General features: G+C 57.1%; 106 protein-coding genes and 5 tRNA genes (1 of these 111 cut by a window edge). 49 read left to right on the forward strand and 62 right to left on the reverse strand.

What is annotated here, in order from left to right; all coding sequences use genetic code 11:
* Window positions 1-33: 33 nt before the first annotated feature.
* Both DCS96_RS04500 and DCS96_RS04505 read right to left on the reverse strand, forming a co-directional pair.
* Window positions 34-110 (reverse strand) — tRNA-Met (locus DCS96_RS04500).
* A 117-nt stretch (window positions 111-227) separates the two neighbouring features.
* Window positions 228-304: transfer RNA gene (locus DCS96_RS04505), tRNA-Met, on the reverse strand.
* Between the two features lie 179 nt (window positions 305-483).
* Between DCS96_RS04505 and rlmKL the strand changes: the two genes are divergently transcribed.
* The 4 genes from rlmKL to rmf all read left to right on the forward strand — a co-directional run bounded on the left by rlmKL (window position 484) and on the right by rmf (window position 5168).
* Window positions 484-2589 (forward strand): bifunctional 23S rRNA (guanine(2069)-N(7))-methyltransferase RlmK/23S rRNA (guanine(2445)-N(2))-methyltransferase RlmL, encoded by a 2106-nt coding sequence (rlmKL, locus tag DCS96_RS04510; protein ID WP_116473136.1) that lies wholly within the window; start codon window positions 484-486, stop codon window positions 2587-2589.
* The gene (locus tag DCS96_RS04515; protein WP_116473137.1) at window positions 2586-2816 is read left to right on the forward strand and encodes a glutaredoxin family protein; all 231 of its coding nucleotides are present in this window, start codon (window positions 2586-2588) and stop codon (window positions 2814-2816) included. The genes rlmKL and DCS96_RS04515 overlap by 4 nt, the downstream gene beginning before the upstream one ends.
* Window positions 2813-4720: an ATP-binding cassette ATPase Uup gene (gene uup, locus DCS96_RS04520; protein WP_116473138.1), complete on the forward strand. Its 1908-nt coding sequence runs from the start codon at window positions 2813-2815 to the stop codon at window positions 4718-4720. Before DCS96_RS04515 ends, uup begins: the two co-directional genes overlap by 4 nt.
* Before the next feature lie 271 nt (window positions 4721-4991).
* The gene (gene rmf / locus DCS96_RS04525) at window positions 4992-5168 is read left to right on the forward strand and encodes a ribosome modulation factor (RefSeq protein WP_116473139.1); all 177 of its coding nucleotides are present in this window, start codon (window positions 4992-4994) and stop codon (window positions 5166-5168) included.
* Window positions 5169-5301: 133 nt separating this feature from the next.
* Here rmf and fabA read toward each other — a convergent pair whose 3' ends face one another.
* Window positions 5302-5832: a 3-hydroxyacyl-[acyl-carrier-protein] dehydratase FabA gene (gene fabA, locus DCS96_RS04530; RefSeq protein ID WP_116473140.1), complete on the reverse strand. Its 531-nt coding sequence runs from the start codon at window positions 5830-5832 to the stop codon at window positions 5302-5304.
* A gap of 94 nt (window positions 5833-5926) precedes the next feature.
* Window positions 5927-7882: a Lon protease family protein gene (locus tag DCS96_RS04535; RefSeq protein ID WP_116474529.1), complete on the reverse strand. Its 1956-nt coding sequence runs from the start codon at window positions 7880-7882 to the stop codon at window positions 5927-5929.
* Window positions 7883-8081: 199 nt separating this feature from the next.
* On the opposite strand from DCS96_RS04535, the gene DCS96_RS04540 reads away from it, so the two are divergent.
* Window positions 8082-8597: a phosphatase PAP2 family protein gene (locus DCS96_RS04540; RefSeq protein ID WP_116473141.1), complete on the forward strand. Its 516-nt coding sequence runs from the start codon at window positions 8082-8084 to the stop codon at window positions 8595-8597.
* Window positions 8598-8615: 18 nt separating this feature from the next.
* Window positions 8616-9665: an MJ1255/VC2487 family glycosyltransferase gene (locus tag DCS96_RS04545; RefSeq protein WP_116473142.1), complete on the forward strand. Its 1050-nt coding sequence runs from the start codon at window positions 8616-8618 to the stop codon at window positions 9663-9665.
* 59 nt (window positions 9666-9724) lie between these two features.
* Here DCS96_RS04545 and DCS96_RS04550 read toward each other — a convergent pair whose 3' ends face one another.
* The gene (locus DCS96_RS04550; RefSeq protein WP_116473143.1) at window positions 9725-11548 is read right to left on the reverse strand and encodes a GGDEF domain-containing protein; all 1824 of its coding nucleotides are present in this window, start codon (window positions 11546-11548) and stop codon (window positions 9725-9727) included.
* A 230-nt stretch (window positions 11549-11778) separates the two neighbouring features.
* Between DCS96_RS04550 and DCS96_RS04555 the strand changes: the two genes are divergently transcribed.
* Window positions 11779-12924 (forward strand): CapA family protein, encoded by a 1146-nt coding sequence (locus DCS96_RS04555; protein ID WP_116473144.1) that lies wholly within the window; start codon window positions 11779-11781, stop codon window positions 12922-12924.
* Here the strand turns inward: DCS96_RS04555 and DCS96_RS18520 are convergent.
* Window positions 12812-13621 carry a substrate-binding domain-containing protein gene (locus DCS96_RS18520; protein WP_157953576.1) on the reverse strand — a complete coding sequence of 270 codons (810 nt, stop codon included), beginning with the start codon at window positions 13619-13621 and terminating at the stop codon, window positions 12812-12814. The genes DCS96_RS04555 and DCS96_RS18520 overlap by 113 nt on opposite strands.
* A gap of 319 nt (window positions 13622-13940) precedes the next feature.
* Here DCS96_RS18520 and DCS96_RS04560 point away from each other — a divergent pair, with 319 nt between their 5' ends.
* Window positions 13941-15122 carry a chymotrypsin family serine protease gene (locus DCS96_RS04560; protein ID WP_198649917.1) on the forward strand — a complete coding sequence of 394 codons (1182 nt, stop codon included), beginning with the start codon at window positions 13941-13943 and terminating at the stop codon, window positions 15120-15122.
* A gap of 111 nt (window positions 15123-15233) precedes the next feature.
* Here the strand turns inward: DCS96_RS04560 and DCS96_RS04565 are convergent, their stop codons facing one another.
* The 4 genes from DCS96_RS04565 to DCS96_RS04580 all read right to left on the reverse strand — a co-directional run bounded on the left by DCS96_RS04565 (window position 15234) and on the right by DCS96_RS04580 (window position 19069).
* Window positions 15234-16025 (reverse strand): DUF6933 domain-containing protein, encoded by a 792-nt coding sequence (locus DCS96_RS04565; RefSeq protein ID WP_116473146.1) that lies wholly within the window; start codon window positions 16023-16025, stop codon window positions 15234-15236.
* A 199-nt stretch (window positions 16026-16224) separates the two neighbouring features.
* A complete protein-coding gene (locus DCS96_RS04570) occupies window positions 16225-17463 on the reverse strand; it encodes a DEAD/DEAH box helicase (protein WP_116473147.1) in 1239 nt (412 codons plus the stop codon).
* A 222-nt stretch (window positions 17464-17685) separates the two neighbouring features.
* Window positions 17686-17991, reverse strand: a complete 306-nt coding sequence (locus tag DCS96_RS04575) for an MTH1187 family thiamine-binding protein (RefSeq protein ID WP_116473148.1) — start codon at window positions 17989-17991, stop codon at window positions 17686-17688.
* A 133-nt stretch (window positions 17992-18124) separates the two neighbouring features.
* Window positions 18125-19069 carry a LysR family transcriptional regulator gene (locus tag DCS96_RS04580; protein ID WP_116473149.1) on the reverse strand — a complete coding sequence of 315 codons (945 nt, stop codon included), beginning with the start codon at window positions 19067-19069 and terminating at the stop codon, window positions 18125-18127.
* A gap of 140 nt (window positions 19070-19209) precedes the next feature.
* Between DCS96_RS04580 and speB the strand changes: the two genes are divergently transcribed.
* The 3 genes from speB to DCS96_RS04595 all read left to right on the forward strand — a co-directional run bounded on the left by speB (window position 19210) and on the right by DCS96_RS04595 (window position 22684).
* Window positions 19210-20184: an agmatinase gene (gene speB / locus DCS96_RS04585; protein ID WP_116473150.1), complete on the forward strand. Its 975-nt coding sequence runs from the start codon at window positions 19210-19212 to the stop codon at window positions 20182-20184.
* A 99-nt stretch (window positions 20185-20283) separates the two neighbouring features.
* Entirely contained in the window at window positions 20284-21684 is a 1401-nt protein-coding gene (locus tag DCS96_RS04590) for a YjiH family protein (protein WP_116473151.1), read from the forward strand.
* Window positions 21685-21913: 229 nt separating this feature from the next.
* Window positions 21914-22684, forward strand: coding sequence for a TIGR01458 family HAD-type hydrolase (locus DCS96_RS04595; protein WP_116473152.1), 771 nt, complete (start codon window positions 21914-21916; stop codon window positions 22682-22684).
* Between the two features lie 286 nt (window positions 22685-22970).
* Here DCS96_RS04595 and DCS96_RS04600 read toward each other — a convergent pair whose 3' ends face one another.
* Complete coding sequence (locus DCS96_RS04600) at window positions 22971-23447, reverse strand: hypothetical protein (protein WP_116473153.1); 477 nt, start codon at window positions 23445-23447, stop codon at window positions 22971-22973.
* 261 nt (window positions 23448-23708) lie between these two features.
* Between DCS96_RS04600 and DCS96_RS04605 the strand changes: the two genes are divergently transcribed.
* From DCS96_RS04605 to DCS96_RS04615, 3 genes are all read left to right on the forward strand, one after another.
* A complete protein-coding gene (locus DCS96_RS04605) occupies window positions 23709-24935 on the forward strand; it encodes an MFS transporter (protein WP_269801911.1) in 1227 nt (408 codons plus the stop codon).
* A 532-nt stretch (window positions 24936-25467) separates the two neighbouring features.
* Window positions 25468-25656 carry a hypothetical protein gene (locus tag DCS96_RS04610; RefSeq protein WP_116473154.1) on the forward strand — a complete coding sequence of 63 codons (189 nt, stop codon included), beginning with the start codon at window positions 25468-25470 and terminating at the stop codon, window positions 25654-25656.
* A gap of 163 nt (window positions 25657-25819) precedes the next feature.
* A complete protein-coding gene (locus DCS96_RS04615) occupies window positions 25820-26866 on the forward strand; it encodes a helix-turn-helix domain-containing protein (RefSeq protein ID WP_157953578.1) in 1047 nt (348 codons plus the stop codon).
* Between the two features lie 377 nt (window positions 26867-27243).
* Here the strand turns inward: DCS96_RS04615 and DCS96_RS04620 are convergent, their stop codons facing one another.
* The 10 genes from DCS96_RS04620 to DCS96_RS04660 form a co-directional block, all read right to left on the reverse strand.
* On the reverse strand, window positions 27244-28008 hold the full coding sequence (locus DCS96_RS04620) for a M48 family metallopeptidase (protein WP_116473156.1): 765 nt from the start codon (window positions 28006-28008) through the stop codon (window positions 27244-27246).
* Between the two features lie 4 nt (window positions 28009-28012).
* Window positions 28013-31312 (reverse strand): type I restriction endonuclease subunit R, encoded by a 3300-nt coding sequence (locus DCS96_RS04625; protein WP_116473157.1) that lies wholly within the window; start codon window positions 31310-31312, stop codon window positions 28013-28015.
* A gap of 108 nt (window positions 31313-31420) precedes the next feature.
* Window positions 31421-32788 (reverse strand): McrC family protein, encoded by a 1368-nt coding sequence (locus DCS96_RS04630; RefSeq protein ID WP_116473158.1) that lies wholly within the window; start codon window positions 32786-32788, stop codon window positions 31421-31423.
* A complete protein-coding gene (locus DCS96_RS04635) occupies window positions 32785-34356 on the reverse strand; it encodes an AAA family ATPase (protein ID WP_198649919.1) in 1572 nt (523 codons plus the stop codon). Before DCS96_RS04635 ends, DCS96_RS04630 begins: the two co-directional genes overlap by 4 nt.
* 530 nt (window positions 34357-34886) lie before the next feature.
* Window positions 34887-35519 carry an HNH endonuclease family protein gene (locus DCS96_RS04640; protein WP_116473160.1) on the reverse strand — a complete coding sequence of 211 codons (633 nt, stop codon included), beginning with the start codon at window positions 35517-35519 and terminating at the stop codon, window positions 34887-34889.
* Window positions 35516-36565 carry an AAA family ATPase gene (locus tag DCS96_RS04645; protein WP_198649920.1) on the reverse strand — a complete coding sequence of 350 codons (1050 nt, stop codon included), beginning with the start codon at window positions 36563-36565 and terminating at the stop codon, window positions 35516-35518. Before DCS96_RS04645 ends, DCS96_RS04640 begins: the two co-directional genes overlap by 4 nt.
* Window positions 36469-36888: an AAA family ATPase gene (locus DCS96_RS18680; protein ID WP_198649921.1), complete on the reverse strand. Its 420-nt coding sequence runs from the start codon at window positions 36886-36888 to the stop codon at window positions 36469-36471. Before DCS96_RS18680 ends, DCS96_RS04645 begins: the two co-directional genes overlap by 97 nt.
* A gap of 11 nt (window positions 36889-36899) precedes the next feature.
* Window positions 36900-38087 carry a restriction endonuclease subunit S gene (locus tag DCS96_RS04650; protein WP_116473161.1) on the reverse strand — a complete coding sequence of 396 codons (1188 nt, stop codon included), beginning with the start codon at window positions 38085-38087 and terminating at the stop codon, window positions 36900-36902.
* Window positions 38077-39615 (reverse strand): type I restriction-modification system subunit M, encoded by a 1539-nt coding sequence (locus DCS96_RS04655; protein WP_116473162.1) that lies wholly within the window; start codon window positions 39613-39615, stop codon window positions 38077-38079. The genes DCS96_RS04650 and DCS96_RS04655 overlap by 11 nt, the downstream gene beginning before the upstream one ends.
* 981 nt (window positions 39616-40596) lie before the next feature.
* A complete protein-coding gene (locus DCS96_RS04660; RefSeq protein ID WP_116473163.1) occupies window positions 40597-41901 on the reverse strand; it encodes a tyrosine-type recombinase/integrase in 1305 nt (434 codons plus the stop codon).
* Window positions 41902-42166: 265 nt separating this feature from the next.
* On the opposite strand from DCS96_RS04660, the gene DCS96_RS04665 reads away from it, so the two are divergent.
* Window positions 42167-45013: an AMP-binding protein gene (locus tag DCS96_RS04665; protein WP_198649922.1), complete on the forward strand. Its 2847-nt coding sequence runs from the start codon at window positions 42167-42169 to the stop codon at window positions 45011-45013.
* Between the two features lie 19 nt (window positions 45014-45032).
* Here the strand turns inward: DCS96_RS04665 and DCS96_RS04670 are convergent, their stop codons facing one another.
* From DCS96_RS04670 to DCS96_RS04710, 9 genes are all read right to left on the reverse strand, one after another.
* A complete protein-coding gene (locus DCS96_RS04670; RefSeq protein WP_116473165.1) occupies window positions 45033-45647 on the reverse strand; it encodes a VOC family protein in 615 nt (204 codons plus the stop codon).
* 148 nt (window positions 45648-45795) lie between these two features.
* Entirely contained in the window at window positions 45796-47370 is a 1575-nt protein-coding gene (locus DCS96_RS04675; RefSeq protein WP_116473166.1) for a GMC family oxidoreductase, read from the reverse strand.
* Between the two features lie 44 nt (window positions 47371-47414).
* Window positions 47415-48005: a gluconate 2-dehydrogenase subunit 3 family protein gene (locus tag DCS96_RS04680; RefSeq protein WP_116473167.1), complete on the reverse strand. Its 591-nt coding sequence runs from the start codon at window positions 48003-48005 to the stop codon at window positions 47415-47417.
* On the reverse strand, window positions 48002-48745 hold the full coding sequence (locus DCS96_RS04685; protein WP_116473168.1) for a lipoate--protein ligase family protein: 744 nt from the start codon (window positions 48743-48745) through the stop codon (window positions 48002-48004). The genes DCS96_RS04680 and DCS96_RS04685 overlap by 4 nt, the downstream gene beginning before the upstream one ends.
* Window positions 48726-49433 (reverse strand): 2-oxo acid dehydrogenase subunit E2, encoded by a 708-nt coding sequence (locus tag DCS96_RS04690; RefSeq protein WP_116473169.1) that lies wholly within the window; start codon window positions 49431-49433, stop codon window positions 48726-48728. The genes DCS96_RS04685 and DCS96_RS04690 overlap by 20 nt, the downstream gene beginning before the upstream one ends.
* Window positions 49434-49441: 8 nt before the next feature.
* Window positions 49442-49675: a biotin/lipoyl-containing protein gene (locus DCS96_RS04695; protein WP_116473170.1), complete on the reverse strand. Its 234-nt coding sequence runs from the start codon at window positions 49673-49675 to the stop codon at window positions 49442-49444.
* Complete coding sequence (locus DCS96_RS04700) at window positions 49672-50700, reverse strand: alpha-ketoacid dehydrogenase subunit beta (RefSeq protein ID WP_116473171.1); 1029 nt, start codon at window positions 50698-50700, stop codon at window positions 49672-49674. The genes DCS96_RS04695 and DCS96_RS04700 overlap by 4 nt, the downstream gene beginning before the upstream one ends.
* Window positions 50700-51812: a 2,3-butanediol dehydrogenase gene (locus DCS96_RS04705; RefSeq protein WP_198649923.1), complete on the reverse strand. Its 1113-nt coding sequence runs from the start codon at window positions 51810-51812 to the stop codon at window positions 50700-50702. The genes DCS96_RS04700 and DCS96_RS04705 overlap by 1 nt, the downstream gene beginning before the upstream one ends.
* Before the next feature lie 17 nt (window positions 51813-51829).
* A complete protein-coding gene (locus tag DCS96_RS04710; RefSeq protein WP_116473172.1) occupies window positions 51830-52816 on the reverse strand; it encodes a thiamine pyrophosphate-dependent dehydrogenase E1 component subunit alpha in 987 nt (328 codons plus the stop codon).
* Window positions 52817-53087: 271 nt separating this feature from the next.
* Between DCS96_RS04710 and DCS96_RS04715 the strand changes: the two genes are divergently transcribed.
* Window positions 53088-55037, forward strand: a complete 1950-nt coding sequence (locus DCS96_RS04715) for a sigma-54-dependent Fis family transcriptional regulator (RefSeq protein WP_116473173.1) — start codon at window positions 53088-53090, stop codon at window positions 55035-55037.
* 65 nt (window positions 55038-55102) lie between these two features.
* Here DCS96_RS04715 and DCS96_RS18525 read toward each other — a convergent pair whose 3' ends face one another.
* Window positions 55103-55294 carry a hypothetical protein gene (locus tag DCS96_RS18525; RefSeq protein ID WP_157953579.1) on the reverse strand — a complete coding sequence of 64 codons (192 nt, stop codon included), beginning with the start codon at window positions 55292-55294 and terminating at the stop codon, window positions 55103-55105.
* 235 nt (window positions 55295-55529) lie between these two features.
* Window positions 55530-55838: a hypothetical protein gene (locus DCS96_RS04720; RefSeq protein WP_232818183.1), complete on the reverse strand. Its 309-nt coding sequence runs from the start codon at window positions 55836-55838 to the stop codon at window positions 55530-55532.
* 470 nt (window positions 55839-56308) lie between these two features.
* On the opposite strand from DCS96_RS04720, the gene ccoN reads away from it, so the two are divergent.
* The 11 genes from ccoN to ttcA all read left to right on the forward strand — a co-directional run bounded on the left by ccoN (window position 56309) and on the right by ttcA (window position 66130).
* A complete protein-coding gene (gene ccoN, locus DCS96_RS04725; RefSeq protein ID WP_116473175.1) occupies window positions 56309-57733 on the forward strand; it encodes a cytochrome-c oxidase, cbb3-type subunit I in 1425 nt (474 codons plus the stop codon).
* Between the two features lie 12 nt (window positions 57734-57745).
* Window positions 57746-58354, forward strand: coding sequence for a cytochrome-c oxidase, cbb3-type subunit II (gene ccoO, locus DCS96_RS04730; RefSeq protein ID WP_116473176.1), 609 nt, complete (start codon window positions 57746-57748; stop codon window positions 58352-58354).
* A 15-nt stretch (window positions 58355-58369) separates the two neighbouring features.
* Window positions 58370-58588 carry a cbb3-type cytochrome oxidase subunit 3 gene (locus tag DCS96_RS04735; RefSeq protein WP_116473177.1) on the forward strand — a complete coding sequence of 73 codons (219 nt, stop codon included), beginning with the start codon at window positions 58370-58372 and terminating at the stop codon, window positions 58586-58588.
* Window positions 58585-59556 carry a cytochrome-c oxidase, cbb3-type subunit III gene (gene ccoP / locus DCS96_RS04740; protein WP_116473178.1) on the forward strand — a complete coding sequence of 324 codons (972 nt, stop codon included), beginning with the start codon at window positions 58585-58587 and terminating at the stop codon, window positions 59554-59556. Before DCS96_RS04735 ends, ccoP begins: the two co-directional genes overlap by 4 nt.
* A gap of 90 nt (window positions 59557-59646) precedes the next feature.
* Window positions 59647-60132 carry a FixH family protein gene (locus DCS96_RS04745; RefSeq protein ID WP_116473179.1) on the forward strand — a complete coding sequence of 162 codons (486 nt, stop codon included), beginning with the start codon at window positions 59647-59649 and terminating at the stop codon, window positions 60130-60132.
* 1 nt (window position 60133) lies between these two features.
* Window positions 60134-62506 carry a heavy metal translocating P-type ATPase gene (locus tag DCS96_RS04750; RefSeq protein WP_116473180.1) on the forward strand — a complete coding sequence of 791 codons (2373 nt, stop codon included), beginning with the start codon at window positions 60134-60136 and terminating at the stop codon, window positions 62504-62506.
* Window positions 62503-62697 carry a cbb3-type cytochrome oxidase assembly protein CcoS gene (gene ccoS / locus DCS96_RS04755; RefSeq protein WP_116473181.1) on the forward strand — a complete coding sequence of 65 codons (195 nt, stop codon included), beginning with the start codon at window positions 62503-62505 and terminating at the stop codon, window positions 62695-62697. The genes DCS96_RS04750 and ccoS overlap by 4 nt, the downstream gene beginning before the upstream one ends.
* Window positions 62694-63377, forward strand: coding sequence for a sulfite exporter TauE/SafE family protein (locus DCS96_RS04760; RefSeq protein ID WP_116473182.1), 684 nt, complete (start codon window positions 62694-62696; stop codon window positions 63375-63377). The genes ccoS and DCS96_RS04760 overlap by 4 nt, the downstream gene beginning before the upstream one ends.
* 69 nt (window positions 63378-63446) lie before the next feature.
* Window positions 63447-64190, forward strand: coding sequence for an FNR family transcription factor (locus DCS96_RS04765; protein ID WP_116473183.1), 744 nt, complete (start codon window positions 63447-63449; stop codon window positions 64188-64190).
* Between the two features lie 23 nt (window positions 64191-64213).
* Complete coding sequence (gene uspE / locus DCS96_RS04770) at window positions 64214-65134, forward strand: universal stress protein UspE (protein ID WP_116473184.1); 921 nt, start codon at window positions 64214-64216, stop codon at window positions 65132-65134.
* A 72-nt stretch (window positions 65135-65206) separates the two neighbouring features.
* Window positions 65207-66130: a tRNA 2-thiocytidine(32) synthetase TtcA gene (ttcA, locus tag DCS96_RS04775; RefSeq protein ID WP_116473185.1), complete on the forward strand. Its 924-nt coding sequence runs from the start codon at window positions 65207-65209 to the stop codon at window positions 66128-66130.
* 179 nt (window positions 66131-66309) lie between these two features.
* Here ttcA and DCS96_RS04780 read toward each other — a convergent pair whose 3' ends face one another.
* The 10 genes from DCS96_RS04780 to thrS form a co-directional block, all read right to left on the reverse strand.
* Window positions 66310-66936, reverse strand: coding sequence for a DUF2987 domain-containing protein (locus tag DCS96_RS04780; RefSeq protein ID WP_116473186.1), 627 nt, complete (start codon window positions 66934-66936; stop codon window positions 66310-66312).
* Complete coding sequence (locus tag DCS96_RS04785) at window positions 66933-67709, reverse strand: DUF2189 domain-containing protein (RefSeq protein ID WP_116473187.1); 777 nt, start codon at window positions 67707-67709, stop codon at window positions 66933-66935. The genes DCS96_RS04780 and DCS96_RS04785 overlap by 4 nt, the downstream gene beginning before the upstream one ends.
* 220 nt (window positions 67710-67929) lie before the next feature.
* Window positions 67930-68646 carry a Sir2 family NAD+-dependent deacetylase gene (gene cobB / locus DCS96_RS04790; protein WP_116473188.1) on the reverse strand — a complete coding sequence of 239 codons (717 nt, stop codon included), beginning with the start codon at window positions 68644-68646 and terminating at the stop codon, window positions 67930-67932.
* Window positions 68647-68772: 126 nt separating this feature from the next.
* On the reverse strand, window positions 68773-69069 hold the full coding sequence (ihfA, locus tag DCS96_RS04795; RefSeq protein ID WP_116473189.1) for an integration host factor subunit alpha: 297 nt from the start codon (window positions 69067-69069) through the stop codon (window positions 68773-68775).
* Between the two features lie 4 nt (window positions 69070-69073).
* Complete coding sequence (pheT, locus tag DCS96_RS04800; protein ID WP_116473190.1) at window positions 69074-71461, reverse strand: phenylalanine--tRNA ligase subunit beta; 2388 nt, start codon at window positions 71459-71461, stop codon at window positions 69074-69076.
* A gap of 15 nt (window positions 71462-71476) precedes the next feature.
* Entirely contained in the window at window positions 71477-72460 is a 984-nt protein-coding gene (gene pheS, locus DCS96_RS04805) for a phenylalanine--tRNA ligase subunit alpha (RefSeq protein ID WP_116473191.1), read from the reverse strand.
* A 159-nt stretch (window positions 72461-72619) separates the two neighbouring features.
* Window positions 72620-72976 (reverse strand): 50S ribosomal protein L20, encoded by a 357-nt coding sequence (gene rplT, locus DCS96_RS04810; protein ID WP_116473192.1) that lies wholly within the window; start codon window positions 72974-72976, stop codon window positions 72620-72622.
* A gap of 14 nt (window positions 72977-72990) precedes the next feature.
* Window positions 72991-73188: a 50S ribosomal protein L35 gene (rpmI, locus tag DCS96_RS04815; RefSeq protein WP_116473193.1), complete on the reverse strand. Its 198-nt coding sequence runs from the start codon at window positions 73186-73188 to the stop codon at window positions 72991-72993.
* A 77-nt stretch (window positions 73189-73265) separates the two neighbouring features.
* Window positions 73266-73808: a translation initiation factor IF-3 gene (gene infC / locus DCS96_RS04820; RefSeq protein WP_116473194.1), complete on the reverse strand. Its 543-nt coding sequence runs from the start codon at window positions 73806-73808 to the stop codon at window positions 73266-73268.
* Window positions 73805-75739: a threonine--tRNA ligase gene (gene thrS / locus DCS96_RS04825; RefSeq protein ID WP_116473195.1), complete on the reverse strand. Its 1935-nt coding sequence runs from the start codon at window positions 75737-75739 to the stop codon at window positions 73805-73807. Before thrS ends, infC begins: the two co-directional genes overlap by 4 nt.
* A gap of 412 nt (window positions 75740-76151) precedes the next feature.
* Here thrS and DCS96_RS04830 point away from each other — a divergent pair, with 412 nt between their 5' ends.
* The 3 genes from DCS96_RS04830 to DCS96_RS04840 are packed head-to-tail and all read left to right on the forward strand — an operon-like array spanning window position 76152 to window position 77999.
* Window positions 76152-77015 (forward strand): fructosamine kinase family protein, encoded by an 864-nt coding sequence (locus DCS96_RS04830; protein ID WP_116473196.1) that lies wholly within the window; start codon window positions 76152-76154, stop codon window positions 77013-77015.
* An 8-nt stretch (window positions 77016-77023) separates the two neighbouring features.
* Window positions 77024-77770: a pteridine reductase gene (locus DCS96_RS04835; protein ID WP_116473197.1), complete on the forward strand. Its 747-nt coding sequence runs from the start codon at window positions 77024-77026 to the stop codon at window positions 77768-77770.
* Between the two features lie 25 nt (window positions 77771-77795).
* Window positions 77796-77999, forward strand: coding sequence for a CPXCG motif-containing cysteine-rich protein (locus DCS96_RS04840; RefSeq protein WP_116473198.1), 204 nt, complete (start codon window positions 77796-77798; stop codon window positions 77997-77999).
* 40 nt (window positions 78000-78039) lie between these two features.
* Here the strand turns inward: DCS96_RS04840 and DCS96_RS04845 are convergent, their stop codons facing one another.
* Window positions 78040-78645 carry a riboflavin synthase subunit alpha gene (locus DCS96_RS04845; RefSeq protein WP_116474532.1) on the reverse strand — a complete coding sequence of 202 codons (606 nt, stop codon included), beginning with the start codon at window positions 78643-78645 and terminating at the stop codon, window positions 78040-78042.
* 167 nt (window positions 78646-78812) lie between these two features.
* Between DCS96_RS04845 and DCS96_RS04850 the strand changes: the two genes are divergently transcribed.
* From DCS96_RS04850 to DCS96_RS04895, 10 genes are all read left to right on the forward strand, one after another.
* Window positions 78813-80195 carry an MATE family efflux transporter gene (locus DCS96_RS04850; protein ID WP_198650029.1) on the forward strand — a complete coding sequence of 461 codons (1383 nt, stop codon included), beginning with the start codon at window positions 78813-78815 and terminating at the stop codon, window positions 80193-80195.
* Window positions 80140-81177: a DUF3080 family protein gene (locus DCS96_RS04855; RefSeq protein WP_116473200.1), complete on the forward strand. Its 1038-nt coding sequence runs from the start codon at window positions 80140-80142 to the stop codon at window positions 81175-81177. The genes DCS96_RS04850 and DCS96_RS04855 overlap by 56 nt, the downstream gene beginning before the upstream one ends.
* Before the next feature lie 91 nt (window positions 81178-81268).
* Window positions 81269-81345 (forward strand) — tRNA-Val (locus DCS96_RS04860).
* Window positions 81346-81393: 48 nt separating this feature from the next.
* Window positions 81394-81470, forward strand: a tRNA-Val gene (locus tag DCS96_RS04865).
* Window positions 81471-81518: 48 nt separating this feature from the next.
* A tRNA-Val gene (locus tag DCS96_RS04870) sits at window positions 81519-81595 on the forward strand.
* Between the two features lie 363 nt (window positions 81596-81958).
* Window positions 81959-82171 carry a hypothetical protein gene (locus tag DCS96_RS04875; RefSeq protein WP_116473201.1) on the forward strand — a complete coding sequence of 71 codons (213 nt, stop codon included), beginning with the start codon at window positions 81959-81961 and terminating at the stop codon, window positions 82169-82171.
* 207 nt (window positions 82172-82378) lie between these two features.
* Window positions 82379-83404 carry a TRAP transporter substrate-binding protein gene (locus DCS96_RS04880; protein WP_198649924.1) on the forward strand — a complete coding sequence of 342 codons (1026 nt, stop codon included), beginning with the start codon at window positions 82379-82381 and terminating at the stop codon, window positions 83402-83404.
* Window positions 83405-83408: 4 nt separating this feature from the next.
* Window positions 83409-83948 (forward strand): TRAP transporter small permease, encoded by a 540-nt coding sequence (locus DCS96_RS04885; protein ID WP_116473202.1) that lies wholly within the window; start codon window positions 83409-83411, stop codon window positions 83946-83948.
* Entirely contained in the window at window positions 83945-85246 is a 1302-nt protein-coding gene (locus DCS96_RS04890) for a TRAP transporter large permease (protein ID WP_116473203.1), read from the forward strand. Before DCS96_RS04885 ends, DCS96_RS04890 begins: the two co-directional genes overlap by 4 nt.
* Before the next feature lie 79 nt (window positions 85247-85325).
* The gene (locus tag DCS96_RS04895) at window positions 85326-87779 is read left to right on the forward strand and encodes a penicillin acylase family protein (RefSeq protein ID WP_116473204.1); all 2454 of its coding nucleotides are present in this window, start codon (window positions 85326-85328) and stop codon (window positions 87777-87779) included.
* Between the two features lie 79 nt (window positions 87780-87858).
* Here the strand turns inward: DCS96_RS04895 and DCS96_RS04900 are convergent, their stop codons facing one another.
* The 13 genes from DCS96_RS04900 to paaA all read right to left on the reverse strand — a co-directional run bounded on the left by DCS96_RS04900 (window position 87859) and on the right by paaA (window position 99406).
* Window positions 87859-88455, reverse strand: a complete 597-nt coding sequence (locus DCS96_RS04900) for a phenylacetic acid degradation protein PaaY (RefSeq protein ID WP_116473205.1) — start codon at window positions 88453-88455, stop codon at window positions 87859-87861.
* Between the two features lie 276 nt (window positions 88456-88731).
* A complete protein-coding gene (paaX, locus tag DCS96_RS04905) occupies window positions 88732-89652 on the reverse strand; it encodes a phenylacetic acid degradation operon negative regulatory protein PaaX (protein ID WP_116473206.1) in 921 nt (306 codons plus the stop codon).
* A 118-nt stretch (window positions 89653-89770) separates the two neighbouring features.
* Window positions 89771-91060, reverse strand: coding sequence for a phenylacetate--CoA ligase PaaK (paaK, locus tag DCS96_RS04910; RefSeq protein ID WP_116473207.1), 1290 nt, complete (start codon window positions 91058-91060; stop codon window positions 89771-89773).
* A gap of 25 nt (window positions 91061-91085) precedes the next feature.
* On the reverse strand, window positions 91086-92294 hold the full coding sequence (gene pcaF / locus DCS96_RS04915) for a 3-oxoadipyl-CoA thiolase (protein WP_116473208.1): 1209 nt from the start codon (window positions 92292-92294) through the stop codon (window positions 91086-91088).
* Complete coding sequence (gene paaI / locus DCS96_RS04920) at window positions 92287-92733, reverse strand: hydroxyphenylacetyl-CoA thioesterase PaaI (RefSeq protein WP_116473209.1); 447 nt, start codon at window positions 92731-92733, stop codon at window positions 92287-92289. The genes pcaF and paaI overlap by 8 nt, the downstream gene beginning before the upstream one ends.
* Window positions 92730-94229 carry a 3-hydroxyacyl-CoA dehydrogenase gene (locus DCS96_RS04925; RefSeq protein WP_116473210.1) on the reverse strand — a complete coding sequence of 500 codons (1500 nt, stop codon included), beginning with the start codon at window positions 94227-94229 and terminating at the stop codon, window positions 92730-92732. Before DCS96_RS04925 ends, paaI begins: the two co-directional genes overlap by 4 nt.
* Before the next feature lies 1 nt (window position 94230).
* Window positions 94231-95022 (reverse strand): 2-(1,2-epoxy-1,2-dihydrophenyl)acetyl-CoA isomerase PaaG, encoded by a 792-nt coding sequence (paaG, locus tag DCS96_RS04930; protein ID WP_116473211.1) that lies wholly within the window; start codon window positions 95020-95022, stop codon window positions 94231-94233.
* Window positions 95022-95798, reverse strand: coding sequence for an enoyl-CoA hydratase-related protein (locus DCS96_RS04935; protein WP_116473212.1), 777 nt, complete (start codon window positions 95796-95798; stop codon window positions 95022-95024). The genes paaG and DCS96_RS04935 overlap by 1 nt, the downstream gene beginning before the upstream one ends.
* Before the next feature lie 9 nt (window positions 95799-95807).
* Window positions 95808-96869: a 1,2-phenylacetyl-CoA epoxidase subunit PaaE gene (paaE, locus tag DCS96_RS04940; protein WP_116473213.1), complete on the reverse strand. Its 1062-nt coding sequence runs from the start codon at window positions 96867-96869 to the stop codon at window positions 95808-95810.
* Window positions 96870-96895: 26 nt separating this feature from the next.
* A complete protein-coding gene (paaD, locus tag DCS96_RS04945; protein WP_116473214.1) occupies window positions 96896-97390 on the reverse strand; it encodes a 1,2-phenylacetyl-CoA epoxidase subunit PaaD in 495 nt (164 codons plus the stop codon).
* 11 nt (window positions 97391-97401) lie between these two features.
* Window positions 97402-98166, reverse strand: coding sequence for a 1,2-phenylacetyl-CoA epoxidase subunit PaaC (gene paaC / locus DCS96_RS04950; RefSeq protein ID WP_116473215.1), 765 nt, complete (start codon window positions 98164-98166; stop codon window positions 97402-97404).
* An 8-nt stretch (window positions 98167-98174) separates the two neighbouring features.
* Complete coding sequence (gene paaB, locus DCS96_RS04955; protein WP_116473216.1) at window positions 98175-98462, reverse strand: 1,2-phenylacetyl-CoA epoxidase subunit PaaB; 288 nt, start codon at window positions 98460-98462, stop codon at window positions 98175-98177.
* Window positions 98463-98473: 11 nt separating this feature from the next.
* The gene (gene paaA / locus DCS96_RS04960; RefSeq protein WP_116473217.1) at window positions 98474-99406 is read right to left on the reverse strand and encodes a 1,2-phenylacetyl-CoA epoxidase subunit PaaA; all 933 of its coding nucleotides are present in this window, start codon (window positions 99404-99406) and stop codon (window positions 98474-98476) included.
* A 272-nt stretch (window positions 99407-99678) separates the two neighbouring features.
* Between paaA and paaZ the strand changes: the two genes are divergently transcribed.
* Together paaZ and DCS96_RS04970 are read left to right on the forward strand one after the other, a co-directional pair.
* Window positions 99679-101718, forward strand: coding sequence for a phenylacetic acid degradation bifunctional protein PaaZ (paaZ, locus tag DCS96_RS04965; RefSeq protein WP_116473218.1), 2040 nt, complete (start codon window positions 99679-99681; stop codon window positions 101716-101718).
* 526 nt (window positions 101719-102244) lie between these two features.
* Window positions 102245-103564, forward strand: coding sequence for an aspartate aminotransferase family protein (locus DCS96_RS04970; RefSeq protein WP_116473219.1), 1320 nt, complete (start codon window positions 102245-102247; stop codon window positions 103562-103564).
* 302 nt (window positions 103565-103866) lie between these two features.
* Here DCS96_RS04970 and DCS96_RS04975 read toward each other — a convergent pair whose 3' ends face one another.
* Window positions 103867-104463 (reverse strand): FMN-dependent NADH-azoreductase, encoded by a 597-nt coding sequence (locus DCS96_RS04975; RefSeq protein WP_116473220.1) that lies wholly within the window; start codon window positions 104461-104463, stop codon window positions 103867-103869.
* Window positions 104464-105282: 819 nt separating this feature from the next.
* Between DCS96_RS04975 and DCS96_RS04980 the strand changes: the two genes are divergently transcribed.
* The 3 genes from DCS96_RS04980 to DCS96_RS04990 are packed head-to-tail and all read left to right on the forward strand — an operon-like array spanning window position 105283 to window position 110032.
* Window positions 105283-107205: a PrkA family serine protein kinase gene (locus tag DCS96_RS04980; RefSeq protein ID WP_116473221.1), complete on the forward strand. Its 1923-nt coding sequence runs from the start codon at window positions 105283-105285 to the stop codon at window positions 107203-107205.
* 27 nt (window positions 107206-107232) lie between these two features.
* Window positions 107233-108501, forward strand: a complete 1269-nt coding sequence (locus DCS96_RS04985; RefSeq protein WP_116473222.1) for a YeaH/YhbH family protein — start codon at window positions 107233-107235, stop codon at window positions 108499-108501.
* A gap of 7 nt (window positions 108502-108508) precedes the next feature.
* Window positions 108509-110032, forward strand: a complete 1524-nt coding sequence (locus tag DCS96_RS04990; protein WP_116473223.1) for a SpoVR family protein — start codon at window positions 108509-108511, stop codon at window positions 110030-110032.
* A 34-nt stretch (window positions 110033-110066) separates the two neighbouring features.
* Here DCS96_RS04990 and fadR read toward each other — a convergent pair whose 3' ends face one another.
* Window positions 110067-110780 (reverse strand): fatty acid metabolism transcriptional regulator FadR, encoded by a 714-nt coding sequence (gene fadR / locus DCS96_RS04995; protein ID WP_116473224.1) that lies wholly within the window; start codon window positions 110778-110780, stop codon window positions 110067-110069.
* A 139-nt stretch (window positions 110781-110919) separates the two neighbouring features.
* On the opposite strand from fadR, the gene dsbB reads away from it, so the two are divergent.
* Entirely contained in the window at window positions 110920-111462 is a 543-nt protein-coding gene (gene dsbB, locus DCS96_RS05000) for a disulfide bond formation protein DsbB (RefSeq protein WP_116473225.1), read from the forward strand.
* Window positions 111463-111916: 454 nt separating this feature from the next.
* On the opposite strand, the gene DCS96_RS05005 is transcribed toward dsbB, so the two are convergent.
* The 3 genes from DCS96_RS05005 to DCS96_RS05015 are packed head-to-tail and all read right to left on the reverse strand — an operon-like array spanning window position 111917 to window position 113350.
* Window positions 111917-112351 (reverse strand): YcgN family cysteine cluster protein, encoded by a 435-nt coding sequence (locus DCS96_RS05005; protein WP_116474534.1) that lies wholly within the window; start codon window positions 112349-112351, stop codon window positions 111917-111919.
* Window positions 112341-113018: a fumarylacetoacetate hydrolase family protein gene (locus tag DCS96_RS05010; RefSeq protein ID WP_116473226.1), complete on the reverse strand. Its 678-nt coding sequence runs from the start codon at window positions 113016-113018 to the stop codon at window positions 112341-112343. Before DCS96_RS05010 ends, DCS96_RS05005 begins: the two co-directional genes overlap by 11 nt.
* Before the next feature lie 47 nt (window positions 113019-113065).
* Entirely contained in the window at window positions 113066-113350 is a 285-nt protein-coding gene (locus DCS96_RS05015) for a YcgL domain-containing protein (protein ID WP_116473227.1), read from the reverse strand.
* A 105-nt stretch (window positions 113351-113455) separates the two neighbouring features.
* On the opposite strand from DCS96_RS05015, the gene minC reads away from it, so the two are divergent.
* Genes minC through minE form a run of 3 tightly spaced genes read left to right on the forward strand, consistent with a single transcriptional unit; the run spans window position 113456 to window position 115252 of the window.
* Window positions 113456-114139: a septum site-determining protein MinC gene (gene minC / locus DCS96_RS05020; protein ID WP_116473228.1), complete on the forward strand. Its 684-nt coding sequence runs from the start codon at window positions 113456-113458 to the stop codon at window positions 114137-114139.
* A 24-nt stretch (window positions 114140-114163) separates the two neighbouring features.
* Entirely contained in the window at window positions 114164-114976 is an 813-nt protein-coding gene (minD, locus tag DCS96_RS05025; RefSeq protein WP_116473229.1) for a septum site-determining protein MinD, read from the forward strand.
* A gap of 3 nt (window positions 114977-114979) precedes the next feature.
* Window positions 114980-115252 (forward strand): cell division topological specificity factor MinE, encoded by a 273-nt coding sequence (gene minE, locus DCS96_RS05030; RefSeq protein ID WP_116473230.1) that lies wholly within the window; start codon window positions 114980-114982, stop codon window positions 115250-115252.
* 54 nt (window positions 115253-115306) lie between these two features.
* Here minE and rnd read toward each other — a convergent pair whose 3' ends face one another.
* Window positions 115307-115343, reverse strand: partial view of a ribonuclease D gene (gene rnd, locus DCS96_RS05035; RefSeq protein ID WP_116473231.1) — the end only. The gene runs 1058 nt beyond the window's last position; only the last 37 of its 1095 coding nucleotides appear in the window; the start codon falls outside the window, past its right edge — the gene reads right to left on this strand; the stop codon is at window positions 115307-115309.

The raw sequence follows: 115343 nt of genomic DNA on the forward strand, positions 1-115343 counted from the left end.
ACTTACACACACTATTACTTTGTTACATCAAGTTGGTTGCGGGAGCCGGATTTGAACCGACGACCTTCGGGTTATGAGCCCGACGAGCTACCAGGCTGCTCCATCCCGCGTCCGATACTTAACGTCTTACTTACACACTATATTACTGCAACCCTGAGCCGGTTGCACGAGTAGGGCAGGGGAGTTAACCGACGCCTTACACGCTGTTTTACGCAATACATCAATGTTGGTTGCGGGAGCCGGATTTGAACCGACGACCTTCGGGTTATGAGCCCGACGAGCTACCAGACTGCTCCATCCCGCGTCCTCAGGCTGCGTATACTAGTGATCGGCATCACCGAATGCAAGGCCTTTACCTGGCATTGGATTTGTTCGAGTAATAAAAGTGCAATCTGCTTATCTTCTGGACAAGGCCGCCAATTCTTACAGACTGCCGGTGCTTTAAGGTATAATACCGGCCTCTTTTGCCAAACAAACCTGACTATGCTGCCGTTTTTTGCTACCTGCCCCAAGGGCCTCGAATCCTTATTAACCGACGAATTACAACACCTGGGAGCGCTCGAACTCCAGGAAACCGTTGCCGGTGTTGCCTTCAAGGGCAGCCTGGAGACCGCCTACCGGGCCTGTCTCTGGTCACGGCTGGCATCCCGTATTATGTTGCAGCTGGCCGACTTTACCATGCGCAGCGACATGGACCTGTATCTGGGTGCGGCCAATGTGGAATGGGAACAGCATATTCAGCCCGGACAGACCTTTTCGGTGGATTTCTCCGGTGGTAATAACGAAATCACCAACACCCAGTATGGCGCCCTGCGGATCAAGGATGCCATCGTCGACCGCCTGAACCGACTCAGGGGCGAGCGTCCGAACGTCGACAAACGACTGCCCGATGTCCGTATCCTGGCCCATTTAAAGCGTAACCAGCTCAGCGTTACCCTGGATCTGTCAGGACCTGCCCTGCACCAACGCGGCTATCGCCAGCAGGCGGGGGAGGCACCATTAAAAGAGAACCTGGCGGCCGCCATTTTATTGCGCAGCGGCTGGGATAAAAGCTCCCCCCTGGTCGATCCCATGTGCGGCTCCGGCACCCTGCTGATAGAAGCCGCCTTGATGGCCGCCGATCAGGCGCCGGGCCTGCTGCGTCGGCGCTTTGGTTTTAACGCCTGGTCCGGCCATGACGATGCCCTGTGGCAGACGGTCAAGGCCGAAGCCAGTGTGCGCGCCACCCGGGGTTTGAAACAGTGCACTACTACCCTGTATGGTTTCGACCAGGATCCCCGGGTGTTGGGTTTTGCACGCGAAAACGCCGAGGCCGCCGGTGTAGCACAGCTGCTCCAGGTTGAGCGCGGTGCGGTCACCGAGCTGACCAACCCCAGCGAACAAGCTGGCTGGCTGATATCCAACCCCCCCTACGGTGAACGGCTGAGTGACTTCCCTTCCTTATTGGGCTTGCATCAGACCCTGGGAGAAAAGCTACGGGATCAGTTCAAGGGCTGGCATGTCAGCCTGATCTCCAGTTCTCCCGAGTTGCTCAGTTGCCTGCGGCTGCGACCGGAAAAACAATACCGGCTGTTTAACGGCGCCCTGGCCTGTGAGCTGAGGAACTACCGTATCGCCGAAGACGCCAGGCCGGCACGGCCGGTAGCGGAAGATTTTGCCAACCGCCTGGCCAAGAACATCAAGGCGCTGGAAAAATGGGCCGGCAAAGAATCCATCGATTGCTACCGGCTCTATGATGCGGACCTGCCGGAATACAATGCCGCCATCGACCGCTATCGGGAATATCTGGTCATTCAGGAATATGCTGCGCCCAAGACCATTCCCGCGCACAAGGCCCAGGCCCGCTTCTTTGATCTGGTACAGGCCACCATGGCGGTAACCGGGGTGAGCGGCGACAGAGTGGTGCTCAAGGTACGGGCCCGGCAGAAGGGCAGCGAACAGTATGAACGGCTCGATCGTCGCGACCAATGGCTGGAGGTACAGGAACACAATGCCCGCCTACTGGTGAACCTGCATGACTATCTGGATACCGGCCTGTTCCTGGATCACAGACCCATCCGCAAACAGCTGGGTGAGCTGGCCCGGGGCAAGGACGTGCTTAACCTGTTCGCCTATACCGGCACCGCAACCGTGCACGCCGCCCTGGGTGGCGCCAAAACTACCACCACTGTGGACATGTCCAAGACCTATCTGGCCTGGGCCGAGCGTAACCTGCGGCTTAATGGCCTGGGTGGGCGCCAGCACCAGTTCATTCAGGCCGACTGCCTGAGCTGGCTGGCACAGCCGGGTGCCGAATACGATTTGATGTTTGTCGATCCACCCACTTTTTCCAACTCCAAGCGGATGGATGACGCCTTCGATGTGCAGCGCGATCATATCAAGCTGCTCGGCATGCTGAGCAAGCGGCTGCGTCCGACGGGCCTGCTTATTTTCTCCAACAACAAGCGCCATTTTAAAATGGATCTGGAGGCGTTGGCGGAGCTGGGTCTGACCGCGAAAAATATCACCCAGGCCAGCCTGCCCAAGGACTTCGCCCGCAATCCGCATATCCATAACTGCTGGGAAATCCGCTGGAGTGCACCGGCATGATGACATTATTTTCCACCGACGGCTGTCACCTGTGTGAGCAGGCTTGGCAACTGCTGGAGCAGAATGGTGTGTCGGCACAGACCGAGCTAAAGGACATCATGGATAACGAACAGTGGCTGGCCGACTATCGGGTGCGTATCCCTGTGCTGCGGCGTGAAGATGGTGCCGAACTAAACTGGCCCTTTACCGCAGCCGATCTTATTGAATTCAATCGAGTACGAACATGAGCCTGTTAACCCTGCAAAACGCCCAACTGGCGTTTGGTGACGCCCCCTTGCTGGACGGCGTCGAACTGAATATCTTTACCGGCGAACGCCTGTGTATCGTCGGTCGCAACGGGGCCGGCAAGTCGACCCTAATGAAGGTCATCGCCGGTGATATCCAGCTGGATGACGGCCGCCGCCAGCTGCAGCAGGGCATCAAAATCGCCCGTCTCGAGCAGGATCCCCCCAAGGTCGCCGACGATCAGACCGTTTTCGACTATGTGGCCGCCGGCTTGGCCGATCTGGGCGAACTGCTGGCCCGCTATCATCACCAGTTGGAACGGGTCGCCACCGACAGCTCTGAAAAAGCCATGAGCGAGCTGATGCGGTTGCAGGAAGCGGTTGAACATGCCAACGGCTGGCAGTTCGATACCCGCATCAACCAGAGCCTGACCCTGCTCGGGCTGGATGCCGACACTCGCCTGAACGACCTGTCGGGTGGCTGGCTGCGCAAGGTGGCGCTGGCCCGGGCCCTGGCCAATGATCCGGACATTCTGCTGCTCGATGAGCCCACCAACCACCTGGATATTGACGCCATCGCCTGGTTGGAAAGCTTCCTGGTCGATTTTCGTGGTGCCATCGTATTTGTCAGCCATGATCGGGCCTTTATCCGCAAGATGGCGACCCGTATCCTGGATCTGGACCGGGGCAAACTGTCCAGCTGGCCGGGCAACTATGATGAATACCTGGTCAACAAGGAAGAAGCCCTGCGGGTGGAAGCCGAGCAAAATGCCCTGTTCGACAAACGTCTGGCCCAGGAAGAAGCCTGGATCCGTCAGGGTATCAAGGCCCGCCGCACCCGCAACGAGGGCCGGGTACGGGCCCTGAAGGCCCTGCGCGTTGAGCGTAGCCAGCGGCGGGAAAGTATGGGCAAGGTCAGTGTCAGCCTGGACGAGGTACGGCGCTCCGGAAAAATCGTATTTGAGGCGGAAAATCTACATTTCGCCTATGAAGGCAAGCCCCTGCTCAAGGACTTTTCCGCCATGGTGCAAAGGGGGGACAAAATCGCCCTGGTCGGCCCCAATGGTTGTGGCAAGAGTACCCTGATCAAACTGCTGCTGGGCCAGCTGGAAGCACAGCAGGGCACGCTCAAAGGCGGCACCAAGCTGGAAGTGGCCTACTTCGACCAATATCGGGCCCAGTTGGATCCCGAGCGCACCGTGATGGACAACCTGGCCGACGGCAAGCAGGAAGTGGAAGTGAATGGCCGCTCGCGCCATGTTCTGGGCTATCTGCAGGATTTCCTGTTCGAGCCCAAGCGGGCCCGCACTCCGGTCAAGGCCCTGTCCGGCGGCGAGAAAAACCGCCTGTTGCTGGCCCGGTTGTTCCTCAAGCCCAACAACCTGCTGGTGCTGGATGAACCGACCAACGATCTGGACGTGGAAACCCTGGAGCTGCTGGAAGAGCTGCTGGCCGATTATCAGGGTACCCTGCTGCTGGTCAGCCACGATCGGGACTTTATCGATAATACCGTGACCCATTGCTGGCTGTTTGAAGGTGAGGGCAAGGTCAGCGAATATGTGGGTGGCTACCAGGATATGCAGTTCCAGCGCGCCCAGCAGGCCGACGCGGTAGCGGCAGCCAGACCCAAGGAAAAAGCCAAGACCCCCGAGCCTAAAGCCGGCACCAAGGCCAAAACCGGCAAGAAGCTGTCTTACAAACAACGGCAGGAACTGGATGGCCTGCCCGCCAGGCTGGAACAGCTGGAGCAGCAGATAACCGAGCTGCAGCAGGATATCAGCCAGCCCGAGTTTTTCAGTCAGCCGGAAGATGTTACCCAGGCCAGCCTGCAACAGCTGGCCCGGCTCGAAGCGGAACTGGAACAGGCCTTTAGCCGCTGGGAAGAGCTGGAAGCCCTATCCGCCTAGGCCCCCATGTAGCATAGCGGTCACTCCCGTGCAGCTGGGAGTGACCCTACCCCTCCAACCCGTCAATGACTCAGCCAACAGCCCTCGGCGGCCTGCATTTCGTGTTAAATATTCTTTAATAGAATTTTCATAAATATCAGTCGCTAATCGTGCATACTGCACTATGCTCAGAAATTAACCCTTGACCTGAACATCAGAGTCAACTATTCATAGTGGACGGTGGTTACGAAATCGCCGTACACTTTTTGTTGATTAAATGAGGGTCATACCTATGAAGAGACAAAAACGTGACCGTTTGGAAAGAGCGCGTACCCGCGGTTACCAAGCTGGAGTCAGTGGTCGTTCTAAAGAGCAATGCCCCTATAATGATTTTGATGCCAAAGGCCAATGGCTAGGGGGATGGCGAAATGCAATGGAAGACAAGGGTTCCGGCCTCTTCATTAAGTAAGTAGGTTTCAACATTCAACAAAAAGGCCCCGCATACGCGGGGCCTTGACGTTTACACCAATCGGCTGTCACGCCATACAAAAAAGGCCCCGTATCAATGGCGGGGCTTTAATGTATCTGCCTGGACGGCAATATCAGAAGCTGGAGGTATCGGTGAACAGGCCGACTTTCAGATCCTTGGCTTCGTAGATCACCCGGCCGTCGACTTCGACGATACCGTCGGCAATGCCCATGATCAGCTTGCGCCAGATCACCCGCTTGAGGGTGATCTTGTAGGTCACCTTCTTGGCGGTCGGCAAAATCTGGCCGGTGAATTTGACTTCACCCACGCCCAGGGCACGGCCCTTGCCGGGACCGCCTTTCCAGCCGAGGAAGAAGCCGACCAGCTGCCACATGGCATCCAGGCCCAGGCAGCCGGGCATCACGGGATCACCGGGGAAGTGGCAGTCAAAGAACCACAGATCGGGGGTAATATCCAGCTCGGCGAGGATTTCGCCCTTGCCATGCTCGCCACCTTCGTCGCTGATATGCACGATGCGGTCCATCATCAGCATATTGGGGGCGGGCAACTGGCTGTTACCCGGGCCAAACAGTTCGCCCTGGCTACAGGCCAGCAATTCGTCTTTGGTAAAGGCGTGCTTGCCTAATTCTTTTTGTGAAGCCATCAAACTCTTCCAGATTGGATCAGGCACCAAGGCCTTGATAGTAAAATTCGCGCCACTTTAGCGAACAGCTGTGCGCTAAACAAGTCCGATCTCTTTAACGCCGGAATAAACGCCGTAAAAAGCTGCTTTCGACCGTATGGCCGTTCAGTTCATCCAGCCGATCCCGGATCCGACCGAACAGGGTGTCCGGCTGCTCTACATCGCCGGCCACGCAGCCGGTCAGCAACTCGATGGCCTGCTCCACATGAGCTACCGGATAGATATGAAATCGGCCGGCGGTCACGGCGGCACTGACTTCGTCCGATAACACCAGCTGCAGACGATTGCTGGCCGGGATAAGGACGCCCTGATCGCCGGTCAACCCCTGGATCTGGCACAGCCGGTAAAACCCTTCTATTTTTTCGTTCACCCCGCCCACCGGCTGTACATTGCCGAACTGATCGACCGCGCCGGTAATGGCGAAATGCTGATGAATCGGCTCCTTGGCCAGGGCCGAGAGCAGGGCGCACAGGCCGGCCAGAGAGGCACTGTCACCGTCAATTTCATGATAGGACTGCTCAAATACCAGATTAGCCGATAACGGCGAGGGGTGCTCGGCACCAAACAGGTTGGCCAGGTAGCCGTGGATGATCATCATTGCCTTGGCGTGAATATGGCCGGCCAGCTCGGACTTGCGTTCAATATCGGCCACATCACCGTCGCCCAGGTGCACGGTGGCGGTCAGGCGCACCGGCTCGCCGAAATCGTAGGGGTGACCGGTTATCTGGATTACCGACAGGCCGTTGATTTGGCCGATGGCCCGCCCCTGGGTCTGCATCAGATACTGGCCGTCACGCACCCCCAGATCCGAATGCTCGACCAGGAAATTGAGCCGGTAGTCCTGTTCGGCCTGAGCCTTGATCACATGGGCTTCGGTGATTAGGGTAGCCTGCTCCCGCTTGGCTATTACCTCGGCCAGCTGCATCAGGGCCACCAGCTGAGCCTCGACCAGGGACAGCCGGTGTTGATGTTCGGTCAAACGACAGCCGTAACGACACAGCCTGAGTATTGCCTTGGCATCCATATCCAACATCTGGTGCTTCTCCCGCAGATGGGCGAGGAAGCCCACATAGCTGCCGAGATCGGTCTGGCCGTCCCATTCGGGGACGATATCGGCCCGCAGGAAAACCAAAGTATCCAGCTCCCTATCAAGCAAATAGAGTTCGGCGACCGACAGCCGATCGCCCACCAGTATCAGGTGAATGTCGAGGGGGGGCGGCTCGGGCTGGAAATAAAAGGCCGCCATTTCGGCCGGGCGGGTCCATTCCACCTTGCGGGTAGCCAGGGCATTCTTCAGTCGAAACCACAGCTGTGGTTGCTCCAGCAGCTCTTCGATCGGCAATATCAGGTAGCCGCCATTGGCCTGATGGATCAGTCCCGGTTCCAGCAGGTGATGATGGCTGAATACAGTGCCCTGTTCGGTCTGGAAATGGATGGCACCGAATAATTGCTCCGCGTTGAACTGGCGTGCGTAGACGATGGGGATGCTTTCATCGTACCTGTGCACCATCAGGTTGATCAGGATAGGATGGCTGAATCCCTGACCGGTGGCCACGTGCTGGGACAGGGCGGACAGGTAGTCGGCAACCTTTTCATCCTGCTCCTGTTTTCTCAGGATCCGCTCGACGATATGCTCGGCTTCCAGGTGGCGGGATGACAGCTCCAGCAGCTGGCCGACCAGCTCACAGAATTCGATGCCGGTACCCGCCTTCAGCTTGAGCCAGATCGGCTTCTGCGGATGGAACAGGTTCTCGGCATAACAAAGATCGAACAGGTCTGCATGGCTGGCATGCTTGTTCACCAGATCCTGCACCAGCTCTTCATAATCCACGCCCGGGAAACCGTTCAGCAGCAAGACAGGATTGACCGCCGTCAGCCCCGTCAGGGTTGCGAAGGCCGAATCAACCCTAGCCTGCAGTGAACTGAAGGCTAGGGAGGGGCATTCGGTCAGGGTAGTTAGTGATGGCGCATGAAAAACGGGATTCAGGTCGGCAGGACTCAGTGGTTGCACACGATGACTCATAAGCTGGAATAAATTGCTGCCAGTATACTGCAGCCCGCAGGACGATCGACACTTTCAGGTAAAAAGGGACGCTATTTTTAACAGGGGGCCTTTTCCCGGTCGGACGCTTCATCAATTCGTCAACCCATGGTCACCACTTTGTCATACCGGGCTTCTAGGGTGTATTCCGATACATGGAGGAAATGCTATGCGCCTGGATACCCTGACCAGCTGGGATCATCGGTTGTTTCAGAAAAGCCAATCCCATGGCTACTGGCGACAGTGTGCATGCCTGTCCCGCTGGATTTCCCGTACCGGGGACGGTCCGCCTTATGCCGTGCTCGGCCTGATACTGTGGTTCAGCAATCTACCCCATCTGCAGGGATATGTGGTGGACGCCTTGATGGCCTTCGCCCTCGAATTGCCCTGTTACCTGGCTATCAAGAATATCTGCCGCCGGCCCCGGCCCGCCGCGGCCATCGCCGGCTGCCAGGCCTATATTCACCCCTCCGATCGGTTCAGCCTGCCTTCGGGGCATACCGCCGCCGCCTTTTTGATGGCCGTGCTGGCAGTCGGTCACCTGGGAATAGTGGGGTTGCTGACATTGCCCTGGGCGCTGATGGTCGGCCTGTCTCGGGTACTGCTCGGGGTTCACTTTCCCGGCGATATACTGGCCGGGGCCGCACTCGGTGGTGGCATAGCCTGTTTTGTACTCTGGTTCTGACGGCGGCAAGGAGTTCACATGCGTATTCTGTACGGGGTGCAGGGCACCGGCAATGGCCATATTACCCGCGCCCGGGTTATGGCTACCGAGTTGGCCAGGAGGGGAGTTCAGGTGGACTTTCTGTTTTCGGGCCGTGCTCCCCAAGGCTACTTCGACATGGCGGTCTTCGGTGACTTCCAGACCCGGCCCGGCCTCACCTTCGTGGCCAGGCAGGGCCGGATAAGCCTGGTCAGCACCCTGCTGCAGAGCCGACCGGCTCGTCTTATCCGGGATATACAGACACTGCCGGTCAAGGATTATGATCTGGTGGTCAATGACTTCGAGCCTGTTACCGCCTGGGCCGCCAGACGGGCAGGGGTGCCCAGTGTGGGGGTGAGCCATCAGGCCGCCTTCCTGAAAGCCATCCCCAAGGAAGGCGAAAGCCTGGGAGCCAGCCTGCTGATGCGTCATTTTGCGCCAACAGACATACAGCTGGGCGTGCACTGGCATCACTTTGGCCAGTCCTTACTGCCGCCCATTATCGAGCACAGGCGACAGCACGGGCCGGTACGCAGCGACAAGATCATCGTCTATCTGCCGTTTGAATCACCGACGGCCATAGCGGCCCTGCTCGCGCCCTTTCCTCATGTCGAATTCTATTGCTATCACCCCGAGGTCAGCCCGGAAGACAGGGGCCATCTCCATTTTCGGGCCCCGTCGAGACAGGGTTTTCACCGGGATCTGGCCGACGCGGCTGGGGTCATCTCCAATGGCGGGTTCGAGTTGTCCTCCGAGGCACTGTGCCTGGGCAAAAAATTGCTGTTAAAGCCACTGCAGGGCCAGTTCGAGCAAGGCTCCAACGTGCTGACCTTGCGCCAGTTGGGCCTGGCGACCAGCATGCACCGGCTGTCTACCAGCACGCTCGACGCCTGGTTGACCCTGCCACCGGCGAAGCCGGTAAGCTACCCCCCGGTGGCACCACGCCTGGTCGACTGGCTGCTGGCAGGCGACTGGCACAGCCGCGAAGCCCTGTGCCGCAGCCTGTGGCAAGAGGTGAGTTTTCCGGATTATTGCAGGCTGCCCGGATGATGATGCGGCCCCCGGAACTGCTGCCTTGTTGGCGCCTGGTCGAGTCGAGGTCATGAGCACTATCGGGAGGCCCTAGGCTGTTCCCTCGGGGGGGCTATGGATAGTGCATCGCATTGCTGGCTGCCGATAACTCGGTTTCTTCCCGTCTGCTTGGCCTGATAGAGCGCCTCATCGGCACGCCGTATCAGGGTATCTAGTGTCTCCTCAGGTATGTGCGTGGCTGTGCCTATGCTGGCGGTTACATGTCGGACCGGAGTAAAGGAGAGCTGCTGGATCTGCTCACGAATTCGTTCGGACACCATGATTGCCTGATCCGGCATGGTCGCCGGCAACACCACCAGAAACTCTTCTCCTCCCCAGCGAAATACCTGGTCCCCGGAGCGCAGGGCGTCAAGAATGCGCTTCGCAGCCTCTACCAGCACCTTGTCGCCAACCTCGTGCCCGAACCGGTCGTTGATGTGTTTAAACTGATCGAGATCAATCAAGGCAACCGACAACCGTGGCTCTCTGGCCCGCTCTTCGCCCAGCAGTGACTTGAGCCGCTCCTGACCAGCACGCCGGTTGGGCAGTTCGGTGAGGGGGTCGGTGTACGCCAGTTGTCTCATCTCGTCACCGAGTCGGGCCAACACCCGTGCTTGCTCTTCCAATTCCCGGGTACGGCGCCGTACCTGTGTGTCCAGATCCCGGTTCCATGCTTTCAGGGTCTGCTCGGCCTGCCGACGGCGGCGAATATTGATAAGCAGGACAGCCACCGTGGCGACAAGACCAAGGATGATCACCGTGCTGGAGATTATCACCTGACGATAACGGTACCAGATGCTTTCGGGCTCGAAGGCCAAGGTACTGTCTGGCGGCAGGAGATCATTGCGGATACGGAATTTCTGCAATGCCCGATAGTCGAAAGATGGTTGGTAGGCCGTGTCTGTGGCCACCGGCAGCCTGGATGGCGGTGTGCCGGCCAGGATCTGCTGGGCGATCATGGTGGCCTTACGGCCATGAGTATAGGGGTCATTCATCAATCCCCCGACAATGCCGGTGCCCAGCATCAGGCCGCCCCACATGCCGAACAGGGGAGCTTTCGAGCCGGCAACCAGAGGCGGCAGATCCCGGGAAAAGGAAAAGTAGCGCCCCTTGTTGTCCTTGTGAATTGCCAGCATCAGCACGGCCGCACTTTCCGGAAGTGCGGCCAGCTTCTGTTGCAGCTCGCCGAAGCTCATGTCGTCCCACAGATCCAGGCGGACCCGGGGATAGCGCTGATCCTGGAGGAACTCTTGCATCACGGCTCTGGCACGGTTGCCCATCTGAAGGCCAAACTCGGTGCGATCCGCCAGCATGATGATCTGTCTGGTATCGGGGCGGAGCCGCATAATCAGATCCAGGTTACCTGCTATCTTCATGCCCTCCAGCAGTCCGGTATAACGCGGCCGCGCGCCGATATGCGCCGGTCTGTAGATATTGATGCCGGAGAAAACTACGGGTACCCCCGGAAACAGCTGTTCTCCCCAGGTCAGCATAAAGTCGAGGGCATAATCGTCGCTGGTGATAACAACATCGGGACGGTATTGGTGATACTTGATGTGAAACAGGGTTGCCAGTGAGCGGGTATAGTCCTCATTGCCCACCATGCGTCGACCATCGAGAAATTCCACATGGAGGTCTTCCTCCTCGACAGACGATGCCAGCTGTTCACTGACTCCCCGGGTTAGCTCTGCTGTCCATCCATACTGGAGATGGTAGGAGTTGATTAGCAATACCTTTTGTCCGGCAACACCAGCACCGGCAGGGGTCAGCAGCAGTATCAACAAGAGGGTGTGCCGCCACTGGCAAAGGAGGGAAACAGCCTGTGTGAAGGACAAGCCGCGGCGTTGCAGATAGTGGTTCATGATGACGGCTCTGACGGATTGACGACAAAAATAGATGGCTGTTCGCAACGAGGCGGCTCATTATGCCGACCCGAGATATATACCCATACTTATTTTGCAGACAAGTGTAACAGGGATCACAATCGGGCCCGGATGGCATCGCCGTCTGGATCTGTCCCCCACCTCTTGCCAGACTTGAAGTGATGACGACCATCTCGGGTTCCGGTTGTCCGCCGTTGTGAATACGCGCCATGTCAGACTCGAATAGTATCAGCCTGTTTTTGTGTGGTGATGTGATGACGGGGCGGGGTATCGATCAGATACTGCCTCATCCCGGCGTGGCCACCCTCCACGAAGACTATGTAAAAACCGCCACCGACTATGTCCGGTTGGCGGAAAGAAAAAATGGTGCTATCCCCAGTCCCGTAGGGTTTTCCTATATCTGGGGGGACGCCCTCGCGCAACTGGCACGTTTCAAACCGCAATTCCGGCTGATCAACCTTGAGACCAGCATCACCACCAGTGATGACTGGCAGCCCAAAGGCATCAACTATCGCATGCATCCGGCCAATGCGCCCGTACTCACTGCGGCCCGCATCGACGTCTGTGTGCTGGCCAACAACCATATCCTGGATTGGGGAAAACAGGGGTTGAGCGACAGCCTAAGGATCCTCAACAGGCTAGGGATCAGCAGCGCAGGCGCCGGAGCGAGCCTTGAGGAAGCGCAGGCCCCTGCCATTTGTCGACATGAGGCTGGGCGGCTGCTGGTTTTTTCGATGGCGACCGGCACGAGCGGCGTACCGGTGGAGTGGGCCGCCGGACCCAATCGGGCGGGGGTGGCCTTATTGCCGGAGCTGTCGGCAGGCACCGTGCGCCTTATGCGGGCACTGATACAGCGCTGGAAACAGCCGCAGGATCTGGTGATCGCCTCCATTCACTGGGGAGGAAACTGGGGCTATCCCGTGCCGCAGGCCCATACCGAGTTTGCGCATGGGCTGCTGGAGGCGGGCGTTGATCTGGTACATGGCCATTCCTCCCATCATATCCTGAGGATGGAGCTCTACCGGGGCAAACTGATCATCTATGGCTGCGGTGACTTTATCAACGATTATGAAGGCATTGGTGATCATCAATGCTACCGCGGGGATCTTCCGGTGATGTTTTTCCCCAGGCTCGCGCTCGACACCGGTAACCTGCTCTCCCTGCGCCTGGTGCCCCTGTGCCTGCAACGGTTTCGTCTTGGCAACGCCGCTCCCGAAGACGCGCGCTGGTTACAGCGGCTGCTCAATCGTGAAGGCAGGAAAACAGGCACGTATTTTGAATTGTTGGCCGATCATTCGTTAATCCTGCGGATGTCCGCCGACGGGCCGGCGTCCCCAGGATTCCCGCCTGGTTGATGGGCTTGTATATACGAGCGTCGGTGGCCAGGATCCCCTTGATGTTTACCCGCTCTCCCGCCCGCTCCAGGGCATGCCCGAGCGCTTCGAGCAGGGTACCGGGGGAGATAAGGCAGTCCTTGTGCATCACGAAGGGAGGAGCGGGTGCCTCTGTGCTCCTGCCCAGGATAACAATCCCTTCGGTATCGAGCAGTGGCCAACTATGGGCATCGATGGCCGCCAACTCGGCATGCCCCGCTCGTAGACAGTCCAGGCTGGCGGCATGGGAACCGCTGACCAGCAGCTCCTCACATGGCCGGCCGTGGACGGTCGCCCATTCAAACAGGGCGGCACAACCGGAACGGGAGCTGGTCGAATTGACCACAAAACGCCCCGAGCTGTTTTTCCCAGCCCCGCTGGCGGTGACTATGTGGCTAAAGTAATGACCCGGGGTACAGTCGAGATCGCTGAATATCGGGCGAGCTACCGGCCTCAGTAATTGGGCGGGAAGGGTAAACAGATCCGGTCCGCAACACTGGCTGATCACCAGGCCGGGATCGGCCCACTGCTGGGCGAGGGGGATGCGGCGTTCCAGCATCTCCGGCAGGGGAGCTGCCCCCCGGACATGTAATTGGGCTTTGAGCTCGGACCAGAAGTCGTCCAAGCGCTGCTGCATCACAGGTAGATCGTACCAGGGTAGACTTGCGACCAGATTCAAGGCTTATTGTTCCCAATATTCGGAGTGTTCGGCTTGTTTACGGAAGGCGCAAAGCATATATCAGATGAGCGCGTGAGGAAACGCCCCATCCCTGGGGGCGCTTCCTCATGCATCGGTCGTGGCTCCCGGTCAGGCTCTGGGCTTGAAGGCGGGTTTTCTGCCGGGCATAACCGGAACCATGCCGACCCATTGTGCTGTACTAGACTAATGGGACTTAGAATTCATAACAACTCTACATTTATCTCGAATCCATATTACGACAGGGAGTCTATATATGTGTTTTCAGCAATCTAGCACCGGCGTACACAGAGTCGCATTGTTGACCATCTGGTCATCACTGCTGATAACGCCCCCGGTGACCGCAGACCATACACCTATCAGTAGTCATCGAACCTTAAGTTGGGAGCTGGGTACCTCCGGCAGCAGCATTGAGCATCAGCTCGACAAAGGACGCGTCTATTGCTACACCGGCACCCTCGGGGCCTTGGTACAGGATGCCGAGGGTGTCCAGTATATTATTTCCAACAACCATGTCTTGGCCAAGGAAAATGAACCGGATAATACCCTGGATGCGGATGGCAATATCATTATTCAACCGGGTTTGCTCGATGAAGGACCTTGTTCATTGTCGCTGGGTAATATGGATAACCAGGTCGGATATTTGACTGACTATGTACCATTATTGTTTGGCAGAGGAAAAAACCAGCCGGAAAATAGCGTAGACGCGGCCATCGCCAGAAATGATGGTATGAATACCTCCGGAGATATACTGGGAATTGGCGGCCTGTCCGGCAACAGCGTGCCTGCCGGCAATCTTGAACTGGGTCTGAACGTGCAGAAAAGCGGCCGAACAACCGGGCATACCTTTGGGCAGCTCGCTGCCGTCGATGTGACAGTGAATGTTGGCTATAGCTCAGGCAATGCGCTGTTCACCAATCAGCTGGAAGTAATAGGCAGCTGCATGGACTTTTCCGCCGGGGGAGATTCGGGATCCATGATTGTGACAGTGCCCGACGATGGTAATGCGGGCGCCGACGCTGTCGGCCTCTTATTTGCCGGTGGTGGCAGCTCGACCTTTGCAAACCCGATAGGGGAGGTGTTGAACGCATTTCCTTTAGGTCCCTTGAGCATGGTTGCATCCTTAAGTGGAACTGAGTCTGAAGCAACGACTTTAGGCATAACGGATCCCGCTTCCTGTAGCAGTGATGACGATACCAACGGCAGCCCGGGTGGACCTCCGCCAGGAAAAGGTAAAAACAAAGGCAGCCAGCATCCCGCCATTACCCATGCTAGCCAAGTAGCACGTCAATATAGTGCCGCCTTGCTCTCCGTCGATGGTGTTCATGGTCATGGCATAGGCCTTGATGCACAAGGTGATCCGGTGATCCGGCTGTACATGGATACCGACGCCCGTCGTCCTGCCGATACAGGAAAAATTCCTGCGATTGTCGAAGGGGTGAAGGTTGTTGTGGTACCAACTGGACCAATCCGTGCGTACTGACAGAGGTAGCGCAATGGACAGGTATCAAAAGTCGTTCACACACCACCTTTGGATTGCCTGTTGAATGTTATGGAAATAACGTTGTGCCAAGGTATTCAACACCGGTTACAGTCAACTTTTGTCCTGGCGAAAGGCGGCCAATGACACCACCTTGTCCGGCAGCACAGATTCACTCGCCGGCAAGATTTCCCGGATCTTAATCTCCGGGGGTGGCTGTTCACCGCCATGTAACCGGAGTTCCCGAAAGCCGGCCGCGGCCTGTTCGAGCTGCCGCGGGCCAGCTCCGCAATATTCGGCCAGCCAATGGCAGAACATGGCCTGGTAGGGATAAAAATAGTCGGCATGGTCCTGGGTGCTGCGCAGTTGATCATTCATGCAAAGATCGAAATACGCCGCCTGGTGCTGGTTGTCCGGCAGGCAGCCCGCATAATCCACCTGGTCACGTAACTGCCACACTACCTCATTGATATGTGCCTGGGCGCTGCGATCGGAGCGGGCAAAGAAACGAACCTCGTCATGCCTGGCCTGGAAGCGGGTCGCTATCGGTTGAAAGCTCGTCTCATCCAGCAGCGCAAGATCTTCACCGTACCACTGCATGTTGTTCAACAGCCGCTCGATAAACAACGACACAAAGGCCTCACTGCCGCCTTTGCGCAGGCCGGTAAAAGTCATGCAATAGCGGTTGTTCAGCTCCATCGCGATCAGGCAATTCTGTCCCTTCACCTTGACGGCGTGCACCAGCCATTGGGACAGGCAGGCCGGCTGACCATCCGGGGTTGACAACAGTCGGCCATCGTCGGCATATGACGGGCCGGGCGGGGCTTCGACGGGGGAGCGGCTAACGCCCTTGCGGATACAACTGAATAGCTGGGCTGCCGCCTTGGTGCAGTTAAAGACAAGCATGTCGGCACCGTCCCTGATTCATGTCGTCGTTCATCCCTAGTCCTCCTGCAATGGTGAAATATCCCGTTGCTGCCGCATTCCCTGGCAGGATAACAGGGCTTGAGAGCAATGCCGAGCCCCTGGCCTGCCATCGTTGTCAGGGGAACCCGACACGCCTGCGCCGATACAGGCATATGACATATGTGTGCACGATGGCCGTTCACCGGCCATTACCGCGCGACGTCTTGCTTGTAAATTGTTTAATACTGCGTTTGTTGGCGCTGCGGCGATTGGCCTGCTTATCCCGAGCGGGTCGCTTGCGCTCCCCGCTGGCGGGCTGGTCAGTAACCGGAAAGCCCGGCAACTCACGCTGTGCCAGCGTGCGCCCGGTCAGGTCACGAATTGCCGCCAGCGCCTCGGCCTCTTGATGACACACCAACGAGATGGCGAGACCACAACGGCCCGCCCTGGCTGTACGGCCAACACGATGTACATAGACAGGGGCGCTGGTGGGCAGATCCAGGTTGATCACCACCGGCAGGGCTGCCACATCGATGCCTCGGGCCAGCAGATCGGTGGTGACCAGTACCCGCACTTTTCCTGCCCTGAAATCGGCCAGCGTCTGCTCACGAATCACCTGCTCCTTGGCGCCGTGCAACACCGCCACTGCCACTCCCGCCTTGCCGAGCCGCCTAGTAAGTGTGTCCGCCTGGTCCCGGGCGTTGACAAACACCAGTACCCGGGACCAGCAAGCCTGCTGCAACAGAGCGAGCAGGGCCTGTGCCTTGCTGCCCTTGTTGACGAGATAACAACGCTCTTCTACCTCTGTGACCACGCTGTTGGCGCTCTGGGCCTCGATGCGCCGTGGGTCTTTGAGCAGCGCCATGGCCAGATCATGCAATGACGGCGGCAGGGTAGCCGAGAACAGCAGGGTTTGACGTTCGTTCGGCAGCAACGCAAGCAGGCGCTGGACATCGGGCCAGAATCCCATTTCCAGCAAACGATCCGCCTCGTCCAGGACCAGTTGCTGTATTGCGGCCAGTTCGATGAGGCCCTGCTCAAGCCAGTCCAGCAGACGACCCGGCGTGGCTACCAGCAGCTGCGGCAGTCGCGCCAGTTCTGCCAGTTGCAACTCCGGGTCGACTCCGCCGCATAATGTGAGGACACGGAGGTCCATTGCCTGTGCCATTTCCCGCAAGGCATCACTCACCTGTGTGGCCAGCTCGCGGGTCGGTACCAGCACCACCGCCTGCACCCTGGTAAGGGTCGGCTTGATACTGTGCAGTAAGGGCAGGCCAAAGGCCAGGGTCTTGCCGCTGCCGGTATGGGCCAGCGCCAGCACATCATGCTGAGCCAATATGGCGGGGATAGCCAGCTGCTGGATCCGCGTAGGGGTGTGCAAGTGTGCGGGCAAGGCACCTAACACGGCAGGACGAAGGTCAAGCTCGGCAAACTTCATGGGGCATACTACTCATTAAATCGGAGGCGAAGTCTAAACAGTAGCGAGCCATAAGTAAATCATCCACTTACCGGAACATAACCTGGATATCTCATGTTTTGATGACAAATAGCGGCACGTTATCGAGGTGTTCACCGCCAACGCCCTATATATACGGAGGGCTGCAATCACCGGTACCGCCGTTACCTGTGATTACAGCCCCCTGTTTCTCCCGGTCAGTTGCTATTCAGCGGCCAGTTTGTCTTGAACACTGGTCACCTTGTCGGCCATGGTCTGTTTGCGGTCTGTGCGGGTGCCCACCTTCATATGGCTGGTAATGCGTACCGCCCCGGCGGCATGGAGATCTTCGTGGCAGCGCTTCACCGCGGCCATGACATCCTCCCATTCACCTTCGACATTGGTGCCGTATCCGTGCATGGTATGGGTAAGGCCTGCCTCTTCAAATATTTTCTGGCACATGGCCACATAAGGTGAAACGGACGTCCCCACGCCACCGGGTGACACCATGATATCCATCAAAACGTACATTGCCTTTTTCCTCGGTTATGAGTGCTGTAAAGCGGTATTCCACCCGCCTTGTCAGCATGGATAAAGGGCCAGTCTGCAGTTTTGTGTTGGCCAGTCACGCCGAATGGGTCGAGTCCGCGGCCGATAGCGGCGCCTAATTAACAGTGTCGCTGTTGATACCGTAAATCTGCCGCAGTTCGTTCAGACAAGCTTCCCGTAGTTGGTTGGGTTGCGCCTCGTCTCGCCACACGGCGGTAAAGGGGGTCTTGAAGTGAAATTGAGCAGGCAACAAGGCCCGCATCACACCTTGTTCTTGCCACTGTCTGGCGTAATGTTCCGGCAGGAAACCGATGAAGCTCCCACTCAGGATCAGGGTGGCGATGCCCTCCATTTGATAGGCATGGGCCGCCGTTTTCAGCAGCGCCTGCAATTCAAGCATGGCTGAATCCGGTTTATAGCCGGGGCTGACATAGTCGTGCCGAGCCAACAGGGAAGGTGCTAACTGCCGTTCTTCGAGCGAGAACAGGGCATGTCCCTGCGCGCAGTAGAGGTACGACGTTTCCCAGTAAAGCTGCTGATAAACCAGCCCTGGCAGCTGCTGATGACAGGGGAGAATACCCATATGCAAGCGCCCTTCGATTAGCGCCCTTTCAATTTCATTGGGAGAGGTGGTTTGCATCACAATCTGGACATCGGGCCCCAGTTGCTTGAGCCTGGCGACAAACGAAGGCACCCGGGACTGGGGATCGGTAATGGTATTGTCGGTCAGCCCTAGATGTAACTTACCCACCAAACGGTTATGTACCGCATTGATATTGGACCGAAATTTCTCCAGATCGGCCTGCAGCTGCATCAGGCTCTCGTATACCACCCGACCTTGCGCCGTCAGTGCAAACCCGGAACGCCCCCTGTAGCAAAGATGCATGTGCAGGCGGGTTTCCAGATCTGCCATATAACGACTAATGGCAGAGCGGCTGATGTTGAGTTCCACTTCGGCGGCGGCAAAGCCTCCGCATTCCACGACCGTTTTAAATACCCTCAACAGGCGCAAGTCAAGATCGCTGATCAAACCGGACAGGGCGTTGGTTGTCTGTTTCATGGTTGCCATTTGTGTTAACCAAAGGTGATTTAATTGTAATTTATTGAAACGTATCTTTGGTCCGATACTTTGTCAAACAAGGTCCTGACGATGCCGGACCCTGTGGATTCCGTAACCTATGACCCAGTAGAGGTAATCCAATGTCAGAGCAATACAACAGCTTCAAGCCTATCGACTCCAATGCCACTCCTCGCTATGCAGGGATCGCGACCTTCATGCGTTTACCCTATCTCCCCGTAGCAGAGGCCGGTGCCGTGGATATTGGTCTGATCGGCATTCCCTGGGATGGTGGTACCACGAATCGCGCCGGGGCGCGCCATGGACCGCGACAGATGAGGGATCTGTCATCCTTGATGCGGAAATTCCACCCGACTCTGGGGATCAACCCCTACGACCTGGCCAACTGTGCCGATCTGGGGGATACCCCGGTTAACCCCATCAAGATAGAAGACACCCTGGAACGGGTTGAGGAGTTTTATCGCCAGGTATTGGAGCAAAATATTATTCCCCTGTCGGCAGGGGGCGATCATCTGGTGAGCCTGCCCATCTTGAGGGCATTGGCGGAAAAACACGGTCCTATGGGGATGGTGCATTTTGATGCCCACACCGACACCTTCGACCGTTACTTCGGTGGCTGCAAATACACCCATGGCACCCCGTTTCGCCGTGCCATCGAGGAAGGCGTACTGGATCCCAAGCGGGTCGTCCAGATCGGTATTCGTGGCGGACTCTATAGCGAAGATGATGATGCCTGGGGTCTGGAACAGGGAATTCGCGTGATCCGTATCGAAGAATACTTTGATTTGGGGGTGGAAGGGGTCATCAGGGAGATCCACCGGGTGGTCGGTAACCAAAGTACCTATGTCAGCTTTGATGTGGACTGCCTGGATCCTGTCTATGCCCCGGGTACCGGGACGCCGGAAGTCGGGGGCATCAGCACCCATGAGGCACAACGGATGTTGCGCAGCCTGCGTGGCATGAAGCTGGTGGGCGGGGATGTGGTGGAAGTGGCACCGCCATTCGATCCCAGCGGCAACACCGCCCTGGTGGGAGTCACCCTGATGTGGGAGATCCTCTGCATGCTGGCCGAACAAGTAGCCAGGCAAAGAGGCTAATCCCCCAACTTACGCAAGCAGCACAGCCAAGCCTGGTAGCTACCGGGCTTAATCCTGGTGCTGAGTGCATTGATAATCAGGTGTCAGAAGGATCTGAACATGACAACCAATAATACCCCTGTACAACGGGTTGCATCCGAGCGCCCGTTATCCGGCTTTACCGCCAAGGCCTTGCTGCGATTTATCATTCCCTCCCTGCTCGGTGTGCTTGCCTTTCTTGTTCCTATTGAAGACAAGGGGCAGATAACCATAGTGATGGCCATCCTCTCCAATTGGCTAAAACAGGAGCTGATGGCATATATGATTATCATTGTGATCGGTATCATCGGTTTATCGGCGACAATGACCGCCTATGTGACGCTGCTTAAACCCAGGTGGGTCACGCCAGGTTCCTTCATGGCCGAGTTGTTTGCGGTGAGCATGCCCTGGCTATTGTTACGGGTGAGTGGCCTGGTCATGGTCTTGATGATCCATTATCAGGCAGGGCCAGAGTGGATCTGGTCGGAACGAACAGGGCTGATAGTGCTGAAGGATCTGGCGACCACAATCGTCACCATTTTCCTGTTTGCCGCGCTATTGCTACCCCTGTTGACCGACTACGGCCTGATGGAATTTGTCGGCACCCTGTTCCGTAATATTTTCCGCAAGCTGTTCTGCATTCCCGGCCGTGCCTCTGTCGATGCTACCGCCTCCTGGCTGTCTTCGGCGGCGGTCGGCATCTTGATTACCTCACAGCAGTATGAAAAAGGGTACTACTCTGCCAAGGATGCGGCGGTAATAGCGACCAACTTTTCGATTGTTGCCGTGCCATTTACCCTGGTCATTGCCGAGTTTGTGGGGCTGGGGCATCTGTTTATCGAATATTATGCCACTGTGGTCGTTACCGGTATTGCGGCGGCCATTATCGTTCCCCGCTTGCCGCCGCTGTCGCGCATGTCCCATGACTACTACCCACCACAGGGACAGGCGCTGAGTGAAGAGGTACCGGCAGGACAATCGCTGTTTACATGGGGCCTCCGCCAGGCGGTGGAGAAGGCGCGTTCGGCACCCAGCCTGCAGGGTCTGTTGAAATCGGCGCTTCGCAATACCTGCGATATCTGGTTCGGACTGATGCCGCCATTGATCGTGATTGCCACAGGGGGGCTGGTCGTGGCGGAGTTTACCCCGATCATGACCTGGCTTTCGTATCCGTTGATCCCGGTCCTGGAGCTATTACAGCTTCCCGAGGCAGACAAGGCCGCGCCGGCGATGCTGGTGGGATTTGCCGAGATGTTTCTGCCTGCGGTCATTGCCGCCGGTATCGAAAGTGAACTGACCCGCTTCGTCATCATATCCGTTTCCGTCACCCAGCTGGTGTACATGTCTGAGGTCGGGGTGATGCTGCTCAAAAGCAAAATCCCTCTCGGTTTTATGGATCTGGTGAAGATTTTTCTGGTCAGGACGGCGGTGATACTACCCATTACTTGCCTGATTGCTCATCAGGTGGTGTTTAGAGGCTAACAGCCAAGTAGTGTAGATAGATAAGCACAAGGGGGGCAAGATCAACGGTCTTGCCCCCCTTGTTTTCAGCAAAAATGCTGCCAGGTTCAATATCACAACAATCACCCATGGTGTATGTGGGACGCAGGGCAGGGCGCTTGGCACCAAACGACAGGTTGGCTGTGCAATCCAGCTTGTGCAGCTATGTTAGTAATAGTTGAACATCCCCAACCGGCTGCAGGAGATCGCCATGAAGGCGTTGCATGGTATTCAGGGCATTTTGTTAGACCTTGAAGGTGTCCTGTATGTTGGCGAACGGGCCATTGACGGCGCTGTTGACACGATAAAGGCCATCAACGATCGGCAGATCCCCCACCGATATGTGACCAATACCACCACCCTGTCCAGGGTGTCGTTGTCACAGAAACTACAGGCTATGGGGTTTGCTGTTGAGCCGCACGAGATCCTGAGCGCCCCCGCAGCGGCTTGTGTGCACCTGCGCCAACGTCAGCCTCGGAGCTGCTATTTTGCCGTTTCGGAGGCAATCCGGGAGGAGTTTCGCGAGTTTCCCATCTCGGATACGCCAGATGCCCTGGTTATCGGGGATATTGGCCGCGCCTGGACATACGATCTGGTTAACCACCTCTTTCAGATGGTGATGGCCGGGGCGGATATAGTGGCGCTACATAAAGGAAAATATTGGCAAACGCCCGACGGGCTTCGAGTTGATATCGGCGCCTTTATCGCGGGGCTTGAATATGCCACCGGTGTTGACGCCACGGTTATCGGTAAGCCTTCTCCCGCGTTTTTTCAGGCGGCGGCCCGGGAATTGCGTTGTCCGGCAGAGTCCATCCTGATGGTGGGCGATGATATCGATTCCGATGTGGGTGGGGCCCAACAGTGCGGGATAAGGGGCGTGCTTGTTAAAACCGGCAAATATCGCCCAGAGCGGGCGGCCGCCTCGGCCGTTGTGCCCGACGCTGTTATCGACTCCATTGCCCGGCTTATGCGCTACCTCTGAACGGTGACATACACTGTAATGGGCACAACCACACCCAACGAAATGTCAGAGCTGCTTTCAGACAGGACTTTGGGCAAGCGGCCTTCCCGGATCGCTGGATACCGTTGAGCAGCAAGTCTTTATCCTATGAAAGGTGGGTATTGAGCCTGATCAGGGCAGGACGGTGGCAGTTGGCTTGGTGCCAGCATGACACACTGAAAGGATCGGTCAAATGATCCTGAAAAATAGTTGAGAAGCGGAGGTAATCTTCTCAACGTCGATTATTAAGCTGAATAGTTACTTAAAATTAAATGCTGAGGTCAGTAGTAGCAGCTCCCAAAATGTTATTAATTTCTTCAATATGCATTTTTAGCTTGCTCAGGCAAGTACTGGTATCTTTATCAGCCATTTCATTGCCTTCTAACAGGACATAGCGGCCTTGATCCAAATCAGCAATATGGGAGAAATAAAAGGCATCCTTCCAGAACTTACAAGGTACCGGTTCGGTGTTCAGGTGCTCCTGGCACAGCTGTTGATCCTTAACATAGGCCAGAACCGCCAGCGCCTTGTGCTTGTAAACTTTAACTGAAACACCTTCAGGCCAGTGCTTTAACCTGATGTCGAGATCACACTTAATGTCGGCGTTTTCTTTTTTTACGTAAACTTTTTTCACTTCAAATGAGCCTCGCCATTGCGAGAACATATCTCCAGAAAAAATTTGACGCTCGATATCATTAAATTTTTCTTCAATTTTTTGAGTGATGATGTTGATGTTATCTGACATGATGGTTGTGACCTTGATTCTGTTGGATTAACTGTTTTTAACGACAGTTTAATGCTGGCATGATACTGAGAGTGCCGGGCAGTGTAAAGTTGTGGCAGGGACTTTGTTATAAGTATTTTTTATTATTTGATAAGTTTATTTGTCACAGGGCGCTATTTTCCAGTATAGCTGCTGGATTGGGCGTATTCTTTGCCTTTACTCGGAATTACTGTGATATGGTACTGGTTAATTTTGCTGTATAATGTCCTGTTTTTCATGAGGATGGTAACAATAACAGTGCGGCGATCTATTTTTACTGAACATAATTATCTGACCTATTTATGTGGCAGTATCTTTTCCACTCAGGGTCTTTGGATTCAACGCATGACACTGGGCTGGATGATGTGGGATCTGACTCATTCAGAAAGCTGGTTGGGAATGCTGGCCTTTTTAATGTTTTTCCCGACTATTTTGGTCGGGCCATTGTTTGGAGCAATGGTGGATCGCATTAACCGTCGTCAGGCGGCCGTCGTAACCAGCACCATACTTGGGTTGTTATCGCTGTTATTAGCCTGGTTGGTGTGGCAACAGTTAGTGAATGCGCTGATGCTGTTGTTGTTTGCGCTGGGGATTGGCGTGGCCAATAGTGCCTATCAGTCGATACGGCTGTCTTTAGTGCCAGAGTTGGTCAGTGCCGAAAACATGCCTAAGGCCGTGGCCATTAATGCAATTTTATACAATACTTCACGTTTTATTGGGCCGGTTCTTGCAGGGCTGATAATTAAATATCAGGGCAATGCCACCGCACTGACGGTAGTTGCAATCTGTTATATACCGCTAATAATGGTATTATTATTGTTAAAGCTCGATAACTGCCAGCGAGTATCAAAGGCACAGCAATTGACCTTTTTAATGGATATAAAGGCCGGTTTTGAGTATGCCCTGAGTTCAGATCTGATCCTGCGCTTATTGATGCTGATTGCGACTTCGGCGATGTTAGGTCGGGGCTTGCTGGAAATTTTGCCCGCAGCGGTTGAGGTACTCTACGATCGGGGAGTGACAGCCTTAGCCTGGCTTAATTCAGCCGCGGGGATAGGCGCGATTATTGCGGGTTTACTACTGTCATTCTTTCGTGCCGAGCGCTTATTTCCGGCAATGCGTCTGGGGGCGATTTCTTCAGGTTTATTGTTGGTGCTGTTCAGTTATACCAGTAGTTTTGAACTGGGGTTGCTAATTGTGGGTGGCTTAAGTTTTTGTGCCACTGTGTGTGCTGTAGGCACTCAATCACTTATTCAGGTTTCAGTGGCAAGTGGATTCAGAGGCCGGGTTATGAGCCTGTGGGGAGCGATTAATGTTGGCGGTGGTGCATTGGGTGGTTTGTTATTTGGTGTGCTGACCGAGTTTATGGGTTACTCATTTACGCTGATCACTGTCGGACTATGCTGTGTTATTATTGCCCATATTGCCACTCGTCGTATTCTCTTGCCCGAGGAGCTAAAATCGGCATAACAGAAAGCACTTGCTTACTGTTATGCCAAATATCAAGAATCTTGAAATAGCACTGTTATCAATTTAAGGTAACGGGCTCGCGTTAAGACAGACTATCACCAACACACGCAAAGTGAACGCGCATTTTGTTAATGTCTGCTTGGCGGTATCGAGGTTGGCTCGCAGCTTATCGGCGGCCTTCCAGAGCTTGTGCGATCTGCATGCCTCGCTGCCGCAGTTTGGCCAGCTGTTGGTCAAAGGTCAGGGCAGGTTTCAGATAGGGCTTGAGCACGCGACAATCCCGGGTCACAAGCATAAAAAAACCGCCAAGGTTGCGCGTTGCCCCAAGGGGTACTAAGCGTGGCGGTTGTGTTGGGCACAGTATCGTTCGTGTTGTTTTACAAATCAAGCACCGGGGCTGGGTGACCGCAGGCTGCGCGTAATCGGGCATTATGATCAATGGCCGTTGAAAACAACCCTTGGTCGGCTTGCCGTTAACCCCATCCTGCACGACGCTGAATCATTGGGTGCCATGCAACAACGGAGGTAGACCATGGCGCGGGATACCCTGACCCAGCAGACCCTGGTGCAACTGATCGACGCCGGAGTGGTACGCCAGGTGACAGCCTGGGCCCTGCCGCAGGGCTGGGGTGATCCACTATTATCGCTGAGGTTAAGGCTCTGGAGTCAAACCGCTACCATCAGCAGCACCGGTTCGCTTTCCCCTTCACTGACATGGTGACTCACGATAAGTACCTCGGTTAGTGATGATTATGGGTTTATTTCTTTGGCCAAGCATGGATAGTTAGCTTTTTTGCCATAATGTCGCATGGGGTCGTTCTATATGACATCATCTTGAACTACTGTCTATCCATATGTTCATTCCATATCGAGAAGATACCACGATGGCACAAGAATCTTTTCCTATAATCCCACACTTTTTGAAACATCTGAGAGAGAAATCGGGGCTGACTATCGAAGCAGTAGCTGCCGCTGTTGATGCAGAAGCTGATTTCGAACTTTCTACTCGGCAATATCAACGTATTGAGAAACATGGTAAAACTTCCAAGAAGACTGCTATCGCTCTGGCTAAAGCATTTGGTACTTCAGTGGACGAGTTGCAAGGTCGGCTGTCAATTGACAAATCTCCATGGTACGTGAAGAGCAGAGACGAACTCTATGGAAAGTTAACCATTGGCTATCACGAGGTGATAACAGAGGTATTTCGTAAAGTTAATATCGGCGGTGGAGCCTTGAATAATAATGGCTGTGTGCTTCTCGATATTAACGACAAGCAACTACCCATCTCCTTGAAAGTTACTCATCATCCCCATTCATATGAGTCTTACACCAGTGAGTGGATAATACGCCCGGCGATCATCAACGAATCAGGAATCCTTTGGACGTCACTCAATAAATGGCAGCAGTTGGACTGGAAGCAACAAATCAACAAGCTGGCATACAACTTTTCCAACAAGGTCATCATTAATGATGAACCATTGGTGCCTGAGTCATCCAATGTCGGTTTTTTTGTCCGTTTTGAATATCTTGTGGAAAATGAGGAACAAGAGGAGGAAGATAAAGAAGAAAAACACATTACCAACGGGGAGTGGGTTATAGAGGGGACACAGTTCTTCCAAAATGATGCCGACTTCAGATGTTCGCTTATGGTGTGGCTGGAAGATAACCGCCGGCTTTATCCCTTCCCGGTTCATCCACCAATGTGTTCACCAGGTGTGCTGGGAATATATTATGGTTGCTCCAATAAGCGACTGGTCATAACCAGGGCTTGGCTGGATGAATCTGGGCAAGCGCATCAAGCACCCTGGCCAGAACTGCAACGTGAACAGCTGGCCGATGCTCTTGAATCATTTTTGAAAAAAACATCCCCGCTCCCAATCGCTATTGGTGATCTTGGTCCAGAACACTTCCCGCCACTGGCACCTGATTAGGAGACTGAAGTGTCTGGAAATCATTAAAATGCGACAGCTTACCAACCACAAAAAGGAGTGTGTCATGAGTAAAGCCCCTGCAAATGCACCGAGTAAAACCGGAAACCCGTCAGGAAAAGGGCGGGGTAACAATCCACCATCCCCTGCCAAATCAGGCGGTCGTGGTAACGCCCCGTCAAAAGGTAAGTAACCCCCAGGGCAGGCATGAGCCTGTCCTGTTATGATGGTTATCGACGCTCGGTTCAGCAAGCGGTGTCGGCCTGGCTATCGGCTGGAAGCCCATCATCCTCAGACCGCTTTTATAGTGGGCTTGAGAGAATAAATCTGCTTGGTTTGAGGTGCTCCATCATCAGTATCCTCATCCTCATGGATCACGACTACACCATGATCTTGCCGACCATGCCATCCAGCCTGGCTTTTACCGCCTCCCACTGGGGCATGACCTGCTTCAGAAACCGGTAGAAACGCTCGCTGTGGTTGTGCTCGGCGATATGGCAAAGCTCGTGCAGTATCACATAGTCGATGCAATCTCGGGGCGCTTTTACCAAGTGGGGGTTCAGGGTCAGGCGGCCCTGAGGGGAGCAGCTACCCCATTGGGTTTGCATGGTGAGAATACGAATGGGCGGACGGCCTGTTACCCATAATGTCTGATCCAGCATGGCGTCCAGCCTGCGGGCAAATACATCCCTGGCTTTGTGCCGATACCAGTCATTAAGCAAGGCTTGCACCCTGTCGGCACTTTTCTGGCGCACCGACACCTCCAGGCTGCCACGCAGCAGCTTTACCTGCTGCTTGTCGTCCCGGGCTTCAATCACCTTCAGCTGATACTGCTTGCCCAGGTAGTAATGACTTTCACCACTGATATAGCGGCGCGGGGTCACATGCTCCTGCTGAGCGCGAAATTCTCTGAGCTGCTGATAAATCCAGCGGGCCCGTTTTTTCACCGCCTGCAATACGTCTTCATCGCTGGCATGAAGGGGCGCCTGCACCTGCACCCGGCAATCCGGCTGCACCTTGATCAATACCCGATCCACCTTGCTCTGACGGTGGCTGCGTTCAAAACAAATCCGCTCGTCACCATAATAGAAGCACAGGGTGCCAGGCATGGATGACGGGTCGGGCAGAGTAATGGCAACACTCATCGTCTTAAACGCCACTTAAGCCCACGCGGGTGATTTGCACCACGGATTCAACGATATTCTTGGCCTGGTTCATACCACCCCCAATAGCTTTGCATTCCTTGAACATCAGCGGTAACAGCTGCTTGCGGATTTCCGCCTCGATATTCTGCGGATTGATGGAGTTTTCCGCCACGGCGGCACTCACGGTGTCATCCAGGGTAAATGCCAGCTTGACCCATTTGTCCTGTACCTGCTCGTCTATCAGGGTGAACACCTCGGGCAGATGCTGCTTGAACAAGCCGAAATAGGCCTGGGCATGAGGGTGACCGGCAAAGGCGTTGGGTAATTCATCCAGATGGCGCTTTTTCACCTGCTGTTCGAACTCATGGAACAAAAGGTACTGCTTGAGCGGGTGATCGAACAGCTTTTCTGCTTCTTCGATGGCTTGCAGCAGCAGTTTGGAAAAGGCTTCCTGGGCGTAAGGGTCATCACGCAGCTCCTGTTCAATCATGCGGGTAACCCGGGTTTTGATGATGTCGGTTTCGTTGCGGGTCTTGTCCTCGTTCCATTGCTCCGGCTGCTGCTGGCCCATTTTACCCACTTCGTAGGCGCCCTGGGCGTCTTTCACCTCAACCCCGACCACATGCTTGTTCAGCAGTTTTTTCACTTCATCCGCATAGGTGTCGTAATCAATGCTTTCACCGGCATCCTGTTTCACCAGTTGCCGCAGACTGGACAGCTGCTTGACGGTTTCCTTGTAATGGCGACGGTCATCCTCGCTGAAGCTGCTGTCTTCAAAGAAGCAGGCGGATTGCAGCGCAACTTTAAGGCTGCTGGCAAACTCGCTCAGCGCCTCGTAAAAGTCTTCCCGCCGCTTCAGGTTTACATCCACCAACTCCTTATTGCCACCGGCTGAGGGCTTCCCATCACGGGCTTCCAGTCGTGGCACCAGCACCTGGCGCAATTGCTCGATGTCGTTCTTGTTTTTCACATCACTAAAAATCGCCCACAGGGTGCGGTAGAGCAGCGGCAGCCGTTTGTATTCGGTGCTCATCTGGTTATAGAGACCGGCGATATCATCGATGTCGTAACCGCCCTGGGTACGGGAAGCCAGATCCTGATATTTACCAATGGTGGTATCCAGCTCGGCCAGAATGCCGCGATAGTCGATCAGCAAACCAAATTGCTTGTCGGGGTGCAGCCGGTTGACCCTTGCAATCGCCTGGATCAGGTTGTGCTCTTTCAGCGGCTTGTCGATATAAAGCACGGTGTTTTTGGGCTCATCAAACCCGGTGAGCAGCTTGTCCACCACAATCAGCAGCTTGAGCGATGCATCCTTGTCGAACCGCTCGATAACGGCCTTGGTGTAGGCTTGCTCATCCTGATTGCCCACGTTGTCCTTCCACCATTTCGCCACTTCGGGCATGGCGGAATCGTCCACGGCAGTATTGCCCTCACGGGTATCGGGCGCACTGATCACCACGGCACTGTCAAACAGCCCGGCTTCATCCAGATACTGCTTGTACTTGATGGCCGAGGCCTTGCTGTCACAGGCCAGCTGACCCTTTAGGCCTTCAACGATGTTGTTGTCGAAGTGGGTGGCGATATCCAGCGCAATCAGCCGAATGCGGTCATCGGCGCTGTAGACCTGGCCTTTTTTGGCGAACTTGCGCTTGAGATCGGCTTTCTGCTCGTCGGTCAGCCCTGCGGTGATGCGGTCGAACCAGCTGTCGATGGCCCGCTCATTAACTTCCAGATCCGGAATTCGCTCTTCATACAGCAGCGGGGTCACCGCTTTATCTTCCACCGCCCGCTGCATGGTGTAGGCATGCACTATGGGGCCGAACTTGTTGGTGGTTTTGTCGTCCTGCAACAGAGGCGTGCCGGTAAAGGCCACAAAGGCGGCTCTGGGCAGCGCCTGGCGCATGCGAATATGGTTTTCGCCGCCCTGGCTGCGGTGGCCTTCGTCGATCAGCACGATCATATCGGCACTGTCGTTATGGCATTCCGGGTATTGGGTAGCACTGTTGAACTTCTGGATCAGCGAGAAAATAATCCGTTCTGTTCCCTGACCGATTTGCTCGGCCAGTCGCTTGCCCGAGGTGGCCATGGCGGCGGCCTTGTCTTTCTTGCCAGCCAGCTCACCACCGGAGGCAAAGGTATTGCTGAGCTGGGTTTCCAGGTCGACCCGGTCGGTGACCACCACGATGCGGCATGCCTTGAGGCTGTCGTGCAAGATCATGGCCTTGCTCAAAAACACCATGGTGAACGACTTGCCGGAGCCGGTGGTGTGCCAGATCACCCCACCTTCACGGTTATCGGCCGGGCCCCGAGTATTGATACGCTCAATCAGCCGCTTGATGCCGAATACCTGCTGATAACGAGCCACGATCTTGCCGGCTTTCTTGTCGGACAGGCTAAAAAGGCGAGTCATTTCCAGCAGCCGGGCAGGTGTCAGCAGGCTTACCAGCAGCTTGTCCTGGCCGGTAATGGCCAGCTCGCCACCCGCTACCAGGCTTTGATACCAGTCCAGATCCTTCGCCGGGCGATGCCCGAACAGGTTAGCCAGTTGCGCCGGGCTCAGCTTCCTGTTCTTGATGGCCAGCATCTCGGGTTCGGAAATATCTTCCTCCCGCCAGGCGGCCCAAAAGCGGTCAGGGGTGTTACAGGTGCCGTAGCGGCCTTCGTTGCCGTTGATGGACAGCAATAACTGGCTGTAGGCGAACAGGTGCGGAATTTCATCCGGTCGCTGGTTGCGCATGCTCTGGGAAATGCCTTCATCGATGGTTGGGCCTTTATTGGCATGGCCATCGGGCCGCTTGGCCTCGATCACCACCAGGGGAATGCCATTCACGAAGCAGACGATATCCGGGCGGCGCGACTCAACACCGCCGGAACGGGTAACGGTAAACTCTTCGGTAAAATGAAACCGGTTATTGGCCGGGTTGTGCCAGTCGATCAGCGCCACGGTCGGGTTGGCTTTTTTGCCATCCACAAACTCGGTGACCGAAATGCCATAGAGCAAATGGTTGTACAGCCGCTCGTTGGCCAGCAGTAGGCCTTCATTCAAAGCCGGGCTGCATACCTCGGCAATCAGCTTGTCCAGCGCCTTGTCGGACAAGGCATGCTCGGTACCGGCAAAGGTAAAACGGCGCTTTTCAAGTGCTTCGCGCAGCACACCACGCAGCACCACTTGATCCTGTTTACCACCACGGGCGGCCAGGGCCTGTTCGGGCGAGAGAAAAGACCAGCCCAGGTTGGTTAACAACGTCAGCGCCGGGAGCTTGGCACTGTATTCTTCCTGAAATTTTGGGGTGTGCTTCATTCTTATTGTTATTCCCTGTGCTCTCAGCCGGGCTGTAGCCGCTGCTGGGTGATGGCTACCGGTCATCGCCGGGTAGCTCATTGGTTTGGTTCGTGCTCAGGCTTTAATTCAGGCACGAAGTTGATGAACATTACTCTGGTAATCCGGGTCTGACTGACTTGTGCAAAAGGAAGTGGCAGGCTTATTGAAACAGCCAAAAGCACGTTGCCAGTCACCATCTGCCAGTTTACCGGTAAACAAATCCAGCGGCACACACCAGAGCGAAAGCTGCCCGTCAAAATGAAATACCGGCAAAGGCTGGTCGAAATCGCGGTGAGCGGGGTAAATCAGCATCAACTGTCCTTTGCCATCCAGATATTTGTGACCATAGGCGAACATCTGGTAGAGATCGGCCTGCCTGATGCCATATTTATGCTCGGTAGTTGCCAGCTTCTGGTTAAGCAACTTCCATTTTGCATCCAGTACAAAGCGAGTGCCTTGATGTTCAATCAGAAAGTCCGGTTTGAGCACAAACCAGTTTTGCGGCTCGTTAGCAGAGTGGGGGGCATGGCTCAGTAAATAGCGCCTGCTGGCCTGTGGCGTAAGCCGGGCACCGGGCTGTAGCTGTTGTCGCAGGCAGCGGGAAAGGTAATGCTCAAACAGCTGCTCCATGGGGAAGAGTAAGGCAATGCCCTTGTGCTCGCCCTTCTGAAAATCAGGATTGAGCTGTTCCAATATCAGCCGACACCAGGGTTTGATGTCTGCGTAGCTCCGCATCATCTTGCCGCTATGCCAGCGATCAAACTGGCGCAAGGGCTGGCGTATTGGCGCTATGTCGGCCAGTTGCTGGCTGAGTGTATTGGCCAGCCGCCAGTTTTCACTGTTTTTGGTCAGCCTGAAGACGATATCCAGTGCTGTCTTGAGCAGCCGGTTCTCCAGCCGATCGGGGCTGAACTCCGCATGGCGCACATGAAAATGGGCTGCCTTGTCCGGCATCTGGCGGAGCTGCTGGTTTATATCCAGTTGACCCCGGATAAAACGGCATTGCTCTTCCACATTCCGGTAGTCGAAGCGCAGCCCCCGGCGCACCAGCTCGGCCACTTCATGTAAAAACTGGCCGATTACCCATTCGTGCAAGGGAGTCTGTGAGCGCATCAATTCGGCGCTGCCGGCTTCTCTATGCTTCACGTCCAGTGCAGAGCGCAACATGCGGTGTAAAAGATGCCGTAATTTTTCCGGCCCTTCGGGGGGAGCATGTTCTGTTTTGGGCAGTATCTCGATGGCCTCGCCATGAGGGCTTTGCAGATAGCCCACATGGCTGCATAGCTTGAGCTGCCTTTTGCCTTCAACACTGAGCAGATCGGCACGACCCTTCCAGCCTTGCTGCAATTCAAGCAGCCAGTCAAAAGTGGCCGGTGACACTATGCCGAGATCCATACTGGCTTCCCGGCGAGTGTCACAGGTCAGGGTGGCATACTCACGGACCTGAATGGTCATGCCACTATGCCCCGGTAAGCCTCGGCGTTGGTAAAGGCCGCTTTATTGAGCCGATGGCGTCTGTCCATCAGTTGCTCGGCAATATCCGCCGCAAACAGTTGCTGTAGGCTCGGCAGACGGTCTCTCAATGCCTCATCGGTAATGATAAAGCGATGATCCGGATGTTTGGCCGGATCATTGAGTACCCAACCGATACGCTGGTGATCATCAAAGAAGTACTCCTGAAGCAAGGGCACCAGCTTGTCTTTGAACAGAGCCGCCAGTGCCTGCTGCCGCTCGGATTCATCTTTGATATAAACCAGCGGCATAAAATAGCTGTGGCCAATCAGGTGCTCTGCATCCAGTAACACCTCGATGCGCTGGTTGATTCTGGTCAGCATCTGCGCCAAATCCACACCAAAGACCGTTACACCAGCCAGCAATTCGGGTTGCGGCAGCATCTCGTTAAAACTGAAACGGCGGCGCAGTGCCAGATCCAGCTGGGCCAATGATTTGTCGGCGGTATTCATGGTGCCGATCAGGTACACATTATCGGGCACCGAGAAGGGGGTCTTGGAGTAGGGCAGCACGGCGGTCTGGGCATCCTCGGCTCCCTTGCGCTTGCTGGGCTCCAGCAGGGTGATCAGCTCGCCGAAGATGCGGGAAATATTACCTCGGTTGATCTCGTCGATGATCAGCACATGGGGCTTGTGTTCGCTTTCCTGTTCCCGGGTTGGCGCCAGCAACTGCTCCAGCTTGGTGTGATCAACCGTGGTGGGCTTGAGCTCATACAAGGTCATCTGTGACAGTGACTTCAGGAACAGTCGTTCCTTGGGCAGGCTGGGCTGATACTGGCGTAGCCACTTCACGCGCCTCAGTTGCTGGTAACCGACCCGCTCATCGGTTTTAAGAAACTCGTAGTCGCCGGTGATTTCGGCGATGGCCCGAAACTTGTGATTGCCGTCGGAGACAATAATCAGGTCACCTTTGGTTATCAGATTCTTGAAGGCATGCACCGAGGTGAGGGTATAGTTGTTGTTTTCTATGGATTCCTGCTGCTTTTCCTCCAGCCGGTGTTTCACAGCCTCACGGCTGTGGCAGTCGCTAAAGTCGATATCATTGCCATAGCCAAGCAGCACATAGCCCTGGTTGATACATTCGTCGAAAATATAGTCTTCGTCCCCCTGAGTGTTACCAAGGGACATTTTCCAGATCCGCTTGCCGTGCAGAGTAATGCTATCCGAGGTGGCGGCCTGAACCTTCACATCGGCGTTATCACACAGTTGCTTGAAAATGCCGTCGACGATTTCATAACGAAGGCCGCCGCTCTGTTCGTCGGTGGTGGCGCGGATCCCTTCGATAAAGTCTTCGTAAGAAAAACTCTGGTGAAAGGTGGTAAACATCACCCGTTGCTCGGCAACCAGCTGGTCATACTTTTCCTTCACCGTCTGGCGAAGCTTGATGCCATCCAGCCTTTCACATGTGGTTTTAAACCATGCCGGCTCGGCAATGCTCACTGCCAGTGCGGTGGTGGCGTAGGTCTTGCCGGTGCCGGGAGGGCCGTAAAGGATCTGATTAAGAGGAGCCATGTGTTCACCTTCCATTGACTTTGATTGTGCAGAAGGGTCTTTTCCCAAAGACTCGGTCTTGATATGACTGCTGGTCGAATAGTGATCTGAAATGAATAACATAAAATCACGGAGAGATTGGGAGTTATCTACGGAAACAGCAAAACCCATAGGCTCCTTGCTTTTCTCCGGTAATACAGGATACCCCTTCAGATTTGAGTGAAAATAACCATCCCAGTTAACCTTGATACCAGGGAGCAGCTTCAGGTTGTCCTTATACCTTTCGATAAAGGGGTGAACCACCAGAGGGTCCTTCAAAACCGGATTGTCATTCTCTCCTCTCTTCACATAGACATTGATGCCACAGTCTTTGATGGTGTGGTAAAACATTCTTTTCGTACCAACCGTACCACCTGAGTGCGGATAGCCGAGTCTGTTTAGCTCACTGTGAAGCTCTAAAGAATTCATAATACCTGTTACTGCTCTTTTTATCCCCGACGTTTACCGTCTAAAGCTGTTGTATCGTTTTTTTATTGTTGGATGATGAAATATCAACCTCCCAGCCAGTCACTGAGCATATTGGCCACCACGGGGGCAAAGGGAGGCAGCTTGCCATCCTGTGGTTGGCTGATATCGTCAATCACCATGCGCAGTAGCGCTTCATCGTCCAGGATATCGTCGGGCTCGACACCTTTTTCCCACAGCAGGGCCTCGGAGAGGCGCTTGCGCTTTTCCACCAGTGCCTTGTTGCTGGCTTCGGTGTCGCCGAGGTTCAGTACCCGGATGCTTTCCCGCGCCCGTTCGGTCAGGCCTTCCACCCGGCCGCTGAGCTTGAAGCGCAGCTCGGTTTCGCATTCAAACATCAGCGGCGTGAGCGGCAGCGGCTGGGAGCCATGGGCAGCGTCGCACTGGCGGGGGCTGGTGCAACTGGCCACCAGATTGCTGAAATCCAGGCTGCGTTGTTTGGCCTGGTGCCGCGCTTCCACATGCTCATTCATGGTGTCGTTGTTCTCACCGGAGATGGGCTGGCAGCAATAGGCACACAGATAAAACTGCTCACTGGTACAGGCCTCGCGTATGGCCTGGCGCTCCACCTCGCTGAGTCCGGCATAATTGCCTTTGGGATTAGCCCGTTTCCAGGCGGTGAGTTCCGGTGGCTCCGGGCCCTTGTCGATGTATCTCATCGTTTGCTTCCGCTGCGCAGTTCCTGCTTGCGCAGCAGCAGGGCGGCGCGGGCCAGATCCAGGTGGTTCTCCGGCAGCTCGTTTTTCAGCTCGGCCAGCAGGCGGTGGGCCTGCTCAAACTGGCTGTCCTGAATAAAATCGAGCAGATCGTTAAGTCGCCGCTCTACCTCTGCATTGCGCACATGGGTGTCCATCACCTCCAGCAGCACGCTGTTGGCATCCTGACCGTACTGGGACGGCACCTGCGACAATTCGGCATTATCCAGCGAGTAGACCAGCACCTCTTTCACGTCGCTGATCACCAGTGGCGAGTGGGTGGTGAGCACAAACTGGCAGTTGGGAAAGGTGCTGGTGAGGCGCGAGATAATGCTGCGTTGCCAGCTGGGATGCAGGTGCATGTCCACCTCATCAATCAGCACCACGCCGTCTCCTGCCAGCGGATTTTCCAGCCCCGGGTTCATCATGGCCAGACGGCGGGCAATATCACCCACCAGGGCCATCAGGGACTTTTCGCCCTGGGACAGTTGCAGCACATTGAGGGTTTCGCCGTCCTTGTCGATAGACATGTAAAGCCGGGGTTTGCGCCTGACCTGAAGGTTGCTGAAACCGGGCATAAAGTTGCTGATGGCGGTGCGTACCGCCATCAGCTGGCGATCACGGGAAGAGGCGCTCAGTTGTTGCAGTTTTTCCCACAGTTCGCTGTCTTTACCAACCGTTTCCAGCAATTTTCCCAGCATGTCGGCGGAAATGCCCGACTCGTTTTCGCTGTCTTCGCGCTCGCGGAACCATTCGAAAAAGCGCCGGAAATCCACCCCGCGATTGAGAGCGTTATCAAAACCGTCGAGCTGAAGAAAGGTATGCTTTTCCTTTATCTTGAGCGGAATATCCAGCACCACCCGCTCGACCGGATAGAAGGCGATCAGCGGCAGGCTGCCGTGTTCGTTGGCCGTCAGCACGCTGCGGTAGTGGTCGGCCAGCCGGGTGGCGTCCTGAAGCTGGCTGACAAATTGGCTTTTTTTCCCTTGTGGGTTCGGGCCAGGGTCCACTGATACAAGGCATCGCTTTCATCTGCACCTGGGTTGGCAGACTGGCCTTGGTCGTCGACCACCTCGATATCAATGGCCGCCGAGGTGGCGCCATTGAGGATCACCTCTTCGGGAATGGGGCTGCCGCTGCCTTTTTCGCTGCGCAGGCGGGCCACGAACCAGCTCAGTGAGGTGGCCAGCCCTTTTAGAATGGAGGTTTTACCCGCGCCATTGTTACCGATAAACACGGTCACATTGGACTGCACCTGCGGGGTAGGGGCCAGGGGCACCTCCAGTGACCGGAACCGGCCCAGATGGCTAAGCCGGAACTGTTTGATTTCCATGATATTACCCTTTAAAGCGCACCGTTATCGACTGTAACCCGCCGCTTGCCGGTGAGCAACAGCTGCATCAGCGCCTTTTTTTCCTGCTTCAGTGCAGCCAGCTTCTTTTGCAAGGTGTCGATTTCCCGATCGGCGGTGGAAAGCACGGCAGCGATTTTTTGTTGTTCTTCATTATCTGGGAATGGAATCACCAGCCGTGAATAAATAGAAATCCAGTGCCGTTGGTGCCCACCTACAGCAAAATCTAACAACTGCATTACTTCAAATACATACTTTATAGAAACACCAGCCTTAGCTGTCAGTATTTTCATGGCGCTAGACTTAGCCTTAAAAGGAAAATCTACGAACTTACTGCCAGTTGTAAAGTCATCAAATATTATGACTGGTAAGCTTTCAGAAAAAACACCAAAGCCTTCATCTGTATAACCAAGAATGAAAGTTTTACCTGCTGTAAGTACAGGTGTCTTGTACGAATCATGGTATTCAGTGCTTTTAACCAAATACGGTGTCGGCTGCCTGTAATCTAGAAGATCGCCTAATTCAACTCGTTTCCACTCCCCACTAAACCTTTCACCTGTATCGGAGAGCAGGCGCTGCTTGCCGGTGAGCAGTTGCTGCATCAGGGCTTTTTTCTGCTGCTGGCTGTTGGCCAGCAGCTGCTCGGTGGTGGTGATCGCCTGGTCCCAAGTGGACAGAATTTGGGCGATTTTCTTTTGTTCTGAAAGTGGGGGCAGTAATCCAATAACAGAGCATAAACGATCTGGAGAGGTGTGTTTAACTTTTGTGCCAGTTGACTGCTCTGTAATCTGCCTTCTAGAACTTGGAGCGTTAAAGAATAGATAAAGAAAATCTAAACAAACGCGATCATGGCTCGTTATTTTGACAAGTCCAAGTCGCTGATTATGTAGATACTTCCCATCTTCTGGCACAAATAGAGGGCTCCCCAAAAGCCCTTCGGATTGTTCAGTCATAGCAAGCAATAGATCCCCTTTGGATAACAAGTATCCATCGGGAACATCACCGTTGTAATATTTAGTTTTAGTACCTTGGTCCCTAAATCCACCTGTCTCGTGAAAGCTTCCTGGTGTGAGAAGAATGAAGTTTCCACTGGAAGAAAAATACTCACTCTTGAAGGCAAAACCATGTTTTACGGATATGTATTGCTTTAAATCTCCTTTCTCCCAACCTTCAGGCACCATAACCCAACTCCTTAAGATACTCGGCCATCTCGCCTTCCAGCTTGCTGAGTTGGGCCTTCAGCTGTTCACGCTCGGCGCGTACCGCCATCAGGTCGATCTCTTCCTCTTCCTCGAAGGTGTCGACGTAGCGGGGGATATTGAGGTTGTAGTCGTTGTCCTGAATTTCCTTCAGGCTGGCCAGATAGGCGTACTTGTCCACGTTATCGCCATTACGGTAGCTGGCGACGATCTTCTGAATGTTCTCTTCCGCCAGCAGGTTCTGGTTCTTGCCCGCCTTGAACTCGCGGCTGGCATCGATAAACAGCACCTTGTCGTCGACCTTCTGCTTCTTGAAGATCAGGATAGCGGCGGGAATACCGGTGCCGTAGAACAGCTTTTCCGGCAGGCCGATCACCGCGTCCAGCAGGTTTTCGTCGATCAGCTGTTTACGGATCTTGCCCTCGGTCGAACCCCGGAACAGCACGCCGTGGGGCACCACCACGCCCATGCGACCGCCCAGTTTGGAAGAGGAGGCGGGCTTGAGGGTGTCAATCATATGCAGAATAAAGGCATAGTCGCCCTTGGTCTTGGGTGGCACGCCGCGCTTGAAGCGGCCGAACTTATCGTGCTCGGCCTCGTCGTGGCCCCATTTGTCGAGCGAGAAGGGCGGGTTGGCGGTGACCACATCGAACTGCATCAGGCCGCCGTTTTTATCGAGCAGCTTGGGGTTGCGAATGGTGTCGCCCCACTCAATCTTGTGGTTGTCTTCGCCATGCAGAAACATGTTCATTTTGGCTAGTGACCAGGTGGAGCCGATGGCCTCCTGACCATAGAGCGCATACTGCTTGCTGTTGTGATACTGGCGCACCTTGTTGCCGCACTTCATCAGCAGCGAAGCCGAGCCACAGGCGGGATCGCAGATGCTGTCGCCGGGCTGGGGTTCCAGCAGTTCGGCCATCAGATCGGACACCTCCGGCGGAGTATAGAATTCACCGGCTTTCTGGCCGCCGCTGGCGGCAAAGTTCTTGATCAGATATTCATAGGCGTTGCCAATCAAATCCAGGGTGCCGACCCGGCTGGGCTTGAGGTTGAGCTCGGGCTTGGCGAAGTCTTCCAGCAGGTGGCGCAGAATGCTGTTTTTCTGTTTTTCTTCACCCAGGCGGTCGGTGTTAAAGGAAATATCCTGAAACACGCTCTTGCCCGCATCCTTCAGCTTGGTGCCGTTGGCTTCTTCAATGGCGTGCAAGGCCTGATCGATGCGCTCACCGTTGCCGGGTTCATGACGACGCTCCCACAGGGTATAGAAGCTGGCGTCGCGCGGCAGCACGAAACGCTCGTTTTTCATCATCTCTTCGATCAGCTCCGGCTCGTCGCCATACTCGGCCTGGTAGCCATCGTAGTGATCCTGCCATACATCCGAGATGTACTTGAGGAACAGCATGGTGAGGATGAAGTCCTTGTAGGTATCGGCGCTGATGGTGCCGCGAAAGGTATCACAGGCGTTCCATAAGGCCTTGTTGATGCTGTCCTGGTTGATTTTGTCGTTCATTGTTTACCCTGGCTCTGTAAAAGAGGTTGCCGGACCTGGCTGATGCCGCCGGTATATCGGTATATATAGTTGTTGTTTGGTAGACAGAGCACTTTACACCGGTCAACGCACTTGGCAAGTCAACAGGCGGTCAAAAATGCGCGGTTGGTTAAAGATCGCCTGTTATCAATATTACCTGAGTACAAAGGCGGTTAACGGCGGTAAACAGGGCAGGGTGGTTGTCCTGTTCTTCCTGATACGAGAGGTTCGGTCATGGCGTTGAACGGGAATGTGAACAAGCATAACCAGCCCGACAATACGGACACCGGTGCGTTATGGTAAATAGGGGCACGCAGGGGCTGGGCAGTGCGACTGATGGCCAATAAAAAGTCAACAAATGAGCCAGTTGCATGAGGATATCCTTTGTTGTCGGGGCCTGGCCATAACCGCCAGGATGACACTCAGCCATCTAAAGCCAGGTTAATCATCAGAACCTCTGAAAACTGAAGGATGGCTGAACTACAGGCTGCATAGACCCGGAAGATGTTGCCAGCCGAAAACGACAACCAGTGCAACATACGTGGCTCTGAACGAGCCTTTACTGTTCATAGGTGGCAGATGTGCCAGTGCAAATCAAAACAGACTGAACTGAACGTCAGGCAGCGATAGTCCAGGCGAAAACCAGGCAATGAGCCGTGCCGGTCGAGCGCAGTCAGTCACGCAGTGCTGACATGAACACGCTGAAGAAGACGGCCAAGGAATCTATGCATCGTGCATGCGCAACATTTCGGGACGGTTTCGAAAACCGAAACAAATCCCGAAATTAAGCTCTGAAAGTGTCAGGGATCACGCATAAATATTTGAAAATTAAGAGTTTCACCATGGTGGAAAAATCCCATTTGAAACTGGAACTCACAAATATGCGCGCGCTCTGACATCTCAATATAATTCCTATTTAACATAATATACATTATGCGAAGCATTGTTATCCGGGGTTTATGATCACGCCTCAGGCTTTATCTCCAGCCGGTTCAGTCGTTTGCCGGCCGCACTTTCGTGACGTTCGACCTTGCTGGTGTGCAGATACTGGGAAGTCGTATCTATGCTGTCATGGCCGGCATCGGCCTGCACATGGGACAGCGGTCTACCATTGTAGTTGATGTCGTGGGTGATGCCGGTGTGGCGGATGCTATGCACAGTGAGCGTGCGTATCTCGGCGGCATCCTGGTCGAAGCCGTCGTCGGCGGCGGCATCGGCAGCCAGGGCTATCAATTCATCGAGTGAGTCGCGCAGCTGGCGAATGCCCAGGTTGGCGTTGAGCAGGCCCTGATCCCGACCTCGGCCAGCGGCCCGATGACGTACAAACAGCGGGGTATTTTCGTTAGGTGACGGCAAGGGCGGCAGCTTGAGGTAGTTTCGATAGCGTTTGAGCGCCTCCAGCAGCTCGCGGGAGGCCGCTACTGTGCGCCGCTTGCCGCCTTTGCTGACCGGGATATAAAAGCTCCAGATCCCGGTTTTGCCGTCGCGCCGGAATTGGCTCATCACCGGCGAAAACCCGGGCCGGGCCGCAACTTCGGAAATACGCAGGTAGCAGGCGTACATCAGCGACACCAGGAAAAGCGTCCGCTCATGACGCTCGGGCTGCTGTTCGGCCAGACGCTCGGCGGTGCTCATCATATAAGACCATTGCAGGTCGCTGAATACCCGGACTTCATCTTCTTCTCCCGAGACGGTCGCCTGCACGGGTGTAGAGCCAAAGCGACTGTGGCGCATCCACATCACCGCCGGATTGCGCTCGGTTGCTTCCTCATTGATCAGGTAGCCATAAAAAGAAGACAGCACCGCCATCTTGGTCTTAAGCGCTTTGTCACTCAGCCGGTAAGGCTGTTCGCGACCGTCCACTTTCTTGCCCAGGAACGGCCGCCACAACGGATTGGGCTGGCGCTCACCCCATTCCTTGTTTAGTACAAACTGGGCCACGTTACGGTAGGCAATCAGCTCCCTGGGTGGTGCCAGGCAATAGTCCACATATCGATTCATCATCCGCCGGGTTACCGCTATCGGCGAGATCTGCTCGATATCAAAACACCAGTGTAAAAAGGTGGTCAGTTCACTGCGATAGGTTTTGTAGTTGTTTTCGCTGAAGCGGCTTTCCAGCAACCAGTCCATGGCATGCTCATAGACAAAGGCGGCCTCCGCCACCCGATTTAGGGTGAGTTCGGCGATATGCTGGTTGACGACGCTATTGCCCTCTTCCAGGTACTGGGGAGCATCAAACAGGGGGAACACGGGGGGCATGCTGGGCATCAGCACTCCTAAAAACACTGAAAATATTATATTTATTTTATCAAAAACAGAAGCTTAATAGAATGCCGATAAACTGCATTATCGGCATTTGCGTACCTGGAAAAGGAGGACCAGAAACGAAAGTCCTCGGCCAAAACCCTATCCCTCTTGACGCTGGATATGCTACCAACGGCTATAGTTGGTAGAGACAGAATGGACTCGGATGCCACAGCGCCTCGGCCCGCATCCGAGCCAGAGACTTGATTCACCACACCACGGCGACTCGGTGAAAGACGAAGGCGACAGCCCCCAACAAGACGGCTCCCCCGAGCAAAAACTGCTCGAGCTGGTCGATCATACCCTGCACGATCTGCAGCCGGAAGCGCCGGCGATGCCCCCTGCCCGGCTTGACAGTTCCTTCGACCGAGATCTCGCCCTTGATAGCCTTGCCCGAATGGAATTGTTGTTGCGCGTCGAGGGCGCTTTCGGGGTCAGTCTGCCGGCAGAAACCCTGCAGCGTGCCGAAACGGTACAGGATTTATTGATCGCCATAGAACAGGCCCCAAGCGCCTCGGCAGAACGGCTCCGCTCAGAACGTCTCACGCTATCCGAAACCGCCCCGTCGGACAAGGATGAAGTACCACAAGCCAGTACCCTGGCCACCACCACTACCCTGCTGGAAGTGCTTGACTGGCATGAACAGGCACATCCGCAACAGGTACCCATCATCCTGGTCACCGAGGAGTCCGAGCAGCGTCTCGGCTATGGGGAACTGGCGGCAGGTGCCCGAGCCGTGGCGGCCGCGTTGCAGCAGGCGGGGGTCGCGCCGGGTCAGACGGTGGCCATCATGCTACCCACCTCCCTCGCCTACTTTCACTGTTATTTCGGCATACTGCTTATGGGCGCCATCCCGGTGCCCATCTACCCGCCGGCGCGGGCGTCCCAGCTTGAAGACCATGTACTGCGCCACGCCGGTATTCTCGCCAATGCCGAGGCAGTACTGTTGATTACCGTGCCCCAGGCCATGATGGTGGGCCGCCTGCTGCAGGCCCGGGTGCCGGGCCTGCGCCGTCTGGCTACCCCCGAGCAGTTGACCGCCCCGGCTGATAGCCTGCGCCCGGTCGAAATCCGGGGCGAAGACACTGCCTTTATCCAGTACACTTCCGGCAGCACCGGTAATCCCAAGGGGGTGGTACTCAGCCATGCCAACCTGCTTGCCAACATTCGAGCCATGCAACAGATGCTGGCGGTGAGCCCGCGTGACGTCTTCGTCAGCTGGCTGCCGCTCTACCATGACATGGGCCTTATCGGCGCCTTTCTCGGCAGCCTTTATGTGGGCCTGCCCCTGGTGGTGATGTCGCCCCTCACCTTTCTGGCCAAGCCCGAACGTTGGCTGTGGGCCATTCATCGCTATCACGGCACCCTGTCGGCGGCCCCCAATTTCGCCTACGAGCTCTGCCTGAAGCGCATCGCACCGGCATCGCTGGAAGGACTGGATCTGAGCAGTTGGCGGCTGGCCTGCAACGGCGCCGAGGCGGTCAGCCCCGACACCCTGCAGCGTTTCACCGAACAGTTCGCCCCCTACGGCCTCAAGCCGGAAGCGGTCAGCCCCGTGTACGGCCTGGCCGAGGCCTCGGTCGGGTTGCTTTTTACCCCGCTCGGACGCGGCCCGCTAATCGATTGCATACGGCGCGAGCCCCTGGCTCGCGAGCAGCTCGCCCTGCCCGCCGCCAAGGAAGACGAGGGGGCACAACGCTTCGTGTCCTGCGGGGTACCCTTGCCCGGTTACGCTATCCGCATTGTTGGCGAGGCAGGCGAGGAGCTGGGCGAGCGTATTGAGGGCCGGCTGGAGTTCAAGGGCCCCTCGGCCACCCGGGGCTACTTTCACAATAAGGAGGCCACCGCCAAATTGTTCCACGACGGCTGGCTCGACACCGGCGATCGTGCCTATGTCGCTGCCGGGGAGGTGTACCTCACCGGGCGGGTGAAAGACATGGTGATCCGCGGCGGGCGCAACCTCTACCCCCAGGAAATCGAGGAGGCGGTCGCCGCCGTGGAGGGGGTACGCAAGGGCGGAGTGGTGGTGTTCGGCAGCCCGGACCTGGTCACCGGCACCGAGCGTTTGGTGGTGCTCGCAGAAACCCGCCTGGGTGGCAGCAGTGCCCTCGGCCGGCTGCACCAATCGGTAGTGAGCGCCGTATTGGGCGTGCTGGGCGAGCCGCCAGACGAGGTGGTGCTGGCACCGCCCAATACGGTGCTCAAGACCTCCAGTGGTAAGGTGCGCCGTGCCGCCTGCCGCAGCCTCTACCTCCAGGGAGGCATCGGCAAGGGGGCTCCCAAAGCCTGGTTTCAGTTACTTCGTCTGACTCTGGGCTCCGCAGGCCCCTGGCTGCGGAGCCTCGGCGGACAACTGGCCGGCGCCGCCTTCGCCTTGCACGCCGCGCTGATGCTTGGTCTACTGGCTCCTCCTATCTGGCTGGCGACCCTCGCCACAAGCTCGCCCACCGCCGCCTGGCGCCTGGGCGGACGGGCGGCCCGGCTGCTGCTGCGCCTGACCGGCACTCCCTTCAAGGTTAAGGGACTCGAGCGACTGCCGGCGGGACCCTGTGTGCTGGTGTGCAACCACGCCAGCTATCTGGATGGCCTGCTGCTGGTAGCAGCCTTGCCCCGGCCCTACGCTTTCGTCGCCAAGCGGGAATTGCGTACTCAGTTCGTTGCCGGCCGCTACCTGAAAAAACTGGGGGTGGCGTTCGTCGAGCGCTTCGAGGTGCAACGCAGTGTGGAAGACGCCAACCGCATGACCGAGCTGGTCAAGGGCGGACGCTCCCTGCTGGTGTTCCCGGAGGGGACCTTTGTCGCCCATCCGGGGCTGCTGCCCTTCCACCTGGGTGGTTTTCTCGCCGCCGCCGGTGCATCCGTGCCCGTGGTGCCGGTCAGCATCCGCGGCAGCCGGTGGGTGTTGCCCGCCGAGAGCCGGTGGCCCCGGCACGGCGCCCTCGAGGTCGAGGTGGGCTTACCCCTGCCACCACGCCAGGAGGACGAGGAAGTGTTTGCGGCGGCGGTGAGGCTCCGACAGACGGCCCGCGCCTGCATCGCGCAACAACTGGCAACGACAGAGCAGGAGGGGGGATAACAAAAAAGCACAGCCGGCGCTATCTTGCCGGCATGCGCGGATCCCAGAGTCCGCGCTCCAGTCCTTGCTCATAGGCCATGCCCTTCGGATAGCTGACCAGCTCAAGTTGCAGCCCCCAGGGTGCGAGGAAATAGACCCAGGTCAGGCCGGCGGCAGGCCCTTCGGTAAAGGTGCTCGGCGCGCCGAGCACGTGGATGCCCTGCTCTTTCAGGTACGCCACGGCCGCGTCCATATCGTCCACATAAAACGCCAGGTGATGACCGCCGATATCGCTGTTTCGCGGCCCCCGCCGGTTCTGATCGGGCGAGGTGTATTCGAACACTTCGAGATTGGTCCCGTTACCGCAACGAACCATCTGAAAATCGCGAATGGTGGCGCGCGGATGTACATTCAGGTGCCGTTCCATCCAGTCATCTTCGAATTTGAATTCGCCGAAGGTAAAGAAGGGTTCGCAACCGAGCATGTCCCTGAAGAAAGCCACGCCCTCCCCCAGGTTGGGCACTGTGATACCGATATGCTGGAGGCCTTGCATACCGGGCATAGGCGTTGCCGCCGCCGGCAGGCTGGCGGTGGTGATCATGGCGGTAGCGAGGGTGGTGCGGGTAAAGCCGGTTAACCTAATTTTCAGTTTCATGCTGAATCTCCTTGCGATGAAAAATCCATATTTGTCTGACATTATTGTTCCTAATACTGTTGTTCCTGGTGCAGGTGCCGGTAAGCAGACCCGGTCGCCGGGACCAAACGCCGGCCGAGTCTCCCCCGTATCTTCCCAAGCGGCGGGCTTACAGCTCGCGCCGTTTCATGGCGCCGGCGATATATTCGGCCTGGCGTACCGCCAGCGCCACTATGGTCAGAGTCGGGTTGGCGGCCGAGCTGGAGGTGAACTGGCTACCATCGGAAATGAACAGGTTCTTCACATCGTGGGTCTGCCCCCACTTGTTCACCACCCCATCCCGCGGGCTGGCACTCATCCGGTTGGTGCCCATGTTGTGGCTCGCCGGGTAAGGGGGCATGTCGATCACCCGGGTGGCGCCCACCGCTTCCGACACCTTGCGCCACTGGGCAAGGCCGTGGCGGCGCATGGCCGCATCATTGGTATGATCGGTCTTGGTCACTATGGGTACCGGCAGGCCGTACTGATCCTTCTCGGTCGGGTGCAGGGTGATGCCGTTTTCCTCCTGCGCCATGTCTTCGCCGCACACCCAGACACAGCTCATGTGATCGTACTGCTCCAGCGCCGAGGTCACTTCCCTGCCCCAGCCACCCGGCTTCATAAAGGCGGCGGTAAATGGCAGGTGCAACGCCAGGCCTTCCAGGTGGTAGCCGCCGTGGAAGCCGCGATCCGGGTTCAAGGCGGCTTCATCCGAAATCACCGCGGCAATATCGAATCCGCGATACATGTTGACTGGCCCCTTGTGGATCGCCACCGCGGCGGCGGTGGTATGGTTCATGTAGTTTTTGCCGACCTGCCCGGAGGAGTTTGCCAGGCCGTCGGGAAACAGACGGGAAGCGGAGTTGAGCAGCAGCCGCGGCGATTCGATGGAATTGCCGGCCACGCACACGACCCGGGCCTTTTGCAGGTGCATGCGTCCATCCTTGTCGGCATAAAGCACACCGCTGGCCTTGCCCGAGGCATCGTGCTCGATGCGCAGCACCATGCTCTGGGGACGCAGTTCTGCATGTCCGGTTTTCAGGGCTCGCGGGATCTCGGAATACAGGGTCGACCACTTGGCGCCGACCTTGCAGCCCTGCATGCAGAAGCCGATTTGCTGGCAGGCCGGGCGGCCGTCATTCGGCCGGGTGTTGGAGGCCACCGGACGGCTGATGTCCCGGTAGCCGACCTTCCTGGCCCCGGCGGCGATCACCTTGTAGTGGTTATTGGGCGGCATCTCCGGCAGGCCGCTGGCCTTGGTACCGGCGACCCCCATCTTGCGTTCGGCAATGTCGTAATAGGGGGCCAGCTCGTCATAGCTGATCGGCCAGTCGAGCACATTGGCGCCCTTGACCTCGCCATAGGTGGTCCGGGTATGAAAATCATGGGGCAGAAAGCGCAGCGCCAACCCGGAGAAATGCATGGTCGAGCCCCCCACTCCCTTCACAATCCAGGCCGGCAGTTCGGGATAGGTTTCGGTATGGTGCCAGCCGCCGGCGGAAATGCGCTTGTCCAACCATGAAATTTTCTTGAACATGGCCCATTCGTCGTTCTCGAAGTCGGCCTGGGTGAAGTGCTTGCCGGCTTCGAGGATCACGACGTCGACACCGCTTCTGGTCAGCTCGTCGGCCAATGTACCGCCACCGGCGCCCGAGCCGATGATCACCACTACGCTGTCGTCATCCAATGAGAAAGTCGCGCTCATGGGTTCTCTCCTTGATGTTGTTTACGGTAAAGTCGGTGCCGGTGCTAAGCGTCGCTGCCCAGCCAGTCGATGTCGTCGAAGCCACGATTGACATAGCCCCCCTTTTCCCAAGACGAGCCCTCATAGCCGAACAGCGGCCATACTTGCTTGTTGTCGTAGAAACCGGTGACCAGGTGTCCCTTCACCTTCTGGAAGAAGGCGCCGTGTTCGATCACATAGAGCAGGCCGACCCGGTCGCTCTCCTTCTCCAGTTCGGCGTAATCCTGCTCGAAGCGCTGACGGGCCAGGTGATCGAGCGCCGCTACCCCGTCGACCAACAGCCCCTTTAGCTGGTCGTCGGTTGCCGCCTGTGTTTCCAGCGGCGCGAGTGCCTGCAGGTAATAGCGGTCTTCAATATGGTCGTGCGGAAAGATATCCCGGGCCAGGATCAACAAGGTGCCGCCCACCTCGGCGCCGAGCACGGTGAAGTCCCGGGCCCGCGCACGGCCTGCCGGCACGGTCAATGCCGTGGTTGCAAACGCGCCGACGCCCAGCGCCATCACGCTGCCAAGGGTCAGGAAACGGCGCCGACTCAGGCCGTTGCCCTCCTCGACCGGCGTTACCCGAATGGGGATCTGTGCAGATTTATCCTTCATCTTGTCACCTCCATGAATGCTGATTCCTGATCCAGCCGTTGGTACAGGGTTCTGCTCAGCAGCGCCATGGCGCTGCGCCCGGCTCCCAGTCCGAGCAGACGGGACACCGTCACATGACGGTCTTCATTTATCCGCCGGGGTTGCTGGCAATAGCGGTAGAATTCGTTGGTTAACCGACACAGCTCACCGTCGTCCTCGTCGCAGAGAATGGCAGCATGGGCCAGTACCGCCTGCTGTGGCCGGCCGGCCACCTTGCGCCAACGTTGGGCGGTACCGGCCAGCTTGCGGCCGCTTACCACCAGGTTATAGTCACCGTCGCAAAAGGCGCCGCTCACCGGGCCGCAACAGGCCCTGATATCCAGCTCGGCCAGGGCCTCGATCAGGGGTTGGCACAGCCGGCGATAGGCCCGGTCGATGGCCGCCGGACCCGGCTCCAGGGTAAACACCGCTGTCACATTGAGCAGATGCGGACTCTGTACCGTCAGGTCCCCGCCCGTCTGCCGCTGTACCAGGGGCCAGCCCCGCCGGGCCAGGCGCTCACCCGCCAGGGCGAAGCCCGGTAGGCGGCTCATGGCTGCCGGCACCACCAGGGCACGTCGGCTGCGCCACAGCATGAAGCCCTGGGCGAGTTGGCCGTTGACCACCCGGGCCAGCATGTCCTGCTCAGCAGCCAACCCCCGTGCCGGGGTGAGTAACGGCGGCAGCAGGCCGTGCCGGCTTTTATGGTTGAGCATGCTCATCCGTATCTCCTTCCAACAAACGACACAGGGTGTCGAAGAACTCGGCCGCCGGGCCACCGTCCACCGCCCGGTGATCAAAGGTCAGCGACAACCCCATCATTGGTCTGTGCTCCAGCTCGCCCGCCTTGTTAATAACTGGCATCATTTGGGTCCTTCCGATACCGAGGATCGCCAGCTGCGGCAGGTTGATCACCGGGGTAAAATGCTCCACCCGCGATCTCCCCAGGTTGGTGAGGGTAAAGGTGCCGCCGGTCATTTCGGCTACCGACAGCTTGCCGGACCGGGCCCGCGCCACCAGGGCCCGACGCGCCTCGGCCAGCCGTGACAGGGTCATGGCATCGGCGTTGAACAGGGCAGGCGCAACCAGCTGGGTGTCACTCAGGCCAATGGCAAAACTCAGGTGCACCCCCTGGTAGTGGTGGATTTCATTGTCCTCCAGCCGCCCGTTAAGCAGCGGGTGGCGCTGCAAGGTGCGGATCAGCGTATGAGCCAGCAGATCCTCCACCGAAACCTTGATGCCATCCAGGGCCAGTTGCTGTTTACGGATCAGCAACTGGCCGACATCACAGCGGCCGTGGTGGGTCAGCTGCGCAGCCTCATCCAGGCTTTTGCGCATGGCGCCGGCAATCATGGCTCGCATGCCCCGCAGAGGGGTGCGCTGCACCCCGGTATCAAAGGTCGTGGACATGATCCCTCCTATTGCACCTGACCGATCAGATCACCCTTGGCCACCACTTCATCGGCTTCCTTGAGGATGCTGAGGCTGCCCGACGCCGGCGCCAGTATGTCGTGCTGAATTTTCTGCACCATGATCTCAGCAATGACCTGACCCGTGGCCACGGCTTCCCCCTCTGCCGACAGCCAGGTAGTGATCACCGCCTCGTCCTGCTCTTCCCACAGGTCCATTGGAATGCGAATTGCTGTGCTCATAACCAATCCTCCTTAAACATCTCCAGACAGGCGTTGACGATTTTCTGTGCATTGGGCAGGGCCCACTGCTCCATGGGGGGAGTAAAGGGAATGGGGATATCCGGATAGGCCAGCCGCCGGGGAGCGGCCTTGAGTTGCGTCCCGCGCTCGACCACGGAGGCGATGATTTCGCCGCTCATGCCATAGCTGTGGTAATCCTCGTCCACCACGACAAGGCGACCGGTTTTGGCGACAGAAGCAATCACCGTCTCCCTGTCCAGGGGGACCAGGGAGCGCAAGTCTACCACTTCGGCACTGATGCCTTGCTCGGCAAGCAGTCGTGCGGCTTTCAGGCCGTGATGGACACCGGAAGTAATACCGACAAGGGTGACATCGCTGCCTTCACGGACGATGGCAGCCTGGCCGATAGGGACTTCATAGGCCGCTTCCGGTACATGCACCACGGCATCCTTTTCCGTTCCCAGCCAGCCCATGCCCTGCAACCCCTTGTGGAACATAAACACCACAGGGTTATTGTCCCGGATGGCGGCAATCATCAGGCCCTTGGCATCGTAGGCGTTGGACGGCGCCACCACCTTCATGCCCGGCAGGTGGGCAAAGCTGGCGTGCAGACACTGGGAGTGCTGGCCGGCATCACTGTAGCCACCGCCGGTGGAGGTCATCAGCACCATGGGCACCGGGATCTTGCCGCCGGAGAAATAGGTGTTCTTGGCCATCAGGTTGTAGATGGCGTCCATGCACACCCCGAAGAAATCCACAAACATCAGCTCCACGATGGGCCGCATACCGTCGGATGCCGCTCCCACGGCGGCGCCGATAAAGGCGGTTTCCGAAATGGGGGTATCACGTATCCGCTCGGAACCGAATTCTTCATGCAGGCCACGGGTATTGCCGAATACGCCGCCCAGCGGGCCTATGTCTTCCCCCATCACGAACACGCTGGGGTCGGTGCGCATCTCCTGGGCGATGGCTTCGGCCATGGCCCGGGCTATGGTGAGCTTGCGGGTATTGGTGGTGGTATTCATCACACGCCTCCTTTTCTTGTGTTCATGTCCGCGCCGTTGGCGGGCGTCACGATAATCTTCACGTTGCGGTCCTTGTTGTGCACCAGCTCTTCAAATCCCTGTTCGATGATCTGCGCAAGTGAAATACGGCCGGTGATCAGCGGCGTTACCTCCATCCGTCCAGCGGCTATCAGCGCGATCACCTCGGCAAATTCACCGCTGTAGGCCAGGGCGCCGACCACCTGTTTTTCGGTGGCAACGAGCTCGAAAAAGTTGAATTCGCTTGGCTCTTCGAAGATGCCTACCATCACGCAGCGCCCGGCTTTGCGGATCACGTCGATGGCCAGCTTGGCGGTCTGCCTGTGGCCGATGCACTCGATAGACACATCGGCGCCTGCACCGTCGGTCAGCGCCTGCACCTCGGCCAGCACATCACAGTCGCCGGGATCCAGTACCAGCGTCGCCCCGACCTCCAATGCCTTCTGCTTGCGCGCCGCCGACATTTCCAGGGCGATGATCCGACCGGCGCCGGCAGCCTTGGCACACATGATGGTGCACAGTCCTATGGTGCCGGCGCCCACCACCACCAGGGTCTTGCCTTCAATGTTGCCTGCCTGGCGGACCGCATGCATGCCCACCGCCAACGGCTCGATCAGGGCGCCCGCTTCCAGCGGGAAGCCCTCGGGCAGCCGGTACAACAGGTTGGCGGGCACATTGACCAGCTCGGCAAAGGCACCGTTGTTCATCAGGCCGGTGAATGCCAGCTGTTCGCACAGGTTGATCTGTCCTTCCCGACAGTAGCGGCATGTGCCGCAATGCTGACAGGCATCGGCGGTGACGCTGTCGCCCGGCGCAAAACCATCGACACCTTCGCCCAGGGCCACAACTTCACCACAAAATTCGTGGCCAAGAATGCACTGACCTTTGAGTCCGGTGAGTGGATGAGGCTGATCGACGGGAATAAATACGGGACCAGACTGATACTCGTGCAGGTCGGAGCCGCAAATACCGCACCAGTGCACCCGGATCTGGGCCCAGCCCGGTTCAGGGGCGCCGGGTCGTGGCACCTGCTCCAGACGGATATCCTGGCGGCCGTGCCAGACGGCGGCGGTCATGGTGGTGGCTTGATTCATAGGGGAATCCTCGTGCATCAGATAAACACCTTGTCCAGGGCCGCTTCCGGAGCCGGGTAGGCGCTTTCCCGGGCAAAGGCGATGGCCTCGTCCACCTTCTGTCTGGCTCGGGCCCTGAGCCGCTCTTCCTGCTGTTCGGTCAATTGACCGCCTTGCAGCAGGGTGGCACGCAACCTGGGAATGGGATCCTTGGCCAACAGGGTCGCCTTCTCGCCTTCCGGGCGGTAGCCTTCCGCATCCCCCATGAAATGGCCGGCGAGCCGGTAGGTTTCGATCTCGATCAGGCTGGGCCCCTCGCCTCGTCGGGCCCGCTCGATAGCGATGCCTGCCGCCTCGAACACCGCCTGCGGATCATTGTCGGCTACAAAATGACCCGGCATACCATAGGCGGCGGCACGCTTGTCGTTACGATCGACCGCAGTCGACTGGCACTTGGCTACGGAAATTCCCCAGGCGTTGTCCTCAATCACGAAGACCACCGGCAATTGCCACACGGCGGCCAGGTTCAGGGCTTCGTGGAAAGCGCCCTGGTTGGCGGCACCTTCTCCCAGGAAGGCCACCGCCACCCCCGGCTTGCCTTGTAGCTTGCGGGACAGGGCCGCCCCCACCGCCGGACCCATGCCCTGGGCGATAATGCCCGAGCAGGAAAAATTTACCCGCCCGTCAAAGATGTGCATATGACCGCCCCGACCACCGCTCAGGCCGCTTTCCTTGCCAAAGATTTCCGCTGCCATCTCGTTCAGATCGACTCCCTTGGCAATGGCCACATGATGGGGTCTGTGGGTCGCGGTCACTATGTCATCCGCAGTCAGATGGGCGCAGACGCCCACGGCACAGGGTTCCTGTCCATTGGACAGGTGCATTTCCCCGGGGATGGGGCCCTTGGCCATATTGAAAGCCGGTGTCTTGCCCTCCATGTAGATGGCCTCTATGGCCTCTTCGAAGAAGCGGCTGACCAGCATGTGTTCGTACATCCAATGCCATTGTGCTGTATCGGGTTTCATATCCCCTCCTTGCCGATGTGTGTTACCAACGGACCTGCACATGGGTGCACGATCCGGTTATTGCCATGGAACACTCGCAATCCTTGTGCCAAAAATGATAAAAGACTGTTAACGGCGTGTTTGCGAAGGTTGTTGCTGCGGCCTGCCGGCGCCATGTCGCAGCCATGCCACAGGGGATGTCTCAACACTGCGACAGCTGTCGCAACCGCCATCCACTGCATCAGCAAGCGATCGACGATACTTAAGGAACAAGGTGACCTGGGTGAAACCGATGAAACATAAGGACGATGAGATTGCCCGCCTGCTGGGAGAACGCCTGGGGCCGGGAAAGCCGCTGACGGATCCGGCTATATTGGGCTCTTGGCGACGTTGCATGGAGCAATATCACCTGGACCCGCATGCCCGTCATCAGAGCCCCCGCTTGAGTGAGTCCGAGCTCAACCTGTTGCGCGAGCCTTTTGCCGAGCTGTTGCATCTGGCGGTGCCTGTCTTCGACCGGCTGCGGCGCACCGCGGTCGAAGCCGGATACAGCCTGTTGTTGACCGATGCCCAGGGAGTGGTGGTACAGAGCTACCTGGACTCCGGCCTCAGCCGTGAACTGGCCGACAAAGGCATGGCGGTGGGCTCGGTGTGGTCGGAACAACTGGTGGGCACCAATGGTCTGGGCACCTGCCTGGCCACCGGTCTACCGATGACGGTGTATGCGGGCGAACATTTTGATCAGGCACTGCTTCCGTTCAGCTGCTCTACCGCGCCCCTGTTCAGCGCCGATGGAAGCCTGCTCGGCGCCATCGACATTTCCACCTATGCCCAGGGCAGCAAGGCCATGCAGCAGTTGGCCCTGAATCTGGTACAGGGTGCCGCCGAAGAGCTGGAAGCCCTGCTGTTCCGGCAATCTCATCGTCAGCATCTACTGGTGACCCTGGCACAGGGCACGGCCTTGCCCCGGCCGGCGGAGACCGCATTGCTGGCCCTGGATCAGCGAGGGCACGTGCAGGGCCTGACCGGCAGCCTGCTGCGGTTGTTGTCGCTCAGGTACCGCGAAGAAGTGTTGCACCGGCCGGTTAGCCAGGTATTGGGCGTCCCGTTCGAGCAGCTGCTGGCGGCTTCCAGGGAGCGGCCGTGCCGCCTGGGCGCCCTGCCTTGGTATGCCTGGCCACTGCCGGGGCTCCCGGGCCTGACCCAGACAACCCGGTCCCCGGCCTCCCTCCCCGGCGAGGTCAACCCGCTGCAACGGGCAGCGGGTGAAGACCCCTGTCTGCAACGCCAGGCTGACATCTGTCAGAAAATGGTCGACCGGGGGATCAGCATCCTCATCCAGGGAGAAACCGGTACCGGCAAGGAGGTATGGGCACGGGCGCTGCACGACAGCAGCCAGCGCAGGCACAAACCCTTTGTTACCCTCAATTGTGCCGCCATCCCTGAAACCCTGATCGAAAGCGAGTTGTTCGGCTATGGCAGCGGGGCCTTTACCGGGGCTCTCAAGGGCGGAAAGATGGGAAAAATCCAGGCCAGCGCCGGCGGCACCCTGTTTCTGGACGAAATTGGCGATATGCCCCTGGCGCTGCAATCCCGACTGCTGAGGGTACTGGCCGAGCAGGAGGTCACACCGGTAGGACAGATAAACCCGGTGCCGGTGCAACTGAGTGTCATTTGTGCCACCCACAGGGCGCTGCCTGCGTTGGTGGAACAGGGGGAATTCCGGGAGGATCTCTACTATCGCATCAGTGGCCTGAAGGTCATCTTGCCCCCCTTGCGGACCCGGCAGGACAAACCCGGGCTGATCCGTTGCTTGTTGAGCGAGCTGACCGATGGCCAGATGGCACCGGCGCTGACTGCCGAGGCTGAGGTCTGGCTGCGAGATTACACCTGGCCCGGTAATATCCGGCAATTAAAGAGTGCACTCCAGTTTGCCCTGGCGCTGGCCGAAGGCGGACCGATCTGCCCCGAGCATTTGCCCGAGGAGGTGTACACCGCCTCGCGGCTGACCAGTGCGGAGCCGGCGGTGAGGCATCATGACCGGTCAGACCAAGCACCGCCCACATCGGCCAACCTGGAGCAGCGGCAACAGCAACAGGAGCGGGACTACCTCAAAAGTACCCTCGACAGCCATGCCTGGGTGATCACCTCGGCGGCCCGGGCCCTGGGGATCAGTCGCGCTACCCTGCACCGCAAAATCAACAAGTACGGCCTGGTATCACCCAACAAAGGCAACCGTTAGCGGCCGGCAAATAAACGACGCCGGGCCCGAAACGGACCCGGCGGGCAGTGTTGTGCCGAGCAGGATTAATAGTAGCCGTCTTCCGGATTATGTACCTGGGGATCGTCCAACACTTCATCTATATCTACATCGAATTCACGCTTGTCCCGCAGCGCCTTCATGTGCAGGCTATGATGCTCCTGGTCGATGGACATGATCCATCCCGGGCCTTTCCGGGTCGCACAGAGCATGCCGCTATGCAGTCTTGATATGTCCATGATGTTTACCCCCTCTTGCTGCTTAGGCTCTCCATTAAGTATGGGCGACGTGCCCCATTACCCCAAATACCCACAGCTAAAGATTCCAGTTCGGCCCCCGGACGCAGCTCCGATTATCGAAGATGGTTGCCCGGCCTTGGGTGACAGGCCGGGCATCAAGTGGTCGTTGGCAGCGAAATGGGGACATGTGCCAGGCGACGGGGGGACGTTACCTGGGATTACAGCTGGCCTGCCGCTAATGGCTGACTTCAAACAGGAAACGCAGTTGTTGGCTCCGGCCCTCAAACTCGATGTCCAGTACCCAGGCCCATACCATGCGCGCCTCGGTGCAGGCACCGACCAGCGCCTGTCCCCGCCACCGGCCCGGTTCAACCTCACTGATGATGGCCGGCAAGGTCCCCATATACATGGTGTCGCCTTCCAGCATACTGCGTTTCACCTTCACCCCGGGAACGGAAAACTGCACTTCCAGGGTGAAGGGGGTTTCGGCAGACAAGGCCTCGGCATGGAGACGGGCTTCGGCAATGACCCCGGCTTGTTCCATTACGCATTTATTGTGACTTATATCACAAAAAGCAACATTATCCTGCTCTGAAGGGCCTGGATCAGCTTCATACCAATAGGTTCTGAACAGAAAAGCCACCACTAAAATAGCCATAACGATAATAATTTGTACCAGCTTTGGCCCGGTTAAACGGTCTCTCATACCAATATATTTCCTGTATTGCTCACAATCTGCTGAAAGGCTTGATTTCGGTCAAGGCAGGGCCTTATGCCTTTTGGTCGGCTTAAGTGGTAATCATATTACTGTTTATACTGTTATTTTTGTACTCACTCCTTTATCATCTGTCGCGTGTTTTCAGACCCCCTTACTTTCCCTTCGTTAACAATTAGTTAACGAAGCCTTTGGAGCGCCTGAATTCTTTGATAAACCCGGTTGCTTTTTACCTTCCGACGTGAGCATCAAGCGGTGCGCACAAACCGAAGAACAGCAGTGGAAGCGGAACTATAACGATGAGTCAAACTAATAACCAACCAAACTACAACTACACGGTAGTTCGTCAGTTTACGGTCATGACCGTAGTCTGGGGTGTGATAGGTATGTCACTGGGCGTGTTAATCGCCTCGCAGCTTATCTGGCCCGCCCTTAACTTTGATACTCCCTGGCTGACCTACAGCCGGTTACGCCCGCTGCATACCAATGCGGTGATCTTCGCCTTTGGTTGTAGCGCCCTGATGGGAACCTCCTTCTATGTGGTGCAACGAACCTGTCAGACCCGCCTGTTCGGTGGCCCGCTGGCATCCTTCGTATTCTGGGGCTGGCAGGCCATTATCGTCGCTGCCATCATCACCCTGCCTCTGGGTTATACCACTTCCAAGGAATATGCCGAACTGGAATGGCCGATCGATATCGCCATCGCCGTAGTCTGGGTAAGCTATGCAGTGGTGTTTTTCGGCACCCTGATCAAGCGTAATACCTCCCATATCTACGTTGCCAACTGGTTCTACGGTGGCTTTATCCTGACCGTTGCCGTACTGCATATCGTCAACAGCATGGCGGTGCCCCTGAGCGGCATGAAGTCCTACTCCATGTACGCGGGTGCAGCCGATGCCATGATCCAGTGGTGGTATGGCCATAACGCGGTAGGCTTCCTGCTGACTGCCGGCTTCCTGGGCATGATGTACTACTTTGTCCCCAAGCAGGCGGGCCGTCCGGTTTACTCCTACCGTCTGTCCATCGTGCACTTCTGGGCGCTGATCACCCTGTATATCTGGGCCGGCTCCCACCACCTGCACTATACCGCCCTGCCCGACTGGGCCCAGTCCCTGGGCATGGTCATGTCGCTGATCCTGTTCGTACCCTCCTGGGGCGGCATGATCAACGGTATCATGACCCTGTCCGGTGCCTGGCACAAACTGCGTTATGATCCCATCCTGCGTTTCCTGATCGTGTCCCTGTCGTTTTACGGCATGTCCACCTTCGAAGGCCCCATGATGGCTATCAAGACCGTCAACGCCCTCTCCCACTACACCGACTGGACCGTCGGTCATGTGCACTCTGGTGCCCTGGGCTGGGTGGCCATGATCTCCATCGGCGCCGTCTACCACATGATCCCCAATGTGTTCGGTCAGGAACGGATGTACAGCCTCAAGCTGATCAATACCCATTTCTGGCTGGCCACCATTGGTACCGTGCTCTATATCGTGGCCATGTGGATCAGCGGTGTGATGCAGGGCCTGATGTGGCGGGCGGTAAACGAAGACGGCACCCTGACCTACAGCTTTGTAGAGGGTCTGCAGGCGTCTTACCCCTTCTATTTCGTGCGCTTCCTGGGCGGTTGTTTCTTCGTCCTGGGTATGTTGCTGATGGCTTATAACACCTATCGCACCATCTATGCGCCGAAAGGCTCATTGCAAGCTATCCCTCAGCCGGCATAAGGAGACTCGTTAATGAAAAATCGTCATGAACTGGTCGAGAAAAACACTTTCTGGCTGATTGTATTTACAGTTATCGCCATCAGCTTCGGTGGCCTCGCGGAAATCGTACCGTTGTTTTTCCAGGCCCAGACCAATGAGCCGACCGAAAGCCTGCGGCCCTACACCGCACTGGAAATGGAAGGCCGGGACATCTATATCCGCGACGGCTGCCACGTCTGCCACAGCCAGATGATCCGCCCGATGCGTGCCGAAACCGAGCGGTACGGCCACTACTCCGTTGCCGGTGAAAGCGTGTGGGAACATCCCTTCCTGTGGGGTTCCAAGCGTACCGGTCCGGACCTGGCCCGGGTCGGTGGTCGGTATTCCGATGAATGGCACCGGGTGCACCTGCTCAACCCCCGTGACGTAGTGCCCGAGTCGAATATGCCTGCCTTCCCCTGGTTGGAAACCAACATCCTCGACGGCAGCAAATCGGCAGACAAGTTGCGTTTGTTCCGGGACAACTTCGGCGTGCCTTATACGGATGCGGATATCGAAGGTGCCGAGGCGGCGGTGAAAGGCAAGTCCGAGATGGACGCGCTGATCGCCTATCTGCAATCTTTGGGTCATGGCCTTAAGTAACGGGAGTTGACGATTATGGATTTCAGTACCCTGGAAGCCCTGAAGCCGATGCTGATCAGCATTCAGACCCTGATCCTGTTCGTGCTGTTTATCTGCCTGGTGTTGTGGGCCTATAGCAAACGGCGCAAGAACACCTTCGATGACCTGGCCAACTCTATCTTCGATGAAGAAGAGCAGGCCGCCGGGCAATACCAGGGGACTGATCCTGATCGCGCAGGAGCAATTAAAAAATGAGTACTTTTCTTAGCATATATGTCTCTTTGATCAGCCTGGGCGTGATTTTCGGCCTTACCGGCCTGCTGATCTGGTGTTTGAAAGATAAAATGGGCATGGAAGAAGGCGCGTCCACCGGGCACACCTTCGACGGCATTTCCGAGATGAACAATCCCCCACCCAAGTGGTGGAGCTATCTGTTCTTCATCATGGTGGTGTTTTCCCTGGTCTACCTGGTGCTGTATCCGGGGCTGGGCAACTACAAGGGGCTGCTGGGCTGGACCAGTTCCAACCAGACCATTCGCTCCCTGGAAGAGTCCCAGGCCGCGACCGAAGCGGCTCGTGAAGCCGGCATGCTGGTGCAGTATGATCGGGAAATAAGCAAGGCCGATGAGGTGTTTGGTGCCCGCTTCAAGGAGCTGGCTTATGAAGCGGATGGCCAGAGCTACCGTGCCATCGCCGATATCGCCCTCGATGAAAAGGCCACCAAGGTGGGTCAGCGCCTGTTCCTGCAGAACTGTGCCCAGTGCCATGGCTCAGATGCCCGTGGCGCCCGTGGCTTCCCCAACCTGACCGATGCCGACTGGCTCTACGGCGGTACCCCCGAGCAGATCAAGGCCACCATCATGCACGGTCGCCAGGGCGCCATGCCGGCCTGGGGTGACAGCCTGGGTGAACAAGGCGTACAGGAAGTGACCTCCTACGTGCTGAGCCTGTCCGGCCGCAGGGTAGACGAAGTCGAGGCCCAAAAAGGCCAGGCCCGTTTCGCCGTGTGCGCTGCCTGCCACGGTATGGATGGCAAGGGTAATACCGCCATGGGCGCGCCCAACCTGACCGATGGCATCTGGCTCTACGGCGGCTCTCGCGGTGCGGTGGAAGAAACCATTCGTCACGGCCGCGGCGGCGTGATGCCCGCCTGGAATGACATTCTCGGCGAAGACAAGGTACACCTGCTGGCCTCGTACGTGTACAGCCTGAGCAATAACTGATAACGCCCTCCGGGCTCAGTAAAAAAGCCCCGATTCATCGGGGCTTTTTGTTATATTAACGCCCGTCCTTTCGAGCAGTAGGAATTCGCTATGCAACGTCCCTGGTATCAACAATTTTGGCCCTGGTTCCTGATCATCCTGCCCCTGTGTGCCGTGACCGCCAGCCTGTATACCTTCTATATCGCCACCAAGGGTGCCGACAGCATGGTGGTCGACGATTATTACAAGAAAGGCAAGGCCATCAATCAGGATCTGAGCGAATTGAGAAAAGCGGCCGAGCTGGGTCTGGTGGCCGAGCTGCGCTATCGCGATGGCGAGCTGACCCTGCGACTCGAGGGTGAATACAATGATGGCGAAGCCATCCGGCTGCGCTTTATTCACCCTACCCAGGCCGAGCGTGATTTCGGCGCCCTGCTGACCAGCGATGCCAACGGCATTTATCGTTACCGTCCGGAACAAGCGGAACTGCGCGGCCAGTGGCATGCACGGATAGAGCCCTTCGATGGTCGCTGGCGCCTGCAGAAACGGGTGACTCTGCCTATCCCCGACCGGCTCGTTATCCGCGCCGGAGGCTGAGATGTCCGCCTGCTTCCATTGCGGTGAGGTTGTCCCCGGAAACGGCGATTTTACCCTCGAATTTGAAAACAAGTCCGAGCAATTCTGTTGTCCGGGCTGCCTGGCGGTGGCGCAGACCATTATCGATTGCGGACTCGCCGGTTACTATCGGCACAGGAGTGGTCCCGCCTCCCGCGCCGAGCTGGTGCCCGACGAGCTGAAACAGCTTCAGCATTATGATCTGGAGGAAATTCAGCAGGATTTTGTCAACGTCAAGGGGACGCAACGGGAGGTGCTGCTGTCGATCGAGGGTCTCAGCTGTGCCGCCTGTTCCTGGCTGATCGAGCGACATCTGGGTCAGCAACCCGGGGTGGTGTCGATCCAGGTCAACAGCACCACGGAACGCGCCCGGCTGCGCTGGGTCGAGGGTAAGACCAGGCTCAGCCAGTTGCTGGCCGCCTTTGCCGACATCGGTTATCAGGCCCGCCCCTTTCAACCCCATCAGCAGGAACAGGCCTATAACCGAGAGGTGAAATCCTACCTATTGCGCATGGGCGTGGCGGGTATCGCCAGCATGCAGGTGATGATGGCCGGCATGGCACTCTATGATGATCTGTTCCCGGATCTGGAGACCGAGCTGCTGGTGACCTTTCGTTGGATCAGCCTGCTGCTGTGTATTCCGGTGATGCTTTACTCGGCGGTCCCCTTCTATCGCAACGCCTGGCGGGGGGTGAAGAACCGGGCCCTGAACATGGATCTGCCGGTCACCCTGGCCATGGTGTTCGCCTTTGTTGCCTCTGTCTACGCCACCCTCACCAACAGTGGCGTGGTCTATTTTGAATGCGTGTCGCTGTTCGCCTTCCTGTTGCTGGCCGGCCGTTTCCTTGAGATGCGGGCCAAGCGCAGGGCGCTGGAAATCACCGCTAACCTTACCCACCTGGTGCCCATGTTGGCCCGGCTGGAGACCCCGGACGGTGAGCAGGAGGTGGCCGCCGGCAGCCTGCAACCGGAGCAACTGGTGCTGGTGACGCCGGGCGCCGCCATTCCCGCCGACGGCGTGATCGTCTCGGGACGAACCAGCGTCGACGAGTCCATGCTCACCGGAGAACATTTGCCCATCACCAGGCAGGCGGGCGATACCGTGTTTGCCGGTACCACCAACATCACCTCGCCATTGCGGGTCCGGGTATTGCGTCCCCTGTCCCGCTCCCGGGTGGCCGAGATACTGCGCGCCCAGGATGACGCCCTGGCCGAGAAACCCAGGGTGGCGCTGCTGGCCGACCAGCTGTCCCGTTACTTTGTTACCGCCCTGCTGCTGGTGGCCCTGTTCACCTATTTAGGCTGGTTGTGGTTCGATGCCGATAACGCCTTCTGGATCATGCTGGCGGTACTGGTGGCCACTTGCCCCTGCGCCCTGTCGCTGGCCACGCCGACCGCGCTGACGGTGGCCAGCGCCCGGCTGACCCAGGCCGGGGTGCTGGTGCGCCGGGGTCATGTGCTGGATACCCTGCCCAAGATAAATCATATTGTGTTCGATAAAACCGGCACCCTGACCCAGGGCAAGGTCGTCCTGGAATCGGTGGACACCTTCGGACGTATCACCCGAGCCCGGTCACTCGCCATCGCCGCCGCCCTCGAGGCCCAGTCCGAACACCCCATTGCCCGGGCGTTCCGCCCTTACCGGGACAACAGCCTGGTCGTCGATCAACGGGAAAACCGGGTCGGACTGGGCATCCAGGGCGAGATCGACGGCCGCCGCCTGTATCTGGGCAGTGGTCGCTGGCTGGGCGCGCAGGCGGCCGGCGACGAGCGGCTGGATATCTATCTGGCGGATGATCAGGGCCTGCTGGCACGCTTTAACCTGGCCGACCCGCTGCGGCCGGACAGCGCTGCGTTGATCGCGCACTGCCGAGAACAGGGGATCAAGACCAGTATCCTCACCGGCGACAGCTCGGGCCAGGCCGACCGGGTGGCCGCCGAACTGGGGGTGAACAGCCTGATCAAGGGCGCCAGTCCGGATGACAAGCTGGCCTATCTGCGCCGCCAGGATGCGGCGGGGGACGTTTGCCTGATGGTCGGCGATGGCATCAATGATGCTCCTGTGTTGGCCGGTGCCCATGCCTCTTTCGCCATGGCCGGCGGCACCGATATCGCCAAGAACAGCGCCGACGCCCTGTTGCTGGGGGATGACTTGCAGCGAATCTTGCTGGCCCGGCGCATTGCCGCGCGTTGTCGTCTGGTCATCAAACAAAACTTCGGCTGGGCCCTGGGCTACAATCTGGTGGTACTGCCGCTCGCGGCCCTCGGCCATGTGTCTCCCTGGCTGGCGATGCTCGGCATGTCCGCCAGTTCCCTGATTGTCATGACTAATTCCCTGAGGCTTTCCCGCTTATGAATGTCTGGTTTCTGATCATCCCGGTGATCCTTGTCTTTGTGGTTATCGTCCTCGCGATTTTTTTCTGGTCGGTCAAAAACGATCAGTTTGAAGATCTGGACCGGCAGGGCAGCAATATCCTGTTCGACGACGACGGAGAGGCCCACAGGCGGGCCCAGCCCGCCGACAAACCCACCAAGTCACGATCATGACCAGCCAGCTTGACCCCTGGGCCGCGCTGTTGATTGGGCTGCTCGGCGCCGGTCACTGCATCGCCATGTGTGGCGGTGTGGCGGCGGCGTTTTCGATGGCCATCCCCGCGCAGCAACGACGCTGGCAATGGCTGTATCTGCTTAGCTACAACGCCGGCCGGATAGCAAGCTATAGCCTGGCCGGCGCCCTGGTCGGCGGCCTGTTTGCCAGCCTGGCCGATGTCAGCCTGGGTCGGCAGGGATTGACTATCCTACGCGTGCTGGCCGGAATAATGATGATCCTGCTGGGACTGTATCTGGCTCGCTGGTGGTTCGGGCTGCTCAGGCTGGAACATTTGGGCAATGGCCTGTGGCGCAGGGTCAAGCCGTTGGCGGGCCGTTTTGTGCCCTTCAGGCACCCTTTCGCGGCCCTGCCGTTCGGCATGGTTTGGGGCTGGCTGCCCTGCGGCCTGGTGTATTCGGCACTAACCTGGAGTGCCGTCTCCGGCAGCATGGTCCAGGGTGCGCTTATTATGGCGCTGTTTGGCCTGGGAACCCTGCCGACCCTGCTGGCCCTGGGCGGGCTTGCCGAGCGCCTCAGGCACTGGCTGAACCACCCTAACTTCCGTACTCTTTCCGGTATCTTACTGATTTTTTATGGTTTGTTTACACTGTTCCAGAGCCTGCAGCAACTTTACTGACCTTCTAAGTGGCTTCCTTTGATGCTATTATTGACTTTTGCTGACAATAGGAAATAGAGAGCGGAAGCCATGGACAATCAGTCTAAAACCGGTAAGCCACTGGCAAGTGCCATCCATTGTCAGGACTGCAGCATCAGTCAGTTATGCATCCCCCTGGGACTGAATTCTGACGAGCTTGATGAACTGGACAACATCATAGAGCGTAAAAAACCCATTCAGAAGGGACAGACGCTGTTCAATGCCGGAGAGGAACTGAAGTCCCTCTACGCCATCCGCGCCGGCACCGTCAAATCCTATACCATCACCGAGCAGGGAGACGAGCAGATCACCGCTTTCCATCTGGCCGGCGACCTGGTGGGTTTTGATGCCATTAATACCGGTGTCCACCCTTCCTTCGCCCAGGCACTGGAAACCGCCATGGTCTGCGAGCTTCCTTACGACATCCTGGATGAACTTTCCGGCAAGATGCCGCGGCTGCGCCAGCAGATCATGCGTCTGATGAGCAACGAGATTCAGGGCGATCAGCAAATGATCTTGCTGCTTTCCAAGAAAACAGCCGAAGAGCGCCTGGCCGCCTTCCTGCACGGCCTGTCGATCCGTTATTCCCAACGAGGCTTCTCGGCCCGGGAGTTCCGCCTGACCATGACCCGGGGCGACATCGGCAACTACCTGGGGCTAACGGTGGAAACGGTCAGCCGCCTGCTGGGCCGCTTTCAAAAAAACAAGCTGATTGAAGTCGACGGTAAATATATACGTATACTTGAATTGCCTGAACTGGCGTGTCTAGCGGGTGCGCCTGCTACTGCCTGCTAAAGACCCAACTCTAGGGGGTGTCTATGATCAAATACCAACGTATCCTGGTGGTTGTCGATCCGGTTGCCGAAGCACAACCCGCCTTGCACAGAGCCGTGGCGGTGGCCGCCCTGGAAGATAAGGCGGCCATCACCCTATTCTTGCCCATCTATGACTTTTCCTATGAAATGACCTCCATGCTCTCCAGCGAAGAGCGGGATGAAATGCGTGAGGGGGTCGTGCAGAGCCGCTCCGAATGGCTGCAAACCCTGTTGACACCCTATCAGGACAGCAGCATCCACTTTGATGTCAAGGTGGTGTGGCACAACCGGCCCTTCGAGGCCATCATCCAGCAGGTTCAGGATGGAGCCCATGATCTGGTGGTCAAAAGTACCCATAAACATGCCCTGATCCAGTCATTTATCTTTACTCCCACCGACTGGCATCTGCTGCGCAAATCACCTTGCCCCGTGTTATTGGTGAAGGAGCGGGACTGGCCCATGGGTGGCAAGGTGCTGGCGGCGCTTAACTGCTGCAGTGACGACCAGGCTCAGGAGGCCCTGAATCACAAGATTATCGCCGAAAGCAAGGAAGTGGCCCGCCTGCTGTCGTCCCGCCTGCACCTGGTCAATGCCTATCCGATCACCCCGGTCAACATGGCCCTGGAGCTGCCCGACTTTGACCCTCATGCCTATAATGCAGCGGTAAAGAAACAGCATGAACGGGCACTCTACGAGTATGCGGTACGCTTCGATCTCGAGCCGGGCGAGCTGCATCTGCATGAAGGTCTGGCGGAAGAAGTGATCCCCCAGTGTGCCGACAGTATTGATGCCAGCCTGGTGATCCTGGGCTCGGTCGGCCGAACCGGTTTTTCCGCGGCCCTGCTGGGTAACACCGCCGAGCATGTGATCGACAAGCTGAAATGTGATGTGCTGGTATTAAGGCCGGATCCGACACAGAGGTAATCCAGCCACTGGCGCCTTGCCCTTGAGGCGCCAGTCACTATAATAGCCCCAGTTTTTTCGGCCGGGGTCATTATGTCTGTTCAAACAGCCAAGCAAGTCTATAACTTTAACAAGCTGCAAAAGCGGCTGCGCCGCAATGTCGGCCAGGCCATCGCCGACTTCAACATGATTGAAGATGGCGACAAGGTGATGGTCTGCCTGTCCGGTGGCAAGGACAGCTATGCCATGCTTGATGTTCTGCTTAATCTGCAGGCTCATGCACCGATAAAATTCGAGTTGGTGGCGGTCAACCTGGATCAGAAACAACCAGGCTTTCCCGAGCATGTGTTGCCGGCCTACCTGAACGAGCTTGGCATTGACTACCGGATTGTGGAGGAAGACACCTATTCCATCGTCACCGACAAGATCCCCGAAGGCAAGACCACCTGCTCTCTCTGTTCTCGCCTGCGCCGTGGTATCCTGTACCGTACCGCCAGCGAGCTGGGTGCCACCAAGATAGCCCTGGGCCATCATAGGGATGATATCCTCGAAACCCTGTTGCTCAACATGTTCCACGGCGGCACCCTGAAATCCATGCCGCCCAAGCTGGTCAGTGATAATGGCAAACACGTGGTGATCCGTCCGTTAGCCTATTGCAAGGAAAAGGATCTGGTGCGTTATGCCGAGGCCAAGGCTTTTCCGATCATTCCCTGCAACCTGTGCGGTTCCCAGGAAAATCTGCAACGCAAGGCCATCAAGACCATGCTGCAGGACTGGGACAGACGCTTTCCGGGGCGGATTGAAAGCATGTTCCGTTCGTTGCAGAACATAGTGCCTTCTCATCTGCTGGATCATCAATTGTTCGATTTCAAAACCATCGACAGCCACAGTGGCGTGATCGACGGCGGTGATCTCGCCTTTGACACCCCGGATCTCCCGCCCCGCTTTATCGATGAAGACGATGAGGAAGTGCAGGTCCCGAGCGGAGAGCGGCTGGATATCATCGAGCTGAAATAATAAAAAAGGCGCCACAGCGCCTTTTTTATTATCACTCCTGTAAAACCCCGAACCGTGTGCGGGACCGGGCTCGAGCCGATGACGACAACCGGCCACCGGCCACCGGCAGGGCCTACGCGGCGAGGTCGCGGCAACCACGAAAGGCGGCCGGGGTACAACAAACCGTATCGCCTTCGTTTTTAAATCCAGGGAGTGATGCGCACCATTGGTAACATCAGGCTGCCCTCGCCCGCCAGTTGCGCATCACGCAGGCTGACCTTGCCGGTACCCGGATCTGCTTCCATCCCCTCCAGCCGCAGGGAGTCTTCCCCCATGGCCGGGTAGAGATGCAGGCCCTGGATATCGGGTATGAAGTACCTGCCTGGCCAGCCGGCCATTTTTGCCAGCAGTGTCTGCATCTCATCGCGCACCTGACGCAGCTGAGCCAGGGCCGTCCGGCCACCTTCGAGCTGAGCCTGGATCTTTATCGAAATATCGCACTGCTCCCGCTCCGCCAGCTCCAGTACAACCACCGCCTTGTCCAGATCCAGCTGCTTGTCATAAGGCAGGACGAACTGGCCGTGTGGCAACAGGGTTACCTCTCCCCGCGGCTCACCATCCACCCGGACACCACCCGATATAATGGTGCACAGGCCACCGCCGTCGGCCTGACTGAGATAGAATCCCAGCTCGGCCTGCTGCACCTTGGCCTTCTGCACTGTTTTCATATGTTTGAAGAAACCGCTGTACCCCAGTTCCAGGGGCTGGGCACAAACCGGCAGGGCACTCAACAACAGTGCCAATATGCTAAGAGGGAGCGTTTTCATGCTTCAAAATGATCCTTGGATGAAGATGACGGCACATCCGTATCCTGCCGATGTTCGGCATCGGGCGCGACGGCACCACCGATACCACAAGCCTGGCGGTAGATAATACCCTTGACCACTATGTAGAAAGGAACCACCCAGATCAGGCCGATACCGAAGCTGGCCACCGCCACCATAAACAAGAGCACCAACAGGGCATGGAGTAACAGCATATTAAGCCACTGGCGCAGGAACAACCGGATTGAGGTGCCGATCGCCTGCAAGGGTGACAGGCCTTTTTCCAGCATCAGGGGAAAGGTAAACATCAAGGCCACACTCAGCACCAGGGTCGGCAGCATGGCCAGGGTCGGCGACAGCCCCAGGCTGGCCCCGAGCGGCAGGAACAGGCTGGTGAGCAACCCCATCAGCAGGCTGGCGACGGCCAGGGGCAGCAGGTAACGGAAATAATCGAAGATCTGGCTGGGGCGGATGGCCATATTGGCGGCCCGGTGCACACCCATCATGTCCAGGCCGCCGCTCATGGGCGCCATCACCATGGAGATCAGTAATCCCGGCAGGCTACCGCTCCACAGGCTTTCAGGCTCATCGCCCAAGACAGCGAGTAATAGCTGATTGAGTACTAACCAGCAGCCGACCACGCCAATGACCGCCATCAACATAGGGAACTTGGCACCATAGATACGTTGCCAGGCTTCTTGAAAAATGGCTTTGGGTTCCAATTTAAAGCCCTGGCTCAGGGATTGTTGCAGTCGTGCAAAATGGGGGTCTGTCATATCATTTTCTCATCCATTGGGTCGTGCCATTATAACGGATCCCCGGCATCGGGGCAGCAAGTCTAAGCCATTATAAAGTTTAGGTATTTGAACGATTGCGCAAGCCGGGGGAGACGATAACACCCAGCACAACCGCTAAAGGAAAGGGGTTATGCGGACACTCGGCGGGAAGCGCCGATGGCCGGGAGCCGTTTTGAGCAAGCTGGCACCCGGCGGCTGGTCAAGGGTGGCTCACACCGGCCAGCAGCTCATCCACATAATCGGTTACCATCCGGGTCGCCGGTCCGTACCTGTGTTCATTGAAATGGTTCTGTACCTCGCTGGGCTCCAGGTTGATCTCCAGGGTGTGGGCATTGTGCATGGCGGCTTCATGCACAAAACCCGCCGCCGGATACACATTGCCCGAGGTGCCGATGGCAATAAACAGACTGGCTTCACTCAGGGCATGGTAAATATGATCAAGCATCAAGGGCATTTCCCCGAACCAGACCACATGGGGCCTGAGTGGCTCGGGAAACTGGCAGCAATGGCACAGATCCGTGGTGTGCAGTGGGCCGGGCCAGGCGATCGTCTGGTTGGAATGAGGGCAGCGGGCCTTCAACAGCTCACCGTGCATATGGATGACATTGCGGCTCCCCGCCCGTTCATGGAGATCGTCAATATTCTGGGTCACCAGGGTCACGGTGCCCGGCCACTCCCGCTCGAGACGCGCCAGGGCGTAATGAGCTGCATTCGGCACCACCGTCGGCAACAGGGCTCGCCGGGCATTGTAGAACTGCTGGACCAGCTCGGGATCCCGCTGATATCCCTCTGGCGTGGCCACATCTTCTATGCGGTGCTCTTCCCACAGGCCATCCGACGCCCTGAAGGTCCTGATCCCCGACTCAGCCGAGACCCCGGCTCCGGTCAGGATTACGATGTTGTCTTTACCCACCAACTGCTGCCTCTGACATTTTCATCTGCATATCAGGCTAACAGTATTGCCAAGTCAGGCCAATGCTGCCTTGGTATAAATACAGAAAGCCAGGCTGGAAGCCTGGCTTTCTGGGATTACTGCTGAACGTCAGTCGGCCTCGAGGGCGTTTTCCACCCTGGCCTTCAGTTTCTGACCGGGTCGAAAGGTCACCACGCGGCGAGCCGAAATGGGGATATCCTCCCCGGTTTTCGGGTTCCGCCCGGGACGCTCGTCTTTGTTACGCAACTCAAAATTACCGAATCCGGAGATTTTGACCTGCTCGCCGTGCTCGAGTGCCGTTCGAATTTCTTCGAAGAATGCCTCGACCATTTCCTTGGCATCTCGCTTGCTTATGCCCAGCTCGGTGAACAGATGTTCGGCAATATCAGCCTTGGTTAACGCCATAGGCTCAGTCCCTCAAGGAAGCATTAAACTCAACTGAGAGGGCCGATACTATGTTGGCCAGGGTATCGGCGATCTCTTTCTCTTCCAAAGTCCGTTGGGTATCCTGCAACACCAAGCTGAGCGCCAGGCTCTTCTTGTCGTCGGCAATACCTTGTCCTTGGTATACATCGAACAAGTTTACGCCAACCACCTGTTTTCCGCCAACTTTTCTAACTAAATCAAGGATATCTGAGGCAGCAACCGACTGTTCTACTACCAGGGCCAGATCCCGGCGGTTGGCCGGGAACCGGGATATCTCCCCTGCTTCCGGCACCCGACGGCGGGTCAAGGCGTCAAGCTGTACCTCGAACACATAAGCCTGGGACTTGAGCCCCAGTTTGCGCAGCAGGCTGGGATGAATGGCACCCAGCACACCCACTTGTTGGCCATCACGCAGCAGGGCCGCCGATTGCCCCGGATGCAGGCTGACTTGCTCGGTTCGGATAAAGGTGAAGCTGAGTTCGTCATGGCTCAGGGCCAGCAGGCTTTCCAGATCGCCCTTCACATCGAAGAAATCGACACCGCGGCTGTTCATATCCCAGTGCTCATCCACCACTGGGCCCAGCAACAGGCCGGCCAGCACGGGCGTCTGGCGAACGCCGTTTTCTGCGGAGTTATCCGGAATGAAGGTCAAGCCCTGCTCGAACAGACGCAAGCGGGACTGCTGCCGGTTCTGGTTATAGACGGCCGCCTGGATCAGGCCCGGCCACAGGGACACCCGCATTGCAGACATATCGGCGGCAATCGGATTGGGCAGGATCAGGGCATCGGCATCGGGGAACAGCAACCGCTGTTTGTCCGGATCCACGAAGCTGTAGGTGATGGCTTCCTGATAGCCCAGGTCGACCAGGGCATCCTTCAGCCGGTTGAGGGACAGGCTGGATTCCTGGTGGCTGGACATGGTCAGGCCGGCGACCGGTGCCACATTCGGGATCTGGTTGTAGCCGTAGATACGGGCCACTTCTTCCACCAGGTCTTCCTCGATGCTGATATCGAAGCGGTAGCTGGGCACCACCACCTGCCAACCATCGCTGGTGACGGTGACCGCCAGGCCCAGGCGGGTGAGCATCTCGGTGACCTGCTCGGCCGGGATCTCGATTCCGATCAAGGCATTGAGCCGGCTATGGCGCAGGGACACGGTTGCGGCCCTGGGCAGATCAGCCTCGGAAACGGCTTCGATCACGGGGCCGGCCTCACCGCCGCAGATCTCCAGCAGCAGGGCAGTCGCCCGCTCCATCACCTTGTGCTGCAGCTGGTAGTCCACGCCGCGCTCAAAGCGGTGGGAGGAGTCGGTATGCAGGCCGTAGCGACGGGCCCGGCCGGTAATGGCCAGGGGCTGGAAGAAGGCGCATTCCAGCAGTACGTCCTTGGTGGCCTCGGTCACACCGGTGGCTTCGCCACCAAAGATACCGGCCATGGCAACTGGACGCTCGCTGTCGGCAATCACCAGGGTGTCGTCGTTCAGAGTCACTTCGGTGCCGTCGAGCAGGGTCAGTTTTTCGCCCTGCTCCGCCTTACGCACGACAATGCCGCCGTTCAGGGTCGCCAGATCGAAGGCATGCATGGGCTGGCCCCATTCCAGCAGCACGAAATTGGTGATATCCACCACGGGATCTATGCTGCGAATACCGCTGCGCCGCAGTTTTTCCTGCATCCAGATCGGGGTTTCGGCCCGCACATCGATATTTTTAACCACCCGACCCAGGTAGCGCGGGCAGGATGCCGGATCGTCCAGACGGATGTCCACCGCGTCCCGGATGGTGGCGGGCACTGCCGGGATCTCCGGCCAGTTGACGTCTTGCTGATTGAGCACGCCCACTTCCCGAGCCAGGCCGGCCATGCTCAGACAATCTGCCCGGTTGGGGGTCAGATCCACTTCAATGGTGACATCGTTCAGTCCGAGGTAATCGCGTACCTGGACGCCGATCGGCGCATCCTGGGGCAGCTCGATAATACCATCTGACTCCACGTCTATGCCCAGCTCGGAGAAGGAACAGAGCATGCCGTGAGACGGCTGACCGCGCAGCTTGGCCTTCTTGATCTTGAAGTCACCGGGCAGCACGGCACCGACCACCGCCACCGCCACTTTCAGACCCTGGCGGCAATTGGGGGCGCCACAGACGATATCGAGCAGCTCATCGCCGCCCACATTAATCTTGGTAACTCGCAGTTTGTCCGCATCCGGATGCTGCCCGCATTCGACCACTTCACCGACCAGCACCTGGGAAAAATCGCCGGCCACCGGCTCCACGCCGTCCACTTCCAGGCCGGCCATGGTGATCTGTTCGGCAAGCGCATCGGCATTAAGTCCGCTTGTTACCCATTGCTCCAGCCATGATTTAGAAAATTTCATTTTCGCTCCCGCCGCTTACTGGAATTGTTTGAGAAAACGCTGATCGTTTTCAAAAAAGGCCCGCAGGTCGTTGACGCCGTAACGCAGCATGGTCAACCGCTCAACACCCATGCCGAAGGCAAAGCCGCTGTAACGTTCCGGATCTATACCCACCGCACGCAGCACATTGGGATGAACCATGCCGCACCCCAACACCTCTAGCCATTTGCCGTTCTTACCCATCACATCTACCTCGGCGCTGGGCTCGGTAAAGGGGAAATAGGAAGGACGGAAGCGAATTTGTAAATCTTCTTCGAAGAAGTTATGCAGGAAGTCGTGTAGTACCCCTTTCAGGTGGGTAAAGCTGACCTTCTCATCGACCAGCAGGCCTTCCACCTGATGGAACATGGGGGTATGGGTCTGATCGTAATCGTTACGATATACCCTGCCCGGAGAAATAATACGGATCGGCGGTTGCTGATGCTCCATGGTACGGATCTGTACGCCCGAGGTCTGGGTGCGCAGCATCAGCTTTGGATTGAAATAGAAGGTGTCGTGATCGGCCCGGGCCGGATGGTGCGCCGGAATATTCAGGGCATCGAAGTTATGGAAATCATCTTCGATTTCCGGACCTTCCGCCACCTGGAAACCCAGCTCGCCAAAGAAGGACTCGATGCGCTTGATGGTACGGCTCACGGGATGCAGGCCACCGCTCTGCTGCCGGCGGCCCGGCAGACTGATATCCAGGGTTTCGGAAGCCAGCTTCTGATTAAGCTCCGCCAGTTGCAGGGCCTCACGCTTATCGTTCAAGGCCTTGCTCACCGCCTGTTTGGCCTGGTTGATGGCCTGCCCGGCAGCGGGCCGCTCCTCGGCAGAGAGCTTGCCCAGCGCCTTGGACTGTTCGGTAAAGAAACCTTTTTTACCCAGGTAGTGCACCCGGATCTCATCCAGTTCGACAGCGTTGGCGGCAGCCTGGATCTCCGCCTGTGCTTTGACGATCACGTCTTCCAGCTGATCCATGTTTTCCTCGTTAACTCGCCCGGGCAGAAAACCCGGACCTTAAATATTTTGAAAGGCCTTGATAGTAAAGGAAATGGCCCGGTCACGCCACTTTTGCACCGGTTTCGGGCCATTAAAAAAGGAGGCCTAAGCCTCCTTTTTTCATTACCGTCTGTCGACTTAAACCAGGGCTTCTTTAGCTTTGGAAACCAAAGCGGTAAAGGTGGTTTTGTCATGTACAGCGATGTCTGCCAGGATCTTGCGATCAATTTCAACAGAGGCCTTTTTCAGACCATCGATGAAGCGGCTGTAAGACAGACCGTTCTGACGGGCGGCCGCATTGATACGGGCGATCCACAGTTGACGGAACTGACGTTTTTTCTGACGACGGTCACGATAAGCATACTGACCAGCTTTGGTAACAGCCTGAACCGCAACGCGATAAACGCGTGAACGGGCACCGTAGTAACCTTTGGCTTGCTTCAGAACTTTCTTGTGACGAGCGTGTGCAGTAACACCACGTTTAACTCTTGGCATTGTTCACTTCCCCTTTAAGCAGTTGGCAACATGGCGTTGATTTGAGCGACATCAGACGCGGCAACCATAGATTTGCCACGCAGCTGGCGCTTACGCTTGCTGCTCTTCTTGGTGAGGATGTGACGCAGGTGGGATTGCTTACGCTTGAAGCCACCGGAGCCGGTCTTTTTAAAGCGCTTGGCAGCGCCTTTGTTGGATTTCATTTTCGGCATTAAAAAAACTCCGCATTGTTAATAACAACAAACAGCAAGGCGAACCGGACACTCGGTGCCCGGTTACTTGCAGGGCCTTACTGTTTTTTCTTCGGGGCAAGCACCATGACGGCCTGACGACCTTCCAGCTTGGGGAAAGCCTCGACCAGGGCCAATTCGTCCAAATCCGTTTTGATTCGGTTGAGCAAATCGAAACCCAGTTCCTGGTGCGCCATTTCACGCCCGCGGAACCGCAGGGTGACCTTGGCTTTGTTGCCTTCTTCCAAAAAGCGAACCAGGTTGCGTAGTTTTACCTGATAGTCGCCTTCATCGGTACCGGGTCGGAATTTGATTTCCTTGACCTGGATTTGTTTCTGCTTTTTCTTCTGTTCTTTGGTCGCCTTGCTCTTCTCGTAGAGGAACTTGCCGTAGTCCATAATACGGCAAACAGGCGGCTCGGCGTTGGGACTGATCTCTACCAGATCCACGCCCTGAGCGGCGGCCGCTTCCAGGGCTTCGGTAATCGAAACTACCCCCAGCGCTTCACCTTCCAGGCCTACCAGGCGAACTTCTTTTAATCGTATCTCTTCGTTCAGTCGGTTGCGGGAGGCCGGTTTGCCTCCCTTTTTAGGGCTTTTTATAACCTATCCTCCAGTGTCTTCTTACCGCGAGTGCGGATCTCCTGTTGCAGTAGTTGAGTCAGCTCTTCGAGCTTGAAGCTGCCGAGATCCTGTCCTTTCCGGGTACGAACCGCCACTTCGCCGGCTTCGACTTCCTTATCGCCGCAAACCAGCATGAAAGGTACCCGCTTCAGAGTATGCTCGCGAATTTTAAAGCCTATCTTCTCATTTCTCAAGTCCGCCTTGGCTCTAATACCAACATTATTCAGGTCGTTGGCCAATTGCTGGGCATATTCGGCCTGATTGTCGGTGATATTGAGCACCATGACCTGGGTCGGGGCCAGCCAGGTGGGGAACAGGCCGGCATACTCCTCGATCAGGATACCGATGAAGCGCTCTATCGAACCCAGGATGGCGCGGTGGATCATCACAGGCACATGGCGCTCGTTGTCTTCGCCCACATAGCTGGCACCCAGACGCCCGGGCAACGCGAAGTCAAGCTGCACGGTACCACATTGCCAGGCACGGTTCAGGCAGTCATACAGGGTAAATTCAATCTTGGGACCGTAGAAAGCCCCCTCGCCTGGCTGCAGCTGATACTCCAGGCCATTGGCCTTGAGCGCTTCTTCGAGGGCCAATTCGGCCTTGTCCCAGATCTCGTCACTGCCGATCCGTTTTTCCGGCCGGGTCGACAGCTTGACCGCGACATCGGTAAAACCAAAGGTGCCGTAGACGTCGTACACCATCTTGATACAGGCGGACACTTCCTCCTGGATCTGCTCTTCGGTACAGAAGATATGGGCATCGTCCTGGGTAAAACCACGCACCCGCATCAGGCCGTGCAGGGCCCCGCTCGGTTCATTACGGTGACAGCAACCGAACTCCGCCATGCGCAACGGCAAATCCCGGTAGGACTTCAGGCCCTGGTTGAAGATCTGCACATGGCCCGGGCAGTTCATCGGCTTGATGGCGTAATCCCGGTTCTCGGAGTGGGTGGTAAACATGTTTTCAGCATATTTATCCCAGTGACCGGACTTCTCCCACAGCACCCGATCCATCATGAAGGGGCCCTTGACCTCTTCATACTGGTATTCACGCAGCTTGGTCCGCACGAAGTGCTCAAGCTCACGGAAGACGCTCCAGCCGTCATTGTGCCAGAACACCATACCCGGAGCCTCTTCCTGCATGTGATAGAGATCGAGCTGCTTGCCGATCTTGCGGTGATCCCGCTTGGCGGCTTCTTCCAGCTGGGTCAGATAAGCCTTGAGCGTCTTCTTGTCGGCCCAGGCGGTGCCGTAGATGCGTTGCAGCATCTTGTTCTTGGCGTCGCCGCGCCAGTAGGCGCCGGAGACCTTCTGCAGCTTGAAATGCTGGCAGAAACGCATGTTGGGCACATGGGGACCGCGACACATGTCGATATATTCTTCATGATGATACAAGCCGGGCCTGTCATCCTGGCTGACATTCTGGTCCAGGATTTCAATCTTGTAGGTCTCATGCCGCCGGGCGAAGGTATCCCGTGCTTCCTGCCAGCTGACCTTCTTCTTGATGACTGCATACTCGGTCTTGGCCAGCGCCAGCATGCGTGCTTCCAGGGCCTCGAGATCTTCTTCCGTCAGGGTGTGATCCAGGTCGATATCATAGTAGAAACCATTGTCGATCACCGGACCTATGGCCATCTTGGTTTGCGGCCACAGCTGCTTGATGGCATGGCCCAGCAGGTGAGCACAGGAATGGCGCAGTATTTCCAGGCCTTCCTGATCCTTGGCGGTAATAATGGCCAGGCTGGCATCGTGGTTGATCAGATCACTGGCATCAACCAGCTGACCATCCACACGACCGGCAATACAGGCCTTGGCCAGGCCGGCGCCGATATTTTGGGCCACATCAAGCACGGAAACGGGGTGTTCAAAATGGCGTTGGCTGCCATCGGGAAGTGTAATTGTCGGCATGAAATATCCTTCACAGTGGTGCACCGTACCAAAGCGCACATGTCGTTAATAAAGGTGAATAAACCGGTAACCTCCCCTGCTCTTTCTGACTTCACTCTGTCAGCCGGGTGGACGGAAGGCCGGGGCAGCGCCTCTTTCACCAGATCAGGGGAAGCCGTAGGGTAGCAGAAGCCCCCGCCGCTGTCTGCCCCTGGCGACCCTGCCGGCAAGCGACCGTGCCGGCAGGTCACCAGTTATCGCTGCAAAGCCTCGCCGCCCCTGGCGGGATCCCGTTTTTTTCAGGTTAAAATGAGGGTGATAGCCATTTTTTAAGCTTATCTGCCAACCATACTCCTATTTTGCTTCGACTAGCGTCAGGGCTGGCCTTCTTTGACCTATACTGTTGACGAATCAGGTGGCACCAGGAGGCGTTATGTGGCAAATCATCGCCAACCAGATTGCGGAGGCAACCGGAACCCAGTTCAGCATCCTCGAAAAGATCCCCTTGTCCGGTGGTGATATCAACCAGGCCTACCGCATCACCGACGGGCGCCAGTCGTATTTTGTCAAACTCAATGACCGCGACAAGCTGGATATGTTTCGCTGTGAGTGGAACAGCCTCGAACATCTGCATGCGTCTCAAACCCTGTTGATCCCTAAACCCATTTGTTGCGGTACCACCGCCAGTATCAGCTTTCTGGTGCTGGAGTATCTGGAGTTCGGCGCGGCAGATGAGCAGGACTGGCATATGCTGGGTCGTCAGCTGGCTCATTTACACCAGTCACGCAGCCAACCCATGTACGGCTGGGATGAAGACAATTATCTGGGAACCAGCGTGCAACCGAATGCCTGGCACAAGAAATGGTCTGTCTTCTTTGCCGAACAACGCATCGGCTGGCAATTAAAACTGCTGGAAGAGAAAGCCATTCGCTTCGGTGATCTGGAAGAAATCGTTGGCGCCATCAAATTGAGGCTGGCCAATCACCATCCCCAGGCTTCCCTGTTGCACGGAGATCTGTGGCGTGGCAATGTAGCCTTTTACCAGCATCAGGGAGTCCTCTTCGACCCGGCCAGTTATTTTGGTGACCGGGAAACCGATATTGCCATGACGGAATTATTTGGTCAGTTTCCCCAGTATTTTTATCAGGGATATCAGGCTGTTTGGCCCCTCGATGGGGGCTATCCCCTACGGCGGGAAATTTATAAACTGTATCATTTACTCAATCACGTAAACCGTTTTGGTGATGCTTATCAGGCTCAAGCCAAAGCCAGTATTTACCAGATTATTGCCAGCTAGGAGAGAGTATGTCGGCACCAGTGCTTTTTATAACCGGAGCAGCCAAGCGGATTGGTGCAGAAATCAGCCAGCATTTACATGGCTTGGGGTATCGCTTGGTACTTCATTATCATCAGAGTAAAACCTGTGCCGAACGTCTGGCCGACAGGCTGAATGAGGCCAGGCCCGATAGTGTTTCTCTGGTACAAGAGGATTTAACCCAGCTTGACGTCCTTCCCTCTCTGGCCGACAGGGTACTAGGACAATACGGTCGTCTGGACGGCCTGATCAATAATGCTTCCAGCTTTTATGCCACTCCCTTTGGTCAAGGGACACCCGAGCAATGGCACGATCTGATGGCTACCAATGTGGCAGCCCCCTATTTCCTGGCTCAGGCTCTGGCTCCGGCCCTGCAGGACAGTCAGGGTTCCATCATCAATATGGTGGATATACATGCAGAAAAGGGACTCGAAGATCATCTTATCTATACTATGGCCAAGGGAGCATTGACCACCATGACCCGTGGGCTTGCCAGCGAGCTGGCACCGATGGTCCGGGTTAACGGTATAGCCCCCGGGGTTATTCTCTGGCCCGAACATCCCTTGACCGATGTGCAAAAGCAGCAGGTATTGGATTCTATACCCATGGGGAGAGCAGGTTCACCACAGGACATAGCAGAAACCATGGCTTTCTTGCTGACCGGACCCGCCTATTTAACCGGACAAATCATTGCACTCGATGGTGGGCGCTCAACAAAAGGATTGAACAACGTCTGATAACCTAATCGATGAGGACCAGGGTATGCGTGACTTTTTCGAGAAAAACATTGTCTGTCCTCATTGTGGTTACCATACCCGGGTCGAAATAGATGCATCGGAAGGGGGGCAGGATTATTACGAAGACTGCATGGCCTGCTGCAATGCCATTCACCTGGTTGTTACCCGTAATGAACTCAGTGATGAAGTTGAGTTGATGATCGATGCCGATGATGAGCAGATATTCTGACTGTTTAGGTTAGAATATCTCTTGCATGTTGGCATAAAAGTTATTTCGACGCCATCACCCGCTCTACCGTATCCACTATGGCCTGGGTCTGAGGGTCAATTTCGATATTGACCCTGTCCCCCTGCTGTATCTGGCCTAAATTGGTACGCTGCAGGGTTTCCGGGATCAGGTGCACTGCAAAACGATCGGCCCTGACCTGGCCTATGGTCAGGCTGATGCCGTCTATCCCTATATAGCCTTTGGTGAACAGGTATTTGCTCAGGTCCGTCGGCAGTTCAAACCAGAGCGTCCGGTTGTGGCTGCTGTCCTGGATCTCCAGCAACCGGCTGATGCCCATGATATGCCCCGACATGGCATGCCCGCCGATTTCATCGCCGAAGCGGGCTGCCCGTTCCAAGTTGACACTATCACCCACCTTAAGCTGCCCCAGGTTGGTAACCCGCAGGGTTTCCTGCATCAGGTCAAAACTGATCCTGTCCTCCTCGATATGAGTCACGGTCAGGCAACAGCCGTTATGGGCCACCGATGCCCCCAGGGCCAATCCCGGCAGCATATCTGCGGGAAGAGCCACCACATGGGTACGAAAATCGGTTTTTTCAATAATCTCAAGCAAGGTACCCATACCCTGCACAATTCCGGTAAACATAATCTCAGCCACTCATCAAAACGAACTTAGGAACTCTGGGAAATCCTCCAGAATACGGTTATATTTCGGAATACATGCCGTTATCCTGATAAAAAATAAAAAAATTCGGCATCAGGCAGCATTTCCCGCTATTTGTCCACCCCATCTACAGTGAGAAAAACATGGTTATCAGGCCCTACCTTGCCGAAACATGGCACCTGCTGCGCCTATGCGGCCCGATACTGGTTGCGCAAGTTGCGCAAACCACCATGGGTTTTGTCGATACTGTGATGGCCGGTCAGGTCAGTGCCGTCGACCTGGCGGCGGTTGCCGTAGCAACCAGTTTCTGGTTGCCTATCATACTCCTGGTTCAGGGCGTCGTCATGGCCCTGATCCCCATCATTTCACAACTCCATGGCGCCCGTCGCCATGGAGAAGTCGCGGGTGCCGTGCACCAGGGATTTTGGCTGACCCTGCTGGTCACGGTACCCGCCATGCTGGCACTTTATTATTCTCCCCAGACACTGCATTGGATGGACGTGGATCCGGCCCTGGCCGAAAAGACCACCGGTTATCTGCACGCCATCCTCTGGGGTATGCCCGCCTACGCCCTGTATCAGGTGCTGCGCAATTTCAGCGAAGGCCTCTCCCACACCCTGCCCACCATGGTCATCGGTTTTATTGGTCTGCTGGTCAATGTGCCCGCCAACTATGTACTTATCTATGGAAAACTGGGCTTTCCCGCCCTCGGTGGTGTCGGCTGTGGCTATGCATCGGCAGTGGTATTCTGGGCCATGCTGTTCGCCATGGTTGTCTATACTCAAAAATCGTCCCTGCTGGCCCGCTTCCATGTCCTGACGTACCTTACCGCACCGGACTGGCGTCAAATCAACCGGCTGTTTCGACTTGGCCTGCCCATCGCCCTGGCTATTTTTTGCGAAGTCACCCTCTTTACCGTCGTCGCCCTGTTACTGTCTCCCCTGGGGGCCGACGTGGTTGCCGGCCATCAGATCGCCATCAACTTTTCCAGCATGGTGTTTATGCTTCCCCTGAGCCTCGGCATGGCCCTGACCATACGGGTTGGACACAGCCTGGGGGAAAATCTGCCCCGGCAAGCCAAGCGGGCCAGCATGACCGGCATAGGTTTTGGCTGCAGCCTAGCCATATTCACCGCCCTGCTCACCATTAGTGCCCGCCACTGGATAAGCGATATCTACACAGATAACACCTATGTACTGGAGTTGGCTTCCAGTCTGCTGTTGCTGGCGGCGCTTTATCAAATTTCCGATTCGGCCCAGGTGATCGCCGCCGCCGCCCTGCGCGGTTATAAAGACACCCACATCATTTTTTACATTACCCTGGTCGCCTACTGGTTGTGTGGCCTGCCGGCCGGCATGGTGCTGGGCCTGACCGATTGGCTGGTGCCTGCCATGGGGCCTCACGGCTTTTGGATCGGTTTTCTGATAGGCTTAACGGTAGCGGCACTGATGCTTTTATGGCGGTTGAACATCATTTATGAACGGGTGGAAAATCACAGTCGCGCTGGTCAGCCTCTGGTTGACGGCCTGTGATGCGGACAACGAACTGCAGCATCACTTTCAGACCTACCTGACCCGCGTCGCCCATGTACTGGAGACGACACCGCCTGCGTTGTCCCCGCCGCCTCCCCTACCACCATTCCCCGCCCAGCGGCAGCTACAGCAGCTGCCGCCTCGAATTTCCGCAGGCTTGCTGGATACCCTCAAACTGGGTCAGTGCCAGCTGCTTTCCCTGGTGGGCGAACACAACAGTCCCCTGGGCCGAACCCGGGGGGCAGCCAGTCAGCTAATCTACCATCTTCAGTTCCAGCAGGGTCTGCAGGACTGTATCGCCCATCCGGATACGGATCGGCAACTATTGGGCTGGTTACACAAACTCGAACAACAAAAGGCGCCTCTGCTTGTTCTATATCACTGGAACATGATGGTCTCCGAGCCGGAAATCCGGGCCGTACTGACCCCCCGACAACGTATCCTGCCTTTTGCCGAGCAGGCCGGCTTCCATGCTACCCTGGCCGCATTCGAACTTTTTGAGCGGCTGCGGCATATTGCCCAAGGGAAAAGCGTCCAGCTCCCCATCGGCGAGCAGCAAGTGAACCGGGTCCTTTCCGGTCTCTATGGCAATGATTACCTCGGTCAGTTGTTCTATTCGCTCCATGCATCGACCCATTACCTGCGACAAAGCATGGTGTTTTTGCAACAATTGGCCGACGTTGACTGCGGCCCGTCAGGCAGAGCCGGCGCGGAACGATTACGCAATGCCATGCAACATTATTACATCAAGGACATTCAGGGCTATTTCTCCCGGATTGATCGGCAGTTCGTGGAACTCGCCCCCCTTATCTCGGCCAGCCTGCAAGCGCCTCGTGCCAGAACAGAGATAATAGCGGCATATCGGGCACAAATGGCCGCGGGGTTACAGAGCGTACTCTATCTGGAGTACCGGCAAAACGTGTTGGAACATGCCCGCCTGTGGCAGCAATTCCTGACACGGTGCGATATTTCACCGACTTGAACAATAGTTCCGCAGACGTTTTCCAGATAACAAAAAACACTTGCCCCTGCCCCGCCCCTTGGCTAGTATACGCAGCGCCTGAAGGCAGCCTGCGTTCTTAGCTCAGTTGGTTAGAGCACCACCTTGACATGGTGGGGGTCGGTGGTTCGAATCCACTAGAACGCACCAATTTCCCGGCCAAAAGCCGGTGAGAAAACAGGTTAATTTCAGCAATATGCGTCCTTAGCTCAGTTGGTTAGAGCACTACCTTGACATGGTAGGGGTCGGTGGTTCGAATCCACTAGGACGCACCAATTTTCCGGCCAAAAGCCGGTGAGAAAACAAATTAGCATCAGCAATACGCGTCCTTAGCTCAGTTGGTTAGAGCACTACCTTGACATGGTAGGGGTCGGTGGTTCGAATCCACTAGGACGCACCAATTTTCAGAAAAGCGCACTCAAATGAGTGCGATTTTTGCGTTTTATGGTTCCCCTGCCGTCCTGAACAACCGATGTGCATGCCATGTTACGCCGGTTTGATTTACACCCGCCTTGCATGTTGGCATAACCTTGGTATCCTGCCCGTATAATACCAAGGCGCGGCGGAGCCAACATGGATGCACGGCGTGTCGGAGGGGCTGGCCATTTGTCCGACCTTATCAGAGCGATCAAATAGATCAATTATTTAATCTGTTTGCTATAACAAGATTATGCCGGTGAGGGTACCGCCCTCCCCAGCTGTGCTTTCAGCCGTTATCCCCCTACGCCTCCTCCTCAATGACCTACCACAACAGTAACATGCCATGGCCGGACAATACGCCTGCTGCTCCGGTATTACCGCCATCCCTGGCGGCCAGACGGCTTTTCCCGAGCCCGATATCCAGTTGCTCTGGGCAACGTCACCCCTCGGTGCCGTCAGCTATGGGGTGGAAATCGGTCACCACCACCGCCAGCTACAAGACGGCCGCGAAGGCGATGCCACCCGCCTGCAAGGCATGGTGAAGTACAGCCTCTAAGCCCTTCCCCTGCTTGCCGTTTTCGGTGTCGACCTCCCCGGTCGGCACCCTTTGGTCATGACTCATATCCCTATTCCCCCCCCACCAACCAGGGTGTTACACCATCGTTAAAATATCCAAAATAAATGCTTCACTTTTTTATTGTTAATGATTTATTGTGTGTCACGTTGGTTGTATCAATGTTCTCTTTATTGCAAGGTGAGGATTATGAAACGTATATGGATATCCCTGTTTGCCGCCGCCGGTCTCTTTCATGGCCAGGCAACCGCCGCTACCACCATGCGGGTGGCTACCTGGCTTTCGCCTACCAGTGAAATGAATGCCACCGTGCTGCCCACCTGGGGTAAGTGGATCGAAGAAGCCACCGAGGGGCGAGTCAAGCTCAAGCTTGAACACGATCTGGGAGCACCCCAGAGCATGATTGATTTAGTTCAGGATGGGGCGGTTGATGCATCATGGGCGTATCACGGATACTTCCCAGGTCGTTTCAAGCTGACCAGCATCGCCGAACTGCCCAACCTGGGTGCCGGTGCAGAGGCCGCTTCCATCGCCCACTGGCGCATTCATCAGAAGTACCTGGCCAAGGCCAACGAGCATGGTGGTGTTGTGGTAGCCGGCCTGTTCACCCATGGTCCCGGAGAAATCCACACCCGTGAACCACTTGCCAGCCTCGCAGATCTGCAGGGCAAGAAGATCCGCATCGGGGGGGGCGTACAGAACACCATCGGCCAGCAGCTGGGCATCACAGGTGTCGCCGCCCCCACCACCAAGGTCTACGAAATGCTCACCCAGGGCGTGGTGGACGGGGTGTTCAACCCTATGAATACCAAGCGCAGCATGCGCTTCAAGGAAGTGGCGCCCTACACCCTGAAAATGCCCCACGGCCTGTACCTCGGCAGCTTCGGCATCTTTATCGGTGAAGATTTCTTCGACCGCATCTCAGAACAAGACCGGGAGGCCATCATGGCTGTGTCCGGTGAGAAGCTCTCGGCCATGACCGCCCGCGCCTGGGTGCAGGCCGATCAGGAAGCCGAACAGGATGCTCTGGCATACGGCAATACCATTACCCCGGCCAGCGAGCAGGATGTGCAGTTATTTGCCGAGCTGACCCAGAGCATTGAACAGGACTGGCTGAAGGACGTAGCCGACCGCCACATAGATGCCGAGCAGGCCCTGACCGAATTCCGTCAGATAGCCCGTGACTATCAGGCACAGCAGGACGCCCAAGGATAACGCCATGATTGCCCATGTTTCCCGAATCTGGTGCGACAGCGCAGCCGCCATAAAGCGGATGCTCAACCTGCTTGCCGGCCTGATGCTGTTACTGATGATGCTGATCACCGCCGTCGATGTGGTGGGTCGTTACCTGTTCAACCAGCCTCTAATGGGCGGCGCCGAGCTGATCGAAATCATGCTGGCCGCCTCCATCTTCCTGATCCTGCCCACCATTACCTGGCACAACGAGCATGTGTCGGTGGATCTGGTCGAGCCCTGGCTGCCCCGCTGGCTGCGAGCCGCACGGGACCGCTTATGCCACCTGTTTATGACAGCCGGCTGTGCCTATATGGCCATGACGGTGTGGAAGCTGGCCGACCGGGCCGCCCGTTACCACTCGGTGAGTGAGTACCTGGCCATTCCCAGCGCCTGGGCCATGTACCTGATCGGCGTCAGCCTGTGGCTGACCGCCCTCACCTTTCTGGTGATGTCGCTGCTAGGCAAGCCCGATGCCACAAGCTCATCCGTGACCGACCCCGCCCAGGAGGCGCCTGCCTTATGATGGAATCCCTGCTTGGCTTCGGCATCTTGCTGTTGCTGATTTTTCTGCGCGTCCCCATCGCCTTTGCCATGGCCGCCGTGGGCGTGGTGGGCTATGCGGCCCTGATGGACTTCAACTTCAATGCCGCCCTGTCGATCAGCGCCCGCCGGCTGCTGGATACCGCCCAGGATTACGGCCTGAGCGTGATCCCGCTGTTTATCCTGATGGGCAACCTGATCAGCCGATCCGGCCTGTCCAACGAGCTGTTCAAGGCATCCCACGCACTGATCGGTCACCGCAAGGGCGGCATGGCCATGGCGGCGATCACCGCCTGCGGCGGTTTTTCCGCCATCTGCGGCTCCAGCCTGGCCACCGCTGCCACCATGTCACGGGTGGCCATCCCGCCGATGCGCAGATACGGTTATGCCGACAGCCTGGCGGCAGCCGCCATCGCCGCCGGCGGTACCCTGGGCATTCTGATCCCGCCCAGTGTCGCGTTGATCATCTATGGCATACTCACCGAGCAGAGCATCCGTGATCTGTTCGCCGCCGGTTTCATTCCCGGCGTGCTGGGCATGCTGCTCTACCTGGGTGCCGTACGCTGGGTAGTGTGGCGCAACCCCAAGGCGGGCCCTCCCGGCGAGGCCATGAGCCGCGCCGAAAAATGGCAGGCGTTCAAGGGCGTGGGCGGTATCCTCGGTCTGTTCACCCTGGTCATGGGCGGTATCTACCTGGGCGTGTTCACCCCCACCGAGGCCGCCGGCATCGGCGCCGTCGGCTCCCTGGCCATCGCCATCAAGCGCCGCTGTCTAAGCCTGACAGAACTAAAGGAAGTGCTGATAGAAACCGCCCGCACCTCAGCCATGCTGTTCTGCGTGGTGATCGGTGCCCTGATCTTCTCCAATTTTATCAACCGGGCCGGCCTGCCCGATCATCTGGTGGAGCTGATCACCGGCTTCTCGCTGTCACCCATGATGGTGCTGCTGATGATCATCGCCATCTACCTGGTGCTGGGAGCCGTATTCGAGAGCATGTCGATGATGCTGCTCACTGTGCCGGTATTCTTTCCCGTGGTACACAGCCTGGGCATGGATCCCATCTGGTTCGGCATTGTCGTGGTGGTGGCCACCGAGATTAGCCTGATCACCCCGCCGGTGGGCATGAATGTGTTCGTGCTAACCGGCATGGTCAAGGATCTGAACAGTGCCACCGTGTTCCGCGGCGTTACCCCCTTCTGGTGCGCCGACATAGTACGCCTGGCCCTGCTGATCATGCTGCCGGCCCTCACCCTCTGGCTGCCGGAACTATTGTACCGCTAACCGCTTTCCCGGGCCGGCCTTCCCGGCCCGTTTTACACCCCAACCTTCAACTTCATTAGCAAACCTGTAAGGGATTACCATGTCTAATAAACCCGTTTTTCTGATGAACGCACTGGCCGGCCTTTCTCTGCTCGCCGGCTGCACCACACTGCCCGACGCAGAGCAGATCACCATCAAGCGTGACCAGCACGGCACCCCCCATATCTATGCCGACACCACCTATGGCCTGTTTTATGGCTACGGTTACGCCATTGCCCAGGATCGACTGTTCCAGCTGGAGATGGCCCGCCGCAGTGCCCAGGGCCGGGTGGCCGAGGTACTGGGCGAGGCGTTTCTGCCACTGGACATCAAGGTGCGCCAACACTACAACCCCCACGCTATTCGGGCCCAGCTGGATGCCCTGCCCGCCGCCGACCGGGATATCCTCAGTGGCTATGCCGCCGGCCTCAATCAGTGGCAGGCCAAAGTGCAACAAGATTCCGGCACCCTGATGCCCAAACAGTTTATCGACTACGGCTTTACCCCCGCGCCCTGGGACGAGTTTGATGTGGCCATGCTGTTTATCGGCTCCATGATCAACCGCTTTGGCGACTACAATACCGAACTGGAAAACCAGCAGCTACTGGCGGCGCTGGAACAGCAACATGGCCGGCCACAGGCACGGCAGCTGTTCGACACCCTCTTGCCCTACCTGAGTAAAGAGGCACCCGATACCATAACCGACGGCGACTGGTCTCCTGCCGGCCGCCAGGCCGTGGAGCGCCGGCTGACCGCCGGACTGACGTCCACTGCCCGGCAGGATGAAAGCCCGCTGCTGGCCATGCATACCCCGGGAGCGGGTCGGCACGGCACTCTGGACTGGGAAGGGTTTAACGAAGCGCCGTTCAGCAATATTCTGGTGCTGGGCAAGGACAAGACCCGGGACGCCAGCGCCGTGCTGATCAACGGCCCCCAATTCGGCTTCTATCAGCCCGCCTATACCTATTCCGTGGGCCTGCACGGTGCCGGTTATGACGTAGTTGGCAACTCCCCCACCGGCTATGCCATGGTGGAATTCGGCCACAATGGCCATATCAGCTGGGGCAGTACCTGGGGCGCCGGCGACAACGTGGACTTGTTCCGGCTGACCCTGAACCCGGACAACCCGGAGCAGTATCTGCACAAGGGCAAATACCTGCCGCTGGAGAAAGAGCAGCAAACCATCAAGGTGAAGGGCGAACCGGACAGCCAAATCACCCTGTACCGTTCCGTATACGGCCCGGTGGTGGAATACAAGCCCGAGGACGGCGTGGCCTACGCCAAACAGCGGGGCTGGGCCGGCAAGGAGGTATCCACCCTGATGGCCTGGAACAAGGTCAGCAAGGCGAAAAATCATCAGCAATGGCAGGAGCAGGTGGCGCACAGCGCCATCAACGTCAACTGGTATTATGCAGATCGGGACGGCAACATCGGTTATGCCCTGGGGGGCCATTATCCGGTGCGCCACCCGGGACAGGACGGCCGCCTGCCCACCCCGGGAGACGGCAGCGCCGACTGGCTGGGGCTGTATCCGTTTGATACCAACCCTCAGGTGTACAACCCCTCCAGCGGTTATATCGCCAACTGGAACAACCGTCCGGCTGACGGTTTCCCCAACCCGGATCAGTGGTGGTACAGCTGGAACACCATCGACAGAGTGCTGGAAATCAACAGCCGGGTAGAGGCCGTGGATCGGCTGACGCCGGAACAGGCCTGGGATCTGATGATGGAAGCCTCGCTGGCCGACCCCAATGCCCGCTTCTTCCTGCCCCGACTGATAGAGCTGGCCGCCGGTAGTGCCGAACCGCGCCTGCGCCAGGCCGCCCACCTGCTGGCCGACTGGGATTACCTGAACCGGGATGAAGACCAGGATGGCCGTTACGATCATGCCGGCTCCACCCTGTTCCGAGCCTGGCTGGCGGCGCTGCTGAAAGACACCTACCGGCCCCTGCTGTCCGATGCCCACCAACCCTGGTATACCGCCACCGGTTACGGCAACCCCGAAGGCGTGGTGGCCAACGGCTACAACATCAGCACCGGCACCAAGGCGCTGGGCGCCTGGCTCAACCGCAGCCTGGTGAAAACTGATCTGCTTTCCGGACGCGATGACGACGCTGTGCAACTCAACGCCCTGAAACAGGCCATCGACAGCCTGAGTCAGAAATACGGCCCCGACAGCAGCCAGTGGCTGGGCCAGGTCGATGTGCTGGAATTCGGCCACAAGAACTACATCGGTGTGCCCCAGGCCAACCCGGACGAGGCGGTGCGTACCCCCATCGCCATGAACCGGGGCACCGAAAACAACATGACAGTGTTCAATGGCAGCGAGGTCAAGGCCTATGAAGTGGCGGCCCCGGGCCAGTCCGGCTTTATCGCACCGGACGGCACGCCGTCTCCCCACTACCGGGATCAGCTGGATGACTTTATCGAGTTCCGCCTGAAGCCGGTGTGGCTTGACCGGGAAGAGGTGGCTGCCGCCAGCCAGAGCGATACCATGCTGACGATTGAACGTTAAAAAGCAGCACCATAACAACAAACAGCGGGCCTATGCCCGCTCTTTGTTGTTTCGTCCTGTACCTGTTTACGCTCGGCCTTTACGCCTTGTATTTAGGCAGGTAGTCCGCATCCTGGAACAGGCGTTTTCGATCCGGTTCCACCTCCTTGAGCGGATTGACCAGATGCATGCTGTCCAGGCAACGTCGGGTCAGGTCGATGTAGGTCTGGGTGCCCTGGCGCTTCCATTCAATCTCATCCGGGCGCAGCTCGCGCAACACCCGGGCCGGGGTACCGGCCACCAGTACCCGGGGAGGAATTTGCATCTCGGCCTTGACGAAGGAGTGGGCGGCGACAAAGCTGAACTCCCCCACCCGGGCACCGTCCATCACCACCGCATTCATGCCCACCAGGGCATGCTCCCCCACCTCGCAGCCGTGCAGTATGGCGCCATGCCCAACATGACCCCAGGGGCGGACCAGGGTGTCGGCCTCGGGAAACCCATGCATTACGCAGTTGTCCTGCACATTGGCGTTTTCCATTACATGAATGCGGCCAAAATCGCCCCGCAACGAGGCCAGCGGTCCTATATAACAGCCATGCTCGACAATGACATCGCCGATCAGCACGGCGGTGGGGTGTACATAGGCCCCCTCTTCCACCACGGGACGGATGCCGTCTATTTCATAGCAGTGCATCGTGTTACTCCATTAATAAAGATCTGATCGTTTTGTGAACTCGAGTACAGAGGCAACACAGCCGCCTCTTCTCACGCACCGAGCTGTCTGTCGACGAGGCCCCTCCTTGGCATCAGGGAGGATAAAGGCCGCAGCTCCATCGACCCTCCGCGCCAGGGATGGCGGGTGGAGCCCCCCTGGATGGGTTCACGGCGTGTCGGGGAAGCTGGCCGTTTGTCCAACCTCTGTTCAGAGCAAACAAACAGTTCAGTTGCTCAATCTGTTTGGTAGAAACGGTTATCGCCTCAAGCCACCAAAACGCCGGTAAAAGCCGGCATCGGCAGGAGGCAGCGGTCCTTCCGCCGTACGTCCCTTGTGCCAGAGATATTCCTCAGCCGCCTGATAAAGCAGGTTGTAGATATTGGCACACAGGGTCTGGGCCGCCAGGCCCGGCCAGCCCCTGGGCAACAGCGCCATCGGCAGGTGCGGGTCGCGCAACTGCACCCGACGGTAATGATGAATAAGCAGGGTGCGCAGCTGAAAGGCTTGCCCGGGATCCAGCTCCTTGCTGTCTTCCAGCAACGGCAGCAAGGGACGGTACAGTGCCAGGAATTCCTCATAACGCCGGCTGATGTCATCCAGTGGCCAGTTGACGCTGACCATGCGAGGCAAGGGCGGTGGCGACCCCAGATCCAGGGTACTGGCCTGAAACACCACCACCTGATCGCCCATGTCCAGTTCACGCAGCAGCTGCCGCAACTTGCCCTGATCCAGCCCCGGATACGCCATCAGGTTGGGCGCAATGCTGGCGCACCCCAGCCACTCCAGCTCTTTTTTCAGTTGTGTCTTGGCTTCCAGCTCTAACGAACTCAGCAGCACCAGATCCCACTGGCCGTCCCAGGCTTTCTGCCCCATGTCATAGATACGGGTTTCGGCCTGCTGGAAACGGTGTGCGCTGCGCTCGGTCACCCGATAGAAGCTCAACCGACCGATACGTTCCGAGCTCAGCCATTCGTCTTTAGCCAAACGAAATACCGAGGTGCGTACGAAGCGTTCGTTGAAGCCGAAATCGGTCAGCATTTCTATCAGGCTGGCCAGGCTGATACAGCCTCCGCGATGGGCGACGCTGTCGCCGAAAATGGTCATGATCAGTGAAGTACCACTGACGGTTTCGTAATCGAGGGCCTGCAGAATATACGCGTTTAGTCGGGAGTCCATGACGTGTTAATTACCAGATGATGTGAGTGTTCGGCTTGGTAGAACCAGCATTACACCCCGGTTAAACGACCGGCATCAAGCAAAAAGTGGCGTTTCCGCCACTTTTTCCTCAGTCCTTTCAGGCACTTTTGCGCAGATCAACCACCCGTACCGCCTTGCCTTCGGAGCGGGGCAATTGGCCTTCTGCCACTATGCTGATCTGGGTGGAAATACCGATCATCGCCTTGATGCGGTGCTTGATATGTTGTTCAAGCGAGCGCAGATCGGCATTGGCGTGATCATTGCGCAACTCCACCTTGACCCGCAGCGAGTCCAGATGACCGTGACGACTCACTTCCAGCTGATAATGAGGCGTCAGCTGGGGAAACTGGAACAGCTGCTCTTCCACCTGACTCGGGAACACGTTCACGCCGCGGATGATCAGCATGTCGTCGCTGCGACCGGTGATCTTGTCCATGCGCCGCATGGTGCGGGCCGAGCCCGGCAGCAGGCGGGTCAGATCCCGGGTGCGGTAGCGGATCACCGGCATGCCTTCCTTGGTGATGGTGGTGAATACCAGCTCGCCCAGCTCGCCATCGGCCTCGACGTCACCGCTATGGGCATCGATTATCTCTGGATAGAAGTGATCCTCCCAGATGGTGGGGCCATCCTTGCTTTCAAGACACTCCATGGCCACGCCCGGCCCCATGACTTCCGACAGGCCGTAGATATCCAGAGCATCTATCCCTAAGCGCTGCTCTATCTCGCTGCGCATGGCGTTGGTCCAGGGTTCGGCACCGAACACGCCCACCCGCAGGGAACACTTGCTGGCGTCGCCCATCTGCTTTTCCAGCTCGTCGATGATGTTCAGGCAATAGGAGGGGGTCACCATAATGCCGTCGGGCTGGAAGTCCTGGATCAGCTGGGCCTGCTTCTCGGTCTGGCCGCCGGACATGGGGATAACCGCCGCACCCAGGCGCTCGGCACCATAGTGGGCACCCATACCGCCGGTGAACAGGCCGTATCCATAGGAAATATGGATCTTGTCCTTGTTGCTCAGGCCGCCGGCACGCAGGGAGCGTGCCACCACATCGGCCCAGATATCGATGTCCTTCTGGGTGTAACCCACCACGGTCGGCTTGCCGGTGGTACCGGACGAAGCGTGCAGCCGCACTATCTGGTCCATGGGCACGGCAAACAGGCCGAAGGGGTAGTTGTCGCGCAGATCCTGCTTGGTGGTGAACGGAAACTTGTTCAGATCCTCCAGTGTCTTGCAATCGGACGGGTGCACGCCGGCCTCGTCAAACTTGCGCTTGTACATGGGTACATTTTCATAGGCGTGGTACAGGGTCTTCTGCAGCCGCGCCAGTTGCAGCGAGCGCAGTTCGTCAATAGACGCAGTTTCGATATGATCCAGTTGAGTTGTCATGAGTGCCTCCTCCCTTTGGCTTGATTCAGTCGATATTTTCCACGATCAGCGCGACACCCTGGCCAACGCCGACACACATGGTGCACAGACCATAGCGGCCATGGGTGCGTTTCAGTTCATTGACCGCCGCCATCACCAGCCGCACACCGCTCATGCCCAAGGGGTGCCCTAGGGAAATGGCACCGCCGTTGGGATTGACCCGGGCGTCGTCATCCTGCAGGCCCAGCTCGCGCAGTACCGCCAGCGCCTGGGAAGCAAAGGCTTCGTTGAGCTCGATAACATCCATCTGCGCCAGGGACAGGCCGGTTTTCTCCAGTACCGAGCGTACCGCAGGCACCGGGCCTATGCCCATGTATTTCGGTTCGACCCCGGCGCTGGCCATGGCCAGGATGCGCGCCTTCGGCGTCAGGCCATAGTCGGCCACCGCCTGGCCACTGGCCAGCAGGGTACAGGCGGCGCCATCGTTGACGCCCGAGGCATTGCCGGCGGTTACCGAGCCACCGGCCCGGAACGGGGTCGGCAACCGGCTCAGATCCGCCAGACTTGTCTCGGGCCGCGGATGTTCATCCCGGCTCACTTCGGTCACCTTGCCCTTGCGGCCCGGGATCACCACAGGCACCATGCCCTCGGCCAGGATGCCGGACCGGTGCGCCAGCTCGGTTTTCTGCTGGCTGCGCAGGGCAAATCTATCCTGATCTTCCCGGCTGATATTGAACCGCTCGGCCACGTTCTCGGCAGTTTCCGGCATGGAATCGGTGCCATACTGCTGCTGCATCTTCGGGTTGATAAAACGCCAGCCGATGGTGGTGTCATGGACCTCGTTGGCCCGGCTGAAGGCGCCGGTGGCCTTGGGCATCACGAAAGGCGCACGGGACATGGACTCGGCCCCGCCGGCCAGCACCAGCTGGGCTTCACCGGCCTTGATGGCACGGGCGCCAAAACCGATGGCGTCCAGGCCGGAGCCGCACAGGCGGTTGACGGTGGTGCCCGGTACCGTTGTGGGCAGGCCAGCCAGCAGGGCAGCCATACGTGCCAGGTTACGGTTGTCTTCGCCTGCCTGGTTGGCGCAGCCCATGATCACTTCGTCTATTTTGTCCCAGGGCAGTTGTGGGTTGTTTTCCATCAGATGGCGCAGCGGGATGGCCGCCAGATCGTCGGCCCGCACCGAGCTCAGGCCACCGCCGTAGCGGCCCACCGGCGTTCTGACCATGTCGCACAGATAAGCATCAGTCATTGTTTTCTTCCTTTAAAATGGTTCCCTTGACCTGATAGGAGCGCCCCCGGAACAGGGCCAGCGTTTCTCCTGCTTCGTTTTCCAGTACCACGTCGTAGGTGCCGGTGCGTCCGCCCCGGTGCAATTCACGGGCTCGGGCCCGCAGAAACTCGCCGGCAAAGGCGGGCTTGAGGTAATCGATGGTGCATCCCTGGCCTATGGTTACCTTGTTGTAGCCGTTGCAGGCAAAGGCAAAGGCCGAGTCGGCAAAGGTGAACAGGATACCGCCCTGTATGCTGCCATGGCCATTGAGCATCCAGGGTTCAACGCGCATGGTCAGAACGGCAGTGCCGGCGGCCACGCTTTCTATTTCCATACCCAGATGCCGGGTACAGGGATCCTTGGCAAACATGGCTTCGGCGCATTGTTGGGCCAGGATGTCGTTGAGCTGCTGGCTCATGCGGCTGCCTCCATACTCGCCCAGTGGCGCAGGATCAGGGAGGGACGGTATTTTTCTTCACCGTACAGGGCCTTGAGGTTATCGAGCAGGGTCACCAGCCGCTGGTAGCCCACCTCTGCTCCCCAAGCCACAGGGCCCTTGGGATAGTTGACACCAAAACGCATCGCCAAGTCGATATCCTCGGCGCTGGCCACCCGGTGCAGGCAGGCTTCCGCCGCCTCGTTGACCAGCATGGCCAGGGTACGCAGCACCAGCCCCCCCGGATGATCCGACAGCAATACCACGGTTTTGTCCAGGCTCTGGAAGAAGCCGGCCACGGCGGCCACCTGCTGCTCGGTGCAGCATGCGGATACCCCCAGGCCAACATGGCTGACGGCGTCATAGTCATCGGCCCAGTCCAGCGCCATGGCGGCCTGGCCCGGGTGGCGCAGGGCACAGCTCTGACCGTCGGTCAGCTCGACGCGCACGCCATCGATCAACAGTGCCGGGCTGCCGTCACTTCGTTCCACCTTGCCCGGATATCGGGCCATCAGGGCCTCGGCACCCCTGAGGGCGGACCAGTCTCCGACCACCACCACCTGGGCGGGCGCCTGGCCGGCCGGCGCAGGCTGTGCCTCAAGTACTGCCTTACCATTCTCGTAGGCAAAGAAGCCCCGTCCGCTCTTGCGGCCGAAACGCCCCGCATCCACCAGGGCCTGCTGCACCAGTGACGGGCGATAGCGCGGCTCGTGATGGAAGGCACGATACACGCTCGCACTCACCGCATAGTTCACATCCTGGCCAATCAGGTCGGTTAGCTCGCAGGCTCCCATGGGGAAGCCGGCGCTGCGCATCAGGGTATCCAGCACCTCGGGCGTCGCCACCCCTTCCTGCAGAGCCCGCAGAGTCTCGCCATAATAGGGCCGGGCAATACGGTTGACGATAAAGCCCGGGGTCGAGCTGGCATGCACCGCCACCTTGCCCCAGCTCCTGGCCAGGTCCAGCAGGGTATCGCGCACCGTGGCCAGGGTCGCCAGGCCGGAGATGACCTCGACCAGTTTCATCACCGGTGCCGGGTTAAAGAAGTGCAGACCGGCCAGCCGCTCTGGGCGGGACAGGGCCGCGCCGATGGCGGTGATGGAGATAGAAGAGGTATTGGACGCCAGTATGCACCGCTCACCGCAGATGCCTTCCAACTCGGCGAACAGCTGCTGCTTGATGTCCAGTCGTTCGATAATCGCCTCGATAACCAGGCTGGCGCCGGCTAGCTCGCTCAGGCTCTCGGCCGGGCGAATGCGGCTGCGCAGCGCGCTTGCGTCCTGTTCGCTCAGCTTGCCACGGGCAACCCGACTGGCCAGGCGACTGGCAAAGTCGTCCAGGGCTCGAGCGGTCTGGTCCGGGTTGGCGTCATACAAAAGTACCGGATGACCAGCCTGGGCCGCGACTTGGGCGATGCCCAGGCCCATGGTGCCAGCACCGATCACCGCCACTTCGTCTATGCGGAAGTTCGTTGTCATGTTAACGGCCCTTGTATTCGGGGGTACGTTTGTTGAGGAAGGCGTCAACCCCTTCCCGGTAATCTTCACTGCGGCCGGCCAGTCGCTGCAGGTCCCGCTCCAGCTCCAGCTGTTCATCCAGGCTGTTGTCGGCGGCGCTGTTGATGGCCTGCTTGATAAGCCCCAGACCATAGGTGGGCTGGCGGGACAACTGCTGGGCCTGCTGCATGGCTTCGCTTTGCAGCTGGTCATCTTCCACCACTTGCCAGATCATGCCCATTTCCCGGGCCTGCTCGGCGCTGACCTTGTCACCCCGCAGGGTCAGCGCCAGGGCACGGGCCCGGCCGACCAGGCGCGGCAACAACCAGGTACCACCGGAATCGGGCACCAGGCCCAGCCGGCAGAATGCCTGGATAAAGGAGGCGCTGCGGGCGGCAATCACGATGTCGCAGGCCAGGGCGATATTGGCGCCGGCGCCGGCGGCCACGCCGTTCACCGCACAGATCACCGGCTTGGGCATGCCGGTGATGCGCTTGATCAGCGGGTTGTAGTAACGGTCGATGGACTGGCCCAGATCCGGCGCTATCTCACCGCTGTTGACGGCACGATCACCCAGATCCTGGCCGGCACAAAAGCCGCGGCCGTTGCCGGTCATCAGGATGGCGCGCACTTCCGGGTTGTTCTCCCAGGCCTTGAGCACGGCGGCCACTTCCTGGTGCATGAGCTCGTTAAAGCTGTTGAGCTGGGCCGGACGGTTCAGCACCAGCACGCCGACGGCGCCTTCCTGGTAACATTCGATATGTTGGTATTCCATTATTTCCCCCGGTAGTGCGGTGCACGTTTTTCCAGGAAGGCATTGATGCCTTCGTTTCTGTCTTCGGTGCCGGCCAGCCAGACAAAGGCCTGACGTTCCTGACGCAAACCCTGACTCAGACTGGTTTCCTGGCAGGCCTTGATGGCGGCCTTGGCGGCCTGTACCGCCAGCGGGGCCTGGACGGCAATCTGCCGGGCCAGCTTGAACGCATATTCATCGGTCAGCGCAGGTACGCACAGTTGGCTGACCAGCCCCAGTTCATAAGCCCGCTCAGCGGTCACCGGCTCGCCGGTGAGCACCATCTTCATCGCCGTCTGCTGGCCAATCTGGCGGCTCAGCCGCTGGGTTCCGCCGGCGCCGGGCATGATGCCCAGTTTTATTTCCGGCAGACCCAGCAGGGCACCCTTGCCAGCCACCACCAGGTCGCAGTGCAACACCAGCTCCAGGCCGGCCCCCAGGGCGTAACCATTGACGGCGGCAATCAGCGGCTTGCCGAACTCGTCGATGCACCGCCACAAGGCGGGACGCTCGTCCTGCTGCAGGCCAACCGCATCCAGGTGACGCATTTCTTCCAGATCGGCGCCGGCGGCGAAGCAGCGCGGGTTACCCTGGATAACCACGGACCTGACCTCGGGGTTGCCGGCGGCATCCGCCAGTACTTCGCCGATTTCACGCAGGGTCTGGTTACGCAGCGCATTGCGCCGTGCGGGCCGGTTGAGGGTGATGGTCAAGACACCGGCGTCGACCGGGCTGACCAAAATATCCTGACAGTTCATCCTTCTTCCTCAGTCGTCGAAGCTGATGCGCACCGCACCGCTCCTGGGGCGGGCCTGACAGCTCAGTACATAACCAGCGTCCAGCTCGTCCTGCTCCAGGCTGTAGTTGAGTGTCATGTCGACCTCGCCTTCCAGTACCTTGCACTTGCAGGTGGCGCAGACGCCGCCCTTGCAGGCATAAGGCAGATCGGCACCGGCAGTGAGGGCCGCATCCAGGATACTGTCGTCTTCCGGCCGCACCTCTATCTGCATTGCCCGGCCATCGAGGATGATACTGACTTCCCCCTGGCTGCGGCTGGCACGCTGTTCGGCACTGAGCGGACGAGTCGGGCCTGTGTTGAAACGTTCGCTATGCAGCCGCTCGCGGGCCAGGCCGAATTCCGGCAGCACCAGCTCGACCGCATTCATCATTTCTTCAGGGCCACAGGCAAAGCAGTGGTCAACGTCAGCAGACAGCAGTTGGTATTCGAGCAGGGCACGGATCTTGGCCTCGTCCAGACGGCCGTTGAGGATTTCGCTCTCGCCCTGCTCCCGGCTGAAGATGCAGACAAACTGAAAGCGGCTCGGATAGGCGTCTTTCAGATCGGCCAGCTCGTCGGCAAACATGGTCTGACCCCAGCTGCGGTTGCCGTACACCAGGGTGAAACTGGCATCTGGCTGGCTTGCGAGCAGAGTCTTGACGATGGACAGCAGGGGGGTAATGCCACTGCCGGCGGCAAAGCCCAGGTAGCGGCCCCCCCCCAGTTTTTCGGCCTGCTGAAAAAACACGCCCTGGGGCGGCATGACATCCAGCACATCGCCGGGCCTGAGGTTGTCGTTGACCCAATTGGAAAAACGGCCGTCGGGAATACGCTTGACCGCTATGGTCAAGTCTTCATGGCCCTCCCGGCTGCAGATGGAGTAGCAGCGGCGCAGCTCTTCACCCTCATGCAGATGCTTGAGGGTCAGGTGCTGGCCGGGCTTGAACCGAAAACGGCGCTGGTTGTCACCGTCCAGCTCGAAGGAGATGGCGATGGCATCCCGGGTCTGCTCTTGTACGGATTTAACCCGCAACGAATAAAACTGATTCATGACTTTGCTCCCTGTGCGGTTGAGGGCTAAATGCACTTGAAATAATCAAAAGGCTCAAGACAGTCCCGGCACTGGTATTGTGCCTTGCAGGCGGTCGAGCCAAATTCGCTGATCAAACGGGTATGCCCGCTCCCGCATTGCGGACAGGGCACCCCATCGGTGGGTATCAGGTGCTGCCCGCAAGCCGGACCCTGGGGCGGTGCTATACCATATTCCCTCAGCTTGCGTTTGCCGTCGGCGCTCATCCAGTCAGTGGTCCAGGCTTCGGACAAATCCAGCTGCACCCGGGCCGGGCCCAGTCCGGCGTTGTCGAGGGCAGCGAGGATGTCCGCCTCCAGCATATCGGTGGCCGGACAACCGCTGTAGGTGGGCGTCAGGCGGATACACAGGCTGCCGTCTGTCGCCGCGTTCACGCCCCGGATCATGCCCAGGTCGGTGACCGATAAGGCCGGTATCTCGGGATCGGTCACGGTTTTAAGCACATCCCAGCTACGGGGAATACGAGGGTCGCTAATCTGCACCTGAAACCTCCTTACCAGCTCATGTTCGGATAGCTGCGCTGCAGGGTCTGCATTTCTGCCAACAGGTAGCCCAGATGCTCGGTGTGCAGGCCCTGCTTGCCTCCCTGGCGATAGGCCGCCTGTTCGGGCAGGGTCAGTTCTGCCTGTCGGGCCTGTTCGGCGATCCGGCTGGCCCATAGCGGCGCCAGCTCTGCCAGACTGGGGATAATACCGGCGTCGGCCAGGGTGCCTTCCACCTCGTCGGACACGAACAGTTCACCGGTAAAACGCCACAACTCGTCGATGGCTGCCTGGGTGCGCCGCGCACTTTCTTCGGTGCCCTGCCCCAATCGCTGGATCCAGCCACTGGAAAAACGCAGGTGGTAATTCGCCTCTTTCAGGGACTTGACCCCGAAGGCGGCCAGCGGTGCGTAATCAGACTTGCTCAGCTCGGTAAACAGCAGCTGGTGGTAATGATCCATGAACCACTGGCGGACCAGGGTCTGGGCAAAGTCGCCGTTGGGCTGTTCGCACAACAGCAGGTTCCTGAACTCCCGCTCGTCGCGATGATAGGCCAGCTGGTCTTCATCTCGTCCCTGACCTTCCACTTCGCCGGCCAGAGTCAGCAGGGTGCGCGCCTGACCCAGGCAATCCAGGCCAATATTGGCCAGGGCGATGTCCAGCTCCAGCTCGGGCGCATGGCCACACCACTCCGACAGGCGATGGGACAATACCAGCTGGCTGTCGCCCAGACGCAGCAGATAGTTAAACAGCGAATCTTGTAATGCCTTGTCCATGACGCCTCCTACATATGGCCTATGCCGTCTGGGATGGTGTAAAACGTCGGGTGGCGGTACACCTTGTCGTCGGCGGGCTCAAAAAAAGCCTCCTTGTCACCCGGCTGACTGGCGGTGATAAGCTCAGACTTGACCACCCAGATGCTGACGCCTTCACGGCGACGGGTGTAGGCGTCACGGGCATTTTCCAGCGCCATGGTCTCATCCGCAGCCCTCAGGCTGCCCACATGGCGGTGATGCAGACCCTGCTTGCTGCGGATAAATACTTCAAATAACGGCCATTGATTGGTTTTCATATTCTCTCTCCTTAGGCGGCTTGCTGATGGCGGGCGGCATAGGCACTGGCGGCTTCACGCACCCAACGGCCTTCTTCCCAGGCCTTGCGACGGGCGTTGATCCGCTCGTGGTTGCACGGGCCCTGGCCGGCGACCACCGCATAGAATTCATCCCAGTTGATCTCGCCAAATTCGTAATGGCCGGTTTCTTCGTTCCACTTCAGATCCGGATCCGGCACGGTCAGGCCGAGGGCTTCTACCTGGGGCACAGTGTTGTCGACAAATTTCTGGCGCAGTTCATCGTTGCTGAAACGCTTGATGTTCCAGGCCATGCTCTGGGCCGAATTGGGCGAATCATCATCACAGGGGCCAAACATGGTTAGCACCGGCCACCAGAAGCGGTTGACCGCATCCTGAGCCATCTGCTTCTGCACCTCGGTGCCGCCCGCCAACGCCATCATGGCCTCAAAGCCCTGGCGCTGATGGAAGCTTTCTTCTTTGCACACCCGCACCATGGCGCGAGCATAGGGTCCATAGGAGGCGCGGCACAGGGCCACCTGGTTGACGATGGCAGCACCATCGACCAGCCAGCCGATGGCAGCCACATCGGCCCAGCTGAGGGTGGGATAGTTAAAGATGGAGGAGTATTTCATCTTGCCGTTAATCAGCTTCTCCACCATGTCGTTCCGATCGGCGCCCAGGGTTTCTGCAGCGCTGTACAGGTAAAGGGCGTGACCCGCTTCATCCTGCACCTTGGCCAGCAACACCGCCTTGCGGCGCAGGGTCGGCGCCCTCGTTATCCAGTTGCCTTCCGGCAGCATACCCACCACTTCGGAATGGGCATGCTGACCAATCTGACGGATCAGGGTCTTGCGGTATGCCTCGGGCATCCAGTCCCTGGGCTCTATGCTGATCTCGGCCGCGATAGTCTGATCAAACTTCGCCTGTTGTTCTGCGTTTTCCACTACTCAGCCTCCAATACCAATTAGTGCAACATTTAAAAAACATGAGGCCAAGTTAATATGACACGATATTAATTTCAAACCATTTTTTTATGAATCATATTTATTATTTAGTGTTTTACAATGAAAACAAATGGTTAACTATAAAAATAGTGTTCACTCCCTGCTTGCTCACACAGGGAGCATTGACAACAAGCCAAAATAAAAACAAATTATGTAACACCCATTTGTTAAAACCACACTTTGATGTGTCACGTTAAGAGAGAGAAGAACCCATGGAAAAGCTGCAAAGCTATGTGGCCGGCCAATGGCAGGCGGGTAGCGGAGAAGGTCGCCTGGTCAGACATGCCGTGACCGGCGAAGCCCTGTATGAAGTGACCAGCGAAGGCCTAGATATGACGGCCACGCTGGATTTCGCCCGCCAGGGAGGCAAGCAACTGGCGGCCATGAGCTTTCACCAGCGGGCCCTGATGCTGAAGAATCTGGCAAGTCATCTGGCGGCACAGAAAGAAGACTTCTACGAGCTATCCACCGCCACCGGTGCCACCCGCAAGGACAGCTGGATCGACATCGAAGGCGGTTTTGCCACCCTCTTTACCTATTCCAGCCTGGTACGTCGTGAACTAAGTGACGAGCGCATCCTGGTAGAGGACGACTGGATCCCCCTGTCCCGCAGGGGCGGCTTCGGTGCGCGCCATGTCCTGACCCCCAAGCCCGGTGTGGCCGTGCATATCAACGCCTTCAATTTCCCGGTATGGGGTATGCTGGAAAAACTGGCTCCCACCCTGCTGGCGGGTATGCCGGCCATTATCAAACCCGCCACCGATGGCGCCCAACTGGCCCAGGCCGTGGTCAAGTCGGCCGTCGAGTCCGGCATACTGCCCGCCGGCGCCCTGCAGATCATCTGCGGCGGCGTCAACAACCTGCTGGATCTGCTGGGCCCCCAGGATGTGGCCACCTTCACCGGCTCGGCCCACACCGGTCAGACCCTGCGCGCCCACCCCAACTTCAACCACCGGTCCGTGCCCTTCACCATGGAAGCGGACTCGGTCAACAGCGCCATCCTCGCCGAGGGTGCCGATGACGACGCCATCAGGCTGTTTGTGCGGGAAGTCATGCGGGAAATGACCACCAAGGCCGGTCAAAAATGTACTGCTATTCGCCGCGCCTTTGTGCCCCGCGCCCTGCTGGACCGGGTAAAAGACGCGCTGCTGGCCCGTCTGGGCAAGGTAGTGCTCGGCGATCCGGCCATAGAAGGGGTAACCATGGGCCCGCTGGCCAGCCTGCGCCAGCTAAAAGACGTCTCTGAGCGTGTCGCGCTGCTGTCGACCCAGGCCGAGATCCTGTGCGGTGGCCATCTTGTGCCCTTCGAAGTGCTGGCCGACACCCCGGATGCCGGCGCCTTCTATCCGCCGACCCTGCTGCTGTGCAACCAGCCGAAAGAAAGCCCGGCTGTACACAACACCGAAGCCTTTGGCCCCGTCTGTACCCTGCTCCCCTACGACTCCGAAGACGAGTTGGTCGAGCTGGTAGCCCTCGGCGAAGGCAGCCTGGTGGCCTCGGTGGTATTCGAGGCCGGCCAGGATGTATCCGGGCTGATTGGCCGACTCGGCCCCTGGCATGGCCGCCTGCACCTGCTGGATCCGATCAGTGCCGAAGAAAGCACCGGCCACGGTTCACCCCTGCCCCACCTGGTGCACGGCGGTCCCGGCCGCGCCGGGGGTGGCCAAGAGCTGGGCGGCCTGCGCGCAGTCAAACACTACATGCAACGCACCGCCATCCAGGCTTCACCTGGCGCCATGAGCCAGGTCACCCACAGCTGGAACACGGGGGCGCCAGTGGTTACCGACCGGGTTCATCCATTCCGCAAGTACTTCGACGAGCTGGCCATCGGTGAGCAGCTGAAAACGGCCCGCCGCACCGTGACCGAAGCCGATATTGTCAATTTCGGCTGCCTGAGCGGGGACCACTTCTATGCTCACATGGACAAGATCGCCGCCGCCGAGTCCCTGTTCGGCGAGCGGGTTGCCCACGGTTATTTCGTAGTCTCCGCCGCAGCCGGCTTGTTCGTGGATGCAGCACCGGGCCCGGTGATCGCCAACTACGGCATGGAAGGATTACGCTTTATCGAGCCGGTGAAGATTGGCGACACCATACAGGTGGAGCTTACCTGCAAGCAGAAGACCCGCAAGCCCAGACGCAATCCGGAAGACCTGCCCCAGGGCGTGGTGGTCTGGGATATCAAGGTCAAAAACCAGCGCGATGAACTGGTAGCCAGCTACGATATCCTGACCCTGGTCGAAGCCAGGGATTAAAAGAAACCGGGAGCAGGGAAACGGATTGAGTATTCCTGCTACTCCCGACTCCCAGCTCTCCCATTAACGGTTTCCCTGTCGAGTGGCCGACGATCCCAGGACATAGTCGGGACACTTTTAATGCCGGTCTGGATGACCGGCATTTTTTTGCTGGCGAGCCGAGCAAGCTGAATGACTGCTCCCATTTGTGCTATAGAAATCAGGCTCGAACGCAGACTCGCCGTGAAGCCAGCTGATGTTACTCCTGCTGCAAATATTCACCGGATGTTCAGCCAGTCGTAAAACCAGGTGCAGGCAGCACGCTGCGCCATGGGGGCACCGCAGCGCCATCTGACCGCCAGGGTCGCGGAGGCTCTCGTTATTGAATCCTGACATCGGCGCAAGGCCACTCCTCCCCATTCATGTTTAGCATTTTCAAACTGAACATTGAAACAGCATGATTTTTCAAACATTCCATCTTGTTCACACTGCCGATATCAACCAAACCGTGAAACAGCCCATAGCGATAGTGTGAGGGAAAGCAAAGATGAATAGCCATGAATTAGCCGCCCACTGGATGCCCTTTACCCCCAATAAAGCCTTCAAGGCGAGCCCCCGCATGCTGGTCGGTGCCCAGGGCATGTACTGGACCACGGACCAGCAGCGCCAGGTACTGGATATGACCGCCGGCTTGTGGTGCTGTAATGCCGGACACGGTCACCCCCACATTGCCGAAACCATAGCACAACAGGCTAAAACGCTGGACTATGCGCCCTGCTTCGGTTTTGGCCATCCCCTCTCCTTCAGCCTGTCCGATCGGCTGGCGGCGCTGGCGCCGGGTAAACTGAACAAGGTGTTCTACACCAACTCGGGATCCGAATCGGTTGAAACCGCCCTGAAGATGGCGCTGGCCTATCATCAGGCCCAGGGCAAGGGCGGCAAGCAGATTTTTATCGGTCGTGAACGCGGTTATCACGGGGTGAACTTCGGTGGCATCGCCGTCGGCGGCATCACCAACAACTACAAGGCCTTTGGTCAGTGGTTGCCGACCGACCACCTGCCCCACACCCTGGATCTGCAGCGCAACGCTTTTTCCCGCGGTTTGCCAGCCCATGGCGTGGAAAAAGCGGATGAATTGGAGCGGCTGATCGCCTTGCATGACGCCAGCCGCATCGCGGCGGTGATCATTGAGCCGATTACCGGTGCCGGCGGCGTATTGCCGCCCCCGGTCGGCTATCTGAAGCGCATCCGCGAAATATGCGATCGCCACGATATCCTGTTGATCTTCGACGAGGTGATCTGTGGTTTTGGACGTACCGGCAATGTCTTTGCCAGCCAAACCTTCGAAGTGACCCCCGATATCATCACCACCGCCAAGGGCCTGACCAATGGCGCCGCGCCCATGGGCGCAGTACTGGCCCATGAGGATATTTATCAGGCCATAGTGGACAATGCCGCGTCCGGGGTGGAGTTTTTCCATGGCTATACCTATTCGGCCCATCCGCTGGCCTGTGCCGCCGCCATGGCCACCCTGGACATCTATGAGCAGGAGGGGCTCTATCATAGGGGCGCCGAACAGGGGGAGCTGGCCCGCTACTTTGAACAGGGCCTGCACAGCCTGAAAGATCTGCCCGGCGTGATCGACATTCGCAATTACTCGATGATTGCCGCGGTGGAGTTTGAGCCCCAGCCGGAAAAGGTCGGGATCAGCGGGGGACAGGTACAAACCAGGGCCTGGGACCATGGCATGATGCTGCGCTCGTTGGGCGACGCCATCGCCATGTCCCCTCCGCTTATTATTGAAAAGTCACATATCGACGACGCCATCGGTATCCTGGAGTTGTCCATCCGCCAGCAATTCGGCTGACAGTCAGAAAAGGCATACTGGTAAACAAAGCGGGTTGCCAGTCGACTCTGTTGCTGCGAGACAGCTTGCGGCAACGGAGCATGATGACATTAACAATCAGTGAGTTATCACCGGATGATGGTAAGCGGATCGAACAGGGTGGGCATGGTAATCCCTTTGTGGATGATGAAAAATAAAGCATGAATGAAAAAAGCCAGGCTGATCCTGACAAGGATCAGCCTGGCTGACCGACTTTCATGTATTTACCGATGCGGCCTGTTTATTGTCGATGACCATCTTTGCATGTTGGCATAATAGCGGAATTAGGCGACCAATTTTTCCAGCGCGCTTTGAGCCTGGCTCAGTTCAGCCTGTTGTGCTTCCTCTCCCATGGCCAGGGCCTCGGCATAGATAAATTCCACCTCGGTAATGCCGATAAAGCCCAGTATGGTCTGCATATAAGGGGTAATAAGATCGGTCGGCTTGTCTTTGTGCAGGCCGCCACGGGTGGTGATCACCACCGCCTTCTTGCCGGTCATCAGACCTTGCGGCCCCTGCTCCGTGTACTTGAAGGTCACACCGGCACGACAGACAAGATCGATCCAGGCTTTCAGCTGTACCGGAATATGAAAGTTGTACATGGGAGCAGCAATCACCAGGGTGTCGGCCGCCCGCAATTCTTCAACCAGCTGATCAGACAGGGCCAGGATATTTTGCTGATGCTGACTCAGCCCCTCTCCCCCACGTATCGCCGATACGGCTGCGCCATCGAGAAGTGGTAAAGGATGGGCGGCCAGATCACGGATCTGCGGCTGCTGGCCATCTTTACTGCCGGCACGCTCAACCATAAAGTCAATTAATTTTGCTGATTGAGAGAAGTCACCCAGGATGCTGGATTTCAGTATCAAAGTACGTGTCATGTAGCTCTCCAGTATGTGTTATCCAATTGATAAACATGCTCAATTGTTTGAAAACTGGTTAAACCAGAACAGGCTTAACCCGATGACAAAACTGTACAGGAGTACCAAAAAACAAGAAATTGGAAAAAGAAGGACAAGACCGTCAAATATTTTGAATAACCTGACCGCGGAAGATGACGTTTACGATAACGTAAAGAATTTTGTCTGAATATTACAAAAAGAAAACCCTCGCAAGCGAGGGTAAAACAAACGGAAACGTGCTTAAACAGAGCTATGCATCTTTACCTAACAAGTTGCTAAATCGGCTGGAGCAAGTTGACTAGACCTTGATGCCCTTCCAATCTATCCGTGCTGAGAAGTGAAGTCAATGTAAAAAAATCACAAAACCAACAACTGAACAACAAACCACCACCAACCTTACATTAACGTTAGCGCAAGGAGAAAAACCTACAATTTTACGAAAAAATCAACACAATAATCCTGTGAGCCGTCATCTCATCCGGTCACCGGAGGTGGTATCGATCCACTTCACTCCAGTCTAACAACATTATGTTGCAGTGCGGTTACAAGGCGGCCCGGGGTTAAGCTTGGCCAAGGGAATCATTGCTACTTTAAGTCACCCCTAATAAAGACTCGTTCGAGAACAGCTTATAAATGCGAGCAGTGTAGCAAAACGTTTGAAATCACTAGTATTAATCAGGCAAAAAGAAAAAAACCTGACTAACCTTATTAGTAAAGTATGAGCTACGTGATGAAATGTGTGTGCGCAAGACCCTGTCTTTGATTGTGAAAAGACCGGTGATTTAAGGGGGATTGGTTATGGGAATTTTTGAGCATTATCAAACGCGCTATGAAAAAGCCAAGGAAGAAGAGTATAGCCTGCAGGAATTCCTCGAAATGTGTCGTGAGGATAAGGCCTGCTACGCATCAGCATCCGAACGCCTGTTGATGGCCATCGGCGAGCCGGAAATGATAGATACGGCTCAGGTGCCCAGGTATAGCCGCCTGTTTTCAAACCGGGTCATTGCCCGCTATCCGGCATTCTCCGAATTTTACGGCATGGAGGACAGTATTGAACAGATAGTGTCCTACCTTAAACATGCCGCCCAGGGCCTGGAAGAAAAGAAACAAATCCTCTACCTGTTGGGTCCGGTAGGCGGCGGTAAGTCTTCACTGGCTGAACGACTCAAATCTCTGATGCAGAAGGTACCTATCTACCGACTGAAAGATTCGCCGGTCAATGACCACCCATTTTGCCTGTTCGATCTGGATGAAGACGGGCCGGTAGTAGAGAAAGAATACGGCATACCGCGCCGCTACCTGAGACCCATCATGTCCCCATGGGCAGTGAAGCGGCTGCATGAGTATGGCGGTGATATCACCCGCTTCAAGGTAGAAAAGATATACCCCTCCATTCTGGATCAGATCGCCATATCCAAAACCGAGCCCGGTGACGACAACAACCAGGATATTTCCTCGCTGGTCGGTAAGGTGGATATCCGCCAACTGGAACACTATTCACAGGACGATGCCGACGCCTATTCCTTCTCCGGTTCCCTCTGTAAGTCCAACCAGGGCCTGATGGAATTCGTGGAAATGTTCAAGGCCCCGATCAAGGTGCTGCACCCCTTGCTGACGGCTACCCAGGAAGGTAACTATAACAGTACCGAAGGCCTGTCCGCCCTCCCCTTCGAGGGCATCATACTGGCTCACTCGAACGAGTCTGAATGGCAGCATTTCAAAAACAACAAGAACAACGAGGCATTCCTGGACCGGGTGTATATCGTCAAGGTGCCCTACTGCCTGCGGGTCACCGAAGAGGTTGAAATCTACAAAAAGCTGCTGTTGAACAGTGAGCTGTCCCATGCCAAGTGTGCTCCCGGCACGCTGGAAACCCTGGGGCAATTTACCGTGCTGTCACGGCTTAAGGAACCGGAGAACTCCAGCATCTACTCCAAGATGCGGGTCTACGACGGTGAAAGCCTTAAAGATACGGATCCCAAGGCCAAGTCGTATCAGGAATACCGCGACTATGCAGGGGTTGATGAAGGCATGAGCGGCCTATCTACCCGTTTTGCCTTCAAGATACTGTCGCGGGTCTTCAACTTCGACCACGCGGAGGTCGCCGCCAACCCGGTCCACCTCTTCTATGTGCTCGAACAACAAATTGAGCGGGAACAGTTCCCCCAGGAGACCCATGACCGTTACCTGGAATTTATCAAGGGCTACCTGATCCCCAAATATGTCGAGTTTATCGGCAAGGAAATCCAGACCGCCTATCTCGAGTCCTACTCCGAATACGGGCAGAACATCTTTGATCGTTATGTCATCTATGCGGATTTCTGGATTCAGGATCAGGAATACCGGGATCCCGAAACCGGTCAGCTGTTCGACCGTGCGGCGCTGAACGCCGAGCTGGAAAAAATCGAGAAACCGGCCGGGATCAGCAATCCCAAAGACTTCCGTAATGAAATCGTCAACTTCGTACTGCGCGCCAGGGCCAACAATGCGGGTAAGAATCCCAACTGGACCAGCTACGAAAAACTCAGGACCGTTATCGAGAAGAAAATGTTCTCCAATACCGAGGAGCTGCTGCCGGTTATTTCCTTCAACGCCAAAACCAGTGCCGATGAGCAGAAAAAACATGACGACTTTGTCGCGCGCATGATGGAAAAGGGCTATACCCGCAAACAAGTACGACTGTTGTCCGAATGGTACCTCAGGGTACGGAAATCAAGCTGATCACAGCTCACACTCGTTGGGGGGATTATGGCGCATTTCATCGATAGACGGTTAAACGGACGGAACAAGAGTGCTGTCAACCGGCAGCGCTTTATCCGCCGCTATAAACAACAACTCAAGAAGGCGGTGTCAGACGCCGTCTTGAAGCGCAGCATCCAGGATATCGACAAGGGTGAGAGTGTCTCCATTCCCACCCGGGATATTTCGGAGCCCATCTTCCATCAAACCAAAGGAGGAAAGCGCGAGCAAGTCCATCCGGGCAACGATCAGTTTATCACCGGCGATCGGGTAGATCGCCCCCTCGGCGGAGGGGGATCGGGGAGCGGAAAGGGTGATGCCAGCAATCAGGGTGAGGGCCAGGACGACTTCGTCTTTCAGATATCCAAGGACGAGTACCTTGACCTGCTGTTTGATGGCCTGGAGCTGCCCAACCTGGAAAAAAACAAGCTCAATAAAATCAGTGAAATGAAAACCTTCAGGGCCGGCTATACCTCAGATGGTGTACCCAACAATATCAACATCATACGTTCATTACGCCAGTCCCTGGCCCGCCGTACCGCCTTGCAGGCGGGCAAGAAAAAGACGGTAGAGCAACTGGAGCAGGAACTGGCCGAGCTCAGCAAACGGCCCGCGGTAAACTACGCCCGTATTCAGGAGGTAGAAGATGAAATAAGCGAGCTCAAACGTCGCATTGAGGCGGTCCCCTTTATCGATACCTTCGATCTGCGTTTTAATAACTTTGTAAAACGTCCCATTCCCTCTACCCAGGCGGTCATGTTTTGCCTGATGGATGTGTCCGGCTCCATGGATCAGGCCACCAAGGACATGGCTAAACGCTTTTATCTGCTGCTGTACCTGTTTCTGACCCGGACCTACAAAAACGTAGACCTGGTGTTTATCCGCCACCACACCCAGGCCAAAGAGGTAGACGAGCAGGAATTCTTTTACTCCCAGGAAACCGGCGGCACCATAGTATCCAGCGCCTTGCAGATGATGAAAGAGGTGATGCAGTCTCGTTATCCGACGGATCAATGGAATATTTACGCCGCCCAGGCCTCCGATGGTGACAACTGGGCCGATGACTCTCCCCTGTGCCGGCAGTTGCTGCATAACGATATTATGCCGTTCGTACGTTATTACGCCTATATCGAGATTACCAATCGGGCCCACCAGACCCTCTGGCACGAATATGAAACAGTGGCACGCGGCTTTCCCAATTTCGCCATGGAGCATATTCGTACCCTTGAGGATATTTATCCCGTGTTCCGGGAGCTTTTCAAGAAACAAGCGGCATGAGGTGGCTATGGAGCAAATCTTGAGTAAGGTGAAGCCCCTGAGTGATGGTCCGGACTGGACCTTCGAGCTGCTCGAAGCCTACCATCAGGAAATTTCCCGGGTAGCCAGAGGCTACGGGCTTAACACCTACCCCAATCAGATAGAAATCATCATGGGCGAGCAGATGATGGATGCCTATTCCAGTATCGGCATGCCCATTGGCTACCATCACTGGTCCTATGGCAAGAAATTCATCCAGACCGAGCAAAACTACAAACGCGGCCAGATGGGCCTGGCCTATGAAATCGTCATCAACTCGAATCCCTGTATAGCCTATCTGATGGAAGAAAATACCCTGCCCATGCAGGCACTGGTCATCGCCCATGCCTGCTATGGTCATAACTCCTTCTTCAAAAACAATTATTTGTTCAAGACCTGGACCGATGCCGAATCCATTATCGACTATCTGTTGTTTGCGAAACATTATGTTAATGAATGCGAGGAAAAATACGGCGTCAGTGAGGTCGAGGCCATCCTGGACAGCTGTCATGCACTGATGAATTACGGGGTGGATCGCTACAAGCGACCACAAAAACTGTCACTGGCCGAGGAAAAACGCCGGCAAAAAGCACGGGAAGCCTACCTGCAGACCCAGGTCAACGAACTGTGGCGTACCCTGCCCCGAATTGATGACAGCAAACAGGTCAAGAAACGCCGTTATCCCCAGGAGCCGGAAGAAAATATTCTGTACTTTATCGAGAAACACGCTCCCCTGCTCGAACCCTGGCAGCGTGAGATAGTGCGTATCGTCCGCAAGATCAGCCAGTATTTTTACCCGCAAAAGCAAACCCAGGTGATGAACGAAGGCTGGGCGACCTTCTGGCATTACACCATTACCCAGCATCTGTACGACGAAGGCCTGGTTACCGACCGCTTTATGATGGAGGTATTGCACAGCCATACCAACGTTATCTACCAACCCCCCTATAACAGCCGCTATTACTCGGGCATCAACCCCTATGCCCTGGGTTTTGCCATGTTCCAGGACTTGCGGCGGATCTGTGAACATCCCACCGCCGAAGACAAGGCCTGGTTTCCCGATATCGCCGGCTCTGACTGGGTAAAAACCCTGCACTTTGCCATGGAAAACTTCAAGGACGAAAGCTTTATCAGCCAGTTTCTGTCACCCAAGCTGATGAGGGATTTTCACTTCTTTGCGGTTGCCGATGATGACACCCGAAACTACCTGGAGATCTCGGCCATTCACGATGAGCTGGGCTACCGCCAGCTGAGGCAGACCCTCTCCAACCAATACAACCTGTCTAATCTGGAGCCCAATATCCAGGTGTATAACGTGGCCGTAAAAGGTGATCGATCCCTCACACTGCGTTATGTGCCCCATAACCGTATCCCCCTGGCGGACTCACGTCACGAGGTACTCAAACATGTGCATCGTTTGTGGGGCTTCGACGTGATCCTGGAGCAGGAGGAGCCTGACGGAAACGCCAGTATCATAGGTCGTTGCCCTGAGATATCGGCATCGGATATCTGAACCTACCCTGCCTCCGCCCGGAGGCGGGGTGACATCAGTTTTGTACCAGACCTTCCGGCATATGCTCACGCATTTCATGCCACAGCTTGCCCGAGGCCTTGCCATACTCACGAACCAGGCTCGCCACATCATCGGGGCGCTCGGCATCAGCCAGCTCGGCCAGGGTCAGATAATAATTTCTTGCCAGCAGGCGGGACTGGGCAGACGAGAAGTAGTAGCGGCCGACCCGGCAATACAGACCCTTGAAGCCATTTAATATCAGTGCATAGATAGGGTTGCCAGAAGCAAAGGCCAACTGATGATGGAACTCATAATCAAAGGCGGCAAAAGCATAGGCTTCATCATCCAAATCAGCCAGCGGCTGAACAGCCTCGATGACCTTTTCGGGGGCATTCTTGACCGCGGCACGAATAAAGATACTACTGATATGGGTACGGGCAGACAGCAGTTGCTCAATCAGTTCAGGCACCTTTTCTTCGTCCAGACGCGCCAGGGTTTCCAGAATATTCAATCCCGAGGTTTCCCAGAAATTGTTGACCCGGGTTGGTTTGCCATGTTGTATGGTCAACCAGCCGTCCCGTGCCAGACGCTGCAGGACTTCCCGCAGGGTTGTTCTGGTGACACCGATTAGCTCAGACAACTCGCGTTCGGCAGGCAATATGGATCCCGGCGGGAAACGGCTATTCCAGATCGACTCTATGATATATTCTTCTGCGAAACTGGCAGGGCTTTGCGCCTTTATGACCATGTAACCACTCTGTTAAAATTGTTATGCTTGATAAAATTGGCAACGATAATAACAGAGCGGACCAGTTCCTAACAAGTGCAACCGGGCCGCAAGGCAATTTGACCGTCCGCCGGCACTTCTTTCTCTATATGGGGTAAGTATGCTGTATTCTTTTTCCCGCTCACGTGTTGCCTGGGCCCTGCTCACCCTGGGCGCCACCCTGTTATTGATAACGGCACTGTTTTTTCAGTATGTTCAGGGCTATCAGCCCTGTGTGATGTGTGTCTACCAGAGGGCTGCCCTGCTCGGCGTGCTCCTTGCGGGCCTGCTCGGCTGGCTGAATCCGGCTCATCTGTGGCTGCGCTCAGGCGCCTTGCTGCTATGGTTGGCCTCATCGGTTGAAGGCTTGCTGCTGGCCCGCGAGCATGTGGGCTATCAGCTCAATCCGTCCCCTTTCAATGTCTGCACCAGCTTTGCCGAGTTTCCAACCTGGCTACCACTGGATCGCTGGCTCCCCTGGCTGTTCAATCCTACCGGTGACTGCGCAAGCATCGACTGGTCCTGGCTCGGCTGGAGCATGCCCCAATGGTTGTTCGGCATCTATGCCCTGCTGACGGGCCTGGCGACGCTGTTTATCCTGATACAACTGACAGGCAGGCACAGCGCCAAACGCATCAGGAATTATACCAAACAGATTAAATAATTGATCTATCTGGTTGCTCTGCACAGGCAGGAGGAGCTCACAGAGATGCGTTTCCGCGACCTTGACATGCCATGGCCGGAAAATACGCCTGCTGTTCCGGCATTCCCGCCCTCCGGCGGTCGGTTGGCATGTCCGAGCCCTCAGGGGTAGCTTGCAGCCTGCATCAAGTTGAGACCTGGACCAGACATCCAGTGAATGTGTGCAGCCATCGCCAAACGCAGATGGCCTAAGCTCCTGGAAGGCGGGTGTTGCCTCTGACTTCGAGTTTGAAAAAGATCAGCTCTCTATTCAAATTGGTATAAGCATCAGCAGCAATGAATAAAGAGGGTATAAAAAGGAGACGTCAAGCCGTCGCGTCTGGGCTGGTACCTGCCCAGACGCTGGCACATAGCGGCTGCGCGGAGTCGCCCGCTTCTCACGAAAGGATTAGTGTCGGCTGGTCATAGACCCTGGCTCAGATCGCCCAGGTAACGATATGATCTTCCCAGTCACCGACCTCTGACTCGTGCACCACCTTGCCGCGCACCGACTGGCCGGCCCTATGCATCGCGCTCTTGGTGCCGGTGCGCAATGGATGCCAGGAAGGCAGGTCTTTACCCTCGGCCAACAGCCGGTAGGCGCAGGTTGAGGGCAGCCAGTAGTACTCCTCCAGCTTGTCCCGGGTAATCTTCAGGCAGTCGGGCACCCGCTCGAAACGATGGGCATAATCACTACAGGCGCAGGTACGGGTATTGAGCAGTTCACAGGCAACATTGGTATGCACCAGCTCATCGGTGTCTTCATCGATAAACTTGTTCAGACAGCACTTGCCACAACCGTCGCACAGGGCCTCCCACTCCTGATCAGACATCTCATCCAGTGATTTGCGATACCAGAAATCAGCCGGCATGGGCATCACCCGCAACCCTGGCGGTGAACCGATACTGGCCATCCAGCACCATTTCCAGCTCATCCCCCTTGTGCAGCTCGCCAACCCCTTTCGGGGTACCGGTCAATACCACATCGCCCGGATTCAGGGTGAAGCAGCGGCTCATTTCTGCCAGCAGATGGCCGATTGACCACATCATCATGGAGGTATTACCGGCCTGACGCTCGACCTTGTTGATGGCAAGGGAGAAATCGAGGCGCTGCAGGTCATTGAGCACTTCGGGCAAGGCAAAGGGGCTGATCGGGCAGGCGCCGTCGAAGGCCTTGGCCCGTTCCCAGGGCTGGCCATTGGCCTTTAGTTTGTCCTGTACATCGCGCAGCGTCAGATCCAGCGCCAGGCCCACGCCAACCACGGCGTCCAGGGCATGTCCCGGCTCCGCATGGCACAGGTGACGACCGATCAGCAGGGCCACTTCCAGCTCATGGTGCACCGCCCCCAGGCCCTCGGGCAAGATCAGCGGCATATCCAATGGCGCCAGGCTGGTGGCCGGCTTGATAAACAGCAGAGGCTGCTCCGGTACCGGGTTGTTCAATTCGGCCGCATGCTCTTTGTAGCTGCGTCCCACGCAGACCACCTTGCCTATCGCGTAAGGCAAGGGATGGCCATCTAAATCGAGATGTTGATACATGTCATTTCTCCCGAACGACCACAATCAAGGGCTCGGTTACTATTAGCTTAGTCGGCGGAACCGGGTTGTTGTGCAGCCAGGTGGGCCTTCAACAGGTTTTCCGGCGGCGGTGGCAACTGCAGGTAGTAACCCTGGGTCCGGAGAGACGTGGTCACCTTGCTCAGATCGGCCAGGGCCAATTGGGTTTTCGTTGCCAGATTGATCAACATCACCAGTTGTGGAGTACCAAAGGTCGCCAGCAAGGGCGCAGGTACGCGCGAGAAGTCGTCGCGCCGCTCAACAAATAAATACGTTTCCGCCTTTTTGGGGCTTTTATAGACTACACACAACATGGAAATGATTATAATCCGTCGGGTTTATTGCCTCTAGGTGAGGCAAACTATAACATCTGGATGACCAATAACAAAAAGGATTGGATCCTCGGGGGATGGCCGCACATGGCGGAACGCGGAATCGAACTGAAAGGTACCAGCTTTACCTTATCGGTGCTTCATATTACAGATAATGATGTGGCTACCGTCGGGCAACAACTGCGCGAAAAGATTGCGCAGGCGCCGGACTTTTTCCGCGCAGCGCCCCTGGTGGTCAATATTGAAAAATTAACCAAAACAATAGACTTTGCTGCTCTCGCAGGCATTATTAGGGAGTTGGGACTGGTTCCTGTCGGGGTAACGGGCACCAGAGATGAAACAACGCGTTCCGCCATCAGGACCGCCGGGCTGGCGGTCATGGCTTCCGGTCGGGTTACGCACAACGAGCCCGCCCCAAGCAAGGCGACAACCACTGTTCCCCAGACGTCGAACAAGCTACATATCGGCCCCGTCCGCTCCGGACAACAACTCTATGCGCCCAATGGGTCCCTGGTGATCCTGGGCTCGGTCAGCAATGGCGCCGAACTGATAGCCGACGACAGCATTCATGTTTATGGCCAGTTGCGGGGCCGTGCGGTCGCCGGCGCCAAAGGCAATGAAGCCGCACGTATTTATTGTGACCAACTGATGGCTGAACTGGTTTCGGTTGCCGGCCACTACCAGGTTAGCGATGGCTTGCTGGAGCCCTATTGGGAGCAAGCCGTCAGTATTTCCTTGGCTGGCGGCCAGTTGAAACTGGAAAAGCTTTAATTAACGACTTTTAGGGAATTCACTATGGCACGAATCATCGTCGTCACATCCGGCAAAGGTGGTGTTGGTAAAACCACGTCCAGCGCGGCCATCAGTACCGGTATTGCCAAGCTGGGTCATAAGACCGTCGTTATCGATTTTGATATCGGGCTGCGCAACCTGGACCTCATCATGGGCTGCGAGCGCCGGGTCGTTTATGATTTCGTCAATGTTATCAATGGCGATGCCAACCTTAACCAGGCCCTGATCCGCGACAAGCGGGTCGATCAACTCTATATCCTGCCCGCATCACAAACCCGGGACAAAGACGCCCTGACCCGGGACAGCGTGGAAAAGGTACTCAATGATCTGGCCGATATGGGCTTTGAATACATTATCTGTGATTCTCCCGCCGGTATCGAAACCGGAGCCCTGATGGCGCTCTACTTTGCCGATGAAGCCATCGTCACCACCAACCCGGAAGTCTCCTCGGTACGCGACTCGGATCGTATCCTGGGCATCCTTTCCTCCAAATCCCGACGGGCGGAAAAGGGCATGGAGCCGATCAAGGAGCACTTGCTGCTGACCCGCTATGCGCCGGACCGGGTAACCCGTGGAGACATGCTCAGTGTGCAGGATGTTCAGGAAATCCTGTCCATTCCGCTGCTGGGCGTCATCCCGGAATCCCAGGCGGTGCTCAAGGCCTCCAACTCCGGCGAACCCGTGATCCTCGATCAGGAGTCTGATGCCGGCCAGGCCTATGCCGATGCGGTTGCCCGTCTGCTGGGCCAGGAGAAAGAATTCCGTTTCCTTCAGGAAGAAAAGAAAGGCTTTTTCAGCCGACTATTTGGGAGTTAATACATGTCTCTACTGGACTATTTTCGTTCAAAAAGGAACCCAAACAGCGCCAAACTTGCTAAAGAGCGGCTGCAGATCATTGTGGCCCACGAACGTAGCCAACGGGATACCCCTGATTACCTACCCCAGATGAAGCAAGATATTCTGGAAGTGATTCGCAAATATGTCGAGATAGATATTGATCAGATATCGGTACAACTGGATCAAAAAGGTGACAACCTGTCCGTGCTCGAGCTCAATATCATGCTGCCTGAGCCCGAAGAAAAGGCTCAGTAGCATATTAAACAGGAAGAGCAGCCCAATTTGAGTGCTGCTCTTCCCGTGCCGACGTTACAGTTTTCCCTGCAGTAATTCCCCACGCCAGCCT

It is taken from the genome of Zobellella maritima (assembly GCF_003075035.1).
In the GTDB taxonomy this organism is placed as follows: Bacteria; Pseudomonadota; Gammaproteobacteria; order Enterobacterales; family Aeromonadaceae; genus Oceanimonas; species Oceanimonas maritima.

Excerpts from the sequence above, each read along its gene's own strand:
- DCS96_RS04855 (WP_116473200.1), top strand. The coding sequence starts at position 80,140 with ATGAACGGGTGGAAAATCACAGTCGCGCTGGTCAGCCTCTGGTTGACG.
- DCS96_RS04570 (WP_116473147.1), bottom strand. The coding sequence starts at position 17,463 with ATGAAGTTTGCCGAGCTTGACCTTCGTCCTGCCGTGTTAGGTGCCTTG.
- DCS96_RS04595 (WP_116473152.1), top strand. The coding sequence starts at position 21,914 with ATGAAGGCGTTGCATGGTATTCAGGGCATTTTGTTAGACCTTGAAGGT.
- DCS96_RS04615 (WP_157953578.1), top strand. The coding sequence starts at position 25,820 with ATGGCACAAGAATCTTTTCCTATAATCCCACACTTTTTGAAACATCTG.
- DCS96_RS04695 (WP_116473170.1), bottom strand. The coding sequence starts at position 49,675 with ATGAGCACAGCAATTCGCATTCCAATGGACCTGTGGGAAGAGCAGGAC.
- minE (WP_116473230.1), top strand. The coding sequence starts at position 114,980 with ATGTCTCTACTGGACTATTTTCGTTCAAAAAGGAACCCAAACAGCGCC.
- DCS96_RS04580 (WP_116473149.1), bottom strand. The coding sequence starts at position 19,069 with ATGAAACAGACAACCAACGCCCTGTCCGGTTTGATCAGCGATCTTGAC.
- DCS96_RS04900 (WP_116473205.1), bottom strand. The coding sequence starts at position 88,455 with ATGCACTGCTATGAAATAGACGGCATCCGTCCCGTGGTGGAAGAGGGG.
- paaE (WP_116473213.1), bottom strand. The coding sequence starts at position 96,869 with ATGAATCAGTTTTATTCGTTGCGGGTTAAATCCGTACAAGAGCAGACC.
- DCS96_RS04650 (WP_116473161.1), bottom strand. The coding sequence starts at position 38,087 with ATGGTGCCTGAAGGTTGGGAGAAAGGAGATTTAAAGCAATACATATCC.
- DCS96_RS04620 (WP_116473156.1), bottom strand. The coding sequence starts at position 28,008 with ATGAGTGTTGCCATTACTCTGCCCGACCCGTCATCCATGCCTGGCACC.
- DCS96_RS04890 (WP_116473203.1), top strand. The coding sequence starts at position 83,945 with ATGATGGAATCCCTGCTTGGCTTCGGCATCTTGCTGTTGCTGATTTTT.
- DCS96_RS04785 (WP_116473187.1), bottom strand. The coding sequence starts at position 67,709 with ATGACAGACCCCCATTTTGCACGACTGCAACAATCCCTGAGCCAGGGC.
- DCS96_RS04765 (WP_116473183.1), top strand. The coding sequence starts at position 63,447 with ATGGACAATCAGTCTAAAACCGGTAAGCCACTGGCAAGTGCCATCCAT.
- paaG (WP_116473211.1), bottom strand. The coding sequence starts at position 95,022 with ATGGAATACCAACATATCGAATGTTACCAGGAAGGCGCCGTCGGCGTG.
- DCS96_RS04700 (WP_116473171.1), bottom strand. The coding sequence starts at position 50,700 with ATGAATACCACCACCAATACCCGCAAGCTCACCATAGCCCGGGCCATG.
- DCS96_RS05010 (WP_116473226.1), bottom strand. The coding sequence starts at position 113,018 with ATGTATCAACATCTCGATTTAGATGGCCATCCCTTGCCTTACGCGATA.
- DCS96_RS18680 (WP_198649921.1), bottom strand. The coding sequence starts at position 36,888 with ATGGAAATCAAACAGTTCCGGCTTAGCCATCTGGGCCGGTTCCGGTCA.
- DCS96_RS04600 (WP_116473153.1), bottom strand. The coding sequence starts at position 23,447 with ATGTCAGATAACATCAACATCATCACTCAAAAAATTGAAGAAAAATTT.
- DCS96_RS04710 (WP_116473172.1), bottom strand. The coding sequence starts at position 52,816 with ATGAAACCCGATACAGCACAATGGCATTGGATGTACGAACACATGCTG.
- DCS96_RS04625 (WP_116473157.1), bottom strand. The coding sequence starts at position 31,312 with ATGAAGCACACCCCAAAATTTCAGGAAGAATACAGTGCCAAGCTCCCG.
- rmf (WP_116473139.1), top strand. The coding sequence starts at position 4,992 with ATGAAGAGACAAAAACGTGACCGTTTGGAAAGAGCGCGTACCCGCGGT.
- DCS96_RS04610 (WP_116473154.1), top strand. The coding sequence starts at position 25,468 with ATGGCGCGGGATACCCTGACCCAGCAGACCCTGGTGCAACTGATCGAC.
- DCS96_RS04750 (WP_116473180.1), top strand. The coding sequence starts at position 60,134 with ATGTCCGCCTGCTTCCATTGCGGTGAGGTTGTCCCCGGAAACGGCGAT.
- dsbB (WP_116473225.1), top strand. The coding sequence starts at position 110,920 with ATGCTGTATTCTTTTTCCCGCTCACGTGTTGCCTGGGCCCTGCTCACC.
- DCS96_RS04715 (WP_116473173.1), top strand. The coding sequence starts at position 53,088 with ATGAAACATAAGGACGATGAGATTGCCCGCCTGCTGGGAGAACGCCTG.
- DCS96_RS04635 (WP_198649919.1), bottom strand. The coding sequence starts at position 34,356 with ATGGCTCCTCTTAATCAGATCCTTTACGGCCCTCCCGGCACCGGCAAG.
- ccoS (WP_116473181.1), top strand. The coding sequence starts at position 62,503 with ATGAATGTCTGGTTTCTGATCATCCCGGTGATCCTTGTCTTTGTGGTT.
- rlmKL (WP_116473136.1), top strand. The coding sequence starts at position 484 with ATGCTGCCGTTTTTTGCTACCTGCCCCAAGGGCCTCGAATCCTTATTA.
- DCS96_RS04985 (WP_116473222.1), top strand. The coding sequence starts at position 107,233 with ATGGCGCATTTCATCGATAGACGGTTAAACGGACGGAACAAGAGTGCT.
- minD (WP_116473229.1), top strand. The coding sequence starts at position 114,164 with ATGGCACGAATCATCGTCGTCACATCCGGCAAAGGTGGTGTTGGTAAA.
- DCS96_RS04885 (WP_116473202.1), top strand. The coding sequence starts at position 83,409 with ATGATTGCCCATGTTTCCCGAATCTGGTGCGACAGCGCAGCCGCCATA.
- paaZ (WP_116473218.1), top strand. The coding sequence starts at position 99,679 with ATGGAAAAGCTGCAAAGCTATGTGGCCGGCCAATGGCAGGCGGGTAGC.
- DCS96_RS04835 (WP_116473197.1), top strand. The coding sequence starts at position 77,024 with ATGTCGGCACCAGTGCTTTTTATAACCGGAGCAGCCAAGCGGATTGGT.
- paaI (WP_116473209.1), bottom strand. The coding sequence starts at position 92,733 with ATGAGCCAGCAGCTCAACGACATCCTGGCCCAACAATGCGCCGAAGCC.
- DCS96_RS04555 (WP_116473144.1), top strand. The coding sequence starts at position 11,779 with ATGTCAGACTCGAATAGTATCAGCCTGTTTTTGTGTGGTGATGTGATG.
- DCS96_RS04640 (WP_116473160.1), bottom strand. The coding sequence starts at position 35,519 with ATGAGATACATCGACAAGGGCCCGGAGCCACCGGAACTCACCGCCTGG.
- DCS96_RS04935 (WP_116473212.1), bottom strand. The coding sequence starts at position 95,798 with ATGAACTGTCAGGATATTTTGGTCAGCCCGGTCGACGCCGGTGTCTTG.
- DCS96_RS05005 (WP_116474534.1), bottom strand. The coding sequence starts at position 112,351 with ATGCCGGCTGATTTCTGGTATCGCAAATCACTGGATGAGATGTCTGAT.
- DCS96_RS04975 (WP_116473220.1), bottom strand. The coding sequence starts at position 104,463 with ATGACACGTACTTTGATACTGAAATCCAGCATCCTGGGTGACTTCTCT.
- DCS96_RS04990 (WP_116473223.1), top strand. The coding sequence starts at position 108,509 with ATGGAGCAAATCTTGAGTAAGGTGAAGCCCCTGAGTGATGGTCCGGAC.
- DCS96_RS04895 (WP_116473204.1), top strand. The coding sequence starts at position 85,326 with ATGTCTAATAAACCCGTTTTTCTGATGAACGCACTGGCCGGCCTTTCT.
- ccoO (WP_116473176.1), top strand. The coding sequence starts at position 57,746 with ATGAAAAATCGTCATGAACTGGTCGAGAAAAACACTTTCTGGCTGATT.
- DCS96_RS05015 (WP_116473227.1), bottom strand. The coding sequence starts at position 113,350 with ATGTTGTGTGTAGTCTATAAAAGCCCCAAAAAGGCGGAAACGTATTTA.
- DCS96_RS04590 (WP_116473151.1), top strand. The coding sequence starts at position 20,284 with ATGACAACCAATAATACCCCTGTACAACGGGTTGCATCCGAGCGCCCG.
- uup (WP_116473138.1), top strand. The coding sequence starts at position 2,813 with ATGAGCCTGTTAACCCTGCAAAACGCCCAACTGGCGTTTGGTGACGCC.
- paaK (WP_116473207.1), bottom strand. The coding sequence starts at position 91,060 with ATGACAACTCAACTGGATCATATCGAAACTGCGTCTATTGACGAACTG.
- DCS96_RS04685 (WP_116473168.1), bottom strand. The coding sequence starts at position 48,745 with ATGAGCATGCTCAACCATAAAAGCCGGCACGGCCTGCTGCCGCCGTTA.
- DCS96_RS18525 (WP_157953579.1), bottom strand. The coding sequence starts at position 55,294 with ATGGACATATCAAGACTGCATAGCGGCATGCTCTGTGCGACCCGGAAA.
- paaB (WP_116473216.1), bottom strand. The coding sequence starts at position 98,462 with ATGAAAACCAATCAATGGCCGTTATTTGAAGTATTTATCCGCAGCAAG.
- ihfA (WP_116473189.1), bottom strand. The coding sequence starts at position 69,069 with ATGGCGTTAACCAAGGCTGATATTGCCGAACATCTGTTCACCGAGCTG.
- DCS96_RS04550 (WP_116473143.1), bottom strand. The coding sequence starts at position 11,548 with ATGAACCACTATCTGCAACGCCGCGGCTTGTCCTTCACACAGGCTGTT.
- DCS96_RS04845 (WP_116474532.1), bottom strand. The coding sequence starts at position 78,645 with ATGTTTACCGGAATTGTGCAGGGTATGGGTACCTTGCTTGAGATTATT.
- pheS (WP_116473191.1), bottom strand. The coding sequence starts at position 72,460 with ATGGATCAGCTGGAAGACGTGATCGTCAAAGCACAGGCGGAGATCCAG.
- fadR (WP_116473224.1), bottom strand. The coding sequence starts at position 110,780 with ATGGTCATAAAGGCGCAAAGCCCTGCCAGTTTCGCAGAAGAATATATC.
- pcaF (WP_116473208.1), bottom strand. The coding sequence starts at position 92,294 with ATGACTGATGCTTATCTGTGCGACATGGTCAGAACGCCGGTGGGCCGC.
- DCS96_RS04655 (WP_116473162.1), bottom strand. The coding sequence starts at position 39,615 with ATGAACGACAAAATCAACCAGGACAGCATCAACAAGGCCTTATGGAAC.
- DCS96_RS04830 (WP_116473196.1), top strand. The coding sequence starts at position 76,152 with ATGTGGCAAATCATCGCCAACCAGATTGCGGAGGCAACCGGAACCCAG.
- DCS96_RS04605 (WP_269801911.1), top strand. The coding sequence starts at position 23,709 with ATGGTAACAATAACAGTGCGGCGATCTATTTTTACTGAACATAATTAT.
- DCS96_RS04875 (WP_116473201.1), top strand. The coding sequence starts at position 81,959 with ATGGCCGGACAATACGCCTGCTGCTCCGGTATTACCGCCATCCCTGGC.
- DCS96_RS04720 (WP_232818183.1), bottom strand. The coding sequence starts at position 55,838 with ATGGAACAAGCCGGGGTCATTGCCGAAGCCCGTCTCCATGCCGAGGCC.
- DCS96_RS04575 (WP_116473148.1), bottom strand. The coding sequence starts at position 17,991 with ATGTACGTTTTGATGGATATCATGGTGTCACCCGGTGGCGTGGGGACG.
- DCS96_RS04970 (WP_116473219.1), top strand. The coding sequence starts at position 102,245 with ATGAATAGCCATGAATTAGCCGCCCACTGGATGCCCTTTACCCCCAAT.
- rplT (WP_116473192.1), bottom strand. The coding sequence starts at position 72,976 with ATGCCAAGAGTTAAACGTGGTGTTACTGCACACGCTCGTCACAAGAAA.
- DCS96_RS04675 (WP_116473166.1), bottom strand. The coding sequence starts at position 47,370 with ATGAGCGCGACTTTCTCATTGGATGACGACAGCGTAGTGGTGATCATC.
- DCS96_RS04840 (WP_116473198.1), top strand. The coding sequence starts at position 77,796 with ATGCGTGACTTTTTCGAGAAAAACATTGTCTGTCCTCATTGTGGTTAC.
- speB (WP_116473150.1), top strand. The coding sequence starts at position 19,210 with ATGTCAGAGCAATACAACAGCTTCAAGCCTATCGACTCCAATGCCACT.
- DCS96_RS04515 (WP_116473137.1), top strand. The coding sequence starts at position 2,586 with ATGATGACATTATTTTCCACCGACGGCTGTCACCTGTGTGAGCAGGCT.
- DCS96_RS04545 (WP_116473142.1), top strand. The coding sequence starts at position 8,616 with ATGCGTATTCTGTACGGGGTGCAGGGCACCGGCAATGGCCATATTACC.
- DCS96_RS04565 (WP_116473146.1), bottom strand. The coding sequence starts at position 16,025 with ATGCTTGTCTTTAACTGCACCAAGGCGGCAGCCCAGCTATTCAGTTGT.
- thrS (WP_116473195.1), bottom strand. The coding sequence starts at position 75,739 with ATGCCGACAATTACACTTCCCGATGGCAGCCAACGCCATTTTGAACAC.
- DCS96_RS04760 (WP_116473182.1), top strand. The coding sequence starts at position 62,694 with ATGACCAGCCAGCTTGACCCCTGGGCCGCGCTGTTGATTGGGCTGCTC.
- DCS96_RS04980 (WP_116473221.1), top strand. The coding sequence starts at position 105,283 with ATGGGAATTTTTGAGCATTATCAAACGCGCTATGAAAAAGCCAAGGAA.
- rpmI (WP_116473193.1), bottom strand. The coding sequence starts at position 73,188 with ATGCCGAAAATGAAATCCAACAAAGGCGCTGCCAAGCGCTTTAAAAAG.
- DCS96_RS04925 (WP_116473210.1), bottom strand. The coding sequence starts at position 94,229 with ATGACAACGAACTTCCGCATAGACGAAGTGGCGGTGATCGGTGCTGGC.
- pheT (WP_116473190.1), bottom strand. The coding sequence starts at position 71,461 with ATGAAATTTTCTAAATCATGGCTGGAGCAATGGGTAACAAGCGGACTT.
- ccoP (WP_116473178.1), top strand. The coding sequence starts at position 58,585 with ATGAGTACTTTTCTTAGCATATATGTCTCTTTGATCAGCCTGGGCGTG.
- DCS96_RS04735 (WP_116473177.1), top strand. The coding sequence starts at position 58,370 with ATGGATTTCAGTACCCTGGAAGCCCTGAAGCCGATGCTGATCAGCATT.
- DCS96_RS04660 (WP_116473163.1), bottom strand. The coding sequence starts at position 41,901 with ATGCCCAGCATGCCCCCCGTGTTCCCCCTGTTTGATGCTCCCCAGTAC.
- DCS96_RS04670 (WP_116473165.1), bottom strand. The coding sequence starts at position 45,647 with ATGAAACTGAAAATTAGGTTAACCGGCTTTACCCGCACCACCCTCGCT.
- ccoN (WP_116473175.1), top strand. The coding sequence starts at position 56,309 with ATGAGTCAAACTAATAACCAACCAAACTACAACTACACGGTAGTTCGT.
- uspE (WP_116473184.1), top strand. The coding sequence starts at position 64,214 with ATGATCAAATACCAACGTATCCTGGTGGTTGTCGATCCGGTTGCCGAA.
- DCS96_RS04780 (WP_116473186.1), bottom strand. The coding sequence starts at position 66,936 with ATGAAAACGCTCCCTCTTAGCATATTGGCACTGTTGTTGAGTGCCCTG.
- DCS96_RS04705 (WP_198649923.1), bottom strand. The coding sequence starts at position 51,812 with ATGAATCAAGCCACCACCATGACCGCCGCCGTCTGGCACGGCCGCCAG.
- minC (WP_116473228.1), top strand. The coding sequence starts at position 113,456 with ATGGCGGAACGCGGAATCGAACTGAAAGGTACCAGCTTTACCTTATCG.
- DCS96_RS04745 (WP_116473179.1), top strand. The coding sequence starts at position 59,647 with ATGCAACGTCCCTGGTATCAACAATTTTGGCCCTGGTTCCTGATCATC.
- DCS96_RS04690 (WP_116473169.1), bottom strand. The coding sequence starts at position 49,433 with ATGTCCACGACCTTTGATACCGGGGTGCAGCGCACCCCTCTGCGGGGC.
- fabA (WP_116473140.1), bottom strand. The coding sequence starts at position 5,832 with ATGGCTTCACAAAAAGAATTAGGCAAGCACGCCTTTACCAAAGACGAA.
- ttcA (WP_116473185.1), top strand. The coding sequence starts at position 65,207 with ATGTCTGTTCAAACAGCCAAGCAAGTCTATAACTTTAACAAGCTGCAA.
- DCS96_RS04880 (WP_198649924.1), top strand. The coding sequence starts at position 82,379 with ATGAAACGTATATGGATATCCCTGTTTGCCGCCGCCGGTCTCTTTCAT.
- DCS96_RS04680 (WP_116473167.1), bottom strand. The coding sequence starts at position 48,005 with ATGAAGGATAAATCTGCACAGATCCCCATTCGGGTAACGCCGGTCGAG.
- DCS96_RS04630 (WP_116473158.1), bottom strand. The coding sequence starts at position 32,788 with ATGACCATTCAGGTCCGTGAGTATGCCACCCTGACCTGTGACACTCGC.
- paaX (WP_116473206.1), bottom strand. The coding sequence starts at position 89,652 with ATGGACTCCCGACTAAACGCGTATATTCTGCAGGCCCTCGATTACGAA.
- paaC (WP_116473215.1), bottom strand. The coding sequence starts at position 98,166 with ATGGACAAGGCATTACAAGATTCGCTGTTTAACTATCTGCTGCGTCTG.
- DCS96_RS04540 (WP_116473141.1), top strand. The coding sequence starts at position 8,082 with ATGCGCCTGGATACCCTGACCAGCTGGGATCATCGGTTGTTTCAGAAA.